At 73.7% G+C, this 114,703-nt stretch carries 96 protein-coding genes (1 of these 96 only partly in view); 44 read left to right on the forward strand and 52 right to left on the reverse strand.

Annotated elements, in window-relative coordinates:
• Positions 1-66: 66 nt before the first annotated feature.
• From ACFWZH_RS03925 to ACFWZH_RS03935, 3 genes are all read left to right on the forward strand, one after another.
• Positions 67-429, forward strand: a complete 363-nt coding sequence (locus tag ACFWZH_RS03925) for a hypothetical protein (RefSeq protein WP_384425021.1) — start codon at positions 67-69, stop codon at positions 427-429.
• Positions 430-480: 51 nt separating this feature from the next.
• Complete coding sequence (locus tag ACFWZH_RS03930; RefSeq protein ID WP_384425023.1) at positions 481-756, forward strand: DUF4031 domain-containing protein; 276 nt, start codon at positions 481-483, stop codon at positions 754-756.
• A gap of 202 nt (positions 757-958) precedes the next feature.
• A complete protein-coding gene (locus ACFWZH_RS03935) occupies positions 959-1,504 on the forward strand; it encodes a pyridoxamine 5'-phosphate oxidase family protein (RefSeq protein ID WP_384425025.1) in 546 nt (181 codons plus the stop codon).
• Positions 1,505-1,591: 87 nt separating this feature from the next.
• On the opposite strand, the gene ACFWZH_RS03940 is transcribed toward ACFWZH_RS03935, so the two are convergent.
• Positions 1,592-2,845: a Cmx/CmrA family chloramphenicol efflux MFS transporter gene (locus tag ACFWZH_RS03940; protein ID WP_384425027.1), complete on the reverse strand. Its 1,254-nt coding sequence runs from the start codon at positions 2,843-2,845 to the stop codon at positions 1,592-1,594.
• 67 nt (positions 2,846-2,912) lie between these two features.
• Positions 2,913-3,614 carry a hypothetical protein gene (locus ACFWZH_RS03945; protein WP_384425029.1) on the reverse strand — a complete coding sequence of 234 codons (702 nt, stop codon included), beginning with the start codon at positions 3,612-3,614 and terminating at the stop codon, positions 2,913-2,915.
• 127 nt (positions 3,615-3,741) lie between these two features.
• Between ACFWZH_RS03945 and ACFWZH_RS03950 the strand changes: the two genes are divergently transcribed.
• Positions 3,742-4,470: a copper homeostasis protein CutC gene (locus ACFWZH_RS03950; RefSeq protein WP_384425031.1), complete on the forward strand. Its 729-nt coding sequence runs from the start codon at positions 3,742-3,744 to the stop codon at positions 4,468-4,470.
• Between the two features lie 17 nt (positions 4,471-4,487).
• Here the strand turns inward: ACFWZH_RS03950 and ACFWZH_RS03955 are convergent, their stop codons facing one another.
• Complete coding sequence (locus tag ACFWZH_RS03955; protein ID WP_384425033.1) at positions 4,488-5,759, reverse strand: MFS transporter; 1,272 nt, start codon at positions 5,757-5,759, stop codon at positions 4,488-4,490.
• 206 nt (positions 5,760-5,965) lie between these two features.
• Between ACFWZH_RS03955 and ACFWZH_RS03960 the strand changes: the two genes are divergently transcribed.
• A complete protein-coding gene (locus ACFWZH_RS03960) occupies positions 5,966-6,340 on the forward strand; it encodes an ArsR/SmtB family transcription factor (protein WP_384425035.1) in 375 nt (124 codons plus the stop codon).
• Between the two features lie 126 nt (positions 6,341-6,466).
• Here ACFWZH_RS03960 and ACFWZH_RS03965 read toward each other — a convergent pair whose 3' ends face one another.
• The gene (locus tag ACFWZH_RS03965; RefSeq protein ID WP_384425037.1) at positions 6,467-8,563 is read right to left on the reverse strand and encodes a HelD family protein; all 2,097 of its coding nucleotides are present in this window, start codon (positions 8,561-8,563) and stop codon (positions 6,467-6,469) included.
• Positions 8,564-8,857: 294 nt separating this feature from the next.
• Here ACFWZH_RS03965 and ACFWZH_RS03970 point away from each other — a divergent pair, with 294 nt between their 5' ends.
• The gene (locus ACFWZH_RS03970; RefSeq protein ID WP_384425039.1) at positions 8,858-9,067 is read left to right on the forward strand and encodes a hypothetical protein; all 210 of its coding nucleotides are present in this window, start codon (positions 8,858-8,860) and stop codon (positions 9,065-9,067) included.
• 377 nt (positions 9,068-9,444) lie between these two features.
• Entirely contained in the window at positions 9,445-10,746 is a 1,302-nt protein-coding gene (locus ACFWZH_RS03975) for a glycosyltransferase 87 family protein (protein WP_384425041.1), read from the forward strand.
• A 580-nt stretch (positions 10,747-11,326) separates the two neighbouring features.
• On the opposite strand, the gene ACFWZH_RS03980 is transcribed toward ACFWZH_RS03975, so the two are convergent.
• The 3 genes from ACFWZH_RS03980 to ACFWZH_RS03990 all read right to left on the reverse strand — a co-directional run bounded on the left by ACFWZH_RS03980 (position 11,327) and on the right by ACFWZH_RS03990 (position 16,667).
• A complete protein-coding gene (locus ACFWZH_RS03980) occupies positions 11,327-12,976 on the reverse strand; it encodes a DNA repair helicase XPB (protein WP_384425042.1) in 1,650 nt (549 codons plus the stop codon).
• A 563-nt stretch (positions 12,977-13,539) separates the two neighbouring features.
• Positions 13,540-13,836: a hypothetical protein gene (locus tag ACFWZH_RS03985; protein WP_384425044.1), complete on the reverse strand. Its 297-nt coding sequence runs from the start codon at positions 13,834-13,836 to the stop codon at positions 13,540-13,542.
• A 305-nt stretch (positions 13,837-14,141) separates the two neighbouring features.
• Positions 14,142-16,667: a helicase-associated domain-containing protein gene (locus ACFWZH_RS03990; RefSeq protein WP_384425046.1), complete on the reverse strand. Its 2,526-nt coding sequence runs from the start codon at positions 16,665-16,667 to the stop codon at positions 14,142-14,144.
• 210 nt (positions 16,668-16,877) lie between these two features.
• Between ACFWZH_RS03990 and ACFWZH_RS03995 the strand changes: the two genes are divergently transcribed.
• Complete coding sequence (locus ACFWZH_RS03995) at positions 16,878-18,179, forward strand: hypothetical protein (protein ID WP_384425048.1); 1,302 nt, start codon at positions 16,878-16,880, stop codon at positions 18,177-18,179.
• 55 nt (positions 18,180-18,234) lie between these two features.
• On the opposite strand, the gene ACFWZH_RS04000 is transcribed toward ACFWZH_RS03995, so the two are convergent.
• The 5 genes from ACFWZH_RS04000 to ACFWZH_RS04020 form a co-directional block, all read right to left on the reverse strand.
• Positions 18,235-20,088: a trypsin-like serine peptidase gene (locus tag ACFWZH_RS04000; RefSeq protein WP_384425050.1), complete on the reverse strand. Its 1,854-nt coding sequence runs from the start codon at positions 20,086-20,088 to the stop codon at positions 18,235-18,237.
• Positions 20,089-20,237: 149 nt separating this feature from the next.
• Positions 20,238-21,296, reverse strand: coding sequence for an ABC transporter substrate-binding protein (locus tag ACFWZH_RS04005; protein ID WP_384425052.1), 1,059 nt, complete (start codon positions 21,294-21,296; stop codon positions 20,238-20,240).
• 102 nt (positions 21,297-21,398) lie between these two features.
• Complete coding sequence (locus tag ACFWZH_RS04010) at positions 21,399-22,199, reverse strand: ABC transporter ATP-binding protein (protein WP_384425634.1); 801 nt, start codon at positions 22,197-22,199, stop codon at positions 21,399-21,401.
• 89 nt (positions 22,200-22,288) lie between these two features.
• Positions 22,289-23,416, reverse strand: a complete 1,128-nt coding sequence (locus ACFWZH_RS04015; RefSeq protein WP_384425054.1) for a FecCD family ABC transporter permease — start codon at positions 23,414-23,416, stop codon at positions 22,289-22,291.
• Between the two features lie 62 nt (positions 23,417-23,478).
• A complete protein-coding gene (locus ACFWZH_RS04020) occupies positions 23,479-24,486 on the reverse strand; it encodes a FecCD family ABC transporter permease (protein ID WP_384425056.1) in 1,008 nt (335 codons plus the stop codon).
• 103 nt (positions 24,487-24,589) lie between these two features.
• Between ACFWZH_RS04020 and ACFWZH_RS04025 the strand changes: the two genes are divergently transcribed.
• Positions 24,590-25,246 carry an HAD family hydrolase gene (locus ACFWZH_RS04025; protein ID WP_384425058.1) on the forward strand — a complete coding sequence of 219 codons (657 nt, stop codon included), beginning with the start codon at positions 24,590-24,592 and terminating at the stop codon, positions 25,244-25,246.
• Here ACFWZH_RS04025 and ACFWZH_RS04030 read toward each other — a convergent pair.
• On the reverse strand, positions 25,192-25,461 hold the full coding sequence (locus tag ACFWZH_RS04030; RefSeq protein ID WP_384425059.1) for a hypothetical protein: 270 nt from the start codon (positions 25,459-25,461) through the stop codon (positions 25,192-25,194). The two genes, ACFWZH_RS04025 and ACFWZH_RS04030, sit on opposite strands and share 55 nt — an antisense overlap.
• A gap of 193 nt (positions 25,462-25,654) precedes the next feature.
• On the opposite strand from ACFWZH_RS04030, the gene ACFWZH_RS04035 reads away from it, so the two are divergent.
• Positions 25,655-26,038 (forward strand): cold-shock protein, encoded by a 384-nt coding sequence (locus ACFWZH_RS04035; RefSeq protein ID WP_069572471.1) that lies wholly within the window; start codon positions 25,655-25,657, stop codon positions 26,036-26,038.
• 26 nt (positions 26,039-26,064) lie between these two features.
• Here ACFWZH_RS04035 and ACFWZH_RS04040 read toward each other — a convergent pair whose 3' ends face one another.
• From ACFWZH_RS04040 to ACFWZH_RS04055, 4 genes are all read right to left on the reverse strand, one after another.
• Complete coding sequence (locus ACFWZH_RS04040) at positions 26,065-26,916, reverse strand: 1,4-dihydroxy-6-naphthoate synthase (RefSeq protein WP_384425061.1); 852 nt, start codon at positions 26,914-26,916, stop codon at positions 26,065-26,067.
• Positions 26,917-26,928: 12 nt separating this feature from the next.
• Entirely contained in the window at positions 26,929-27,681 is a 753-nt protein-coding gene (locus ACFWZH_RS04045; RefSeq protein WP_384425636.1) for a futalosine hydrolase, read from the reverse strand.
• Between the two features lie 43 nt (positions 27,682-27,724).
• Positions 27,725-28,228, reverse strand: coding sequence for a hypothetical protein (locus ACFWZH_RS04050; protein ID WP_384425063.1), 504 nt, complete (start codon positions 28,226-28,228; stop codon positions 27,725-27,727).
• A gap of 103 nt (positions 28,229-28,331) precedes the next feature.
• Positions 28,332-29,759: an MFS transporter gene (locus tag ACFWZH_RS04055; RefSeq protein WP_384425065.1), complete on the reverse strand. Its 1,428-nt coding sequence runs from the start codon at positions 29,757-29,759 to the stop codon at positions 28,332-28,334.
• A 409-nt stretch (positions 29,760-30,168) separates the two neighbouring features.
• Here ACFWZH_RS04055 and ACFWZH_RS04060 point away from each other — a divergent pair, with 409 nt between their 5' ends.
• The gene (locus ACFWZH_RS04060) at positions 30,169-31,074 is read left to right on the forward strand and encodes a DUF3027 domain-containing protein (RefSeq protein WP_384425066.1); all 906 of its coding nucleotides are present in this window, start codon (positions 30,169-30,171) and stop codon (positions 31,072-31,074) included.
• A gap of 377 nt (positions 31,075-31,451) precedes the next feature.
• Positions 31,452-34,667 carry a sacsin N-terminal ATP-binding-like domain-containing protein gene (locus tag ACFWZH_RS04065; RefSeq protein ID WP_384425638.1) on the forward strand — a complete coding sequence of 1,072 codons (3,216 nt, stop codon included), beginning with the start codon at positions 31,452-31,454 and terminating at the stop codon, positions 34,665-34,667.
• Positions 34,668-34,761: 94 nt separating this feature from the next.
• Here ACFWZH_RS04065 and ACFWZH_RS04070 read toward each other — a convergent pair whose 3' ends face one another.
• From ACFWZH_RS04070 to ACFWZH_RS04080, 3 genes are all read right to left on the reverse strand, one after another.
• Positions 34,762-34,938 (reverse strand): hypothetical protein, encoded by a 177-nt coding sequence (locus ACFWZH_RS04070; protein WP_384425068.1) that lies wholly within the window; start codon positions 34,936-34,938, stop codon positions 34,762-34,764.
• A gap of 122 nt (positions 34,939-35,060) precedes the next feature.
• Positions 35,061-37,526, reverse strand: coding sequence for an HAD-IC family P-type ATPase (locus ACFWZH_RS04075; RefSeq protein WP_384425070.1), 2,466 nt, complete (start codon positions 37,524-37,526; stop codon positions 35,061-35,063).
• Positions 37,527-37,604: 78 nt separating this feature from the next.
• Positions 37,605-37,865: a DUF2530 domain-containing protein gene (locus ACFWZH_RS04080; RefSeq protein WP_384425072.1), complete on the reverse strand. Its 261-nt coding sequence runs from the start codon at positions 37,863-37,865 to the stop codon at positions 37,605-37,607.
• 284 nt (positions 37,866-38,149) lie between these two features.
• On the opposite strand from ACFWZH_RS04080, the gene ACFWZH_RS04085 reads away from it, so the two are divergent.
• A complete protein-coding gene (locus ACFWZH_RS04085; protein WP_384425074.1) occupies positions 38,150-39,622 on the forward strand; it encodes an NCS2 family permease in 1,473 nt (490 codons plus the stop codon).
• Here the strand turns inward: ACFWZH_RS04085 and ACFWZH_RS04090 are convergent.
• Positions 39,615-39,812, reverse strand: coding sequence for a hypothetical protein (locus ACFWZH_RS04090; protein WP_384425076.1), 198 nt, complete (start codon positions 39,810-39,812; stop codon positions 39,615-39,617). The genes ACFWZH_RS04085 and ACFWZH_RS04090 overlap by 8 nt on opposite strands.
• 130 nt (positions 39,813-39,942) lie before the next feature.
• On the opposite strand from ACFWZH_RS04090, the gene ACFWZH_RS04095 reads away from it, so the two are divergent.
• From ACFWZH_RS04095 to thpR, 4 genes are all read left to right on the forward strand, one after another.
• Complete coding sequence (locus ACFWZH_RS04095) at positions 39,943-40,407, forward strand: MarR family winged helix-turn-helix transcriptional regulator (protein WP_384425078.1); 465 nt, start codon at positions 39,943-39,945, stop codon at positions 40,405-40,407.
• Between the two features lie 27 nt (positions 40,408-40,434).
• Positions 40,435-41,823 carry an MFS transporter gene (locus ACFWZH_RS04100; protein WP_384425080.1) on the forward strand — a complete coding sequence of 463 codons (1,389 nt, stop codon included), beginning with the start codon at positions 40,435-40,437 and terminating at the stop codon, positions 41,821-41,823.
• Between the two features lie 138 nt (positions 41,824-41,961).
• Positions 41,962-42,351: a DUF2267 domain-containing protein gene (locus ACFWZH_RS04105; RefSeq protein WP_384425641.1), complete on the forward strand. Its 390-nt coding sequence runs from the start codon at positions 41,962-41,964 to the stop codon at positions 42,349-42,351.
• Positions 42,352-42,423: 72 nt separating this feature from the next.
• Entirely contained in the window at positions 42,424-42,993 is a 570-nt protein-coding gene (thpR, locus tag ACFWZH_RS04110) for an RNA 2',3'-cyclic phosphodiesterase (RefSeq protein WP_384425082.1), read from the forward strand.
• 237 nt (positions 42,994-43,230) lie between these two features.
• On the opposite strand, the gene ACFWZH_RS04115 is transcribed toward thpR, so the two are convergent.
• A complete protein-coding gene (locus ACFWZH_RS04115; protein ID WP_384425084.1) occupies positions 43,231-44,229 on the reverse strand; it encodes an aldo/keto reductase in 999 nt (332 codons plus the stop codon).
• A 76-nt stretch (positions 44,230-44,305) separates the two neighbouring features.
• On the reverse strand, positions 44,306-45,007 hold the full coding sequence (locus tag ACFWZH_RS04120; RefSeq protein WP_384425644.1) for a GDSL-type esterase/lipase family protein: 702 nt from the start codon (positions 45,005-45,007) through the stop codon (positions 44,306-44,308).
• A gap of 123 nt (positions 45,008-45,130) precedes the next feature.
• Between ACFWZH_RS04120 and ACFWZH_RS04125 the strand changes: the two genes are divergently transcribed.
• A complete protein-coding gene (locus ACFWZH_RS04125) occupies positions 45,131-46,147 on the forward strand; it encodes a hypothetical protein (protein ID WP_384425086.1) in 1,017 nt (338 codons plus the stop codon).
• Here ACFWZH_RS04125 and ACFWZH_RS04130 read toward each other — a convergent pair.
• The 3 genes from ACFWZH_RS04130 to ACFWZH_RS04140 form a co-directional block, all read right to left on the reverse strand.
• Positions 46,144-46,608: a PPOX class F420-dependent oxidoreductase gene (locus ACFWZH_RS04130; RefSeq protein ID WP_384425088.1), complete on the reverse strand. Its 465-nt coding sequence runs from the start codon at positions 46,606-46,608 to the stop codon at positions 46,144-46,146. The genes ACFWZH_RS04125 and ACFWZH_RS04130 overlap by 4 nt on opposite strands.
• Before the next feature lie 194 nt (positions 46,609-46,802).
• Positions 46,803-47,921: a phosphoserine transaminase gene (serC, locus tag ACFWZH_RS04135; protein ID WP_384425090.1), complete on the reverse strand. Its 1,119-nt coding sequence runs from the start codon at positions 47,919-47,921 to the stop codon at positions 46,803-46,805.
• A 94-nt stretch (positions 47,922-48,015) separates the two neighbouring features.
• Entirely contained in the window at positions 48,016-49,002 is a 987-nt protein-coding gene (locus tag ACFWZH_RS04140; RefSeq protein ID WP_384425092.1) for a helix-turn-helix transcriptional regulator, read from the reverse strand.
• A gap of 53 nt (positions 49,003-49,055) precedes the next feature.
• On the opposite strand from ACFWZH_RS04140, the gene ACFWZH_RS04145 reads away from it, so the two are divergent.
• From ACFWZH_RS04145 to ACFWZH_RS04155, 3 genes are all read left to right on the forward strand, one after another.
• The gene (locus tag ACFWZH_RS04145; protein WP_384425093.1) at positions 49,056-50,528 is read left to right on the forward strand and encodes an FAD-binding oxidoreductase; all 1,473 of its coding nucleotides are present in this window, start codon (positions 49,056-49,058) and stop codon (positions 50,526-50,528) included.
• A gap of 69 nt (positions 50,529-50,597) precedes the next feature.
• On the forward strand, positions 50,598-53,525 hold the full coding sequence (locus ACFWZH_RS04150; protein WP_384425095.1) for an FAD-binding and (Fe-S)-binding domain-containing protein: 2,928 nt from the start codon (positions 50,598-50,600) through the stop codon (positions 53,523-53,525).
• Between the two features lie 68 nt (positions 53,526-53,593).
• On the forward strand, positions 53,594-54,205 hold the full coding sequence (locus ACFWZH_RS04155) for a GPP34 family phosphoprotein (RefSeq protein ID WP_384425097.1): 612 nt from the start codon (positions 53,594-53,596) through the stop codon (positions 54,203-54,205).
• A gap of 86 nt (positions 54,206-54,291) precedes the next feature.
• Here the strand turns inward: ACFWZH_RS04155 and ACFWZH_RS04160 are convergent, their stop codons facing one another.
• The 9 genes from ACFWZH_RS04160 to ACFWZH_RS04200 form a co-directional block, all read right to left on the reverse strand.
• Positions 54,292-54,798 carry a hypothetical protein gene (locus ACFWZH_RS04160; RefSeq protein WP_384425099.1) on the reverse strand — a complete coding sequence of 169 codons (507 nt, stop codon included), beginning with the start codon at positions 54,796-54,798 and terminating at the stop codon, positions 54,292-54,294.
• 44 nt (positions 54,799-54,842) lie between these two features.
• Complete coding sequence (locus tag ACFWZH_RS04165) at positions 54,843-58,205, reverse strand: CHAT domain-containing protein (protein ID WP_384425101.1); 3,363 nt, start codon at positions 58,203-58,205, stop codon at positions 54,843-54,845.
• A 3-nt stretch (positions 58,206-58,208) separates the two neighbouring features.
• Positions 58,209-59,333 (reverse strand): hypothetical protein, encoded by a 1,125-nt coding sequence (locus tag ACFWZH_RS04170; RefSeq protein ID WP_384425103.1) that lies wholly within the window; start codon positions 59,331-59,333, stop codon positions 58,209-58,211.
• 635 nt (positions 59,334-59,968) lie between these two features.
• Positions 59,969-60,211 (reverse strand): hypothetical protein, encoded by a 243-nt coding sequence (locus ACFWZH_RS04175; RefSeq protein ID WP_384425105.1) that lies wholly within the window; start codon positions 60,209-60,211, stop codon positions 59,969-59,971.
• Complete coding sequence (locus ACFWZH_RS04180; protein WP_384425107.1) at positions 60,208-60,453, reverse strand: hypothetical protein; 246 nt, start codon at positions 60,451-60,453, stop codon at positions 60,208-60,210. The genes ACFWZH_RS04175 and ACFWZH_RS04180 overlap by 4 nt, the downstream gene beginning before the upstream one ends.
• Positions 60,454-60,646: 193 nt before the next feature.
• Entirely contained in the window at positions 60,647-60,964 is a 318-nt protein-coding gene (locus ACFWZH_RS04185; protein WP_384425108.1) for a hypothetical protein, read from the reverse strand.
• A gap of 172 nt (positions 60,965-61,136) precedes the next feature.
• A complete protein-coding gene (locus tag ACFWZH_RS04190) occupies positions 61,137-62,369 on the reverse strand; it encodes a helix-turn-helix domain-containing protein (protein WP_384425110.1) in 1,233 nt (410 codons plus the stop codon).
• A gap of 306 nt (positions 62,370-62,675) precedes the next feature.
• Positions 62,676-63,536, reverse strand: coding sequence for a helix-turn-helix domain-containing protein (locus ACFWZH_RS04195; protein WP_384425111.1), 861 nt, complete (start codon positions 63,534-63,536; stop codon positions 62,676-62,678).
• 10 nt (positions 63,537-63,546) lie between these two features.
• Entirely contained in the window at positions 63,547-64,302 is a 756-nt protein-coding gene (locus ACFWZH_RS04200; RefSeq protein ID WP_384425113.1) for a DUF6879 family protein, read from the reverse strand.
• A gap of 750 nt (positions 64,303-65,052) precedes the next feature.
• Here ACFWZH_RS04200 and ACFWZH_RS04205 point away from each other — a divergent pair.
• Complete coding sequence (locus ACFWZH_RS04205) at positions 65,053-65,469, forward strand: hypothetical protein (RefSeq protein WP_384425115.1); 417 nt, start codon at positions 65,053-65,055, stop codon at positions 65,467-65,469.
• Positions 65,470-65,530: 61 nt separating this feature from the next.
• Here ACFWZH_RS04205 and ACFWZH_RS04210 read toward each other — a convergent pair whose 3' ends face one another.
• Positions 65,531-66,400, reverse strand: coding sequence for a LysR family transcriptional regulator (locus ACFWZH_RS04210; protein WP_384425116.1), 870 nt, complete (start codon positions 66,398-66,400; stop codon positions 65,531-65,533).
• 159 nt (positions 66,401-66,559) lie between these two features.
• Here ACFWZH_RS04210 and ACFWZH_RS04215 point away from each other — a divergent pair, with 159 nt between their 5' ends.
• From ACFWZH_RS04215 to ACFWZH_RS04255, 9 genes are all read left to right on the forward strand, one after another.
• The gene (locus ACFWZH_RS04215) at positions 66,560-67,462 is read left to right on the forward strand and encodes a DMT family transporter (protein ID WP_384425647.1); all 903 of its coding nucleotides are present in this window, start codon (positions 66,560-66,562) and stop codon (positions 67,460-67,462) included.
• 266 nt (positions 67,463-67,728) lie between these two features.
• On the forward strand, positions 67,729-68,532 hold the full coding sequence (locus ACFWZH_RS04220) for a TIGR03084 family metal-binding protein (protein ID WP_384425118.1): 804 nt from the start codon (positions 67,729-67,731) through the stop codon (positions 68,530-68,532).
• On the forward strand, positions 68,529-70,277 hold the full coding sequence (locus ACFWZH_RS04225; protein ID WP_384425120.1) for an acyclic terpene utilization AtuA family protein: 1,749 nt from the start codon (positions 68,529-68,531) through the stop codon (positions 70,275-70,277). The genes ACFWZH_RS04220 and ACFWZH_RS04225 overlap by 4 nt, the downstream gene beginning before the upstream one ends.
• Positions 70,274-71,872 (forward strand): acyl-CoA carboxylase subunit beta, encoded by a 1,599-nt coding sequence (locus ACFWZH_RS04230; RefSeq protein WP_384425122.1) that lies wholly within the window; start codon positions 70,274-70,276, stop codon positions 71,870-71,872. The genes ACFWZH_RS04225 and ACFWZH_RS04230 overlap by 4 nt, the downstream gene beginning before the upstream one ends.
• A gap of 7 nt (positions 71,873-71,879) precedes the next feature.
• The gene (locus tag ACFWZH_RS04235; protein WP_384425124.1) at positions 71,880-73,778 is read left to right on the forward strand and encodes a biotin carboxylase N-terminal domain-containing protein; all 1,899 of its coding nucleotides are present in this window, start codon (positions 71,880-71,882) and stop codon (positions 73,776-73,778) included.
• A gap of 85 nt (positions 73,779-73,863) precedes the next feature.
• Positions 73,864-75,027 carry an acyl-CoA dehydrogenase family protein gene (locus ACFWZH_RS04240; RefSeq protein ID WP_384425126.1) on the forward strand — a complete coding sequence of 388 codons (1,164 nt, stop codon included), beginning with the start codon at positions 73,864-73,866 and terminating at the stop codon, positions 75,025-75,027.
• Positions 75,028-75,204: 177 nt separating this feature from the next.
• The gene (locus tag ACFWZH_RS04245) at positions 75,205-75,975 is read left to right on the forward strand and encodes an enoyl-CoA hydratase family protein (RefSeq protein WP_384425128.1); all 771 of its coding nucleotides are present in this window, start codon (positions 75,205-75,207) and stop codon (positions 75,973-75,975) included.
• Entirely contained in the window at positions 75,963-76,598 is a 636-nt protein-coding gene (locus ACFWZH_RS04250) for a TetR/AcrR family transcriptional regulator (RefSeq protein WP_384425129.1), read from the forward strand. Before ACFWZH_RS04245 ends, ACFWZH_RS04250 begins: the two co-directional genes overlap by 13 nt.
• A 518-nt stretch (positions 76,599-77,116) precedes the next feature.
• On the forward strand, positions 77,117-77,704 hold the full coding sequence (locus tag ACFWZH_RS04255; RefSeq protein ID WP_384425131.1) for a hypothetical protein: 588 nt from the start codon (positions 77,117-77,119) through the stop codon (positions 77,702-77,704).
• Between the two features lie 28 nt (positions 77,705-77,732).
• On the opposite strand, the gene ACFWZH_RS04260 is transcribed toward ACFWZH_RS04255, so the two are convergent.
• Positions 77,733-78,833: a citrate synthase 2 gene (locus ACFWZH_RS04260; protein ID WP_384425133.1), complete on the reverse strand. Its 1,101-nt coding sequence runs from the start codon at positions 78,831-78,833 to the stop codon at positions 77,733-77,735.
• Between the two features lie 510 nt (positions 78,834-79,343).
• Between ACFWZH_RS04260 and pdxH the strand changes: the two genes are divergently transcribed.
• Both pdxH and ACFWZH_RS04270 read left to right on the forward strand, forming a co-directional pair.
• A complete protein-coding gene (gene pdxH / locus ACFWZH_RS04265; RefSeq protein WP_384425650.1) occupies positions 79,344-80,015 on the forward strand; it encodes a pyridoxamine 5'-phosphate oxidase in 672 nt (223 codons plus the stop codon).
• Positions 80,016-80,512: 497 nt separating this feature from the next.
• A complete protein-coding gene (locus ACFWZH_RS04270) occupies positions 80,513-81,970 on the forward strand; it encodes a PAS domain-containing protein (RefSeq protein WP_384425135.1) in 1,458 nt (485 codons plus the stop codon).
• A 22-nt stretch (positions 81,971-81,992) separates the two neighbouring features.
• On the opposite strand, the gene ACFWZH_RS04275 is transcribed toward ACFWZH_RS04270, so the two are convergent.
• Positions 81,993-82,760 carry an SIS domain-containing protein gene (locus ACFWZH_RS04275; protein ID WP_384425137.1) on the reverse strand — a complete coding sequence of 256 codons (768 nt, stop codon included), beginning with the start codon at positions 82,758-82,760 and terminating at the stop codon, positions 81,993-81,995.
• A gap of 196 nt (positions 82,761-82,956) precedes the next feature.
• Between ACFWZH_RS04275 and ACFWZH_RS04280 the strand changes: the two genes are divergently transcribed.
• Positions 82,957-83,649 (forward strand): metal-dependent transcriptional regulator, encoded by a 693-nt coding sequence (locus tag ACFWZH_RS04280; protein WP_238574840.1) that lies wholly within the window; start codon positions 82,957-82,959, stop codon positions 83,647-83,649.
• 515 nt (positions 83,650-84,164) lie between these two features.
• Positions 84,165-85,040 carry an alpha/beta fold hydrolase gene (locus tag ACFWZH_RS04285; RefSeq protein WP_384425139.1) on the forward strand — a complete coding sequence of 292 codons (876 nt, stop codon included), beginning with the start codon at positions 84,165-84,167 and terminating at the stop codon, positions 85,038-85,040.
• 263 nt (positions 85,041-85,303) lie between these two features.
• Here the strand turns inward: ACFWZH_RS04285 and ACFWZH_RS04290 are convergent, their stop codons facing one another.
• The 5 genes from ACFWZH_RS04290 to ACFWZH_RS04310 all read right to left on the reverse strand — a co-directional run bounded on the left by ACFWZH_RS04290 (position 85,304) and on the right by ACFWZH_RS04310 (position 92,199).
• Complete coding sequence (locus ACFWZH_RS04290) at positions 85,304-86,635, reverse strand: hypothetical protein (protein ID WP_384425140.1); 1,332 nt, start codon at positions 86,633-86,635, stop codon at positions 85,304-85,306.
• The gene (locus ACFWZH_RS04295) at positions 86,625-88,733 is read right to left on the reverse strand and encodes a hypothetical protein (RefSeq protein WP_384425142.1); all 2,109 of its coding nucleotides are present in this window, start codon (positions 88,731-88,733) and stop codon (positions 86,625-86,627) included. The genes ACFWZH_RS04290 and ACFWZH_RS04295 overlap by 11 nt, the downstream gene beginning before the upstream one ends.
• Before the next feature lie 154 nt (positions 88,734-88,887).
• On the reverse strand, positions 88,888-90,525 hold the full coding sequence (locus ACFWZH_RS04300; RefSeq protein ID WP_384425144.1) for a transporter: 1,638 nt from the start codon (positions 90,523-90,525) through the stop codon (positions 88,888-88,890).
• Positions 90,522-91,364: an ABC transporter ATP-binding protein gene (locus tag ACFWZH_RS04305; RefSeq protein WP_384425652.1), complete on the reverse strand. Its 843-nt coding sequence runs from the start codon at positions 91,362-91,364 to the stop codon at positions 90,522-90,524. Before ACFWZH_RS04305 ends, ACFWZH_RS04300 begins: the two co-directional genes overlap by 4 nt.
• A gap of 163 nt (positions 91,365-91,527) precedes the next feature.
• Complete coding sequence (locus ACFWZH_RS04310) at positions 91,528-92,199, reverse strand: bifunctional DNA primase/polymerase (protein ID WP_384425146.1); 672 nt, start codon at positions 92,197-92,199, stop codon at positions 91,528-91,530.
• 492 nt (positions 92,200-92,691) lie between these two features.
• Between ACFWZH_RS04310 and ACFWZH_RS04315 the strand changes: the two genes are divergently transcribed.
• On the forward strand, positions 92,692-94,086 hold the full coding sequence (locus tag ACFWZH_RS04315) for a transcriptional regulator (RefSeq protein WP_384425148.1): 1,395 nt from the start codon (positions 92,692-92,694) through the stop codon (positions 94,084-94,086).
• Between the two features lie 139 nt (positions 94,087-94,225).
• Complete coding sequence (locus ACFWZH_RS04320) at positions 94,226-95,932, forward strand: hypothetical protein (protein WP_384425150.1); 1,707 nt, start codon at positions 94,226-94,228, stop codon at positions 95,930-95,932.
• Between the two features lie 67 nt (positions 95,933-95,999).
• Here ACFWZH_RS04320 and ACFWZH_RS04325 read toward each other — a convergent pair whose 3' ends face one another.
• A complete protein-coding gene (locus ACFWZH_RS04325) occupies positions 96,000-97,349 on the reverse strand; it encodes an ABC transporter substrate-binding protein (protein ID WP_384425152.1) in 1,350 nt (449 codons plus the stop codon).
• Positions 97,350-97,520: 171 nt separating this feature from the next.
• On the opposite strand from ACFWZH_RS04325, the gene ACFWZH_RS04330 reads away from it, so the two are divergent.
• Together ACFWZH_RS04330 and purU are read left to right on the forward strand one after the other, a co-directional pair.
• Positions 97,521-97,979: a hypothetical protein gene (locus ACFWZH_RS04330; RefSeq protein ID WP_384425153.1), complete on the forward strand. Its 459-nt coding sequence runs from the start codon at positions 97,521-97,523 to the stop codon at positions 97,977-97,979.
• Between the two features lie 32 nt (positions 97,980-98,011).
• Entirely contained in the window at positions 98,012-98,911 is a 900-nt protein-coding gene (gene purU / locus ACFWZH_RS04335) for a formyltetrahydrofolate deformylase (protein ID WP_384425155.1), read from the forward strand.
• A gap of 204 nt (positions 98,912-99,115) precedes the next feature.
• Here purU and ACFWZH_RS04340 read toward each other — a convergent pair whose 3' ends face one another.
• Together ACFWZH_RS04340 and ACFWZH_RS04345 are read right to left on the reverse strand one after the other, a co-directional pair.
• Positions 99,116-100,492 carry a zf-HC2 domain-containing protein gene (locus ACFWZH_RS04340; RefSeq protein WP_384425157.1) on the reverse strand — a complete coding sequence of 459 codons (1,377 nt, stop codon included), beginning with the start codon at positions 100,490-100,492 and terminating at the stop codon, positions 99,116-99,118.
• Positions 100,489-101,184, reverse strand: a complete 696-nt coding sequence (locus ACFWZH_RS04345; RefSeq protein ID WP_384425159.1) for an RNA polymerase sigma factor — start codon at positions 101,182-101,184, stop codon at positions 100,489-100,491. Before ACFWZH_RS04345 ends, ACFWZH_RS04340 begins: the two co-directional genes overlap by 4 nt.
• Positions 101,185-101,706: 522 nt before the next feature.
• Between ACFWZH_RS04345 and ACFWZH_RS04350 the strand changes: the two genes are divergently transcribed.
• Positions 101,707-102,081, forward strand: coding sequence for an STAS domain-containing protein (locus tag ACFWZH_RS04350; protein ID WP_384425161.1), 375 nt, complete (start codon positions 101,707-101,709; stop codon positions 102,079-102,081).
• Between the two features lie 82 nt (positions 102,082-102,163).
• Here ACFWZH_RS04350 and ACFWZH_RS04355 read toward each other — a convergent pair whose 3' ends face one another.
• The 4 genes from ACFWZH_RS04355 to ACFWZH_RS04370 form a co-directional block, all read right to left on the reverse strand.
• Entirely contained in the window at positions 102,164-103,432 is a 1,269-nt protein-coding gene (locus ACFWZH_RS04355; protein WP_384425163.1) for a sensor histidine kinase, read from the reverse strand.
• The gene (locus ACFWZH_RS04360) at positions 103,426-104,088 is read right to left on the reverse strand and encodes a response regulator (RefSeq protein WP_384425165.1); all 663 of its coding nucleotides are present in this window, start codon (positions 104,086-104,088) and stop codon (positions 103,426-103,428) included. Before ACFWZH_RS04360 ends, ACFWZH_RS04355 begins: the two co-directional genes overlap by 7 nt.
• Positions 104,089-104,479: 391 nt before the next feature.
• Positions 104,480-105,505, reverse strand: coding sequence for a hypothetical protein (locus ACFWZH_RS04365; protein WP_384425167.1), 1,026 nt, complete (start codon positions 105,503-105,505; stop codon positions 104,480-104,482).
• A gap of 130 nt (positions 105,506-105,635) precedes the next feature.
• Positions 105,636-106,106, reverse strand: coding sequence for a hypothetical protein (locus ACFWZH_RS04370; RefSeq protein WP_384425169.1), 471 nt, complete (start codon positions 106,104-106,106; stop codon positions 105,636-105,638).
• A gap of 109 nt (positions 106,107-106,215) precedes the next feature.
• Here ACFWZH_RS04370 and ACFWZH_RS04375 point away from each other — a divergent pair, with 109 nt between their 5' ends.
• From ACFWZH_RS04375 to ACFWZH_RS04385, 3 genes are all read left to right on the forward strand, one after another.
• A complete protein-coding gene (locus ACFWZH_RS04375; protein WP_384425171.1) occupies positions 106,216-108,069 on the forward strand; it encodes a serine/threonine-protein kinase in 1,854 nt (617 codons plus the stop codon).
• Positions 108,070-108,235: 166 nt separating this feature from the next.
• Positions 108,236-109,915: a succinic semialdehyde dehydrogenase gene (locus tag ACFWZH_RS04380; protein WP_384425173.1), complete on the forward strand. Its 1,680-nt coding sequence runs from the start codon at positions 108,236-108,238 to the stop codon at positions 109,913-109,915.
• A 50-nt stretch (positions 109,916-109,965) separates the two neighbouring features.
• Positions 109,966-111,783, forward strand: a complete 1,818-nt coding sequence (locus ACFWZH_RS04385; protein ID WP_384425174.1) for a GMC oxidoreductase — start codon at positions 109,966-109,968, stop codon at positions 111,781-111,783.
• A gap of 72 nt (positions 111,784-111,855) precedes the next feature.
• Here ACFWZH_RS04385 and ACFWZH_RS04390 read toward each other — a convergent pair whose 3' ends face one another.
• A complete protein-coding gene (locus ACFWZH_RS04390) occupies positions 111,856-112,926 on the reverse strand; it encodes an LAETG motif-containing sortase-dependent surface protein (RefSeq protein WP_384425176.1) in 1,071 nt (356 codons plus the stop codon).
• Positions 112,927-113,913: 987 nt separating this feature from the next.
• Positions 113,914-114,219, reverse strand: a complete 306-nt coding sequence (locus ACFWZH_RS04395; RefSeq protein ID WP_384425179.1) for a chorismate mutase — start codon at positions 114,217-114,219, stop codon at positions 113,914-113,916.
• A gap of 251 nt (positions 114,220-114,470) precedes the next feature.
• Here ACFWZH_RS04395 and guaA point away from each other — a divergent pair, with 251 nt between their 5' ends.
• Positions 114,471-114,703, forward strand: the 5' portion of a protein-coding gene (guaA, locus tag ACFWZH_RS04400) for a glutamine-hydrolyzing GMP synthase (protein WP_384425182.1). The gene runs 1,354 nt beyond the window's last position; 233 of the gene's 1,587 nt are visible here — the first part of the coding sequence; its start codon is at positions 114,471-114,473; its stop codon lies off the right edge, out of view.

Below are 114,703 nucleotides of genomic sequence, written 5' to 3' on the forward strand. Positions count from 1 at the left end.
CCGACCCGCGGCGGGGCCTGTGGACAACGCCGGGCGCCGGCTCGTCGCCGGGAGACAATGGGGGACATGGAGCTGGAACAGGCATTGCACGCCGCGCGGGCGCTGGTGCTCGCCGACCTGATGGCGGACGAGGTGGCCGACGCCGACATCGTCTCGCTCGTGGAGGACGCGGTCGTTCACCGCCGGTGGTGGGTGGAGCAGTGGCCTGAAGGCGCGGAATTCGTCGCGGGACTGATAGCGCAGGACGTCCAGGACGCCCTCCTGGAGCGGTACGGCCGCTGGCCGCTGTGCCCCGTGTGCACGGAGTCGGGCGATCCCCATGCCCTCGATGTCGAACCGGAGTTGGGGCCCGACCCGCACTGGGTCTGCCCCAAGACGGCGGTCGCGGTGGCCCGGGTCGGCCGACTGCGCGCCCAGGCGGAAGGCTGAGGTGGCTGCCCGTGCGCGGGACTGACGGCGCGATTCGGCCGGAGGGCTGACGTGGCGGTCTATATCGACCGGCCCATCTGGCCGGGGCACGGTCGTATGTGGTCGCATCTGGTCAGCGACGAGTCCTTCGACGAGCTGCACGCCTTCGCCGCGCGCCTCGGTGTGCCCCGGCGGGCGTTCGAGCGCGATCACTACGACCTGCCGGCGGAGCGCTATGGCGACGCGGTGCGGGCCGGAGCGGTCCAGGTCGGCAGCAAGGAGCTGCTGCGCCGGCTGACGGCCGCGGGCCTGCGCCGGCCCAAGCACCGGCCGCCGCCGGATCCGTGAGGCGCCGCTTCGTATCCGCAAGGCCCCTCTGCGTACCGGTGCGGTCACACCCGCACGGCCCGCACTCGCACGGCCCGCACCCGTACGGCCCGCTGCGGTGCGTCGTAGCGGCGGGCGGATGTCGCCTCCCCGCACGATGGGCCCTGGCCGTGCGCCGTGCCGAGCGCACCGCACCGACAGCGGCGTACCGAGAGGGGAAGCGATGTCAGTCAGCGCACCGGGCAGAGAACCGGTCACCGAGCTCGATCCGGCCTACAGCAGCCAGGACGCCCATGCGACCGCATGGTCCGCGGCCGTCGGCGGCATGTCCGAGGCGGATATCTTCTGGCTGGCGACCGTCCGGCCCGACGGCCGTCCCCATGTCACCCCGCTGCTCGCCGTCTGGGCGGACGACGCCCTGCACTTCACCACCGGCCCCGGCGAACGCAAGGCCAAGAACCTCGCGGCCAACCCGCACTGTGCGCTGACCACCTCCACCGCCGGCGGCAACGACCTGCATGTGGGCCTCGATGTGGTCGTCGAGGGGGATGCGGAGCGGATCGAGGACGAGTCGACGCTGCGCCGCCTGGCGGAGCTGTACGTCGACAAGTACGGCAGCGACTGGCAGTTCGACGTCCGCGACGGGGCGTTCGACCACCGGGGCGGACGCGCCGTCGTCTTCCGCGTCGAGCCCCGCCGGGCCTTCGGTTTCGGGCGGGGCGAGGCGGAGTTCAGCCAGACGCGGTGGACGTTCGACGGCGGGGGGTGAACGAAACGGCGGGGGGCGAAGGGCGCGGCGGGCCGGGCGGGGACCATGGGGGCGCCCCCGCCCGGCCCGGATCGGCGCCGGCCCGGATCAGCGCTGTTCGACGGCCTCCGGCAGGGGCGCCGCCGCGTTCGGCGATCCGGCGACGAGCCGGGAGCGGCTGGTCGAGCGGTGCAGGCGGAAGGCGAGGGCGGTGGTGACGACGGCGACCGCCGCCAGTGCCGCACCGGTCCAGGCCACGGCCGGGTAGCCCCAGTGCGCGCTGATGGCCAGGCCGCCGAGCCAGGGGCCGAGGGTGTTGCCGATGTTGAACGCGGCGGTGGTGGTCGCGCCGGCCAGCGTCGGTGCGGCGTTCGCCACGTTGAACATCCGGGCGTTGAGGGCCGGGGCCGTGGTGAAGGCGGTCACCCCGAGCATCAGGGAGAGCGCGACGGCGGCGAACGGGTTGTGCGCGGTCAGTGCCAGGACGGCGAGGACGACGGTGGAGGCGGAGATGCCGCCGAAGAGCGTGCCGAACAGATGCGCGTCGGCGATCCGGCCGCCGATGAACGTACCGATCAGCGCGCCGACGCCGAAGAGGGCGAGCACCGTGGGCACCCAGCTCTCGGCGAGGCCGGCGGTGTCGGTCAGCAGCGGCGAGAGGTAGGAGAAGAGCGCGAAGACCGCGGCGCCGTTCATGGCCGTGGCGATCAGCGCCAGCCACACCTGCTTGTCCTTGTAGATGGTCAGCTCGCGGCGCAGCTGCGGGCGGTCGTCGCCGGTGGGCACGGCCGTACGCGGCACCAGCGCCACCACGCCGACCAGGCCGATCGCGGCGAGTACGGCCACCGCCCAGAACGCGGCGCGCCATCCGGCGTGCTGGCCCAGGAGCGCGCCGGCCGGGACGCCGGCGATGTTGGCGATGCTCAGGCCGCCGACCATCACGGCCATCGCGCGGGCCCGTGCGGTCACCGGCACCAGTGACACGGCGACGGCCGCGCCGACCGCCCAGAAGCCGGCGCAGGCCAGTGCGCTGACCACGCGCGAGGCGAACAGGATGCCGTAGGACGGCGCCAGCGCGCCGGCCACCTGGCCGAGGCCGAAGACCGCCAGCAGCGCGATCAGCGTCGTGCGGCGGGGCAGGCGGAGCGTGGCCGCGGCGAGCACCGGGGCGCCGACCACCATGCCGATCGCGAAGGCGGAGACCAGCAGCCCGGCCTGCGGGATGGAGACGTCCAGGTCGCGGGCGAGCGGCTGGAGGATGCCGGAGAGCATGAACTCGGACGTGCCGAGCGCGAAGACGGACAGGCCGAGGACGTACACGGCGACGGGCAGGCGGGCGCGGTCGGATGGTGGTGCTGGCATGTCAGCTACTAACAGGGGTAGGACGGCGGGCATTCCCGGCTGTGGCGCCAGGGGTGTGAGAGGTCGCTCACCCGCCGCCCAGGAGGTCCAGTTCGGTGGCCAGGTTGCGGCGCGCCAGGTGCTCGAAGCGGTCGTAGCCCTGCGGGGTGCGGAACAGGACGGGCAGGGCGAGGAGTTGGCGCAGTACGGCGGAGCGTCCGGCGGCGAATTCGGGGTCGGGTACGAAGGCGTACTCGGCGCGGACCGCCGCGGCGTAGGCGGCGTAGGCGTCGGGTGGGCCGCCGAGCACCGCGAGATCGGCGTCGCACAGCACCTCGCCGTCGGGGTCGTCGGGTGCCGGGTCGTGGGTGGTGGTGAGCCGCACCAGGCGGGCGACCTCCGCGGTGCGGGCCGCGCCGATGCCCAGCTCGGGCAGTGCGCGTTCGGCGAGGGCGGCGCTGCGCTCCTCGTTCTCGGAGCGGTCGGGCCGGTAGACCGCGTCGTGGAACCACGCCGCCAGCTGGACGACGGGCAGGTCGTCGGCGTGCGAGGCCAGTTCGTCGATGCGCGTCAGGACCGCGGCCAGGTGCTCGACGGTGTGGTAGTGGCGCTGTGTCTCGCTCCACCGGGCGAGGAGGTTGTCCGCGTACGGGCCGGGGTCCGGGGCCGGTGCGTCGGCGGGCGCCGCGGACTTCCGGCCGTCGCGGGCCGCGGTGACGGTGGTGGCCCAGCGCCGGTGCAGTTCCTCCAGCAGGGCGGTGGTGTCGGCCGTACGGGGCACGGGGGTCATGGGAATCATTGTGCCGGAGCGCCGGTCAGGCCGTACGCTGGGATATTGGACTAGACCTGTTGTCCGATGTGGGCTTCCCCGGCGCCGGGCCCCGCCCGCCGCGCCGTCGTCGAAGGAATGGGGTCATATGAGCAAGCGCGCGCTCCTGGAGGTGATCGCCCTGGGGCCGCAGGACGCGGTCGCCGCCCAGGCCGGCGGTGCCGACCGGCTGGAACTCGTCGCCGACATGGCGGCCGACGGGCTCACGCCCTCCCTGGCCACCTTCGCGGCGGTCCGGGCGGCCGTCGACATCCCGTTGCGGGTGATGCTGCGGGCCGCCGACGGGTTCGCGGCCGGTGACCTTCAGGCGCTGTGCGAGCGGGCGGCGGCGCTGCGGGCCGAGGGCGCGCGGGAGTTCGTCCTGGGGTTCCTCACGCCGGACGGGCGGGTGGATCTCGACGCGGTGGCGGCGCTGGCCGAGGTCGTCGACGGCTGCCGCTGGACCTTCCACCGGGCCCTGGACCGGGCCGCCGACCGGGACGCGCTGCGCAAGGAGCTGGCGGGCACGGCGGGTGCCGCCGGGCTCGACACGTATCTGACGGCCGGTGACGCCGGCGGTGTCGAGGCGGGGCTGCCGGTGCTGCTGACGGAGCAGGCGCGTACGGCGGCGGGCGAGCCCGGGTACGCGCCGCGGATCCTGGTCGGCGGCGGGCTCGGGCTCGGCCATCTGCCGGCGCTGCGCGCGGCCGGCCTGGACGCGTTCCACATCGGGGGCGCCGCCCGGCCCGCCGGCTGGTCCGCGCCGGTGGACGCGGCGGCGGTACGGCGGTGGCGGGAGGCGCTGGACCGGGTGGTGGTGCCGGGCGGCGGCCTCTAGGGGCGGCGTCTCACGGCTCAGCGGCGGCCGGCGCCCTGGACGGCGGCATCGCTGCCCTGAGGGGCGGCGCCGTTCTGCGGGGCGGTGGTGCCGTCGGCGGAGGTGCCCTTGAGTGTCGCGGCCCGTGGACCCTCGCCCTCGCCCGGCCCCTCCGCCGACCGTCGCGTCGTGACGGCCGACAGGGCCACTACGGCCAGGGTCAGCGCCGTCGAGGCGAGCGGGAGCCAGCGGGCGCCGAGGACGGTGAGGGCGAGGCTGCCGACCCCGCCCGCGGCGGCTATGCCCAGGTAGAGGGCGCTGCTGTTGAGGGAGATCAGCAGCGGCGCGTTGGGCGGGTCGATGGAGGCCAGGCGGTGCGGCAGCGCGACCGCGACGGCCCAGGCGGCGAGCGGGGAGACGGCGGCGTAGAGCAGCGCGCCGGGCATCGTGCCGGAGAGCCAGGGCAGCGCGAGGAAGGCCGCCGCGGCCGCGCCGCCGCCGGACAGCAGCACCGCGCGGGTGCCCAGCCGGTCGACGGCCCGGCCGCCCAGCCAGTTGCCGGCGACCGAGGCGACGCCGGAGACCAGCATGATCAGGCTGAGTCGGCCCGGGTCGCCGCCGGTGGCGGAGCTCACCGCCGCACCGAGGTAGATGTAGACCACGTTGATGGCGAGGAAGAACACCAGGGTGGTGGCCGCGGCCTCCAGGACGCGGCGGTTGCGCAGCGGGGCGAGGCGGGTGCGCAGGTCGGGGGCCGCGGTCGGGGCCGGGAGGCCGCGCAGCAGGAGGGCGAGGCCGAGGAACGCCGCGGCACCCAGGGCGACCACCAGCCACATCGTCAGCCGCCAGTCCGTACGGCCGAGGTAGGTGCCCAGCGGGACGCCGAGCGCGGTGGCCACGGTCATGCCGCCGAGGACGGTGGCCAGCGCGCGGCCGCGGCGCTCCGGTGGCACCAGGCTGGTGGCGACGGCGTTCGCGGTCGGGGTGTAGAGCGCGGCGCCGGCCGCGGCGAGCACCCGGGTGGCGAGCAGCACCGGGTAGTTCGGCGCGAGGGCGCTGAGCGCGTTGGCGAGGGTGAAGACGGTGAGCGCGGTCAGCAGCACCCGGCGGCGCGGCCACCGGGCGGCGGCGGTCGCGAGGACCGGGGCGAGCACGGCGTAGGACAGCGCGAAGACGGTGACCATCTGGCCGGCCGCGGGGACGGAGATGTCCAGGTCGTGGGCGACGAGGCCGAGGATGCCGGCGGTCACCATGGAGTCGGTGCCGACGGCGAAGGTGCCGAGGGCGAGCAGGAGTAGACGCAGACGCACGGGTGTCCTTCCCGGTACGGGTGACGGGGCAGGCGGGCGAGTAAGTTTGATGTGCGTCAAACAATAGAGACTGTTGGATGGATGTCAAACAACTTCGGGAAACGGGTCGGGAAATAGAGTGGGCCGGGTGAGGCCGGGTGAGACGGGGACCGGGCGGAACCGAGGCCGGACGGGACCGGGAAGTGGCGGAAGGAAGGCACGGCGCCGTGGTGAATGACGTCGAGGCGGGTGACGGCGAGGGCACGCTGCTGGAGCAGCCGGCGGCCGCCGACATCCAGCTGGTGAAGGTGCTGCACGCGCTCGGGGACCCGACGCGGCTGCATCTGCTGCGGATCTACGCGAGCGGGCGGCAGTACGACTGCTCGTCGGAGCGGCTGGGGCTCGCGCACCTGCACAAGTCGACCGTCTCGCACCACATGCGGATCATGCGCGAGGCCGGGCTGACCAGTACGCGGGTCGTGGGGCGCAACCGCTATGTGCAGCTGCGCCGAGCCGACCTCGACGCGCGGTTCCCCGGCTTCCTGGAGGGGCTGCTGACGTCCCTCGAAGGGGAAGAGATCCAGGGCGTGACCATTCCGTAGGCCTCGGACGCGCCCGAGGCGCAGGGATATCGCTCCCTGGATCTCGGACGCGCCCCGAGGCCCGGAGGTGTCGCCCCGGTCTCCGCGAGCCCGCGGCGCCCGCCACCTGGAGCGCGGGCCCGGGGCTCAGCCCCGAGGCATGCCCGACGCCGCTTCGTCGTCGGCCAGTTGCTCCGGAAGCGGGGCCGCGTGGACCACCGTCAGGCCGGACACCGGCCGGGTCAGGCACACGTACAGGCGGCGCAGACCGGTCCGCTCGTCCGGTTCGCCGTCGACGATCGCGGCCGGCTCGTCCACCACCACGTAGTCGTACTCCAGGCCCTTGGCGAGCGTGGCGGGCACCAGCGTCAGCCGGGCGGCGGCCGAGGTCTCCTGACCGGGGGACAGGCACACCACCCCCGCCGCCTCCAGGGCCGCGCGCAGCGGCGGGATCCGCGCCTCCGCCGCGATCAGGCCGATCGAACCCTCCTTGGCCAGGGCGTCCTCGCAGGCCGCGAGGGTCGCGGCGACCAGGTCCGCCGGCTCGACCCGGCGGATCTCGAAGTCGCCCGCCGACTCGCGGATCGAGGTGGCCTCCGTCAGATCGGGGGCGATGGCGGGCAGCAGCCGGGACGCGTACCCGATCACCTCGCGCGGTACGCGGAAGCCCTGGGTGAGCTCCTCGACGGCCGCGCCGGGCTTGCCCAGATGGAACAGGGCCTCCTCCCAGGTGCCGGTGGCCCACGGGGTGGTCCCCTGGGCGATGTCGCCGAGGACGGTCGCCGAACCCGTCGTGCAGCGGCGGCCGACCGCGCGGTACTGCATGGGGGAGAGGTCCTGCGCCTCGTCCAGGACGACATGGCCGAGCGAGTGGGTGCGCGTGATCAGATCCATCGCCTCGTCGATCAGCACCGCGTCCGCGGCGGACCACCGGGCGCCCTTCACGCTGCGGGCCGGCTTGGCCCACAGAATCGTCTTCTGCTCCTCGGGCGAGAGGATCCCCTCGGCCTGCTCGGCGAGGAACTCGGCGTCACCCAGCAGCCGCAGCACCAGCTTCGCCGGATCGACCGGCGGCCAGACCGCCTTGACCGTGGCCTTCACGGCGGCGTTGCGGGCCACCGCGTCCTGCACCCGGTCGTCCGGGGCCTCACCGGCCTGCTCCATACGGACCAGGACGGCGTGCGCGATCCGCTGGGGCAGCGCCTCGCGGGCCGCGCCGTAACGGATGTCACGCTCCGTCAACTCCCGTACGATCTCTTCGAGTTCGTACGCCGGTACGCGCCAGCGGCGGGAGCCGCGCACGACCACGCACGGCTCCTCGGGCATCGTGATGTGCGAACGCAGGGCCCGCCGCAGGACCTCCGCCATCCGCGCGTCGCCCTTGACCGTCGCGGCGGCCGCCTCGTCGGCGCCGCGCACCTCCACATGCCCCACCAGGTCGTCGACCGTGGCCTGCGCGACCTCCAGCTCGCCCAGCGCCGGCAGGACCTGCTCGATGTAGTGCAGGAAGGAGCGGTTGGGACCGATGACGAGGGTGCCGGAGCGGGCCAGCCGCTCGCGGTGCGCGTACAGCAGGTAGGCGACACGGTGCAGGCCGACGGCCGTCTTTCCGGTGCCCGGCGCTCCCTGGACGCAGACCGAGCCGCCGATGCCGGCGCGCACGATCTCGTCCTGCTCGGGCTGGATCGTGGCGACGATGTCCCGCATCGGGCCGACGCGCGGGCGCTCGATCTCCGACTGCAGGAGCCGGCTGGTTTGGGCCGCCTCCTCCGGGTCGGTGAGGTGCTCGTCCTCGTACGCGGTCAACTCGCCGCCCGTGTAACCGAATCGGCGGCGCAGTTCCAGGTCCATCGGGTCCTTCTTGGAGGCCCGGTAGAACGGCTGGGAGACGGGGGCGCGCCAGTCGATGACCATCGGGTCGCCGTCGGCGTCGTGGACGTGCCGCCGGCCGATGTAGAAGTTCTCTCCCGCGGCGCCCTCGGCGAGGTCGAGGCCCGGTGCGTGGAGGTAGTCCAGGCGGCCGAAGAACAGCGGGGTGTGGGAGAGGTCGGCGAGCGCCTTGGTACGGGCGTCGATCTCCCCTTGGAGCACCTCGGCGTTGACCCAGTTCGCGGTGACGTCGGCGATGTTCAGCGCCTCGGCGTCCTCGCGCATGGCGCGCAGCGCGTCCCTGGAGGCGGCGAGGTGGTCCTTCTCGCGCTGCAGGGGGTCTTGGGGTGAGGTTCGGGGGGCGTGCGAGGGCACGGCGTTGCCTCCGGGGGCGGGTCAGCGGCGTGAAGCGAAGAGCCGGCCGGTTTCCGACCGGACGGCGGCACTCCTCGGCGGGAGGCAGGCAGACGCGGGAGTGTAGTTCAGCCTCCGCGGACCGCGCCAACGGATTTTCTCCGGCACCGCGGCGGCCCGTACCCGTGGGGGACGACCCTGACGGACGTCGGTCTGCCGTAGGGGGTGGGATAGGCCTGGAGGCTGACGGAGAACCCGTGCGGGATGGGCCTATGGACCGATGTGCTGCAATCGGGTGAATCCCATCATGGAGGCATGAGCAGCGCAGCGATTCCACCAGCCGCCGTCCCCTCCACCGCACTCCACCCCGCCAGAGGCGCGACCGCCCTCGGCACCGCTTCCGCCGCCGGCGCGGCGGTCGTCCACGGGCATCGCCATCTCGTCGGCAACGCCCTCCGCGCGATCAAGGTCTTCGCCGCGGCGGCCTTCAGCGTCGCCGTCCTGGGCGAGTACGCGGACGACTGACCCCGCCACCGGCCGCAGCCCCGTGTGCCGGACGCCCAGTGCGCGGTCGTGCACAGAGCCGACCGTGGATCGACCGGAGTGTCTATCGACCAGAGCGCGTATCGACCGGAGCGCGTATCGACCCGAGTCCGTATCGACCCGAGTCCGTATCGACCCGAGTCCGTATCGACCGAACGCGGTGCCGACGCCGTGCTGCCGCGTGTGCCGAGCAGACTGCGTATGACTCGTCTACGGGGCCGACTCCGGGCCGACTCCGCCCGGCCACCCAGATGACCGGAAACCGTTACAGAAGGTCGGCCTCGATCCACTAGCGTCGCCGCAGGGTGCCCTCAGGGCGACGGAGCGCGCGCCCAGGGCGACGACGAGGGGGTCAAAGGGTGTGTGCCGCCGACGGGACACGGACGTGGAGACGCACCTGGAGACGGACCTGGGCCCTGAGCACCACGAGACCCCGTCGGGTGATACCCGCGGCCGCGCTGCTCGTGGCGTCGTTCGCCGCACTGTGGGTGCTCTACCAGCTCCAGCCGATGCCGATGTCCGACATCGCCGTCTACCGCGCCGAGGGGGAGGCCGCCGCGACCGGCGGTGATCTCTACGGCTTCACGGTCACCCAGTGGCATCTGCCCGCCACCTACCCGCCCTTCGCCGCCCTGCTCTTCATCCCCACCACCTGGCTCTCCCTCGGCACCCTCAAGATCGCAGCCGTGGTCGTCAACGCGGCGCTGCTCGCCCTGCTGATCCACCTCTCCTGCAAGGCCGCCGGTCTGCGCAGGGCCGCGCACAGCGCGCCCACCCTCCTGACCGTCACCGCACTGGGCCTCTGGCTGGAGCCCGTCTTCCAGACCTTCGTCTTCGGCCAGGTCAACCTCGCCCTGGCTTGCCTGGTGCTGTGGGACCTCTCCCGCCCGGACGGCGCGCGCTTCAAGGGTTTCGCCACCGGCCTCGCGGCGGGCATCAAGCTCACCCCCGCGATCTTCGCGGTCTACCTCCTGATCACCGGCCGGGTGAAGGCCGCCGGCACCGCCCTCACCGGCTTCCTGCTCTCGGCGCTGCTGGGCTGGCTGGTGCTGCCCGACGCCAGCATCGAGTTCTGGACGCGGCGGATGTTCGAGACCGGGCGGGTCGGCAAGGTGTGGATCGTCGACAACCAGTCGCTGCAGGGGCTGATCAGCCGCGTTCTGCACGATCCCGAGCCGGGCCTGCTGTGGGCGGTACCGGCGGTGCTGACCGCGGCGGCCGGGCTCGCGGTGGCTCGCCGCGTCCACCGGCGGCGCGGCCTCGACGCCTGGGGCGTGCTGTGCACGTCCGTCACCGCGCTGCTGGTGTCGCCGATCAGCTGGTCCCACCACTGGGTCTGGTGCGTGCCGCTGCTCATCGCGCTCGCCGCCCATACCCGGCGCAGCCGCCCGCGCCGGGCGCTGCTGGCCGCCGTCACGCTCGCCTTCACCGTCCGCACGATGTGGATCGTGCCGCACACCGGCGATTTCGACCTGCGCCTGCCGTGGTGGCACCAGCCGCTGGCGGCCCCGTACCCGCTGCTGGGCCTCGCGCTGCTGGCGACCGTGGTCTGGTGGACACGGCAGCCGGCCGGCGCACCCGGCACCCCGGGTGCCCGCGGCATTCCCGTACCGAGGGCCGCCGGGAGCGGACAGGAACTACCGGCCCGGCCCCGGAGGTGATCCGGCGGGCGGTACCTACGGGGGGTACCTAGGGGCGGCATCTAGGGGTGGCATCTAGGGAGCGGGGGAACAGATCCCGTAGGGGATGCGAGGGCCCCCTGCGGGGCCACAACGCGCGGGGCGGGGCTTTATTTCGATCGGCGCGGGGAGTCGCATCCGCCTCGCGCCCCGGGCCGTCGCATTCGCCGTCGCAGGCACACGCCCGTACGGCCCGCGTACGGCGCACCCCGCCTGCGGCGCACCCCGCCTGCGGCGCACCCCGCCTGCGGCGCACCCCGCCTGCGGCGCACCCCGCCTGCGGCGCACCCCGCCTGCGGCGCGCCCCGCTTGCGGCGCGCCCCGCTTGCGGCGCGCCCCGCTTGCGGCGCGCCCCGCTTGCGGCGCCCCGCGTACGGCGCCCCCCGCGTACGGCGCCCCCCCCGTACGCTGCACGCCGCGTACGGGGGTTGCCCGCGCCTGGGGCGGCCTGCGCCCGGGGCGGCCTGCGCCCGGGGCGGCCTGCACCCGGGCGCGGCCCACGCCCGCGGCCCACGCCCGCGGCCCACGCCCGCGGCCCACGCCCGGATCGCCTACATCACCGTCACGCGTCCTCGTCGGCCGCCAGCAGTTCGTCCGCGTCGACGATCCGGTACGCGTACCCCTGCTCGGCCAGGAAGCGCTGGCGGTGCGCCGCGAAGTCCTGGTCGATGGTGTCGCGTGCGACGACCGAGTAGAACCGCGCCTCGTGCCCGTCCGCCTTGGGGCGCAGCACCCGGCCCAGTCGCTGGGCCTCCTCCTGGCGGGAGCCGAAGGTGCCCGACACCTGGATCGCCACCGTCGCCTCGGGCAGGTCGATCGAGAAGTTCGCGACCTTCGAGACGACGAGCACCGAGATCTTGCCCTCCCGGAACGCGTCGAAGAGCTTCTCGCGCTGCGCGTTGGTGGTCTCGCCCTTGATCACGGGCGCGTCCAGATGCTCGCCCAGCTCGTCCAGCTGGTCGATGTACTGGCCGATGACCAGGGTTTGCTCGCCCTGGTGCCGGCGGACCAGCGACTCGGTCACGAACTGCTTGCTGGCGGTGGTCGCACAGAAGCGGTACTTCTCCTCGGTCTCGGCGGTCGCATACGCCAGCCGCTCCGACTCGGTCAGATTGACCCGCACCTCGACGCAGTCGGCCGGGGCGATATAGCCCTGCGCCTCGATCTCCTTCCACGGCGCGTCGAACCGCTTCGGCCCGATGAGCGAGAAGACGTCCGACTCCCGGCCGTCCTCCCGTACGAGCGTCGCGGTCAGGCCCAGCCGCCGCCGCGCCTGGAGGTCGGCGGTGAACTTGAAGACCGGCGCGGGCAGCAGGTGCACCTCGTCGTAGACGATCAGGCCCCAGTCGCGGGAGTCGAACAGCTCCAGATGCGGGTAGACGCCCTTCCGCTTGGTGGTCAGCACCTGATACGTCGCGATGGTGACCGGCCGGATCTCCTTCCGCGTCCCGCTGTACTCGCCGATCTCGTCCTCGGTCAGCGAGGTCCGCTTGACCAGCTCGTGCTTCCACTGCCGGGCCGAGACCGTGTTCGTCACCAGGATCAGCGTGGTGGCCTTCGCCTGCGCCATCGCACCGGCGCCCACCAGCGTCTTGCCCGCGCCGCACGGCAGGACGACCACGCCCGAGCCGCCGTGCCAGAAGCCCTCGACGGCGTGCTGCTGATACGGCCGCAGCGCCCAGCCGTCCTCGCGCAGCTCGATCGGATGCGCCTCACCGTCGACGTAGCCGGCCAGGTCCTCGGCCGGCCAGCCGAGCTTGAGCAGTGTCTGCTTGATCTGCCCGCGCTCGGAGGGGTGCACCACCACGCTGTCCGGGTCGATCCGCGCCCCCACCAGCGGCTGCACCTTCTTCGACCGCAGGATCTCCTCCAGCACCGGGCGGTCGGTGGTGGTCAGCACCAGCCCGTGAGCCGGGTGCTTGACCAGCGTCAGCCGCCCGTAGCGCGACATCGTCTCCGCGATGTCGACGAGCAGCGCATGTGGCACCGGATACCGCGAGAACTGCACCAGTGCGTCCACGACCTGCTCGGCGTCGTGGCCGGCGGCCCGCGCGTTCCACAGTCCCAGCGGCGTCACCCGGTACGTATGGATGTGCTCCGGCGCCCGCTCCAGCTCCGCGAACGGCGCGATGGCCCGCCGGCAGGCGTCGGCCAGCTCATGGTCCACCTCCAGCAGCAGCGTCTTGTCGCTCTGGACGATCAGGCAGGACACACATACCTCCACGGATAGGTCGCCTGGTGACAAGTGAAACACCCCACGAGTCCATTGCGGCCCGGTCTCTGCCCCCGGACCTGGCGCCGGAAGGGCGTCCCGGCCGGCGCGCCGGGCATGCGCGCAGCCCACCATCCTCGCCCATCGCGGCAGACTGGGGAAGGCGCTCGCCCGCGAAGCGGCAGCCGCCGCCCGTGCGGTGCGGCGCGCGGCGCGGGGGCGGGGGCCGCCGAGCGCGGGCCCACAGGCCGCTGACGCGATCTTGTGCGGCCCGTCGGGCTGAGAGCTACCTCACAGGTTCGCGGGTGCGTCGTGGGATGCGGAACGGACGGCTGTGCGTGCTGGTGGTGATCACGGGTGCGGAATGGGTACCCCGTGAAGTCTTGCTGTGACCTCGTGCTGTGACCTCGTGCTGTGATCTCGTGCTGTGATCTCGCGCTCTGATGTCTTGCCGGGATCTCGTGCAGTGATCTCGTGCCGGGGTCGCGTCCGGTCGGTCCGGCGTGACGTTCGGGCGAGGGGTCCGGTCGGCGTCCGTACGAGGTTGATCGTGCCGCTGCCCGTCAACGTCCGGCCGGGGTGGCTGCCGCCGCGTCGGCCAAGGCGCGGGCCCGGGTGAGGTCGGCGTCCGGCGCGCGCAGGACCGCGTGGAGGAGCTCGACGGTCTTGAGGGGGGCGGTCGAGGGGTGTCGGGGGTTGAGGTAGCGGGAGAGGGTGGTCTGGTCGACGCCCAGTCGCCCGGCGAGGGACTGCTGGGTGGGCTTGGGGCGGCCGTCGCGGGCCGATAACTCCCACCATTTCCTGAGCAGTTCGGCCAGCGCCCGTCCCGCCTCCCGCTCCGAGCTGGTTGGTTGCGTCATGGGTCCCCCCGGGTCTTTTGCTGTCTGGGCCTGCGCGCGAGCCTGGCAGATCGTGGTGGGGTCCCCTGCCGCCGCCGCATGGGGCAGGAGTGCGGCCGGTCGGGCCCCGCGCCTTCCCCTCCGCTTGCCCTCCACGCCGCCAGTCCTGGCCGAGGGCCGCTCCGGCCTGCGCGGATCCGGCGGCACGGGCGTTCAGCAGGCCCGTGCGGCAAGGAGAACGAAGGGAGTGCATATGCCCCTGGCATATTCATCCGTTCGGGTGCGGACGGTCCGCCGGCCTCCGGCCGGTGCCCGCCGGAGGTCCGTCAGACCGCGTCGTCCGCCAGCTCGGCCACGCCCGTGATCCGGTGCAGCGGATACGTACGGACCTCGTCGGAGGTGTGGTCGTAGGCCGTCACGAAGCCGCCCTCCACCCGCACGGGGGCGATCACCCGCTGGCTGGCGGCGCCGTCGGCGTTGACGTAGCCGATCCACAGGGCCGAGTTGGTCAGCACCGCGGCCTGCATGGTGGCGAGGGTCTCGGCGGACGTGGTGCGGGGGAGGGCGCCGGGTGTCGGGGCCGGTGCGCGTACCGGCTTGCGTTCCGCGGTGGCGGCCAGATCGCCGGCGCGGATCGCGCGGACCGCCGCTTCGAGGAGGGTGTGGTCGGGGGACGGCGGGCCGTCGGGGACCGGGGCGGGGGCGCTGCGCGGTGCGGTGCGGTAGGAGTCGGCGCGGGCGATCAGGACGTCGCCGGCCGCGGACTCGGCGGCCGGCGCGTAGCCCATCGCCCGCAGCCCGTCCAGGAGTTGGTCGGGGGCGGTCTGGGCGGCGAGCACGGTCGGGGCCAGGCGGCGCAGGCGCAGCGGGGCGGCGCGGCGGTCGGCGAGGATCTCGGACAGCAGCGCGTCGTCGTCGCAGCGCACGTACGCGGCGGCCGCGCCGATCCGCAACTGGCCGTGCCTGCGGGCCACATCGTCGATGAGGTAGGCGAGCGGCTGGGGGACCGGGGTACGGGAGTGGGTGCGCAGGAACTCCTGGAGCTCGGCGGCGGAGCGGCCGGCGTCCAGGGCGCGGCGTACCGAGCCGGGCGTGAAGCGGTAGACCGTCGCACCGCCCTTGGACTCGATGTCGGCCAGTACGCCGAGCGCCTCGGCGAGCGGGCGGCGCAGCGGCCCGGGGGCGACGGCGGTCAGGTCCGCCTGCAGCAGGACGTGGTCGAGCGGCTCGGGCAGGAGGGGGGCGAGCAGGTCCGCGGCGCGGGACGCGGCGGCGCCGGTCTCGGCGGGGGAGGGCGGGACGGCGGCGTCCTGGGGGCCGCCGCCCGCGGCGCCGATCAGGGCCCGCCCGTGGGTGGCGAGCGCGCCTCGTCCCGTCACGCCGAGCAACTCGGCCTCGGACAGGGCCCATTGGGCCAGGCGGGTGCGGAGGTCGTCTCCGGGGGAGGGCGCGGCGGGGGACCCGTCGCCGGACGCGGCCGCCGTGTCCTGGCCCGCGGCGGCTTGCGCGCCCCGCAGGGGCCGCTCCCATCGCAGCCGGGACAGCACCGCCGTCGCCGGTGCGGAGGTGCCCGCCGGCAGGCCGGCCAGGAGTCCGAGCGCGCGGCGGCGGACCTCGGGCGCCGCGGAGCGGTCCAGGTTCGGGCCGAGGGCGGCGAGCGCCCGGCCCTTGGCATCGGCGGTGCCGACCACGCCCGGGGTGCGGGTCGCCGGCAGCCAGCCGGCCGCCAGCACCGCCCAGCGCTCGTGATCGGGCAGCTCCAGCCACTCCTCGGCCGCCGGGGTCGCCGCGTACCGCTCGTCGGCCTCGCCGTCGGAGGCGATCAGACCGGCCGCGTAGGAGAGTTCGAGCCAGAAGGCGGCGAGCTGCTCGGTGGTGTCCAGGGCGACGGCGGTCCGCTTGAGGTCGCGCACGCTCAGGCCCCCGGCGCGCAGGACGGGAGGTCCGCCCAGATCCCACTCCTTGAGCAGCTCCTCGACGGTCGCCAGCGCCGTGAACGCCTGGCTCGCGGCGGCGCTGTCCACAAGCTGTGGATCGCGCTCCGTCGTCGGCGTCAGCGCGGGCGGCACCGGCTCCGGGGTGCGGTGCGCGCGTCCGCCGCGCAGATGCAGTGCCGCCTCCCTGGGCAGGACGACGTTGCGGCCGCCCGCCGGGATCAGCAGGCCCCGGTCGAGCAGCCACTGCAGATGGGGCGCCGGCCGGTCGGTGACACCGCCGTAGGGAGGGCCCCACAGCAGCTTGTCGAGGACGGCGACGGACTCGGCGGGCGCGGTGTCCAGCAGCGCCGCCATACCGGCGCGGTCGCGGAAGAGCGAGGTGAGCGCGGCCACCGCGGAGACCGGATCGTGGGTGGCGGGCAGGCCGGCCGCGGCGATGATCTCCTGGAGCCGGCCCGGCGACATCCCGGCCATGGCCTCGGCGACGGTGGGGCCCAGGCCGGTCGGTGAGGGGTGCGCGGGGCTCGGCGTGAGCAGTTCACGCGCCGTGCGCACCAGCCGCAGCCGGTCGTCCGGCCCCCACACCAGCGCCTGTGCGCGCAGCTCGGCCACCGCCCGGGGCAGCTCGGCCGCGACCGCCTCGTCCCCGGTGTCCCCGCCCATCAGCGCGCCCAGCGTGCCGTACGGACACGGGTCGGGCGCCACCGCCAGCGCCTCGGCGGTCTGCAGCGCGAACCGGTCGAGCCGCTCCACCGCGCGGACCACCGACGCCCGCGTCCCGGCCCGGGTCGCCAGCTGGGTGACATCGCCCGGCACCGGATTGAGCAGGTCGGGCCGCGCCCGCAGCAGCCCGACGAGCCCGCTGTCGGTGCGGGTCCGGAGCTCCTCGGCCAGGGTGCGCGGCGTGTCGGTCATTCGTCCTACGTTAGCGGGGCCGGGGAGGCGGGGGCAGTCAGCGGCGGTACGGCGTCGGTGCGCGGCGCACCCGGCCTGCGGTGCGGCACCCGTGCGCGGCGCACTCGGCCTCCCCCGCGGCGCGCGTGCGCGGCGCACCCGCCTCCGGTCCGGCAGCCGGCCGACCGGGTACCGTCGAGGCAGCAACCAGCGGACGCCGCAGGGGATTTCGTGGGGATCGAGAGCGATCAGCTCGTCTTTGACTACCTGAGCCGGGTGGGCGACCTGGCCCAGCAGCGGGGCCTGCCCAGCGCCACACGGATGCGCCTGGTGAGCGGGCTCAGAGCCGAGATAGACAGCCAACAGAGCGGTTCGGCGTCCGGCGTCCGGCGCCTGCTGGCGCGCCTGGGGACGCCGGAGGCGGTGGTCGCGGCGGCGCAGGGCGCGGACGACCGGCCGCCGGGGGCGCTCGGGGGCGGCACGGGCCCGGGGCGGGCCCCGGGAGGCGGCCCCGCCCCGGACGGGCCCGCCGTGCCGATCGGCACCCGGCCCGCCGAGCCGCCGCGGCCGCCGAGGGCCGCCGGTGCGTCCCGGCTGTGGTCCGGCGCGCGCGACAGGCTCAGCGAGCTGGCCGCGCGCGGCGGGCTGACGGGCAGGGCCCCCACGGCCGGCCATGACACGAGCGGTGGCCCGCTGCCGTCCCCGCGCGACGGTACGGCGGGCCCCTCCGCGACCGGTACGTCCTCCTCGTCGGCCCTGTCCTCCGCGCCGACGGTCGGTCTGCCCCCGCACCTCGCCGGTGCGGACGAGCTGGGCGACGCGCAGGACGCGCCCGACTGGTGGCGCGTGGAGCCGGCGCCGTTCGGCCCGGGTGAGACCGTGCCCGGCTTCGTCGGTGGGATCGAGATCCCCGAGATATGGGACCGGCCGAAGAGCGGCGCCGACGGCGACAAGGACGGTGACGGCGAGGGTGACGGTGGCCAGCTGTCGCTGAAGAAGGGCGGCGGAGCCGGGGCCGGCGGCGAGGGGCCGCGGAGCGCCGACGAGGAGGCCGCGCCGGACGACCGGCGCCCGCTGCCCGGGCTGCTGCGCCGCGCGCTCGCCCGGCGGCGCGGCGCGGCGGCCGGTGAGGAGACCGCGGCCGACGAGACCGGGGGCGATCAGGCGGCGGCCGGCGGGCCGGTCCCGTTGCGGGCCTGGCTCAGCCCGGTGCCGACGCTGGCCGTCCTCCTGCTGGTGGCGGGCGCGGTCCTGGGGTCGTGGCTCGCGCTGGCGGGCGGCTGGGCGCTGGCCTACCTGTCCCGGCGGCTGACGCCCGCCGAGGCCAAGTTCGCGGCGCTCGGCCTGCCCGGTCTGGTCGCCGCCGGTCTGGTGGTGTGGCTGTGGGGCCGCTTCGACGGCCGCTGGGGCGACCCGATCGCCCGCGGCCACCTGGGGCCGGAACTCCTCGCCGGGCTGCCGGCCATGGCCCGGACGGCGGCCGTCGCCTCGGCACTGTTCCTGGTGTGGCGGATGCGACGGGCGGCGCGCTGAGGACGCCGTGCCGACGGCGGGCGGGCACCGGCTGGGCGCCCGCCCGCCGCCCCGCTCAGCTGCCGGGCTTCGGGATCAGCGTGCGCTCCCGGCCCAGGGCCCGGGTGCTGGAGTCGGGGTTGAGGGTGAGCTTTCCGTCCCGCCAGCGGGCCACGACGTCGTCGGCCCGGCCGTCGCCGCCGAAGGCCCCGACGGCCGCCATGGCGACGTCGCGCCACGGGGACTTCGGCGCCCGCAGCCGCCGCTCCTTCTTGAGCTGCGCTCCGGCGGCGTCCTCGAAGGCCGACACCTCCCCGTCGGCCCAGCGGACCAAGAGGTCCTGGCCGGCCGACGAGGCGGCGAGGTCGCCGGCGGCGATGTCCCGGGCGTAGGTCCAGGTCCGGTTGGGGCCGATGAGTTGCTTCTCGGCGTGCAGACCCTTGTCGTCGACGTTGGTGTAGACGCTCACATGGCCGTCGGACCAGCGCACGAGGAGATCGTCGGCGCGCTGGTTGCCGCCGCCGAAGCGGCCCGCGGCGATGCCGTGCGCACGGGTCCAGAAGCTGCCGCGGGGGCGCAGCCGGATCTCGTTGCCGAGCTTGGTGGTCTCGTCGACGTCCTTGTAGAGCGTCACTTCCCCGTCCGACCAGCGCACGACGAGGTCGTAGGTGGCGGAGCCGGTGAAGTCGCCCGCCGTGAGGGACGCGGCGTGCCGGAAGGTGGAGCCGGCGGCCGCCAGCCGGACGCCCTTGCCGAACCCGTACGCGCCGTTGCCGGGGTACAGCGTCACCTCGCCGTCGGACCGGCCCACGATCAGGTCGCCGTTGCCGTTGCGTACCGAGGAGCTGTGGAAGCGGCCGCCGGCCATCACCTTGGTGTGCTGCCAGGCCGTGGCGTCCCCCAGGGGGCTGGGGGTGTCCGGCCGTGCCCCGTCGACCGCCTGGCGGTAGAGCCGGAAGACGTCCTCGTCGAACTGCGAGCTGTAGGAGATGTGGTCGTAGCGCCCGCCGGTCTGGTAGCCGCCGATCGCGCCGATGAGCTTGCCGCGCCGGCCGTCGAAGTCCGTCAGGAACGGGCCCCCGCTGACGCCCGACCGGAACCCGGCGCACTCGATCTCCAGGAACCTGCCCTGGAAGGCCTTGGTGCTGTTGGTGCACCGCAGTGGCGTCTTCTGGCCACCGGGGTAGCCGACGACGGTCACGTTGTCGCGTGCCAGCTGCGAGGCGGGGACGGCGGTGAGCTCGTTGCCGCGGCCGGTCGCGTCCTCCAGCAGCTGCCCCTGCGCGTTCGGGCCGACGCGCAGCAGCGCGAAGTCCACGTCGTCGTCGGGCTTGGACTGCAGGTAGCGTCCGTCGATCCAGACCTGTCCCGGCAGCATCGGGAAGATCCCGTACGGCATCTCACCGGGCTGGCCCGGCTTCGTGGCGCCGGCGCGGTAACCGGGGACGAAGGCGACGCTGCGGTACGGCTTGTCGCCCTTGAGGCAGTGCGCGGCCGTGATGACCAGGCTCTTCGTCGGGGAGGTCACGGAGTTGGCGGTGCAGAACTGGTCGGCGGTCGCCGATCCGTCGCCGGCGCGGAGGAGGAAGACGCCGACGGTGGCGACGCCCTGTCCCGCCGGGGCGCTCGGCACCCGCAGCGAGCGCTTTCGCCGCTCGTCGGGGGCGGCCGGCGCGCTTGCGGCGTCCTCCACCGGGACGGCCGCACGGATCCGTTCCGGGGTCCAGTAGCGCTCCGCCTCCCGGGCCGGCCGGATGTCGCCGTCGCTCACGCCCTTGGACCGCTCTTGCGGGCGGGCGGAGGAGCCGGCGGAAGGGGAGGGCGAGGGCCCGGGGGAATCGGCCGTGGTCGCCGTCGCCGTGGCGCCGCCGGCGAGCGCGGCACAGACGGCCACCGCGAGGGCGCGGGTCCACAGTGCGGGTCTGGTCAAACGTATGTGTCTCATCAGGTCTTCCATTGACGGCTCATCAGCCGGGCCACCGGACAGTGCAGTTCCGGCTCAGCCGGCCTGCTCGATCTTGCCGTGTGCCCCGGCGGCGCCCGCACCCGGGTGGGGCGGGGCGCCGCCTTGGTTCCCGGCTACTTCTTGACCAGCCGCTGCTGCACCTCGTCCAGGATCTTGCCGGCGGCCGTGTAGCCGATGCCCTGGATCCAGAGCTGGTCGTCGACGCGGAAGGACCGGCCGCCGGTGACGGCCCGCATGTGCTTCCACAGGCCGCCGGTGGTGATCTGGGCCTCCTTGGACTTCTCCGGGGTGCCGTAGGAGGCGTAGAAGACGGCGTCGGCGTCGGCCTTGTTGACCTGCTCGGGGCCGACCTCGACCATCAGGCCGTCCTTGGAGCCGTCGACGACGTCGGTCGGGCCGGTGCCGATGTCGGCGAGGACGGTGCCGATGTAGCTCCGGCAGCCGTAGATGCGGGTGTCGGCGCCCTCGACGAAGCGGACGATGTTGGTGCGGAGCCCGCGGGCCGCCGCCGGGCCGCCGAGGGCCTTGGTGACGCGCCCGGCGTGCGCCTCGTACGCGGCGACCGCGCGCCGCGCCTGGGGGATCCTGCCCAGCGCGTCGGCGTGCGTGGCGAAGTTCTGCTTCCAGGGGTAGCCGGTGGTCTCGGTCATCACGGTCGGCGCGATCTTCGTCAGCTGGTCGTAGCGCTGACCGTCGCGGACCTTGCTGGTCAGGATCAGATCGGGCTTGAGGGCGGCGACCGCCTCCAGGTTCGGGGCGCCGATCTTGCCGACGTCCTTGATGCCGGCGACCTGGTCCTTGGCGAGGTAGTCCAGGAAGCCCGAGGCCACGTCGGAGCGGGTGGCGCCGACCGGCTTGACGCCCAGGGTGATCGCGGAGTCCAGCTCGGCGGTGTCCAGGACGACCACCCGCTTCGGGGAGTTCGGCACCCGCACCTCGCCCATGGCCGTGCGCACCGGGTGGGTGCCGCCGCCGGCGGCCGGCTTCGCCCAGGTCGTGGCCGGCTGCTCGGGGCAGTCGGCGGCCTTGAAGGAACCCGAGGAGCCGTCGGAGGCGTCGTGGCCGGACCCGCAGCCGGTCAGGGCGAGGGAGGCCACGAGCACGCCGGCGGCGGCGAGGACGCCGGTGGGGGAGACGGCGGCGGCGCGGCGCGCGGCGGTGGAACGGAACATGACATGTCCTTTCGGCTCGGAGGGAGGACAGAGCGGGGAGGGGGGTGGCGAGGGTCGGCGGCGGGGGAGGGACGGGCGCCGCCGGATGCTCCCGGCGGGCCGCTACTCCCGGCGGGGCGGCTGCCAGGGGCGAGCGGGGACGACCAGCGGCGAGGCGGTCACCGGATCCGGTACGACCACCGACTCCAGTCCGAAGACCTCGTGGACCAGTTCGGCGGTGACGACCTGGCCGGGGTGGCCCTGGGCGACGATCCGGCCGCCCTTCATCGCCACCAGGTGGTCGGCGTAGCGGGCGGCCTGGTTGAGGTCGTGGAGCACGGCGACGACGGTGCGGCCGCGGTCGTGGTTCAGCTGCCGTACCAGGTCGAGCACCTCGACCTGGTGGGCGATGTCCAGGTACGTCGTCGGCTCGTCGAGGAGCAGCAGATCGGTCTCCTGGGCCAGGGCCATGGCGATCCACACCCGCTGGCGCTGGCCGCCGGAGAGTTCGTCCACCGCGCGGTCGGCCAGCTGCGCCACGTCCGTCCGCGCCATGGCCTCGCCGACCGCGCGTTCGTCGTCCGCCGACCACTGCTGCCACCAGCGCTGATGCGGCTGGCGGCCGCGGGCGACCAGATCGGCGACGGTGATCGCCTCGGGGGCGACGGGGGTCTGCGGCAGCAGCCCGAGGGACTGGGCGATCTTCTTGGTGGGGAGGCGCGCGAGGTCCGTGCCGTCCAGCAGGACCGCACCGTGACGGGGCCTCAGCAGCCGCCCGAGGGCGCGCAGCAGCGTCGACTTGCCGCAGGCGTTGGGGCCGACGACGACGGTGACCGCGCCGGGCGGCACGTCCAGGTCCAGGCCGTCGACGACGATGCGGTCCTCGTAGGCGAGGGTGAGCGCACGGGCCGTCAGCCGGCTCACGGCGCCCGGCTCTATCCCGTCGCCGCCGTCCCCGTCCCGCTCGCCGGTCACGGCGCCCTCGCCCCGCCCGCCCGTCTGCCCGGTCCCGGTCACGCTGTTCCTCCTGCCGCGGCCCGGCCACGGGCCCGGTGGCCCCTGACGATGAGCCAGATCAGATACGGGGCGCCGACGGCGGCGGTCAGCACGCCCACCGGCAGCTCCGTCGGCGCGAAGAGCTTGCGGGCGAGCAGATCGCCCGCGACGACGACGAAGGCACCCAGGAGAGCCGAGCACAGCAGCGGTATCTGGGCGCCGCGCGTCAGCCGGCGGGCGATCTGCGGGGCCAGCAGCGCCACGAAGTCCACGGGGCCGGCCGCCCCGGTCGCCAGCGAGGCCAGGACCACACCGACCGCGACCAGGCCGAGGCGGGTGCGGCCCAGCCGGACGCCCAGCGCCGTCGCGGTGCCGTCGTCCAGCGAGACGGTCCGCTGGGCGCGGGCCGCCCACAGCACGCCCGGCAGCAGCACCAGCAGCGCCCAGCCCAGCGGCGCCGCCTCGGCCCAGCCGCGCCCGTTGAGCGACCCGGTCATCCACACCTGGGCCTGCTGGGCGACGAGGTAGTCGCCCTTGGTCAGGAACAGATGGGTGACGGAGCGGAGCGCGACCGCGCAGCCGATGCCGATCAGGACGAAGCGGGTGGCGTGCAGGCCGCCGCGCCAGGCGAAGAGATAGACCAGTGCGGCGGCCAGGACGCCGCCGGCGACGGACAGATACGGCAGGACGGCGTACGAGGTGACGCCGAAGGTCATCGCACCGACCGTCAGCGCGCTCGCGCCCTGGCTGATGCCGATGATGTCGGGGCTGGCGAGCGGGTTGCGGGCCACCGTCTGGATCAGCGCGCCGGCGACCCCGAAGGCCGCGCCGACCATCAGGCCGACGGTCATCCGCGGCAGCCGCAGGGTGGAGACGACCACCTCCTGGGCGGACGGCCGGCCCAGGAGGACGTCGACGACCTCGGACGGGGCCACGAAGCGCTCGCCGACGCAGAGGTAGCCCACACACGCCAGCGCCAGCAGGACGGTCAGTACGGCCGCGACCACGGCCGCGCGGCGGTGCAGCAGGAACGAGCCGCGCCCGGCCCGTACCAGCGCGTACCCGGCCGGCCGCAGTGCGACACGGCGGCCGGGCGCGGCGGCCGCCGCGAGATCGGCCGTGCCGCCCGGGAGCGGCGTCCCCATCGACCTCTCAGGGTCCGTCATGCCGCTCTGGAGCGGCCTCCCCGGCGACCTCTCAGAGTCCGTCATGCCGCCACCGCTGCCCTTCGCCTCACCAGAGCAACCAGGCACGGCACCCCGATCAGCGCGGTCATCACACCCGCCGGGACCTCCGACGGCGGGAACAGGACCCGGCCGACGGTGTCGGAGACCAGTACGACGACCGGGCCGAGCAGCGCGGCCATCGGCAGTACCCAGCGGTGGCCGCCGCCCACCATCGCGCGGGCGAGGTGCGGGACGGCCAGGCCCACGAAGGCGATCGGGCCGGCCGCGGCGACACCCGCGCCGGTCAGCACCGTCGCGCCCAGCCCGCCCACGATCCGTACGGCGGCGACGTTCTGCCCCAGACCCCGCGCGACGTCCTCGCCGAGCGCCAGCGCGTCCAGGCCGCGCGCGACGGACAGCACGAGCACCGCACCCGCCAGCAAAAACGGCCAGATCTGTGCGGCCACCTCGGTGTCCCGGCCGGTGAGCGAGCCGACCTGCCAGAAGCGGAACTCGTCCAGGGCGGCGGCCCTGGTCGTCAGGATCGCCATCGTCACCGACACCAGCAGGGCGTTGACGGCGGCCCCGGACAGCGCGAGCTTGACCGGGGTGGCGCCGCCGCGGCCGCGGGTGGCGACGGCGTAGACGACGACGGCGGCGATCCCGGCGCCGGCGAAGGCGAACCAGACATAGCCGGTCAGGCTGTGGACCCCGGCGAAGGCGATGGCGATCACCACGGCTGCCGAGGCGCCCTGGCCGATGCCGAGGATGCCGGGGTCGGCGATCGGATTGCGGGTGATGCCCTGCATGACCGTGCCGGCCATCGCCAGCGCGGCGCCGACCAGCACGCCGATGAGCGTGCGCGGCAGCCGCAGGTACCGGACCACCTGCGCGGCATCGCCGTCCCCGCCGTGGACGAGGGCGTCCAGCACCTCGGACGGGGCGAACGCGCGGCTGCCGACGGCCAGCGAGAGGACCACCGCCAGCAGCAGGGCGAGCAGCGCCGCCGCCACGAGGCCGAGGCGGCGGCCGGGCGTCCGGGGCGTCATAGGCAGGTCACTTTGCGGAGAGATGGCCGGAAGTTAGGTAAGGCAGGGCTAAGAGTACGGCCTGGCCGCCGGGCCGCCCGCGGTCGCCTGCACAATGGCTGGCATGGCTGCGTACCCCCTGACGGTCGGCTTCGACCTCGATATGACGCTGATCGACTCCCGCCCCGGAATCAAGGCCGCCTACGAGGAGCTGTCCGCCAGGACCGGCACCTTCGTCGACGCCGAGGCCGCGGTGACCCGGCTGGGGCCGCCGCTGGAGCAGGAGATCCGCCGCTGGTTCCCCCAGGAGCGGGTCGCGGAGATCAGCGACCTGTACCGCTCGCTGTACCCGCAGTACGCGATCGCGTCGACGCCGGCCATGCCCGGTGCCCGGGAGGCCCTCGCCGCGGTCGCGGCGGCGGGCGGCCGGACGATCGTGGTGACCGCCAAGTTCGAGCCGAACGCCAAACTGCACCTGGCGCACCTGGGCATCGAACCGGACGCCGTCATCGGCTCGCTGTGGGCGGAGGCCAAGGCCGAGGCGCTGCGCGAGCACGGTGCGCGGATCTACGTCGGCGACCACACCGGTGACGTCCGGGGTGCGCGCGCCGCGGGCGCGCTGTCGGTCGCCGTGGCCACCGGTCCGTGCGAGGGCGGCGAGTTGCTGGCGGCCGGCGCCGATGTGCTGCTCGACGACCTCACCCAGTTCCCGGCGTGGCTGGATCGCTACGTCGCGGAAGGGGCAGAAGGGGCGGATCCCTCGGAGGCCGCCTCGGCCTGACGGCGCTGCGCGGCGGCGGAGCGGACCACTCCGGTCGCGGCGATCAGGAAGCCGAGGCCCATCAGCATGCACACCCAGTAGAAGGCGGACGGCAGCGGGTGGGTCCCGAGGAACAGCGGCGTCACCGTGGCGAGAGTGGCCGCTGCGCCAACTAGGAACATGATCGCGCCGATTCGGACCAGCAGATCCCCGGCCTGGGGAGTTTCGTCAGACACCTGACCAGGGTAAGTCCGGGCCAGAAGCGCTGAGGATCCACCCGGCGGCGTCTTGTCACCGGCCCGGGGACCATTAGCCTTGGTGGTGGCGGGTCCTGCGGCCCGCTGCATTGCTATCCAGACCCGATTCCGCCGCTGCTTCGCGGTGGATGCGGCCCAGTTTTTTCCAACGAGTACGAGGACGAGGACAGACGTGCCTACCGGCAAGGTCAAGTGGTTCAACAGCGAGAAGGGCTTCGGCTTTCTCTCCCGCGATGACGGCGGTGACGTCTTCGTGCACTCGTCGGTGCTGCCCGACGGCGTGGCCGCGCTCAAGCCTGGCCAGCGCGTCGAATTCGGCGTCGTCGCGGGCCAGCGCGGCGACCAGGCGCTGACCGTGACACTCCTCGACCCCGCCCCCTCGGTAGCCGCGGCCCAGCGCCGCAAGCCCGACGAACTCGCCTCGATCGTGCAGGACCTCACCACGCTGCTGGAGAACGTCACCCAGCAGCTGGAGCGCGGCCGCTACCCCGACAAGGCGCACGGCTCGAAGATCGCCGGCATGCTGCGCGCGGTCGCCGACCAGCTGGACGTCTGAAGCGGGCCCGCCCAGGGCCACCCACCTCACACGAAGCGCAGCGCATCGCGGCCGAGGGGCGGCACGAGCCCCTCGGCCGCGGCGCGGGTGAGCAGCCCGCGCACCGCGGCATAGCCGTCCTCGCCGAGGTCGGCGGTGAACTCGTTGACGTACAGCCCGATGTGCTGGTCGACGACCTTCGGGTCCATCTCCTGGGCGTGCTCCAGGACGTAGGGACGGGAGGCCTCCGGGTCGTCCCAGGCCATCCGCACGGAGGTGCGGACGGCGGCCGCGAGGTCGCGCAGCGTCCGCTCGCCCAGCGACCGCTTGGCGATGATCGCGCCGAGCGGGATCGGCAGGCCGGTGGTGTGCTCCCAGTGCTCGCCCATGTCCGCCAGGCAGACCAGGTCGTAGTTCTGGTACGTGAAGCGGGCCTCGTGGATGACCAGGCCCGCGTCGACCTTGCCGTCCCGGACCGCCGGCATGATCTCGTGGAACGGCAGCACCACGATCTCGCCGACGCCGCCCGGCACCTCGGCCGCCGCCCACAGCCGGAACAGCAGATACGCGGTGGACCGCTCGCTGGGCACCGCAATCGTCCGGCCCGTCAGATCCGCGGCCGTGCCCTGCTGCCTGGACAGCACCAGCGGCCCGCAGCCGCGGCCCAGCGCCCCGCCGCAGGGCAGCAGCGCGTACTCCTCGAGCACCCACGGCAGCACCGCGTACGACACCTTCAGCACGTCGAACTCGCCGCGCTCGGCCATGCCGTTGGTGAGGTCGATGTCGGCGAAGGTGACTGCGAGGTCCGGCGCGTGCGGGACGCGGCCGTGCGCCAGGGCGTCGAAGACGAAGGTGTCGTTCGGGCATGGCGAGTACGCGATGTGCAGCGGCCGGGTCACGGTGTCCTCCTACTAGGGACGGTGCGGTTCCCCGGCCGGCCCGTGGGCGGCGGCCAGGGCTTCGGGGAACGTACGAAAGGCGCCGGTCAGGGCGGCGAGCGCGTCGCCGATGCGCCAGGCGGCGCGGTCGCGGGGGCCGACGGCGTTGGAGACGGTGCGCAGCTCCAGCACCGCCACGCCCTGCGCGGCGGCCGCCTCGGCGACGCCGAAGCCCTCCATCGCCTCGGCCAGCACGCCGGGGTGACGTCGTGCCAGCTCCGCGGCGCGTGCCGCGCTGCCGGTGACCGTGGAGACGGTGACGACGGTGCCGACGGCCCCGCCGGACGCCTTCGCCACGGCGTCGGCCAGTGCCTTGTCGGGGCGGTGCGCCACCGTGCCGAAGCCGAGTTCGGTGACCGGTACGAAGCCGTCGGGGGTCTGGGCACCCAGGTCGGCGGCGACGATCGCGTCGGCGACGACCACCGACCCCACAGGGACGCCGGCGGAGGTGAATCCGCCGCCGATCCCCGCCGAGACCACCAGGTCGTACGGTGCGCCGGCGAGCGCGGCGGCGGTCAGCGCGGTGGCCGTGCCGGCGGCCGCGGCGGCCGGGCCGACACCGGCGGCCAGCACGTCGAGCGCCACCGTCGGCCCGGCCACCGGCCGCACCTCGTAACCGCCGGGCAGCGACCAGGGCTCCGCCTCGCCCGAACCGTCGGCCCCGGCGCCGCCGGCCCGGACCGCGTCGCGCTCGGCCGCCACCGCCGTGACGACCAGGACCCGCATCACGAAGCCCGCACCCTGCGCGGCCGCCGCGCGCTCAGCGCGCTCAGTCCTTCTGCTTCAGCGTGAAGTGCCACATCGTCTTGGGGCCCTGGCCGGTGCCGATCTCCGCGACCTGGAGGGTGACGTCCTTGGTGTAGGACGTCTGGCCGGTCTGCGGGTTCTGCTGCATGAAGAGGGTGTCCGCGTCGAAGCTGCGGTACGTCTGCTTGCTGGGCTCGCGCATGACGGGGCCCCCGCCGAAGACGACCCACCCGGACTTGGCGACCTCCGGGTCGACGCCGACGCGCACCTGCTCACCCGGGTGCACGGTGATCGTCTTGCCGCCCTTCTTGGTGAGGCAGGCCGCGACCTGCTTCCGGGACAGGTCCTTGCCGTTGCCGTCGCAGCCGGGCGTGGCCTCGGCCGTCACCGTCGTCGAACCGACGGTCACGGTCGCGAGCGCGGTCGGCTTCTCGCAGGCGGAGAGGGTGACAAGACCCAGGGACACGGCACCGATGGCGGCAGCGGCGCGGCGGCCCTTGCCCCAGGAGATCAACGCAGCGGTCATACGGGCAGGCTATCGGGCGCCCCAGCTCACGCCACGCGCGGGTGCGGCGTGCCGCGCGGCCGGTGCGAAGCCGTGCCCCCGGCGGGCCGGTCCACCGGTCTTTTCAGGCCACCCGGGGCGTCGGCCCGCCGCCCCGCCGCGCCGCGCTCAGCAGCCCCCGTACGGCCAGCGCCACGCCCAGCGCGACCAGCGCCGCGGCCACCGACATCCCCAGCACCCCGACCAGCGGCAGCGAGATCCCGATCGCGCCGCCGACCACCCACGACATCTGCAGCGCCGTCTCGGAGCGGGCGAACGCCGAGGTGCGCACCGCCTCCGGCACATCGCGCTGGATCATCGCGTCCAGCGACAGCTTCGCCAGCGCCTGGCACAGCCCCGCGCAGGCCGCCGCCGCGGTGACCACGACCATCGCGGCGGCGGTGTAGAACACCGCCGCGAGCACCGTCGTACCCAGCGCCAGCCCCAGCACCGCCGCGACGATCTGCTCCGGTCCGCGGGCCTTGAGCCACGCCCCGACGGCCGTCCCCAGCGCGTTGCCCGCCCCGGCCGCCACCGCCACCAGCCCCAGCGAGGCGGCCGGCCCCAGTCCGCCCAGCGGATGCTCGCGCAGCAGGAAGGCCAGGAAGAACGTCAGAAAGCCGGAGAGCGCCCGCAGGCAGACGTTGGCCTGGAGCCCGTGCAGCACCGACGGCCCGACGGTGCGCAGCCCCGGCTTCGCCGGCCGGCCGCCCGCCGAGTCCTCTCCCGCCGCCTCACGGGAGGCCAGGCGGGCCCGCGCCTCGCCCTTGTCCGAGTCGACCTTGTGCGGCAGCGAGAACGACAGGACCGTACCGGCCGCGAACACCGCGAACGCCCCGTACAGCGGCCAGCCCGGCCCGATCAGATGCAGCCCGGCACCGGCCGGCGCCGCCACCCCCGTGGCCAGCAGCCCCGCGAGCGTCACCCGGGAGTTGGCCCGCACCAGCGAGATCCGCGGGGGCAGCAGCCGCGGTACCACCGCACTGCGCACCACGCCGTACGCCTTCGACGCCACCAGCACTCCCAGCGCCGCCGGATACAGCTCCAGCCCGCCGGTCGCCACCGCGCCCGACATCGACACCGCCAGCAGCGCCCGGGCCAGCATCGCGCCCGCCATCGCCGCCCGGCGGCCGTGCGGCACCCGGTCCAGCAGCGGTCCGATCACCGGCGCGAGCAACGCGAACGGCGCCATCGTGACCGCCAGATACAGCGCCACCCGGCCCCGCGCCTCCTGCGTCGGCACCGAGAAGAACACCGTCGAGGCCAGCGCGACCGTGATCAGCATGTCGCCGGCCGAGTTCACCGCGTGCAGCTCGATCAGCTTGCCCAGTCCCGACTCGCCCGCGCCGTGCGCGTGCGTCGCCCGCCGCACCCGGCGCGCCGCGCCGGTGAACGGCCGGTGCAGCGCACGGCCGACCGCCCGGCCCGCCCGCCGGGCAGGGCCGTCCCCGAAGCCGCCCCGGGACGGCTCGTGCGACGACGCTCTCGACGACTTCCGCGATGCCTTCGCCACCTTCGACACCCTCGACGCCCTTGCGGCAGCAGCCACTCGGCCATAGTGCCCCAACTCGCCCAGGAGAGGGCACTTTCTCCGCACTGCCGCGCGAGGCGCCCCGGCGCGCCGTCGCCGCCGCGGACATTTGCGCTCCCACCGAGGAGTCGTACACCGCTGAAGGGGTAGCGTGTGTAGCGCGCCACCGGCGGTCGGTTTTGGCCGCGTGTCTCATTGCGTTCCGCGATCCCGCAGAATGGGTCTATGAGGTGCGCTCGACCGAACCGATCGGGCGCGGACGTCGACGCGGTCCCCAGGTCCGCTCCGCCCGCCCCCGGCCCGCCGGTCGTCCGGACAGGACAAGGACAGCTCCGGCTGGCGCACTCGTGAGACGGCGTGGAAGAGAGAATCGATTCTTGTGAGTGCTGCGATGCGAAGCCGTACCCCTGACCGCCTGTGCGCCGAGGCGGTCGACCTTGCCCGGACGGCGGCGGAGGAAGTCGCCCTGCCCGGGATGGTCGGCGAGTACATCGAGGCCGTCGCCGACGCGGACCGCGTCGTCACCCACCTCTTCGCCTCCAACGAGCCCGGCTACCGCGGCTGGCGCTGGGCGGTGACGGTCGCGCGGGCCTCGCGGGCCAAGGTCGTCACGCTCGACGAGGCGGTGCTGCTGCCCGGCCCCGACGCGCTGCTCGCGCCGGAGTGGGTGCCCTGGAGCGAGCGGCTGCGCCCCGGCGACATGGGCCCCGGGGATCTGCTGCCCACGGAGGCCGAGGACCTGCGGCTGGAGCCGGGCTTCTCCGGGGAGGACGGCCCGCCGCCGAACTCCGCCGTCGCCGAGGGCATGGCCGCCGAGGTCGCCGACACCGAGGAGGCGGACGTCGTTGCGGGCTCGCCGGCGATCCAGCCCGCGCCCGCGCGCGGCGGCATCGCGGACCTCGCCGAGGAGCTCGGCATGCGCCGCGCCCGGGTGCTGTCCCGCTACGGCCTGCACGCCGCCGCCGACCGCTGGGAAGAGGCGTACGGCGCGAAGACCCCGATGGCCCAGGCGGCCCCCGCCACCTGCCTGACCTGCGGCTTCCTCACCCCGCTCACCGGCTCCCTGCGCCAGGCCTTCGGCGTGTGCGCCAACGAGTTCGCCCCGGCGGACGGCCGGGTGGTCTCCCTGTCGTACGGCTGCGGGGCGCACTCCGAGGCCGCCGTGATGCCCAAGACGCCGCGGCCGGCCCCGCCGGTGGTCGACGAGACGGTGGTGGAGCCGCTGTCCCTGCGGCCGGAGCGGGACGGGGGCTCGGTCGAGGAGGCCGGGCCCGCGGAGGAGCTGGGCCACAGCTGAGGTGTGTCCGGGCGGGGCCCGGTGGGTGGTGGGTGCCGGGGACGGTCCTGCGGCCCCCCTACCGCCCGGTGAGGCGCCCCCGCCCTGCGGGGGCGAAGGAAAAGGAGCCAGAAGCTCGGCCGCGTCGTGGCGCAGCCGGGCTTCTGCCGGTCCTTGACTTGTCTCCCCGGCACCACCACACACCAGGGGCCACGGCCCCATGTGCCTCACCCCCGCCGAAGGCGGGAAACAGAAGCCCCCAGGACGGGCCGGCCGGCAACGGGGGGCGATACCGTCTGGACACAGACTCAGCGAGGGAGACGAGAGACGTGACCGCAACGTCGTGGGTGCGAGGCGCAGCCGGAGACCCGTTCGGGACGGCTCGACTGCGGCGCGGCGTGCTGGACGCCTGGGCCGCGTCACCGGCCCGGTTCCGGGAGGACGCCAACGCGGAGGAGGACCTCGCGCTCGGCGGCTACCGCGACCGGCTCGCCGTGGAGCTGGCGCAGAACGCGGCGGACGCGGCGGCCCGCGCCGGGGTCCCCGGGCGGCTGCGGCTGACCCTGCACCCGGCCGACGGCGACACCCCCGCCGTCCTCGTCGCCTCCAACACCGGCGCCCCCCTCGACGCCACCGGCGTGGAGTCGCTGTCGACGCTGCGCGCCTCCGCCAAACGGGAGCCCAGCGTGGCGGCCGGCGCGGTCGGCCGGTTCGGCGTCGGTTTCGCCGCGGTGCTGTCCGTGAGCGACGAGCCGGCCCTGGTGGGACGCACCGGCGGGGTGCGGTGGTCGCTGGCCGAGGCCCGCACGCTGGCGCAGGAGGTGGCCGCGCACAGCCCCGGGCTCGGCGGCGAACTGCGCCGCCGTGAGGGGCACGTACCGCTGCTGCGGCTGCCGATGCCCGCGGAGGGCACCGCGCCCGACGGGTACGACACCGCCGTCGTGCTGCCGCTGCGGGACGTCGCGGCGCAGGACCTCGCCGAGCGGCTGCTGGACGGCATCGACGCGGCGCTGCTGCTGACGCTGCCGGGGCTGGCCGAGGTCGTGGTCGAGACCCCGCAGGGCGTACGCGAGTTGAGGCGGCGTCAGGACGGCCCGTACGTCCTGATCGAGGACAGTGAGCGGGGCGCCACCCGATGGCGGGTGGCGACCGACGGCGGGCCGCTGGACCCGGCGCTGCTCGCGGACCGGCCCGTCGAGGAGCGGCTGCGGCCGTCGTGGTCGGTGACCTGGGCGGTTCCGGTGGACTCCGAGGGCGCGCCGACGCGCCCGGGAACCGCGCCGGTGGTGCACGCGCCGACGCCGACGGACGAGCCGCTGGGGCTGCCCGGGCTGCTGATCGCCTCGTTCCCGCTGGAGCCGACCCGGCGTCATGTCGCCCCGGGCCCGCTGACGGACTTCCTGGTGGAGCGGGTGGCCGCCGCCTACGCGGCGCTGCTCGGCGACTGGCAGCCGGTGTCCGTCGCCACCCTCGACCTGGTACCGGGCCCGCTGGGCAAGGGCGGACTGGACGGCGAGCTGCGCCGGCAGGTGCTCGCGCTGCTGCCGCGGGTGCGGTTCCTGCCGAGCGCGGGCGCGCCGGGCGCGGGGGAGCGGGCCGAGCCCGAGGCCCCGGCAAAGGACGCCTGGGACTCCGGCGAGGACGCGGTGCGGTATGTCCTGCGGCCCGTGGAGGCCGAGGTGGTCGAGGGCGCCGGCAGCGCGACGGTCGCGGTGCTGGCCGAGCTGTTCCCCAGCCTGCTGCCGGCCGGCCTCGAACGGCGCACGGAGCTGCGGGCGCTGGGCGTGGCCCGGGTGCCGCTCGGGGAGATGGTCGACCGCCTGGCGGGCGTCGAGCGGGCCCCCGAGTGGTGGTGGCGGCTCTACGACGCGCTGGCCGGCACCGACCCGGACCGGCTCAGCGGACTGCCGGTGCCGCTCGCGGACGCCGGCGGCCAGGGCCCCGACGGAGCGAGCGGCACCGTACGCACCACCATCGGGCCGCGTCAGGTGCTGCTGCCGCTGCCCGGTGGCGGCCCCGCGGGGGGCGGCGAGGACGCCGCCCGGCACCGTACGCTCGCCCGGCTCGGGCTGAAGGTCGCCCACCCCGACGCGGTGCACCCGCTGCTGGAGAAGCTCGGCGCCACTCCGGCCGCGCCCCGCGCCGTACTGACCACGCCCCAGGTGCGGGCGGCCGTGGAGAACTCGCTGGACGCGGACGAGGACGCCTACGACGTCTTCGCGGACGACTTCGGGCCGGGGGCCCCGCTGGGCGCGGAGGAGCTGGCGGAGACGGTGCTCGGGCTGGTCCGCGACGCCAACCTCGCGCCCGGCGACGAGCCCTGGCTCGGCGCCCTCGCGCTGCCCGACGAGGACGGCGAGCCGGCACCGGCGGGCGAGCTGGTGTACCCGGGCAGCGCCTTCGAGCGGGTCATCCGGGAGGGTGAACTCGCCGCGTGCGACGCGGAGTTGGCCGCCCGATGGGGTGAGCAGCCGCTGACCGCCGTGGGCGTCATGGCCGACTTCGCGCTGGTACGGGCCGCCGATGTCGTCCTCGACCCGGACGAGCTGGAGCCCCGCGACGGGGACTTCGCCGAGCCGGACGACGCCGGGCTGCTGGACGCCGTCGACGTGTGGTGCGAGGACCTCCTCGACGCCCTGCCCGACACGCCCGTCCCGCCGGTGCTCACCGAACTGGTGGCCGTCCGCGACCTGGACCTGGTCGACGACGACGCCTGGCCGCAGGTACTGGAGATGCTCTCCCGGCCGCCGCTGCGCGACGCGCTCACCGCGCCCGCCCGGGTGCTGCTGCCCGACGGCACCACCGAGTCCGTACGCCCCTACACCGCCTGGTGGCTGCGCGGCCACCCGGTGCTGGACGGGCGGCGGCCGGCCGGTCTGCGCGCGGCGGGCGGCGACCGGCTGCTGGCCGGTCTCTACGAGTCCGCGGACGCCGGCGGGGTCGACGCCCAGGTGCTGCGCGCACTCGGCGTGCGCACCTCCGTCGCCGCCCTCCTGGACGAGCCGGGCGGCGCGGCCGAACTGCTGGCCCGCCTCGCCGACCCGGACCTGACCGTGGACGCGGCCCAACTCCACGGCCTCTACGGCCTGCTGGCGGACCTGGACCCCGATCAGGTGACGCTCCCCGACGAGCTGCGGGCCGTGCTCGACCGGGAGGTGCGGGTGGTGGACGCGGCGGACGCCGTGGTCGCCGACGCCCCGGACCTGATGCCGCTGGCGGCGGGGCTGCCCCTGCTGCCGGTGCGCCCGGCGCGCGCCGCGGACCTGGCCGAGCTGCTGCAGGTGCGCAGGCTGAGCGAGGTGGTGAGCGCCGAGGTGCGCTCCGAGGGCGTCCGCCACGAGGTCCCGGAGGCCGTACGGGTCCTGCTCGGCCCCGCCACCCCCGAGTCGTATCTGGAACACGAGGAGCTGGTCGTCGGCGACGGCCCGGACGCCACCGCCGAACTGGACTGGCGCCGGAGCCCCGACGGCACCCTGCACGCCGCGACCCTGGAGGGCGTCGCGGCCGGCCTGGCCTGGGCGGCGGGCCAGTGGCCGCGCCGCTTCGAGGTCGCGGCGCTGCTGGAGGACCCGGACCGGGGCGAGGAGCTGGCGCGGGCGCGCTGGTTCGACTGACCGCCGGCGCTGCGGCGCACCGCGGGCCGGGGCGCGTGTCGTCCCGGCCCGGACGGCGGCGCTTCGGTTCGGTCGGGCCGGTCGGTCGGCCCGGTCAGTTCGAGGTGAACTTCTTCACCAGGGCCCAGACCACGACGATCGCGCCGACGGCGAGGATCAGCCACTCCCACCAGTCCAGGACGCCGTCGCCCCCGTAGTGGGAGTGGTGGGAGTGGTGGCGGTGCGAGCCGGCCAGCACCCGGTACGTGAGGTCCCCCGGAATCAGTGTCATGGGGCGGAGGGTAGGGCAGGGGGCGGACCGTGGCCAGGCCGCGGCGGAAGGCTTGACCGCGACCTCGCGCCGGGGCTGCCCGGCCGCCGGGCGAGGGGGCGGCCGCCCGCGCGTGCGGTGGCTCAGGCGGGGAAGCGGCGGTCCACCAGGCGCCAGGCCAGCTCCAGGAGCACCGCCGCCGCCGCGGCGACGCCCACCGCCGCCCACGGCATCGTCCCGCCGACCAGGCGCAGATCGAAGAAGTCCTGCAGCCAGGGGGTGACCAGGACGATCAGGAAGCCCAGGCCCATGGTCAGCACCAGGGCGATCCGCCACCAGGTGTAGGGGCGGGCGATGATCGCCAGGACCCACATCGCGGTGAGGAAGAGGGTCAGGGTGGCGGCGCTGGTCTCGGCGGAGAGGGCGCCCGGACCGGTGTAGTGGGCACGGGCGAGGAGGTAGGTGGCGAAGGCGGCCAGGCCCGTGATGATGCCGGAGGGGATCGCGTAGCGCATGACCCGGCGGACGAAGTGCGGGCGGGCGCGCTCCTTGTTGGGGGCGAGCGCCAGGAAGAACGCCGGGACGCCGATGGTCAGGGTGGACAGCAGCGTCAGATGGCGCGGGAGGTAGGGGTAGGGGATCTGCCAGCAGGCCACGAGGATGGCCAGCAGGACGGAGTAGACCGTCTTGGTGAGGAAGAGGGTCGCCACGCGCGTGATGTTGCCGATGACGCGGCGGCCCTCGGCGACCACGGACGGCAGGGTGGCGAAGCTGTTGTTCAGCAGGACGATCTGGGCCACCGCGCGGGTGGCCTCGGAGCCGGAGCCCATCGCCACGCCGATGTCGGCGTCCTTCAGGGCGAGGACGTCGTTGACGCCGTCGCCGGTCATGGCGACGGTGTGGCCGCGGGACTGCAGGGCCGCGACCATGTCCCGCTTCTGCTGCGGGGAGACGCGGCCGAACACCGCGCCCCGGTCGAGGGCGGTGGCCATCGCCTCCGTACGGGCGGGCAGGCTCCGCGCGTCCACGGGGGCGTCTGCGCCCGGCAGGCCCAGCTTGTCGGCCACCGCGCCGACGGACACCGCGTTGTCGCCGGAGAGGACCTTGGCGTGGACGCCCTGCTCGGCGAAGTAGCGCAGGGTGTCGGGGGCCTCGGTGCGCAGCCGCTGCTCCAGGACCACCAGCGCGGTGGGGTGCACGCCCCGGGCGACGTCGGGGTCGTCCAGCTCCCGTTCGGCGCGGGCCAGCAGGAGGACCCGCAGGCCCCGGGCGTTGAGGTCGTCGATGTCGGTCAGGCGCTGGTCGCCGGCCGGCAGCAGGACGTCGGGGGCGCCCAGGAGCCAGGTCGTGCTCTCGCCGTGGGCGTCGTTGAAGGACGCCCCGCTGTATTTGCGGGCGGAGGAGAACGGCAGCGACTGGGTGCAGCGCCAGCCGCCGTCGGCGGGGTAGGCGTCGATGACGGCCTGGAGGGAGGCGTTGGGGCGGGGGTCGGAGGCGCCCAGCGCGCCCAGGACCTGCTCCAGGTAGGCGTGGTCGCGCTCGCTGCGCTCCGCCGCGTCTTCGCTGTCGTCGAGGCCTTCGGCGGCGGGGCCGATGACCCGCAGCGCGCTGACGTCCATACCGCCCTCGGTGAGCGTGCCGGTCTTGTCCAGGCAGACGACGTCGACCCGGGCCAGGCCCTCGATGGCGGGCAGTTCCTGGACGAGGCACTGCTTGCGGCCGAGCCGGACGACGCCGATGGCGAAGGCCACGGAGGTGAGCAGGACCAGGCCCTCGGGGATCATCGGGACGATGCCGGCGACCATCCGGCGGATCGCCTCGTCGCCCGGCAGGCCGAGGGTGAGCAGATGGCTGAGGATCAGGCCGAGCGCGGTGGGGATCATCATCCAGGTCACGTACTTGAGGATCTGGCTGATGCCGGAGCGCAGCTCGGAGTGGACCAGCGTGAAGCGGCTGGCCTCCTCGGCGAGCTGGGCCGCGTACGCCTGGCGGCCGACCTTGGTCGCGGTGAAGGCGCCGCCGCCCGCGACGACGAAGCTGCCGGACATCACCGGCTCACCGGGCTTCTTGACGACCGGGTCGGCCTCGCCGGTCAGCAGCGATTCGTCGATCTCCAGGCCGTCGGTCTCCAGGACCTCGCCGTCGACGATGACCTTGTCGCCCGGACCGAGTTCGATGACGTCGTCGAGGACGACGCCGGCGGTGGGGATCGGGGCGGGGACGCCGTCGCGCCGGACCGTCGGCCGGGCCTCGCCGATGACCGCCAGGTTGTCCAGGGTCTTCTTGGCCCGCAGCTCCTGGACGATGCCGATGCCGGTGTTGGCGACGATGACGAACCCGAAGAGGCCGTCCTGGAGGGGCCCCACGATCAGGATGATCACGAAAAGTACGCCGATGATCGCGTTGAAACGGGTGAAGACGTTGGCCCGGATGATCTCGGCGGTGGAGCGGGAGGACCGTACGGGGACGTCGTTGACCTCGCCCCTGGCCACCCGCTGTGCGACCTCGGCGGAGGTCAGGCCGGGGTGGGCCGGGGCGTGGACGGTCGCTCCGGCCGGCTCGCCGCCCGCTTCGTGCTGCCCGGCTTCGGTCCTCGCCCGATCCGTCATGCCCTCGACGTTACGGGCGCGGCGCGCACTTCACCCGCCGGCCGGCCGGGCGGGAGGTGTGGGGGAGGGGCGCCGCGGTCAGGCGTCGCCGGCGGCGGCCGCGGCGCGCTTGATCGCGGCGTCGCGCCTGCGGACGTACCAGATGCCCAGCAGGCCCAGGGCGCCGCCGGCCAGGCAGGTCCACACCCACCAGGCGTGGCCGTTGTCGGCGTACCAGCCGTAGAAGGGCAGCTGGCCGAGGAAGAGCACGAACCAGATGATCGTGCCGCCGGTGATCGTGCCGACGACGGGGCCCTCCAGAGGCGCCGGGGCCGGGCGCAGTTCGGACTTCTTCCACATGGTGTTCAGCTTACGGGGGCCGGATGCGGGGCCCGAGGGGGGCCGGACGGGGGGTGGCGGGCGAGTGGTCCCGTGGCGGGAGGGCGTACCTCCGGCCCAGCGCAACAGGGGTCTACGCGCGGAGATAGCGATCAGCGCCTTGTTTATTCATACTGAACCTTTCTGGATCTGACCGGATCGGATCGTCGATTCATCCAACGTGATCCGGTTATTGATGCTCTGTACGTGTTCCGGGCCCATGGGCCCCCGCGCCTTCCCCAGGCCCGTCCGACTGAGGTCCCTGCATGCCCCCCTCGGCCACCACGCCGGTCGACCCCCTTGAGAACCCGGCGCCGACGCCTCCCAAGAACGGTTTCGACCGCTTCTTCAAGATCTCCGAGCGGGGGTCGACGGTCAGCCGCGAACTGCGCGGCGGTCTGGCGACGTTCTTCGCGATGGCCTACATCATCGTGCTGAACCCGATCATCCTCGGCTCCGGAGTCGACAAGTTCGGCCACCATCTCGACAACGGCCAGCTGGTCACCGCGACCGCGCTGATGGCCGGGCTGTGCACCGTCCTGATGGGCGTCATCGGCAACGTCCCGATCGCCATCGCCGCGGGCCTGGGCATCAACGCCGTGGTCTCGCTCCAGCTCGCCCCCAAGATGAGCTGGCCGGACGCGATGGGCATGGTCGTGCTCGCCGGTCTGGTGCTGATGATCCTGGTCGCCTCGGGCCTGCGGCAGCGGGTGATGGACGCGATCCCGGGCGGCCTGCGGCGCGCCATCGCCATCGGTATCGGCATGTTCATCACGCTGATCGGCCTGGTCGACGCCGGCTTCGTGTCCCGCAACCCGGACGCCGCGCACACCACCGTCCCGATGGGCCTGGGCCAGGGCGGTCAGCTCAAGGGCTGGCCGGTGCTGGTGTTCGTCCTCGGCCTGATGCTGATGTTCGTGCTGATCGTGCGGAAGACCAGGGGCGCGATCCTGATCGGCATGGTCACCATGGCCGTCGTCGCGATCGTCGTCAACGCCGTCGCCGACATCCCGGACGCGGCCTGGGGCCTGGCGGTCCCCAACGTCCCGGAGAAGATCGTCGGCGCGCCGGACTTCGGTCTGATCGGCGACATCAGCCTCTTCGGCGGCTTCAAGGAAGTCGGCCTGCTGACCGGCTGCCTGTTCGTCTTCACCGTGCTGCTCTCCGGCTTCTTCGACGCGATGGGCACCATCATCGGCGTCGGCGAGGAGGCCGGGCTGCTGGACAACGAGACCGGCAACCTGCCGAACATGGGCCGGATCCTGATGGTGGACGGCATCGCGGTCGCGGGCGGCGGCTTCGGCTCCGCCTCCGCCAACACCTGCTTCGTGGAGTCCACGGCCGGCGTCGGCGAGGGCGCCCGCACGGGCCTGGCGAACCTGATGACCGGCGGGCTGTTCCTGCTCGCGCTGGTCTTCACGCCGCTGGCGACCGTGGTCCCGTCGCAGGCGGCGACGCCGGCGCTGGTGGTCGTCGGCTTCCTGATCATGGCCTCGAACGTCAAGGGCATCGACTGGGGCGACTTCACCGTCGGCATCCCCGCGTTCCTGACGATCGTCTCGATGCCGTTCACCTACAGCATCACCAACGGCATCGGCATCGGGGTCCTGGCGTTCATCCTGCTGCGCGCGGCCACCGGCCGCTTCCGGCAGGTGCCCTGGCTGCTGAACGCCGTCGGCCTGTGCTTCCTGGTCTACTTCCTGCTCCACCCGATCGAGCAGATCCTCGGGGTCAAGTAGAAGGAGCCGACCACCGCACGCCGAGCTTCTCGGTCTCGTCGACGGACGATTGGAACCGTTCGTCGAAGTCCTCGCGGATGAGCGTCCGGACGACATAGTCCTGGACGCTCATTCCGCGTTTTGCGGCGTGCTGCCGAATGCGCTCCAGCAGCTCCCCGTCCACGCGCAGGCTGAGCACTCGCGATCCCATACGGACACGGTCCCGTCCCCTCCCGGTCAGGCGTGTCACTTTCCGCCGCGTCCTCACTCATATGGGTGATCCATGACGGACACCCGCCCACCGCTTTACTTAGAGAGGGTAATGAGTTATGCTAAAGACCATGCCGGAACTGCCCCACCCCCAGCCTGACGGCCGGGCGGTGCACCCTGATGACGCGGCCGCGGTCAACGCGCTGCGGTCCGCCGTGATGCGCCTGTCGCGCCGGCTCAAGCACCAGCGGGTGGACGAGTCGCTCAGCCCCACCGAGATGTCGGTGCTCGGCACCCTCGCCCGCTGCGGCCGGGCCACGCCCGGCGAGCTGGCCCGCAAGGAGCATGTGCAGCCGCCGTCGATGACCCGCATCGTGGCCATGCTCGAGGCCAAGGGCCTGGTCCGGCTCGAACCGCACCCCGACGACCGCCGCCAGAAGGTCGTCACCCAGACCGAAGAGGCCGAGGCGATGCTCGAGGAGAGCCGCCGCAAGCGCAACGCCTGGCTCGCCGAGCTGGCCTCCGGACTGGACGAGGACGAGTGGGCGAAGGTGCGGGCCGCCGCGCCCGTGCTGGAGAAGCTGGCACAGCTGTAGAAACGACGCCAAGGAGGCGAACCCGATTTGAGTACGGGATCCGGAGCAGACTCCGCCCCCGCACCGAACCCCCAAGACGGCACGGTCCCGCGCGACCCGACCGTGACCGCCCCGCGCAAGGGCACGTTCAGCTCCCTGCGCATACGCAACTACCGCCTCTTCGCCACCGGCCAGATGGTGTCCAACACCGGCACCTGGATGCAGCGCATCGCCCAGGACTGGCTGGTGCTCAGCCTCACCGGCTCGTCCGCCGCGGTCGGCATCACCACCGCGCTGCAGTTCCTGCCGATGCTGCTGTTCGGCCTCTACGGCGGCGTCATCGCCGACCGCTTCGCCAAGCGCAAGCTGCTGCTGCTCACCCAGTCCGCCATGGGCCTGACGGGCCTCGCCCTGGCCGCGCTCACGCTCAGCGGCCAGGTGCAGGTCTGGCACGTCTACCTGGTCGCCTTCGTCCTGGGCCTGGCCACCGTCGTCGACAACCCCGCCCGGCAGGCGTTCGTCTCCGAGATGGTCGGTCAGGACGAGCTCCGCAACGCCGTCAGCCTCAACTCCGCCAACTTCCAGTCCGCGCGCCTGATCGGCCCCGCGGTGGCCGGCGTACTGATCACCGCGTTCGGCAGCGGCTGGGCCTTCCTGCTCAACGGCCTGTCCTTCGTGGCGCCGGTCGTCGGCCTGCTGATGATGCGGACGGCCGAACTCCACAAGGTCGAGCGGGTCCCCCGCAGCAAGGGGCAGCTGCGCGAGGGCCTGCGCTATGTCTCCGGCCGCCCCGACCTGGTCTGGCCGATCGTCCTGGTCGGCTTCATCGGCACGTTCGGCTTCAACTTCCCGATCTGGCTGACCGCGTTCGTCTACCACGTCTTCCACCAGGGCGCCGGCACCTACGCCCTGTTCAACGGCCTGATGGCGGCCGGCTCGCTGATCGGCGCGCTGCTCGCCGCGCGCCGCGCCGGCTCCCGGCTGCGCCTGCTGGTCGGCGCCGCCGCGCTCTTCGGCGTCCTGGAGATCACCGCCGCGCTGGCGCCCTCCTTCTGGATCTTCGCGGCCCTGCTCGCGCCCATCGGCATGGTCGGCCTGACGGTCAACGTCACCGCCAATTCGAGCGTCCAGCTGGCCACCGACCCGCTGATGCGGGGCCGGGTGATGAGCCTGTTCATGATGGTCTTCATGGGCGGCACCCCGCTCGGCGCCCCCCTCGTCGGCTGGGTCACCGACGCCTTCGGCGCCCGTGTCGGCTTCCTCGCGGGCGGTGTGGTCTCCCTGGCCGCCGCGACCCTGATCGGCCTGGTCCTCGCCCGGACCGGCGGCCTCCGCCTCCAGATCGACCTCCGCCGCGGCCACCGGCACGTCGCCTTCGTGCCGCGGGCCGCGCACCCCGCCCCACCGGGCGAGAAGGAGCTGTCACCGGCCGCGTAGCCGCGCCGCACCCGCTGTGCTCGTGGTCGCCGCGCGCGCCGCGCCGCGCGAGGCCACCATGGGCCCAACGGCACAGAGCGGTCCGCGCGGATACCCCGGTACCGCACGGACCGCGGAAAGGGGACAGCCGTGGTGCCCATGCGATGGGAGGCGTTCCTGGCGCAGGTCCAGGAGCGCGGTGAGTACGCCTCGGCGCAGGAGGCGGAGCGGGCGGCACGGGTCGTGCTCGCGCTGCTGGGCGCGCATCTGGTGGGTGCGGAGCGGGCCGAGCTGGCCGGCTGCCTGCCGGAGACCTTCGAGCTGATCCTGCTCAACCCGCTGCCGGCCGTCGAGCCGCTGGATCCCGAGCGGTTCGTCCGCGCCACCGCGGCCTGGATCGAGGGGGCCACCGAGGAGACCGCCAAATGGGACGTCAGCGCCGTGCTCAGCGTCGTCGCCGACGCCGCCGGCGACGACCTGATGCGCAGCGTCCTGCTCCAGCTGCCCCCGGACTACGACCTCCTCTTCGGCCGCCCCCGGCGGGTCTGATCCCCGCCGCACCGGTGCGGCAGGGGCCCGCGTACGCCCGGTCCGCCGGGCGGCGTGGGCCAGACTGACCGCATGAGACTCTTCGCCGCGGTCCTGCCGCCCGCCCCCGTCCTGGAGGAACTGGCCGTCGAGGTGGCGCAGTTGAAGAAACTCCCGGCCGCCGACCGGCTGCGCTGGACCGGCCGGGACGGCTGGCACTTCACCGTCGCCTTCTACGGCGAGGTGCCCGAAGCGCTGCTGCCCGAGCTGCACGAGCGGCTGGCCCGCGCGGCCCACCGCCGCGACCCGTACGAGCTGCGGATCGCCGGCGGCGGCCGCTTCTCGGACCGCGTGGTGTGGGCCGGGGCCGACGGCGACCGCCCCGCCATGGGCCGGCTCGCCGACTCGGCGGCGGCAGCGGCCCGCCGGGCCGGCGTGCCCATGACCGACGAGCACCGTCCCTACACCCCGCACCTCACCCTCGCCAGGAACCGCACCGCCCACCTGAGCCTCGCCCCGTACGCGGCCGCCCTGAAGGACTTCCACGGCTCCTCCTGGACCGTCGGGGCGCTGTCCCTGATGCGCAGCCACCCGCCCGTCCCCGGGCCGGCCGGCGCGCAGCCCCGCTACGAGGAGATCGCCTCCTGGCCGCTGGGCCGCTGAGCGGCCGGGGAGCCCGGCCGCCGAGAGGGGTGCGGGGGTGGGCGCGGACCGTCCGTGCACCCGGGTCGTTGAAATGTTCGGATCCACCCCGGTTACGCTCAGGGGGTGGACCCGAAAACCCGTAACCGGATCATGTCCGGCCTGCTCGCCGTGCTGCTCGTCGTCGTGATCGTGGCGGCGGCGTTGCGCTGACGGCCGCCCGGCCCGGCCCGGCGGCCTTCGGCACGCCGCCCTTCGTCACCAGGCGAACGCCTCCGGTGACGGCCCCGGCCCGGGGAAGATCTCGTCCAGCGACGCCAGCAGCTCGGCCGGCAGCTTCAGCTCGACGGCGCGCAGCGCGGAGGCGAGCTGGTCGGCGGTGCGCGGGCCGACGATGGGGCCGGTGACCCCCGGGCGGGCCAGGAGCCAGGCCAGCGCCACTTCGCCGGGCTCCAGGCCGTGCTTGGCGAGCAGGTCCTCGTAGGACTGGATCCGGGCGCGGAGGGCGGGGTCGGCCAGGGAGTCGGCCGAGCGGCCGGAGACCGAGCGGGCCGCGCCGCCCTCGCGCTCCTTGCGGAGCGCGCCGCCCAGCAGCCCGCCGTGCAGCGGGGACCAGGGGATGACGCCCAGGCCGTAGCTCTCGGCGGCCGGGATGACCTCCATCTCGGCCCGCCGCTCCGCCAGGTTGTACAGGCACTGCTCGCTGACCAGGCCGTACGAGCCGCGTCGGGCGGCCGTCTCGTTGGCGCGGGCGATGTGCCAGCCGGCGTGGTTGGACGAGCCCGCGTAGAGGATCTTGCCCTGCTGGACGAGGACGTCGATGGCCTGCCAGATCTCGTCCCAGGGGGTGTCCCGGTCGACGTGGTGGAACTGGTAGAGGTCGATGTAGTCGGTGCCCAGCCGCTTGAGGCTGGCGTCCACCGCCCGCCGGATGTTGAGGGCGGAGAGCTTGTCGTGGTTGGGCCAGACCGTGTCGCCGTCGGGCGCCATGTTCGCGTAGACCTTGGTGGCCAGCACGGTCTTGTCGCGGCGGCCGCCGCCCTTGGCGAACCACGAGCCGACGATCTCTTCCGTGCGGCCCTTGTTGGCGCCCCAGCCGTAGACGTTGGCGGTGTCGAGGAAGTTGACGCCGGCGCCGAGCGCCGCGTCCATGATGGTGTGGCTGTCGGCCTCGTCCGTCTGGGGTCCGAAGTTCATCGTCCCGAGGACGAGTCGGCTGACCTTGAGTCCGGTGCGTCCGAGCTGCGTGTACTCCATGGTGGCTCAGCCAACGCCTTGACGTGCGCTCGAAGCAAGGACGTTCGCGGGGCGGCCGCGGCGTGGCGGCCCCGGCTCACCGCGCCGCGCCGGCCCCGTGCGGCTCCTTCGGCCGGTACGGGCCGCCGACCCCCCACGCCTGGTGCATCGCGTCCGCGAACGCCCCCGCCAGCAGGTGCTCGCCCCACGCGGAGGGGTGGGTGCCGTCGTAGGTGGCGCGGGCGATGTCCCAGCCGGCGGGCTCGGAGGCCAGCAGCAACGGCGAGGCGGGCGTGGACAGATCGCCGACGGCCTTGGCCAGCAGCTCGTTGAAGCGCACGCACTGGGCCCCGAACGCGGCGTCCGCCGCCGCCCGCACATTGGGGATGACGGGCATCAGCACGGCCCGGACGTGCGGCGCCGCCGCCCGTGCCCGTGCCACGAACTCCCGTACGTTCTCGGCGGTCTGCTCGGCGTTGGTGTAGAAACCGAGGTCTATCAGGCCGAGCGAGACCAGCAGGGTGTCGGCCTCATGGCGGTCGATCGCCTCGCCGATCAGCGGCGCCATGTGCAGCCAGCCCTCGCCCCACCCGGCGAGATGGCGCCGGGCCTCCTGGGGGAAGGCGGGGTCGCCGTACGCGTGGGAGGTGGCGGCGTCGGCGGCGGGGTCGTGGAGGGTGTGGCGCGGTCCGACGATGCGGTACGGGCCGTCGTGGGTCGCGTTCAGGTGCTGCCACATCCGGTGGCGCCACGTGAAATCGCCGGTGCTCCCTATCGTCATCGAGTCACCGACGAACATGATCCTCATCGGGCCATGATGGCCGAGAACCCCTGCGACCTGGTACGTGACGCTGACCACGCCCGCCGGCCGGGGTCCACCGCCCGCTCCGCGCACCACCGCCCGAGATGGCAGTCTGTGCCCATGCGTTCGCTTCTGTGCGCGGCCGGTGCCGCGGGGGTGTTGTGGGTGGCGGCGGCCGGGCCGGCCGCCGCCGACGAGCCCGACGGCTTCACCATCGGCGATCCCCGGATCACCGAGTCCAGCGGGCTGGCCGCCAGCCGCGCGCACCCCGGCGTCTACTGGACCCACAACGACAGCGACGACGGCCCGTACGTCTACGCCGTCGACGGCTCCTCCGGCCGTACGGTCGCCAGGATCACGCTGCGCGGCATCGGCACGCCGCGGGACGTCGAGGCGGTCTCGGTCGGCCCGGACGGCGACGTCTACGTCGGCGACATCGGCGACAACCTCGGCGGTACGTGGAACCACGTGTGGGTCTACCGCTTCCCGGAGCCCGCGAAGCTGCGCGACGCCACCGTCACCGCCACCCAGTTCGACGTGGTGTACGCGGACGGGCCGCGGGACGCCGAGGCGCTGATGGTGCACCCCAGGACCGGCCGGGTCTATATCGCCAGCAAGAAGCAGGGCGGCGGCGGTGCGCTCTACGAGGGCCCGCGGCGGCTGACCACCGCCGGCCCCAACACCTTCCGCAAGGTCGCGCCGATCGATCTGTGGGTGACCGACGGCGCGTTCTCGCCGGACGGTACGCGGCTGGTGATGCGGAGCTACTTCGGCGCCCGGATCTACCGGTGGCAGGACGGGCGGCCGCGGGACATCGGCAGCGTGGGCGTACCGATCCAGCAGCAGGGCGAGTCGGTGTCCTTCACGCCCGACGGCCGCACCCTGATGTACGGCTCCGAGGGCCCGAGCAGCGAGGTCCGGCCGGTCGGGCTGAGCGGCGAGCAGCTGCCGGCGTCGGCGAAGGAGACCGGCGGACCCGACGACCCGGCAAACGGCGCCGGGTCCGCCGACGGCCCTGACGGGAAGGGGAGTTCCGGCACGGAGCTCAAGCCCGGTGTCGTCAAGGGCGCGCTGGTCCTCGCGGCGGCGACGGCGCTGGTGGTGGCCGTACGGCGGCTGCTGCGGCGGCGGTCCTAGGGGGTGTCCGACGCCGCGTCACCGGACGGGCCCTGGGGGGCCTGCGGCGGCCGGGCGTCCGCCTCAGCCGTCAGCCGCAGCTCGTAGTGCAGCGTCCGCTCCTTCTTCAGCCGGTGCGCCATCGGCACCAGCAGCCCGTGGATCAGCGGGTACTTCCGGGTCAGCGACCGCTCGGCCCGCCGGTACTCCCGGGTCTGCGGATCCAGCAGCCGCGCCCGTGCCCTGACGGCGGGTCCGGTGGGCTTGCCCCGCCAGGTGGACGCGCAGATCTCCACCTCGGGGAAGTTCCGCATCCGCTTGGCCTTCCAGGCGCTGCCGTACGTGCGGATGTAGGCGTGGTCGCCGTCGACGGCGATGTTGACCGGTGTGCCGACACCGGTCCCGTCCCGCTTGTACGTGGTCAGCAGAATCGCCCCTTGCCGCTCGAAGGGGGTCAGGCCGGGGCTGGGGGGAGTGGTCATGCCCCCATACAGGCATATCCGGCCCGTTTCGTCACTTCGCGGTGCGTCCGTTCGGGGGGTGCTTCGGGCTGTCGTTCGGGCGTTTCCGGGCGGGACTCGGGCGTGTTCGCGAGAGCGCGGCCGGGCGCGGACGCACCGCGGGGCCCGGGGGTGATAGCCGGGGCCCGCGGTGCGCTGTGGTGTCGGGTCGGCCGTTACAGCTCGCCGATCACGTAGTCGACGCAGGCCGTCAGGGCCTCGACGTCCGACGGGTCGATCGCCGGGAACATCGCGATGCGCAGCTGGTTGCGGCCCAGCTTGCGGTAGGGCTCGGTGTCGACGATGCCGTTGGCGCGCAGGGCCTTGGCGACGGCCGCCGCGTCGATGTCGTCGTTGAAGTCGATCGTGCCGATGACCTGCGAGCGCTTGGCCGGGTCGACGACGAACGGCGTGGCGTGCTTGGACTCCTCGGCCCAGCCGTACAGGGTGCGGGCGGAGGTGGCGGTGCGGCGGACCGCCCAGTCCAGGCCGCCCTGGCCGTTGATCCACTCCAGCTGCTCGTTGAGCAGGAAGAGGGTGGACAGGGCCGGGGTGTTGTACGTCTGGTTCTTCAGGGAGTTGTCGATCGCCGTGGGCAGCGAGAAGAACTCCGGGATGTGGCGGCCGGACGCGTGGACGGCGCGGGCGCGCTCCAGGGCGGCGGGGGAGAAGACCGCCAGCCACAGACCGCCGTCGGCGGCGAAGGACTTCTGCGGGGCGAAGTAGTAGACGTCGGTCTCGGCGATGTCGACGGGCAGGCCGCCGGCGCCGGACGTGGCGTCGACCAGGACCAGGGAGCCGGAGTCGGCGCCCGCGACGCGGCGGATGGGCGCGGCGACGCCGGTCGAGGTCTCGTTGTGGGTGAACGCGTAGACGTCCACGCCCTCTTCGGCCTCCGGGTCCGGGTGGCTGCCCGGGTCGGCGGAGATGACGGTGGGCTCCGCCAGCCACGGCGCCAGCTTGGCGGCCTTGGCGAACTTCGAGGAGAACTCGCCGAAGGACAGGTGCTGGGACTTGCGCTCGATCAGGCCGTGCGTCGCGATGTCCCAGAACGCGGTGGAGCCGCCGTTGCCGAGCACGACCTCGTAGCCCTCGGGGAGCTGGAAGAGGTCGCGTACGCCGTCGCGCACCTTGCCGACCAGGTTCTTGACCGGGGCCTGGCGGTGGGACGTGCCGAGGAGGGAGCTACCGGTGGCGGCCAGGGCGCCGAGCGCCTCCGTACGCACCTTGGAGGGGCCCGCGCCGAAGCGTCCGTCGGCGGGCTTGATGTCAGCGGGAATCTGGATATCAGCCACGGGCGAAGCCTAATCCGTCGCGCTGCGGGCTCCGGCGGCACGTCCAGCGGGTGAGATGGGCGCCGATCGTACGGTGGACAGGACGGGCGGCGCATCACGGCGGCGCCTCGTCCGTGTCGTACACCCCGGCGACGGCGGCCGCGGCCCGGGCGATCACCCGGCGGGCGGCGGGCGGGCCGAGCACTTCGAGGTCGTCGCCGAACTGGAGCAGCTGGCGGACGGCGGGCAGGACCGGGTAGGCCAGTTCGAGCACGGCCCAGTCCTCGCCGCCCGCCTCGGTGTCACCCGTACGGGGCGGCCCGGTCAGCGACCCGCCCAGGATGCGTACGGCCAGATCCAGCCGGGTGCGGCGGATGCGGGCGGTGACCCGTACGTCCGCGGGCCGGTCCTCGACCTGGCGCCGCAGCTGCCGCCAGACCTCGGCGAGCTCCACGCCGGGGCGCCGCCGCACCGGGGCGTCGGTGAGCGTGGCGCGGTCGACCCGGTCGGCCCGGAAGAGCCGCGGGCGGCCGCGCCGGTCGGCGACGAGGTACCAGGTGCCGGCCTTCGCCACCAGCCCGTACGGATCGACGGTGTAGGTGCGCAGCTGTGTCTCGCCGCTGTGGCGGTAGCGGATGCGCAGCCGCACATCGGTGAAGACGGCGGTGTGCAGGACGTCCAGGTCGACCGCGTCGGCGGGGCGGGCCAGCCATCTGTCCGGGTCGACCAGGATGCGGCGGCTGGTCAGCTCCGCGGCCGGGCGGTGCGGGGCGGGCAGCGCGGCCATCACCTTGCGCAGCGCCGAGCCGAGCGCGCCGTCCAGGCCGAGGGCGCTGTGGGCGCCCTGTGCGGCCAGGACGAACAAGGCGCGCGCCTCGTCGGTGGTCAGCCCCGTGACGTCGGTGCGGAAACCCGGCAGCAGCGCGATGCCGCCGTGCCGGCCGCGCTCGGCGTAGACCGGCACACCGGCCGCCGACAGGGACTCGATGTCGCGGTAGACGGTCCGGCGGGAGACCTCCAGCCGCTCGGCGAGCTCGCCGGCCGGCACCCGGCCGCGGGTCTGGAGGAGCAGCAGGATCGACAGCAGGCGGTCGGACTTCACCGACCGATTTATATATGACGGCGCGTGTCAACTTATCGCGTCAAGGTACGGGCATGGAGATCAACGACCTCGCACCGGCGCACCCCGCCCCGCCCCTCGACCCCGCCGCCCTCACCGCCCTGAAGAAGGAGGTGACCGGAGTCGTCCTCGTCCCCGGCGACGACGGCTACGACGCGGAGCGGTCCGGGTTCCAACTGGCCGCCCGGCACCGGCCGGCCGTCGTCGTCGGCGCGGCGCACGCCGACGACGTGCGCGCCGCGGTGCGCTTCGCCCGCGCCCAGGGGCTGCCGGTCGCCGTCCAGGCCACCGGGCACGGACTGTCCGCCGCCACCGACGGCGGACTGCTGATCAGCACCCGGCGGATGAACGAGGTACGGGTCGACGCGGCGGCCCGCACCGCCCACGTCGCGGCGGGCGTCGTCTGGGGCCAGGTCGTCGAGGCGGCCGCCCCGCACGGGCTCGCGCCGCTCAACGGCTCCTCCCCGGGCGTCGGCGTCGTCTCCTACACCCTCGGGGGCGGGATCGGCGTGCTGGCCCGCACCTACGGCTTCGCCGCGGACCACGTACGGTCGATCGACCTGGTCACCGCCGACGCCCGGCAGCTGCACGTGACCGCGGAGCGCGACCCGGAGCTGTTCGCCGCGCTGCTCGGCGGCGGCCACGGCCTGGGGGTGGTGACCGCGATGGAGTTCGGGCTGGTGCCGGTGGCGCGGCTCTACGGCGGGAAGCTGGTGTTCGGCGCGGAGCGGGTCGACGAGGCGCTGGCGGCGTATCTGCGCTGGACCGAGACCGTTCCCGACGAGCTGACCTCCTCGCTCGCGCTGATCGCCTACCCCGATCTGCCGCAGCTGCCGGCGGAGCTGCGCGGCCGCTACCTCGCGCAGATCCGCATCGCCTACACCGGCAGCGCCGAGGAGGGCGAGCGGCTGGTGGCGCCGCTGCGCGCGGTCGGCCCGCGGGTCGGCGACGATCTGCGCGAGATGGCGTACGAGGAGTCGCACACCATCCACCGCGACCCGAGCGATCCGCACGCCTACGACGGCGACAACGCGCTGCTCGGCGGGCTGGACGCGGCGGCGCTGCGCCGGGTGGCCGCGCTGACCGGGCCGGCCGCCCCGGCGATGTGCGTGGTGCAGCTCAATCATCTGGGGGGCGCGCTGGCGGCGCCGGGCGCGGCCGGCACCGTCGGCCACCGCACCGCCCGTTACGCGCTGCGCCTGCTGTCGCCGCTGCCCGCGGACGACACCGGCGCCGCCCTGGCCGCCGTACGGGCGCTGCACGCCGGGGCGCTCGCGGCCGTCGAGCCCTGGCGGCTGGGCCGGAGCGTGAACTTCCTCTTCGGCGGCCACGGGCGGCGGCCGGACGCGGCGGAGGTGGCGCGCAGCGCGCACGAGGCCGACGAGCACCGCCGGCTGGCCGGGCTCAAGGCCGCCCACGACCCGCACAACGTCTTCCGCTTCCACCCGAACGCGGCCGCGGTGCCGCAGGGCGAACCGGCGGCCGCGGCGTCCTCCCGCGCCGTCTGACGGCCCCGTCGTCGAGGAACGGCCCCGCCGAAGGCCTCATGGACCGGTTTCAGTGGGCAGGCTGGGGACATGGCTGATCGCAACGTGACGGAGCAGCGGAACCTGGTGAAGGAGTTGGCGGCCGCGGTACGAGGGGAGGTCTCGTCCACCGCGGCCGACCGGGCGCTGGTGACGATGGACGCGTCCAACTACCGGCGGGTGCCCCGGGCGGTGGTCGCGCCCCGGGACGCCGCCGATGTCGCGGCGGCGCTGCGGGTGTGCCGGGAGCACGGCGTGCCGGTGGTGGCGCGCGGCGGCGGGACCAGCATCGCCGGTCAGGCGACCGGCGTCGGCGTCGTGCTGGACTTCACCCGCCACATGCGGCGGATCGTGTCGCTGGACGCCGAGAGCCGCACGGCCGTGGTGCAGCCCGGCGTGGTGCTGGACGATCTGCGGGCGGCCGCGGCCCCGCACCGGCTGACCTTCGGACCCGACCCCTCCACCCACAGCCGCTGCACCCTCGGCGGCATGATCGGCAACAACTCCTGCGGGTCGCACTCGGTGGCCTGGGGCACCACCGCCGACAGTGTCCGCGAACTGCAGCTGGTGACCTACGGCGGCGAGCGGGTGCGCGCCGGCCGCGGCACGGACCCCACCGGCGCCCCCACCGGACTGCCGCCGCGCCTGCGGGACGGCGTCAAGGCCCTGGTCGACGGGGAGTTGGCGCTGCTGCGCACCGGCTACCCCGACCTCCCGCGCCGTATCTCCGGCTACGCCCTGGACGCGCTGCTGCCGGAGGCGGGCACCGACCTGGCACGCGCCCTGACCGGCAGCGAGGGCACCCTCGGCGTGCTGACCGAGGCGACCGTGGGGCTCGTGCGGACCCCCGCGGCCCGCGCCCTGGCCGTCCTCGGCTACCCCGACGAGGGCGCGGCCGCCGAGGCCGCCCACACCCTCCTGCCGCACAAGCCGATGACCGTCGAGGGGATGGCCGCCGACCTCGTGGGCAGCGCGTCCGGGCTGCCCAAGGGCGGCGCCTGGCTGTTCGTCGAGATGGGCGGCGAGAGCCCCGCCGAGGCGGCCGCCCGCGCCGAGGCGCTCTGCCGGGCGGCGGCCGCGGACGGCGCCACCGACCACACCCTGGTCACCGACCCGGCCGGCCAGCGGGCGCTGTGGCGGATCCGCGAGGACGCCTCCGGCACCGCGACCCGGCTGCCCGACGGCACGGAGGCCTGGCCCGGCTGGGAGGACTGCGCCGTACCGCCCGCCCGGCTCGGCCCCTACCTGCGGGACTTCCGCGCCCTGCTCGCCCAGCACGGCCTGCGCGGCACCCCCTACGGCCACTTCGGCGACGGCTGCATCCACGTCCGCATCGACTTCGACCTGCAAAGCGCCCCCGGCATCCGCCGCTTCAGGGAGTTCTCCTACGACCTGGGCGAGTTGGTCGTCTCCTACGGCGGATCGCTGTCGGGGGAGCACGGCGACGGTCAGGCCCGCGCCGAGCTGCTGCCGAAGATGTACGGCCCGGAGCTGGTCGGCCTCTTCGAGCGCTTCAAGGACCTGTGGGACCCGGCCGCCGGCCTCAACCCCGGCATGCTCGTGCGCCCCGCCCGCCTCGACGACAACCTGCGCTTCGCGTCCCTGCCCAAGGGCCCGGTCCCGGTCGCCTTCGGCTACCCGCACGACGGCGGGGACTTCTCGGCCGCCGTACGCCGCTGCGTGGGCGTCGCCAAATGCCGGGGCGCCCACGCGGCGCCCGGCTCGACGGACGTCATGTGCCCGTCCTTCCGCGCCACCGGCGCCGAGCAGCACTCCACCCGCGGCCGGGCCCGGCTGCTGCACGAGATGCTCGCCGGCGAAGTGATCACCGACGGCTGGCGGTCACCGGAGGTGCGCGACGCCCTCGATCTGTGCCTGTCCTGCAAGGGCTGCCGCAGCGACTGCCCGGTCGGCGTCGACATGGCCACCTACAAGGCGGAGTTCCTCCACCACCACTACGAGGGCCGGCTCCGCCCCGCCGCCCACTACTCCATGGGCCGGCTGCCCCAGTGGCTGCACGCCGCGGCGCCGGCGGCCCCCGCCCTCAACGTCCTCGCCCGTACGCCCCTGGCTGCGCTCGGCAAGCGCCTCGCCGGCATCGCCCCCGAGCGGCCCGTCCCGGAACTGGCCGCCGAGACCTTCACCCGCTGGTGGTGGCGCCGGCACCGCTCCACCGGCGAGCCGGGCGCAGGCGCCGCCCGTACGGTCGTGCTGTGGCCCGACACCTTCACCGACCACCTCTCCCCGCAGGTCGGCCGCTCCGCGGTACGGGTCCTGGAAGCGGCCGGTCTGCGCCCCCTCCTCCCGCCGACCGCGCCGCTGCGCTCCGCGTCCGGCGGGCTGGGGCCCGTCCGCCTCCCGCGCCGCCACCGCCCCCTGTGCTGTGGCCTGACCTATGTCTCCACCGGGCAGCTCGACCGGGCCCGCGCGGTGATGCGCCGCACCGTCGACGTCCTCGCCCCCCTGGTGCGGCCCGGCCGGCCGCTGGTCGTCCTCGAACCGAGCTGCGCCGCCGCCCTGCGCACCGACCTCCCCGAACTGCTCGCCGACGACCCCCGCGCCGCCCACCTCGCCTCCCAGGTGCGCACCTTCGCCGAGGCCCTGGAGGAGTTGGCCCCCGACTGGCGGCCCCCGCGCCTGGACCGCCCCGTCGCCGGCCAGACCCACTGCCACCAGCACGCCGTCCTCGGCGACGCGGCCGACCGCCGGCTGCGCGAACGGGCCGGACTCACCGGTGAGTTGAGCGGTGGATGCTGTGGCCTGGCCGGCAACTTCGGCTTCGAGCAGGGCCACTACGAGGTGTCCGTGGCCTGCGCCGAGGAGCAACTCCTGCCCGCGGTGCGGCAGTCGCCGCCCGAGGCGGAGATCCTCGCGGACGGCTTCTCCTGCCGCACCCAGCTCGACCAGCTGGCGGGCCGGCGGGGCCGCCACCTGGCGGAGGTGCTGGCCGAGGCGCTGGGGGAGGAGGGCCGCGACTGACCGGGATGCAGCGGCCCTCGGCGCTCCGTAAGCTCGATATACGGGAGTGCCCGATACGGGAGCCGCTCATGACCACACCGCGGGACCTGCTGATCGTGGCGATGGACGTGGAGTCCAGCCGCCCCCTGGAACGCGGCGATCTGTCGCTCGCGCTCGCGGGAGCCGAGGTGATCGACCTCCTCGGCGCCGGAGCCGTCACGCTGGACGGCGAGCGCATCGTGCCGGGCTACCGGCCGGCACTCGCCGACGACCTGCTGGAGCAGGCCGCGTCGTCGCTCGTCGGGCAGGCGCCGTACGAGACGGTCGACGACTGGCTGTGGCGCAGGGGCCGCGGTCTGCACGGGGTCTATCTGGCCGCACTGGAGACCGAGGGGCAGCTCACCCGGGAGCGCCGCCGCTGGAAGCCCTTCGACGCGGGCCGGGTGGGCCTGGCCGACTCCGCCGACCGCCGCCGGGCGGTGAGCCGCTGGACGGGGCAGGAGCCCGTCCTCGCCGCCCTCGCGGCGGCCGTCGGCATCCGCGAGGAGGGCACCGAGGACTCCCCGGGCGTGGCCGACGACGCGGTGGCGACCGTGCTCGCCGCCGTCGACGACGCGGTGCGGCACCTGCGGTTCGAACGGCAGCGGCGCGCCATCGACGAGGCGGCCTTCGACAACGTCTGGCGGGGCGACGGCGGCTGACGACGTCCGCTGACGACGCCGGGCGCGGGCCCCACCGCACCCCGCGGGCGGCCCGCCCCTCTCGGCCCACCAGGCCCGCACCAGGCCTACAACTGGGGCCCCGTGCCGTCGTTGAGCACCTGCTCGGCGGTCTGCGCGAGGGCGGCCAGATCGCGTGGCCGCATGCCCTCCTTGGTGAGTTCGAAGTCGACGGTGTTGTTGCGGCTCTGCCGGTGCACCTTGATGTGGACCTTCGTCTGCAGCCAGGTGACCAGGGCGAAGACGACCACGGTGACGGCGGAGACCTCGACCACCGCCAACTGCTCGTCCACCGGCGGGTCTTCGAGCACCGGTGCGGCGGCGGCCGCGGTGTCCTCGTCGGCCGCCAGCAGGTCGAGCAGCCGCCGCCCGGCGGCGAGCGCCGACCCCTCGTCGGCGGGGAGCCGGACCGGACCGGCGTCGCCGCCGGCGCCTTCGCCGAGGAGGCGGACCAGGATCTGCTCGGCCTCCTCCAGTGTGCGGGCCACGGATTCGCCGTCGGGGAGCAGATCCTCGGTGATCTCCTGGAGGGCCAGTACCACGGAGCGGTTGGAGAGGGTGGCGGGGAGGGACATCGGTCTCCTTCTCGGTCGTTGAGGCGGCACCGGGGATGCCGGGGTCAGCGCCAGTCACCGGTGAGAGTGAAGGCACTCCAGTGATAGGGGTGGCTCAGCCAGGGACGGTCGGTGTCCTCGGCCATGGCGCGCTGCGCCAGCCACAGGGCCCGCCAGGTCGGCTCGCCCGCACCCAGGCGGCGGTAGAAGCCGGCGAGCAGCTCGCGCGAGAGGGCGATATCGACGTTCCACCGGGGAGCGAGCACCGCCCGCGCCCCGGCACGCAGAAACGCCCAGGTCATCCCCGTCAGATCGGCGCCGGGGTGGTCGGGGTCGCTCCAGCCGGCCGAACAGGCGCGCAGGACCAGCCGGCCGGGCGCGGCACCGGCGGCCGCCACGTCCCGGGCCCGCAGCAGGTACGGGGCGTGCGCGGGCAGGTCGTGCGCGGCCCACACCCTGCTCGGGCGGCCCCTTCCGTCGGAGAGCAGCAGCGCCGCGTCCAGGGGGTCGTCGCTGCCGGCGTAGCCGTGCGCGGCCAGGTGGGCCAGGTCCGTGCCGTGCAGGGCCTGGAGCGCCGCGGCGGGTGTGGCCTCGGTGCCGGACAGCGGGGGCGCGGTGTGCCAGGGGCCGGGCCGCAGCAGCGCGTCGTCGTCCTCGACGATCGCGGGGTCCTCGTCCTCCCGGGCCGCGCAGCCGGCCGTCATCGCGGTGGCCGGCGGTGCGGCCGGGGGCGCCGTGAGATGGCCGATCGCGCTGATGCCGGGGACGTCCACGACGGCGACGGACTCGCCCAGCCGCCGGCCGTTCCCGCGGGGCAGCGCGGCGAGCGGAAGCTGCGTCAGCGGGCCGTGCCCGGCCACCGCCAGCAGCGGACAGCGCTCCAGCAGGTCGTCGAACGGCGCCAGCAGCGGCGTCAGTTCGGCCAGGTAGGCCAGCTTGCGCTTGTGGGGGCGACGGGCCTGGATCGGGGGCGTCGGCCGCTCGGCATGGGGATCGCCGTTGAAGTCGGCGCGCAGCCGCCGGGCGAGCTGGGCGACGCGTTCCCGGGAGAGCGGGACGCGGTGGACGCGCAGGGGCACCCCGCCGGAGGCCAGTACGAAGCAGTAGGTGGCGCGGTGGCCGCAGAAGTAGGAGACCAGGGCCATCCCGCCGGGCGGGGCGTGCCGCTCCAGCAGCGCGCGGGCCCCGGCGACGCCGACCGTACGGCCCTCGCGCAGCAGGGCGTACCCGGGGGCGTGCGGGCGGATGTGCTCCCGGAGTGCGGCCAGCCGGGCCAGCAGGGCGGCGAGCGTCTGGTCGGTGAAGTCGTCGGCGGGGTCGAGCACCGACCGGGTGAGCTGGGCGCGCAGCCCCGCCAGCAGCTCGCGCTCCTCCCGCGCGTCCGCCTCGGGGACCTCGGGCGGCACGGGCAGCGGGCCGTGCGCGAGGTCGGCCAGCAGGTCGCGGGCCCGGACCTCCTCGTGCAGCGCGAAGCACAGGTCCAAGGGCGCGGCCCCGTCCGGTACGTCGAGCGTGTCGCCATGGTCGAGCAGCAGCTCCAACAGCTGCTCGTACAGGCCGAGGGCGCGGCCGGCGACCTCGGCGCGGACATGCGGGACGGCGGCGTCCGCGAGCTGCCGCAAGGTCGCCTCCCGGCACCACCACAGCAGGTCGAGCCGCTCCTGGCGCAGCTCCTCGCGGGAGGCGAAGGCGCCGGCGAACCAGGTCCGTTCCTGCCGGCCGGCGGCCGCATCGCCGGTCTCGTCGGCGAGCGCGATCAGGCGGCGCCCCAGATCGAGCGCCTCGCCGTGCCGGCCGAGCCGCTGAAGGCAGCTGACGAGCGTACGGGCGACCGCCGAGCGGGGGGCCGGGGAGCCGTCGTCGTGGGTGTCGCGCAGCAGCGACCGCAGCAGGGGGAGCAGCCGTTCGGCCGCCGCGACGGACGTGTCGCGGTCCAGCATCCGTCGCAGGGCCAGCGCGAAGTGCCCGGCGGCCTCCTGCTCGCGGCGGTGGCGGCGCCCGGCCTCCATGCCGCGCCGGCACCACTCCAGGGCCCACTCGTGGTTGCCGAGGTCGTCGGCGAGCTGCCCCAGGCCGAACAGGCATGCGATCTCGTTGCGGCTGCCGGCCGGTTGTGCGTGCATCTCCCGTAGCGCGAGGAGGTACTGCTCCTCGGCCGCGGCGAGTTCTCCCACCGTGCGCAACTGGGCGGCCAGCGCGCAGCGGTGCCCGTGCAGCAGCTGGTCCCCGCCGCGGCGGGCCGCCGCGAGGTTCTCCTCCAGCAGCCGCAGCGCCTCGCGTTCGCGCCCCCGCATGGTCAGCGCGCTCGCGGCCAGCCCCCGGGCGCGGCAGGCCGGGATCATCATGCCCAGGCGGTCGGCGGCCGCCGCGGCCCGTTCGAGGTCGGCGGTGGCCGCCGCCGGGCGGTCGGCGTGCAGCAGCGTCTTGCCGCGCTGGGTGAGCAGCTCGACCAGGCTGCTCACCGGCGCGCCGCCGGACAGGACCTGGCAGACCTGGAGGGCGGAGTCGAAGCGGCGCACCGCCTCGGTGTGGTAGCCGAGACCGGACAGTTCGTCGGCCACCGTCCACGCGTGGTGCATCCACCGGCGGCGGCCCTCGTCGTCGTCCGGTACGCCGCGGGGGAACAGCTCCCGCTCGCCCTCCAGAAGTACGGCGAGCCCGGCGCGGTAGTCGTTCAGGCCGCGATGCGCCCGGGCCAGCGCGTGGTAGGCCTGAAAGGCCGGATCGGGCTCGTCGGTGGGCGCCTTCGGCGGCAGCGCGGCGACGGCGCGGGTGGCGTGCAGCAGCGCGTGGCGGCGGTCCCGGCTGCTGGCGCGGGTCCCGCCGAAGCCCAGCCGCTCGGCCCGCGCCGCCCGCTCCATCAGGGAAAACGCCCACCACGTCCGCGCACGGACGGTGTGCAGTGCTCCGCCGGCGGCCATGGCGAGGGCGGCGAGCACCGAGGCGTACTCCGCCATCTCGATCCCGGGCCGGTCCTCCAGGATCCGCCGGGCCTCGGCTACCGGCTCCGCCGGGAGGGCGTCGCGATGCCGGCGGAAGACCAGGAACTGGTCGAGCAGACCGGGCAGTTGCGCGGTGCGCACCAGCAGCGACGCGAACGCCGGCGGGGCCTTCGGCGCCGCACCGCCGTGCGGGGTGCGCGGCCCGTGCCCGCCGTCTTCGTGCCCGCCCTCCCCGCCCGTGCCGTCCGCGTGCGGCGGATCGTCGCACTGCGCGCGCCGGGCCACCGCCAGCAGATGGCCGAGCCACGCGGCGTGCGCGGTGCGGCCGTGCGCGGCGGCGGTCCGGGCCCGTTCCTCAAGGGCAGTGCGCACCTGCGGCCGGATGAACTCGGGCATGGTGTGCAGGGCGTCCAGCAGGTCCTCGATACCGCCGTACGTCAGGCTCAGGGTCGTCACGAGGAGGTCGGTGCTCGCGGGGTCGTCCATCGCTCACTCCGTGCCGGTGGGGTCGGATCGGTCGTCCGGTGCGCGATGCGCGCGGGCCAGGTCGGGCCGCCCGGCCTTGGTGAAGGCGTCGGCGAGGGCCCGGTGGTCCTCGACGGTCAGCGGGGCCTGCGCCAGGGCGAGCGCGTCGGTCGCCGCGGCGGGCTCGCCGTGGGCGAGCAGCGCGAGCGCGGCGGCCACCGCGTACCGGGGCTGGTCGGGATGGGCGCGGGCCAGCAGCGCCAGCCGCCGGCGGGCCCGCAGCCCCGGTTCGGTGTCCCCCGTCTCGCGGGCGAGCACCAGCAGGGTGGTGGTCGCGTGGTAGGCCTCCAGCCCGGCCATCCAGCGCCGGCCCTCGTCGTTGCGGGCGCCCTCCCGGAGCAACCGCGAGTGCGGGTTGGCCTTGTGCAGCAGGCCGCGGGCCCGCTCCCGGTCCTCCCTGTGCTCGGGTCCGGCCCGCAGGTGCAGGCCGACGAGGAGCTCCAGCGCGGTCTCGGCCGCCTCGGGGTCGTCGGCCAGCGCGAACAGCAGCCGGCCGGCGCGGTCGTACTCCTGCCCGTCCGCGTCCAGTTCGCCGAGTGCGAGGTGCGCCCGGGCCCAGGCCAGCCGGTGCTCGACGGTGGCCTCCCCGGCGTCGGCCAGCTCCTGGAACCACGCGATGCGCAGCCGCTGGAAGGTCCGCTCCTCGTCCCGCAGGGCCAGGGAGCGGTGCAGCTGCCGGCAGCGGTCCGCCAGATCGCCCCAGCGCCGCCCGTGATCGAGTCCCTTGCGGAGCAACTCCTCGGCGACTTCCAGGAGTTGGGCCATGGCGAGGTCCCAGAAGCCGCTGCGGACACCGGCCGTCGCGAGGTCCACACGCAGCCCGTACGACGACGGGGCCGGCCGGTCGCCGTCCGGCCGCGGGGCCAGGTCCGTCAGTGCGTCCCCGGCGGCGAACGGCATCCCGCAGCCGAGCAGTGCCACGCCGTACGCGTGGGCGTGCGCGGGGCTCTCGTCGGCCTGCTGCTGGGCGAGCACCAGCGCCTGCCAGGCGTAGTGCGCCCGACTGTGGGCGAGCCGCGCGGTGAGGCCCTGGTCGGGGAGTTCCTCCGCGTCGAACGGCACGTCCCAGTTGGCTGACGGATCCCTCATCGCACCCCCGTGCACTCTCGTCCCGGCCGCCACGCTGCGCACCGAGCGGGTGACGCCCCGTGCTCACGCTAGCCCCGACCCGGCACCGGTGTCCGGGAGTTGGGACAGCAGGAGACGGGACCGCGCGGCCCCGGCGCTACCCGCCGCCCGGTGCCTTCCGTCCTCTCTGTACGCCATCGACGGGAGCGCTTGTCGTACGGCCCTAGGGGTGCCATCGCCCCTGTAGGGCATGGCACCCCCGCCACCCACCCCCGCCACCCACCCCCAATGGGCACCCCGGCCGCCCGACTTGGGTAAGCGGACGGCCGACGGCACCGGCTCTCGGGGGGGGGAGAGAGGGGGCCGGTGCCGCAGGCTGATGCGATGTCAAGTGTCGAACGCGTTGTGGCACGTGTCGCACGTGGCGGACTTGCCGTTGTGGACCAGCTTGCCTCCACAACCTTCAACAGGGCACATGGATGTTCACCTCCCCTCATCACGTCGTTTCGGTGGTGTGGCACCGGGAGACCGGGCCAGGCGTGAGTCCGTCGACTCAGGCGGGACACGTGCTGTCCCTGCTCCGGGCTTGTACGGTCGGGGGAAGTTGTGCGGACGGGGCGGCCGGAGGACGTGCTACTGCGGCCCCCGCCCCCGGCCTACGTCGCAGGAGGAGCGCTGTCCGCCGCCGCGTTGGTCATGTAGGCGGTGAAGAGCTGGAAGCCCTTCATCTCAAAGTGCCTGTCCCCGGTGAGCCCGGCGTGCTGGAGGCACCACCCCTGCGCATCATCGGCGGACGCGGTATCGACGCAGCGTTCCCCGCAGTCCAGGCACTCGCCGACGAACCGCACTTCCGAATCAGCCGCCAGCGTCCACTCGGCAAACCGATAGCGCGCCCTCATACCAGCCGCTCCGGACGCTCCCGGGCATCGCCGCCTGCCGTCTCCATAGCGTCGATGCACTCGGCGAGACCGCACAACATCGCCGCCATCTCCTCCTCGGTAAGGTCATCCATCCACGCCGTACGGGCCTTGAGGTCCGCCCGCATCCGGTCAAGCTGCCGGTACAGCTCCCGGTACCTGATGTGCCGGTGCCACGCTTCCTCAACCCACCAGCACAGCCGCGACCATGTGCCTGCGCTCATGACCGCGCCGCCTTGGGGTGGGGGTGGCGGCGCATCTCGATGTTGCAGTCGATCACCTTCGGCAGGTCCCCGACGGCCCGCGCTCCCTCGCGCTGTCCGGCCAAGGCCGTGCACACATCGCACCCGGCAACCGGCTCAGGCTCCTGCACCGGAACCGGATCCATTAGGTGAACAGGGCGGCAGTTGCGGGGCATCAGCCCAGCACCTCCACACCGTGAATCCAACGCGGACCCGCGTCGTAGCCATGCACCGCCAGCCATAGTGAGCGCCGCCGCCGGCGCTGCAACCGCCGTTTCTGCCGTTCCTCAGGGGTGAGGACGTACGGGCGGATCAGGTGCACGTCCTCACCACGCAGCAGCCCCTGCTGCCGGACGGGCACGCGGGTAAGCACAAGTGCCGGAGCGTCCGAACCCCTCGCAGCGGGCAGTGCGCCGGCGGACCGGTGACGCCCTCGCGCGGGCAGTAACCAGCACAGCAGCGTCCCGAAGATCGTGGCGATAGTCTTCGCCATGTCGTCAACCTCCTAGCGGTTGGTGGCCACGCCCCCGGACCGGTCGCACGGTCGCGGGGGTCTTCTGTGGCTTGGCAGGGACCGACGGTATGGGCACCAGCTGTGCGTATACAGACATGAAAAGTGGCCCTTCCCGGATTCCTCACCAGGAAGGGCCACGCTTCGTGTCCCTTTACGTGATCGCGAAGAACTGCGCCAAGTCTCGCTGCTGCCGCGTCAATCGCCGCTTATTCGAGCGCAATACAGTCCGGAAGGTCTCCGTTGCCAGGCGTTGGTGCCGCAGCCACTCCGGTGCCTGTTCACGAAGCCCGGCAATCAGGCCCGTCGCCTCGTCGCTGTGCCTTAGCATCGCGTGTGCCTGCGCCACATCCAACATGTGTCGGTTCCAGGTGTTCGACGTAGCCGTGGCCGACTTCGGGATTCGCGCTGCAAGCCCGAGGACCCGATCGGGCTTCTCCGCCACCAGCTGGTTCTCAACCGCTTGGAAGGCCACGGCAGACCAGTTAAAGCGGCCCCAACTGCACAGCTCTGTCGCGGTGCTGCCGCCCAATGCGGCGCCAGCTGTACGTGCCAGCCGTAGCACCTCCCGGGCTTCACTAGCTCGGTTGTTCCGCGCCGCAGCGCTACTTGCCCGAATCAGCAGCCGCCCCCACACTCCCAGTTCCTTTTGCGACGCACGGGAGATGCGCGGCTCGATCTCGTCTGCGGTGACTACCGCGAGCTGTTCGGCTTCGTCCAGGCGCCCCTGACGCACCAGCGTCCACCCCTGCAAGTAGATCGCCGACGCGGCCCCCGTGCGGTCGGCTGCCGCAGCTGCATCCTGCACAGCATCCCGTAGTGCGAGTTGGGCCAAGTCGTAGGCTCGCACTTGAGTCAGGTATCGCCCGGCCATCTGGAGCACGTCCGCTCGCAGCTTCAGCGCCTTGGCGTGTTCCGGGCCGCCGTCGAAATAGTCGAGCGCTACACCCGTCGAGCGCACCAAGGCGGGGAGCAGTTCCGCGACCTGTCCGTAGTCATCGCTGTAGTAGGACTTCGCCAGCGCATCGGACGTTCGGCGCAGATGACTGAGGTCTGGGTCCACCGCGATGGTGTCGCCCAGTCCGGGCCGTCCAGAGACGGTTATGGGTGGAGCAACGGCCTGACGCATCAGCATCAAGGTCATCTTGTCCCCGTCATCCCGGAGTGTGGAGTGCGGGCTCCCCGGCTCGAAGAGTGCGGAGGTACGAACCTTCAAGGCGCGGGCAAGGGCATGATAGGTCTCGATGCGAGCAGTGCCGCCGCGCTCGATCTTCTTGATCACGCCTAGGCTCAGCCCAGCGCGCTGAGCAAGCCCTTCCTGAGTCAGGCCCCGGCTGCGGCGGAAGTCCCGGAGGCGGTCTGCCGGGGCGTCATTACCTCGTGGCATGCTGAACTCCGTTCTGAACAGACACTCAGAACGGTACTCCTGGCCACTCACAAGGGAACAGTGATCGGCCCCGTGCCCGGAGGGGGATGCCGTGTCGGCACCACTCCGCCCGCGACCGGCCGCCGCCGGCCATGACCCGGCACCACTCGGTCGTATGGTGCGCCTAACTGCTGTGCCACCAACTGGTTGGGTCGGCGTTCGGGGACTGCGTGACAACGTCGGCGGTCTGCTCCTCGGCCTGAGAGGTGACGCCAGAATGCGACGACGGGCTTTCGGGCTGTGGCATGCGTGCACCTTGTTTACTCACTAGCGGGCTTCATTGGAGCAGAGCGAACGTCGGGCCCTGTTGATCACGTTCTGTGCCTCGGTGCCGTAGACGGCGGACTCCCTGAGCAAGTTCCAAACTTTGAGGTACGTGGTGATGCTGTCTTTGTCTTCCAGCCACAATTCTGCGTGCCAGTCCTCGGTAACTGCCAGGCGGTCGTCCAGCACGTAGAAGCCGTTGGCAGCAGGAATCTTGAGTGGCGCACCAAAGGGCACTATTCCTAGTTCCAATGTGTCCAGGCCGATGGCGCCTGTGAGGCGGTCGAGTTGGGCTGAGAGTACCGAGGGAGGGCAGACCCGAGCGTGGAGCGCCGCCTCCCACATGATGATGCGGAACTTGCGGCCGGGTTGGTACAGCAGTTCTTGACGCCGCATCCTGGCGCGTACGGCTTCGTCTATATCTCGTGGGGAGTTCTGAAGTTCCGCGTAGCGGGTGAAGATGTGCTGGGCGTATTCAGCCGTCTGGAGCATTCCTTCGACGACGGACTCCTGCCAGGTGTGTATGACGCGGGTCCGAGAAATTTCGGTGTTCCAGTTTTCTTGCACAGGGCGGTGGCCCGAGGAAAGTTGACGTCGCCACGACCGGATCTGGGATTCGAATCCTTGAAGGCGTGCGTAGAGTTCGTCGAATGCCCTGGGCTGTTGAGTTGCGTCCGCCCACGCTCGAAGATCCTCCGGGGTGGCGGTCTGCTTCCCGTTTTCCAGCTTGTAGATCTTTGAATGTGGCCAGCCGAGAAGCTGTGCCAGCTGGGTTCCGGTGAGCCGGCCTCCAGGGCGCGAGAAGCGGAGTTCACGCAGACGCACTCCGAGCGCGACTCGTGCTTTCTGGTAGTCCGTGCTCACCGGGTATGGCTCACTTCTCGGTTGCGGCCACCTGTGCCGCAAACTCTTCGAAGGGGGAGGAGTGATGCAGTGCGGCATCGCGTACCTGGGCGTACCGGAGAACTTCCGCGGGTTCCGTGATCAATTCGACGTTGAGGAGCGTGTCGTCCTCGTCGAAGTGCAACAGCGCGATGAAGCGTGAGTCGAAGATCCAGAAGTCTTCGGCAGGCAGTTGCAGCCGCTCGGCGTCGGCACGCCACAGGTTGCGCATGTCCTCTCCTGTGGCTGAGTTGCGCTTCGCGTTGTCGAGTAGGTACAGCTGGCCGGTAGTTGGAGGATTGTCCACGATGCGTACTCGGCCGACGCGCTTACCGGCCGAGGTCTGAGCACGCATGTTCCTGCACCATGCGTCGTCGAGATCCCACGTCACTGTGCCCTTCTCGACGAACTCGCGGTAGGTCTCTTCCTTGCGGTCGGAGGCGTAGCCGCGGCGGGTCTCCAGGCGCCATGCCGAGTGCTCGAACGTCTTGAAGAGCCGGGAGAAATCGTCCAGGTCGATGATCTTGGGCACGCGGGTGACCTCCTTGGGGCCGAAGTCGACAAGCAACTCTGGCGGGACGACCACTGCGATCTCGCCGTCATGGAAGTGCTGGAGTTGGCAGAGGTCTTCGGGTTCGGTGAGCGGTTTGCCTTGCACGATCCATTCGCCGGTGCCTAAGTCCTCATGTAGGGCGGGGCACCCGCCGTTTCCGCTGTTGGTGCCGTTGAAACGCAGTCGCCGAGCCATGGCTGCCCCTTCGTGGCGGAGGTGCGAGCCTCCAGCATCACGGGGCTCCGGGGTCCCACACCACAGCTTGCCCCCACTCGAATGAGAACAGGCGAGAACATTCGGCCATTCTTCGAGAACATCGGAGAACATCGCGTAGTGACTCCCTCTGCGGCTCCCTAGCGTCCTGGCTGTGACCACACCGAAGACGCACCGCTGGACGGAACGCCGTTGTTCCGAGTGCGCAGACCTGGAGCGCGGCCGGAAGCAGGCCCAAGTGAGGCGAGATCTCAGTCGGTGACCGACTTCAACGTGCTGATCGTCCGGCATCGGATGACGCACGCGGAGAGGCCGTAAAGCCGGCCAAGGGCGAGCACAGGTGGCCGCAAAAGACTCCCGCCCCGGCCGGCATTCCCTGGCAGGGCACGGCCGGAGCGGGTGGGGCCCGCCAAGGGGCCCTCGCTAGTGCACGACGACGCGCGGACCGACCGTGCGTCGACAGAGCACCGAGGAGATCACCATGCGATACCGCCTCGACCCGGTCAAGTACGGCGACGAGGACGACGGCCAGGACGGCAACCCCAGCGGAGGGTGCGGCGACGGGCAGGGCTGCGGTCGTCAGTAGCCCATGAAGGAGGCGGGTGGCCCGTGTGCCTTCGCTGGGCGTGGGCTGCCTGCTCTCCCGCGATGAGTGACAAGTGACAAGCACCGGGCCCGGAGAAGAAGGCGACGGCGCGAACGAGTGCTCGCAGTCGTTGAGCAGGGAGAGCGATGATCACGCCCCACCACCACGCCTACGTCTGGCTCGGGCACGGTGACGTCCTCGTGAAGCCGGGGGACGCTCACCGGCGGCCGGGGCACGCGGAGTTCCGGTCCGCCCAGGTGATGCCGCTGGAGTGTGCGGACTGGCTGCTGAAGCCGGCCTCCCGGGTCGAGGGGACGTTCCACGAGCCGCGGGAGGGGGCCGACTGGTTTGCCGGGCAACTGGACGTGTACGCCGAGCTCTTCGCCGGCTCGTGTGCGGGGGAGTTTTCACGTGAGCGGTATGAGGAGACCGTACGGATCCTGGCTGCGGGGGAGGATCGTGTCGGCGGTTGGTGGGTGGTCGGCGACCGGTTTCTCTCTCTCAATCTGATCGCCTGTAGCCCGCACCGGGTGCGTCCGGAGTACCGGTGTCCGCTGCGCTAGACCACCCGCTATGGCTACCCGTGAAGGGCAGCTGTAGCGGCGGTGTGTGGCGGCCCGACGATCAGGGCTCGTTGCGGTGGCGGCCCATGACCTCGTGCGCCAGGGCGACCAGGTCCGGGATGCGCGGATGTCCCGGCCCGTCGCGCCAGGCGATGACCACCGGGACCGGCGGGGCGTCGGTGAGGGGGACGTAGGCCATCGACGGGTGCGGGTGCATCTCGGCGGTGGCGCGGGTGGTGACGCCCACCGCGCGGCCGCCGGTGACGGCGGCGAGCCAGTCGTCGGTGTTGCCGATGGTGATCGTCGAGGAGGGGCGGGCCGAGGCCGGCCACAGGTCGAGGGTGGTGGTGCCGGACACCGTGTTCAGGGCGATGGTGCGGTCGGCCAGCTCGGCCAGGCACAGGGCGGCGCGGTGGGCCAGCGGGTCGTCGGCGGGGAGACCGGCGACCCGGGGTTCGGTGGTGAGCTGTTCGGTGACCAGGCCCGGGGTGTGGACGTCGCCGCGCAGCAGGGCGGCGTCCACCGCGCCGCGGGCCAGGCCGGCCGTGCGGTCGTCGACGCGCAGGAGTTCCAGCGGTGTGCCGGGGTGCTCCTGGTGCCAGCGGCGCAGCAGCGCGGTGGTGTCCGTACCGGCGGCCGACCAGGCGTGCCCCAGGCGCAGCGGCCAGCCGGGGTGGTGGGCGAAGCCCAGGGCGCGGTCGAAAGCGGCCACGGCGACCGCGGCCCGGTCGCGGAAGGCCGCGCCGTCGGGCGTGAGCGCGAGGTGGTGGGTGGAGCGGTCGACGAGGCGGACGCCCAGCTCCTGCTCCAGCTGGCGCAGGGTGCGGGAGACGGCGGGCTGGGTCAGGTGCAGCCGCTCGGCGGCACGGGTCACGCTGCGGGTGTCGGCGATGGCGAGAAAGCAGCGGAGGTGACGCAGCTCGATGCTCATGCGCGCGGAGCATAACAACAGGGGAAAAGGCATTTCACGGACGAGAACGGCGGGCCTTAGCGTGGTGGGGTGAACGCTTCGCCTGCCGGTCCCGAGGGACGCATCCCCGCCACAGATCTCACCCCCACGGCCCCCGGTGACGGGGCCGTCGCGCACCCCGTGCCGCCTTCGCCCGAGGTGCGCGCGGCACAGGCCGGGGCCGCCCGGGCCGGGGCGCCGGGAGCGCGCGGACGGCTGGGGTCGGTGGCGCTGGTGATCGGCGGGATCGTCGGGCTGCAGTTCGGCTCCTCGGTGGCGGTGCTGCTCTTCCCGCGGGCCGGCGCGCTGGGCGTGGTCACCCTGCGCCTGGTCGTCGCCTCCCTGGTCCTGCTGCTCTTCTGCCGCCCCAGGGTGCGCGGCCACACGCGCGGCGACTGGGCCACGGTGCTGGCCTTCGGCGTCGCCCTGGTCGGGATGAACTCGCTCTTCTACCAGGCGATCGACCGGATCCCGCTGGGCGCCGCGGTCACCCTGGAGTTCCTCGGGCCGCTGATCCTGTCGGTGGCCACCTCCCGCCGGCTGCTCAGCCTGGTGTGGGCGGCACTGGCATTGGGCGGAGTGGTGCTGCTGGGGCGTGAGGGGTTCGACGGGCTCAACCTCGTCGGCGCGGGGTGCGCCCTGGCCGCGGGCGGCCTGTGGGCCGCGTACATCCTGCTCTCCGCCCGTACGGGAGCGCGCTTCCCGCAGGCCGACGGGCTGGCGCTGGCGATGACCGTCGCCGCGCTGCTCAGCCTGCCGCTCGGCGCCTTCAGCGCGGGGACCGCACTGCTCGACCCGGTCACCCTGGGCCTGGGCGCCGCGGTCGCCATGATGTCGTCCGTCCTGCCCTACACCCTGGAGCTGCTCGCCCTGCGCAAGCTCCCGGCCTCCGGCTTCGCGGTCATGATGAGCCTGGAGCCGGCCGCGGCGGCCACCGCCGGCTTCCTGGTGCTGGGCCAGGCCCTGGGCTGGGCGGAGATCGTCGCGATCGGGCTGGTCGTCGTCGCGAGTGTGGGCGCGGTGCGGTCCGCGGCGGGCCGCTGACGCGCACGGCGTGATGACGCGCACGGCGTGATGACGGGCGGGCCTGATGGCACTCATGGCCCGTGAGTGCGCGCCCGCGGGCGGCGCCGGCGATCCCGCACGGCCCGGCGCCGCGGCCCCGGGCCTGCGCGGCCCCAAAAATCATGCATGCATGCTTGATTGTTTCTCCGCGCGCTGCCACCCTCGGTGCGGAACCCGTAACGCACCACGACGCCTGTCAACCCGCCCTGGCCGCCCGGCACATGGGCCGATGAGGGGAGTGCCGCGTGTTGGATGCCGGTCCCGTACTGGCGGATCTCAGGGCGGAGAGCGAGGAACTGGACGCGCTGGTCGCCGGGCTGCCGGCCGCGCGGTGGCGGCTGCCCACGCCCGCGAAGGGGTGGACCCTCGCCCACCAGATCGCGCATCTGGCGTGGACCGACCGTCAGGCGCTGCTCTCGGCCACCGACCCCGAGGCCTTCGCCCGCGCCGCCCAGGAGGCGCTCGCCTCGCCGCTCACCTTCGTCGACGAGGCCGCCGAGGCCGGTGCCAGGACGCCGCCGGCGGAGCTGCTCGCCGACTGGCGCGCCGGCCGCCACGAGCTGTCCCGGGCGCTCGCCGCACACCCGGCGGGGGAGAAGCTGCCGTGGTACGGCCCGCCGATGAGCGTGGCGTCGATGGCCACCGCGCGGCTGATGGAGACCTGGGCGCACGGCCAGGACGTCGCCGACACGCTGGGCGTCACCCGCCTGCCCACCGCCCGGCTGCGGCATATCGCCCGGATCGGGGTGCGGACCCGCGACTTCGCCTTCGCGACGCATCACCTCACCCCGCCCGAGGAGGAGTTCAGGGTGGAGCTGCGGGCGCCGGACGCCAGCGTGTGGGCCTACGGCCCGCCCGACGCCCGGCAGCGGGTGACCGGAGGCGCGCTGGAATTCTGCCTGCTGGTCACCCAGCGGGCGCACCACGACGACCTGCCCTCCCTACGGGCCGAGGGGGCCGAGGCGCAGCGGTGGCTGGGCATCGCGCAGGCCTTCGCGGGACCGCCGGGGACGGGCCGCGCGCCCTCCGGGAAGGGCGACCCCGCATGAGCGGCGACGGCGCCGCGGCCGATGCCGCCCCCGCGCACCCCCTGGGGGCCGACCCCGACATCCTGCGCGTCGGCAACGCCTCCGGCTTCTACGGCGACCGCTTCGACGCGCTGCGCGAGATGCTCACCGGCGGCCCCCTGGACGTAGTGACCGGCGACTACCTCGCCGAGCTGACCATGCTGATCCTCGGCCGCGACCGCCTGAAGGACCCCGCCCGCGGCTACGCCCGGACCTTTCTGCGCCAGCTGGAGGAGTGCCTCGGGCTGGCCGTCGAGCGCGGGGTGCGGATCGTCGCCAACGCGGGCGGGCTCAATCCGGCCGGACTGGCCGACGCCGTACGGGAGTTGGCGCACAAGGCCGGGGTGCCGGTACGGGTGGCGCACGTCGAGGGCGACGACCTGCTGGCCCGCGGGGGCTGGGGCGAGGGCGTGCTGAGCGCCAACGCCTATCTGGGCGGCGGCGGGATCGCCGCGTGCCTGCGGGCCGGGGCCGAGGTGGTGGTGACCGGGCGGGTCACCGATGCCGCGCTGGTCAGCGGCGCCGCCCAGGCGCACTTCGGCTGGCGGCCGGAGGACCTCGACCAGCTGGCCGGCGCGGTGGTCGCCGGGCATGTGCTGGAGTGCGGAACCCAGGCGACCGGAGGGAACTACGCGTTCTTCGGCGACCACGACGTGCTGCGGCCCGGCTTCCCGCTCGCCGAGATCGCCCGGGACGGCTCGTCGGTGATCACCAAGCACCCCGGGACGGGCGGGGTGGTCGACGTCGGCACGGTCACCGCCCAGCTGCTCTACGAGACCTCCGGTGCGCGCTACGCCGGCCCGGAGGTCACCGCGCGGCTGGACACCGCGCGCGTGGTGGCGCAGGCCCCGGACCGGGTCCGGATCGAGGGGGTGCGCGGCGAGGCGCCGCCGCCGGACCTCAAGGCCGGGCTGACCCGCCTCGGCGGCTGGCGCAACGAGGTCACCTTCGTCCTGACCGGGCTGGCCGTCCAGGACAAGGCGGAGCTGGTCAAGGCGCAGATGGACGCGGCGTTCGAGGCCGCCGGCCGCCGCCCGGCCGAGGTGCGCTGGACGCTGGCGCGCACCGACCGCGCCGACGCCGACGTCCAGGAGGAGGCCGCCGCGCTGCTGCGGCTGGTGGTGCGCGACGGCGACCAGGACGCGGTGGGGCGGACGGTCAGCGGCGCCGCGATCGAGCTGGCGCTCGCCAGCTACCCCGGCTTCCACGTCACCGCCCCGCCCGGCAGGGGTTCCCCCTACGGGGTCTTCGAAGCGGTGGCGGTGCCCGCGGCGGAGGTGGAGCACACCGCCGTACTGCCGGACGGCACCCGCACCCGCATCCCCCCTCCGCGGCGGACGTGGCCGCTGGTGCGGCTGCCGGACCCGCCGCTGCCCGAGCCGCTGCCGGCCGGGGCCACCCGGCGGGCGCCGCTCGGCCTGGTCGCCGGCGCCCGCAGCGGGGACAAGGGCGGCTCCGCGAACATCGGGGTCTGGGCCCGCAGCGACCAGGCGTGGCGCTGGCTGGCCCACACCCTGACCGTCGAGCGGCTGCGGCAACTCCTCCCGGAGACCGCCGAGTTGCCGGTCGACCGACACGTACTGCCGAATCTGCGCGCACTCAACTTCGTCGTCGAGGGGTTGCTCGGCGAGGGCGTCGCGGCGCAGGCCCGCTTCGACCCGCAGGCCAAGGCCGTGGGGGAGTGGCTGCGCGCGCGGCACATGGACATACCGGAGGTGTTGTGTTGACCGTCCCGGCAACCGGGCTCGACCCGACGAGCGCCGAGTACACCGAGCGGCGCACGGCGATGCTCGCCAGGCTCGCGGAGGTCGAGGCCGAGCACGCCAAGGCGATCGCGGGCGGCGGCGAGAAGTACGTCGCCCGGCACCGGGCGCGCGGCAAGCTGCTCGCCCGGGAGCGGATCGAGCTGCTGCTCGACCCCGACACCCCGTTTTTGGAGTTGTCGCCGCTCGCCGCCTGGGGGAGCGACTACCAGGTGGGCGCCTCGCTGGTGACCGGCATCGGCGTCGTCGAGGGCGTGGAGTGCCTGATCACCGCCAACGACCCGACCGTGCGCGGCGGGGCCTCCAACCCCTGGACGCTGAAGAAGGCCCTGCGCGCGAACGAGATCGCCTTCGCCAACCGCCTGCCGGTGGTCTCCCTCGTCGAGTCCGGCGGCGCCGACCTGCCCAGCCAGAAGGAGATCTTCATCCCGGGCGGGGCGCTGTTCAAGGACCTCACCCGGCTGTCGGCGGCCGGCATCCCGACCGTGGCGGTGGTCTTCGGCAACTCCACCGCCGGGGGCGCCTACGTCCCCGGCATGTCCGACCACGTCATCATGGTCAAGGAGCGCGCCAAGGTCTTCCTGGGCGGGCCGCCGCTGGTGAAGATGGCCACCGGCGAGGAGAGCGACGACGAGTCGCTGGGCGGCGCCGAGATGCACGCCCGCACATCGGGCCTGGCCGACCACTTCGCGCTGGACGAACCGGATGCGCTGCGCCGGGCCCGGCGGGTCGTCGCCCGCCTGAACTGGCGCAAGGCGCACGCCGATCCGGGCCCCGCGGCGCCACCGAAGTACGACCAGGAGGAGCTGCTCGGCATCGTCCCCGGCGACCTCAAGGCGCCGTTCGACCCGCGCGAGGTCATCGCCCGGATCGTGGACGGCTCCGACTTCGACGAGTTCAAACCGCTGTACGGGCCGAGCCTGGTCACCGGCTGGGCCGAGCTGCACGGCTACCCCGTCGGCATCCTCGCCAACGCCCAGGGCGTCCTGTTCAGCGCGGAGTCCCAGAAGGCCGCGCAGTTCATCCAGCTGGCCAACCAGCGCGACATCCCCCTGCTCTTCCTCCACAACACCACCGGCTACATGGTCGGCAAGGAGTACGAGCAGGGCGGCATCATCAAGCACGGCGCGATGATGATCAACGCGGTGTCCAACTCGAAGGTCCCGCACCTGTCCGTCCTGATGGGCGCCTCCTACGGCGCGGGGCACTACGGCATGTGCGGCCGCGCCTTCGACCCCCGTTTCCTGTTCGCCTGGCCGAGCGCCAAGTCCGCCGTCATGGGCCCGCAGCAACTGGCCGGCGTGCTGTCGATCGTCGCCCGCGCTTCGGCCGCCGCCAAGGGGCAGCCGTACGACGAGGAGGCGGACGCCGGGCTGCGCGCCATGGTGGAGCAGCAGATCGAGTCCGAGTCGCTGCCGATGTTCCTGTCCGGGCGGCTCTACGACGACGGCGTCATCGACCCGCGTGACACCCGCACCGTCCTCGGCCTGTGCCTGTCCGCCCTGCACACCGCCCCCGTCGAGGGCGCGCGGGGCGGCTTCGGCGTCTTCCGGATGTGAGGCAGAAGTGATCCGTTCCGTCCTTGTCGCCAACCGCGGCGAAATCGCCCGCCGGGTCCTGCGCACCTGCCGCGAGCTGGGCATCGCCACCGTCGCCGTGTACTCCGACGCCGACGCCGGCGCTCCCCACGTCCGGGAGGCCGACACCGCCGTCCGGCTCCCCGGCGACGCCCCGTCCGACACCTACCTGCGCGGCGAGCTGATCGTGCGGGCGGCGCTGGCCGCCGGCGCCGACGCGATCCACCCCGGCTACGGCTTCCTCTCCGAGAACGCCGCCTTCGCGGCGGCGGTGGCCGACGCGGGCCTGACCTGGATCGGCCCGCCGCCCGCCGCCATCGAGGCGATGGCCTCCAAGACCCGCTCCAAGGAGCTGATGGCGGCGGCCGGGGTGCCGCTGCTGTCCCCCGTGGACCCGGCCGCCGCCACCGCGGCCGAGCTGCCGCTGCTGGTGAAGGCGGCCGCGGGCGGCGGCGGACGCGGGATGCGTGTGGTGCGCGAACTGGCGGACCTTCCGGGCGCGTTGAAGGCCGCCGAGGCCGAGGCGGCCGCAGCCTTCGGGGACGGCGAGGTCTTCGTCGAGCCGTATGTCGTCGGCGGCCGGCACGTCGAGGTGCAGATCCTCGCCGACGCGCACGGCACCGTCTGGACGCTCGGCACCCGCGACTGCTCCTTGCAGCGCCGCCATCAGAAGGTCATCGAGGAGGCGCCCGCCCCCGGGCTGCCAAAGGAGCTGCGCGAGACCCTGCACCGGGCCGCGGAGCGGGCCGCCCGCGCCATCGGCTACCGCGGCGCGGGCACCGTGGAGTTCCTGGTGTCGGCCGACGGACGGGCGTACTTCCTGGAGACGAACACCCGCCTCCAGGTCGAGCACCCGGTCACCGAGGAGATCTACCGCCTCGACCTGGTCGCCCTGCAGATCCGGGTGGCCGAGGGCCGGCCGCTCGACGCCCGCCCGCCCGAGCCCTGCGGGCACGCCGTGGAGGCCCGCCTCTACGCCGAGGACCCGGCGGCCGGCTGGCAGCCGCAGACCGGCACCCTGCACCGGCTGACCCTGCCCGACGGCGTCCGCCTGGACTCCGGCGTCACCGGCGGCGACACCGTCACCGTCCACTACGACGCCCTGCTCGCCAAGGCCATCGCCTGGGCCCCGACCCGCGAGGAGGCGGTGCGCAAGCTGGCGGGCGCCCTGGAACGCGCCCGCATCCACGGCCCCGCCACCAACCGCGCACTGCTCGTCCGCTCCCTGCGCCACCCGGAGTTCACCGACCCCGCGGGCCTGGACACCGGCTTCTACGACCGCAACCTGGCGGAGCTGACCGGGCCCGGCGACCCCGCGGCGGCGCGGGTGGCGGCGCTGGCCGCGGCCCTGGCCGACGCCCACGGCCGGTCCCGCTTCGGCGGCTTTCGCAACGTCCCCTCCGCTCCGCAGGCCAAGGCCTACGACTGCGACGGCACGACACACGAGATCCGCTACCGCCTCACCCGCGGCCACCTGCACGCCGAGGACCTCCCCGGCGTCCGGCTGCTGGCCTCCTCCGCCACCGCGGTGGTGCTCGAAGTGGACGGTCTGCGCCGGGAGTTCACCGTCACCCGCTACGGCGAGCGGGTCCACGTCGACACCCCGCAGGGCTCCTGGGCCCTCACCGCGCTGCCCCGCTTCCCCGACCCCGCCGCCCGTACGGAGCCGGGCTCGCTGCTGGCCCCCATGCCCGGCACGGTCGTCCGCATCGCCGACGGGCTGGCCGAGGGAGCCCGGGTCGAGCCGGGGCAGACCCTGATGTGGCTGGAGGCGATGAAGATGGAACACAAGATCACCGCGCCGGCCGCCGGCACCCTCACCGCGCTGCCCGCCCGCACCGGCCAGCAGGTCGAGGTGGGCGCGCTGCTCGCCGTGGTCGCGGACTGAAGACGTACGGACCGAACCGCACGGACCGAACCGCGGGGCCACGCCCGGACCGCACGCACCTCACCCACGCACACAAGGAGCCGTCATGAGCAACCCTGTGATCGAGACCGAGGAACACCGCGCCCTGCGCGAAGCCGTGGCCGCGCTGGGCCGCCGCTACGGCCGGGAGTACTTCGCCGCCGCCGTCGCCGAGGGCCGGCACACCGACGACCTGTGGCGGGAGGCCGCCAAGCTCGGCTACCTGGGCGTCAACCTCCCCGAGGAGTACGGCGGCGGAGGCGGCGGCATCACCGAACTCTCCCTCGTACTGGAGGAGCTGGGGGCGGCCGGCTGCCCGCTGCTGATGATGGTCGTCTCCCCCGCCATCTGCGGCGCGGTCATCGCCCGCTTCGGCACCGAGCGGCAGAAGCGGGCCTGGCTGCCCGGCCTGGCCGACGGCTCCCGCACGATGGCCTTCGGCATCACCGAACCCGACGCCGGCTCCAACTCGCACCGCATCACCACCACCGCCCGCAGGGAGGGCGCCGACTGGGTCCTCAGCGGCCGCAAGGTGTTCGTCTCGGGCGTGGACATCGCCGACGCGACACTGATCGTCGGCCGCACGGAGGACGCCCGGACCGGCCGCCTCAAGCCGTGCCTGTTCGTCGTCCCGCGCGAGGCCCCCGGCTTCGGCCGCAGCGCCATACCGATGGAACTGGCCGCCCCGGAGAAGCAGTTCGAGCTGACCCTGGACGATGTGCGGCTGCCCGCCGACGCCCTCGTCGGCGACGAGGACGCCGGACTCCTCCAGCTCTTCGCCGGGCTCAACCCCGAGCGCATCATGACCGCCGCGTTCGCCCTGGGCATGGGCCGCTACGCCCTGGACCGGGCCGTGGACTACGCCCGCACCCGCCAGGTGTGGAAGGAGCCCATCGGCGCCCACCAGGCCATCGCCCACCCGCTCGCCCAGGCCCATATCGAACTGGAACTGGCCGGGCTGATGACGCGGAAGGCGGCGCACCTCTACGACGCGGGCGACGACATGGCCGCGGGGGAGGCCGCCAACATGGCCAAGTACGCGGCGGCCGAGGCCGCGGTGCACGCCGTCGACCAGGCCGTCCACACCCTCGGCGGCAACGGCCTCACCCAGGAGTACGGCCTCGCCTCGATGATCACCGCCGCCCGGGTCGCCCGGATCGCACCGGTCAGCCGCGAGATGATCCTCAACTTCGTCTCGCACCAGACCCTGGGACTGCCCAAGTCGTACTGAGACCCACTGAGGCCGACTGAGGCCCACTGCGGCCTGCTGAGGCCGACAAGCCACCTGCCCGGCGCCCGCCCGCCCCCGAGCAGCGCCCCCCTCACGGACGGCGAGTTGCCGGGCAGGCCGCCCGTGCACGATCCTGCGGCGTGCACCGCGCGCCAGGGAAAGGAGCCCGACCCACCGATGACCGACGCACCCGCGACACCCCTGGTGGCGCGCTCCCACGAGCGCGGCATCACCACCCTCACCCTGGACTCCCCGCACAACCGCAACGCGCTCTCCGCCCGGCTGATGGCCGAGCTGCACACGGCGCTGGCGGAGGCCGCGGCCGACGACGCCACCCGCGCCGTCGTACTGACCCACACCGGCGGCACGTTCTGCGCCGGCGCCGATCTGACCGAGGCCACCTCGGGGGCGGCCACGGCGGGCCCGCTGGGCCTGGCCGGGCTGCTGCGCGCCATCGTGGAACTGCCCCGGCCCGTCGTCGCCCGGGTCACCGGGCACGTACGCGCCGGCGGCCTCGGGCTGCTCGGCGCCTGCGACATCGCCGCGGCGGGCGAGGCCGCCACCTTCGCCTTCACCGAGGCCCGCCTCGGTCTCGCCCCCGCCGTGATCTCCCTGCCGCTGCTGCCGCGGCTCGACGCGCGCGCCGCGAGCCGCTACTACCTGACCGGTGAGAAGTTCGGCCCGGCGGAGGCGGCCAGGATCGGGCTGGTCACCCTCGCCGCCCAGGACGTCGACGCCGGGCTCGCCCCCGTACTGGAGGGCCTGCGCAAGGGCTCGCCCCAGGGCCTGGCCGAGTCCAAGAAGCTGGTCACCGCCGAGGTGCTGGGCGCCTTCGACCGCGACACCGACGCGCTCGCCGAGCAGTCCGCGCGACTCTTCGGCTCCGCCGAGGCCCGCGAGGGCATGACCGCCTTCCTGGAGCGACGGGCCCCGGCATGGACGCGCTGACCCCCGCTCGCGGCGCCCGCCCGCCCCAGCAGGAACGCAGCCGGGCGACCCGCCAGAAGCTGCTGGAGGCGGCCGTCTCGTGCCTGGCCGAGCGAGGCTGGAGCGGCAGTACCGTCTCGGTGGTCGCCGAGCGGGCGGGCGTCTCCCGGGGCGCCGCCCAGCACCACTTCCGTACCCGCGAGGACCTGTTCACGGCCGCCGTCGAGCATGTCGCGGACAAGCGGCAGGGCGCCCTGAAGGCGGTCGCCCACAACCTGCCGCCCGCCGGGTCCGTCGCCCGCACCTGGATCATCGTCGAGGAGCTGGTCGGCCTGTACACGGGGCCGCTGTTCAAGGCCGCGCTGCATCTGTGGGTCGCCGCCTCCGACGAGGAGCAGCTGCGCGAACGGGTCACCGCCCTGGAGGCGCGGGTCGGCCGCGAGGCGCACCGTACGGCGGTGGCCCTGCTGGACGCCGACGAGGCCGTGCCCGGCGTACGCGAGACCGTCCAGGGCCTGCTCGACATGGCCCGTGGCCTGGGCCTGGCCAACCTCCTGACGGACGACTCGGCCCGCCGCGACCGGGTGGTGGAGCAGTGGGCGAAAATCATCGACACCGAGCTGAATCCGCTGCGCTCGGCCTGATCCAACGTTTTCGGCTGCGGCACCGTGTGCCTTCTCGCCGTTGCTCCCCCACTGCCTTAAGGGCGTGGGAGGTACCCCCAGCGGCGGGCTGGTTGCCGCTGCGCGGGGCGTTTCGGCAGCGGGTGCGGCCCTCCGGACTCCGTCCTGCGGTCCGCCCCCTCCCGTGGGAGGGGGGAGGGAAGACCGGTGGGCCCGAACGTCAGCCTTCGTGTGCCGGTAGTCGACGGACGGGGCTCGCCCCCACCGGCCGCTCTTTCCACCCACCCACGGGAGGGGACAGACCGTAGGACGAAGTCCGTAGGGCTGTCACCGCACCCGACAACACCACGCCCGCCGCAGGCGCAACGGCGAAACGGCACCACGGGGCCGCACCCGACACACAACCGCCCGCCGCAGGCGCAACGGCGAGACGAGGCACGGCGGGAAAGCCGACAACGTGGGAAGCAAGCCCAAGCGCAGCGTGTCAGTGGGTGGCCCTATCGTTCCCCCCACGCCAACGACCATGAAAGCAGGGGGACATGGGCGACTATTTCCAGACCATCGTGGATGTCGACGCCACGGCCGAGGACGCCGCGCGGCTCGGCGCGGAGGTCGTGGCCTGGCTGGTGGCCGAGGGCATCGTGGAGGCGGAGCTCAGCACCTGCGTGCTCGACGGCGACGGCCGGGGGCACGGTGCGGGACCGCGCTACGGCGCCGCCGTCCATGACGACACGTACGAGAACGGCGGGCTGTACGTCCATGTCGGCCGCACGATGTTCGACTCCGGTCAGGGCCATCCGGAGGCGGCGACCTGCCCGCACTGCTCGGCGCGGACCGAGCTGACCCTCGCCGACCGGCCCTGGGAGCCGGACGAGGCGGCCTGGGAGCCGTTCCGGGGCGCCATACAGGGCTGGGACGAGGGCGACACCGAGGCCACGAAGGTGCGCTGCCGGTCCTGCGGCCGGGCCGCGCCGGTGGACCAGTGGCGGTGGAAGGACGACTTCTTCGCCTTCGGCCACCTGGGCTTCACGTTCTGGAACTGGACGAACCTCCGCGACGAGTTCATCGCGGAGTTCTCCCCGCGCCTGGGCGGGCACCGCACCGTGGAGCTCGGCGGCAAGCTCTGACCGCCGCCGCGCCCCACGGCCGGGCGGCTCAGCGCGCGATGTCGTCGTAGCCGGAGATCTCCTGCGGCCCGCGTGCCCCGGGGCCGACGTAGCGGGCCGAGGGGCGCACGAGGCGGCCGGTCCGCTTCTGCTCCAGGACGTGCGCGCTCCAGCCGGCCGTCCGCGCACAGGTGAACATGGAGGTGAACATGTGCGCCGGGACCTCGGCGAAGTCCAGGACGATGGCCGCCCAGAACTCGACGTTGGTGGCCAGCACCCGGTCCGGGCGGCGGTTGTGCAGCTCCTCCAGCGCGGCCTTCTCCAGCGCCTCGGCGACCTCGAAGCGGGGCGCGGCCAGCTCCCTGGCGGTGCGCCGCAGCACCCGCGCACGCGGGTCCTCCGCGCGGTAGACGCGGTGGCCGAAGCCCATCAGCCGCTCGCCCTTGTCCAGCGCCTTGCGGACGTAGGCACCGGCGTCGCCGGTCCGCTCGATCTCCTCGATCATGCCCAGGACCCGGGAGGGCGCGCCGCCGTGCAGCGGACCGGACATCGCGCCGACCGCGCCGGAGAGCGCCGCCGCCACATCCGCCCCGGTGGAGGCGATGACCCGGGCGGTGAAGGTGGAGGCGTTCATGCCGTGTTCGGCGGCCGAGGTCCAGTAGGCGTCGACGGCCTTGACGTGCTTGGGGTCGGGCTCGCCGCGCCAGCGCTTCATGAAGCGCTCCACGACGGTCTCCGCCTTGTCGATCTCCTTCTGCGGCACCATCGGCAGGCCCTGCCCGCGCGCCGACTGGGCGACGTAGGACAGCGCCATGACCGCCGCGCGGGCGAGGTTGTCGCGGGCGGTCGCCTCGTCGATGTCCAGCAGCGGTTTCAGGCCCCATACGGGCGCGAGCATGGCGAGCGCCGACTGCACGTCGACCCGGATGTCTCCGGAGTGCACCGGGATCGGGAACGGCTCGGCGGGCGGCAGACCGGGGTTGAACGCCCCGTCGACCAGCAGCCCCCAGACGTTGCCGAACGACACGTGCCCGACGAGGTCTTCGATGTCGACCCCGCGGTAGCGGAGCGCGCCGCCCTCCTTATCCGGTTCGGCGATCTCCGTCTCGAACGCGACGATTCCCTCGAGTCCGGGTACGAAGTCGGACATCAGGCGGCTCCTCAAGCTGGGGACGGCATACGGCCTGTGACCGGCTGCCGTGCGGTCGAGTCTGGTGTGCGGTGCCGGCGCGGTTACGCGGCTGCGCGGGCAGCTCGCGGTCCGTACCGGTCACCCCGGTGATGCCCCGCCAGGGCGTGGGCCACGCGAGGGTCCTGCCCGCGGTGGGTCGGGGCCGCGGGCGGGCGGGGTCGGTGCGGTGCTCTTGCGGTCAGGCCGTGTGGTCAGGGCGTGTGGTGCGTCCCCTCGGGCCGGACGGAACACGATAGCTCCCCCTGTCCGGGGGCCACAGTGCGCCGAGCCATGATTTTGTCGGGTCCCTCACCTGCGGGGAAGCGTGAGATCCGGCACATCGGTCGATTGGCCGACGGGAGGGTTACGGCTGGTCGACGAGGGGCAGACTTCCGCCCCTCCCACCTGACCGCGCCCGCGGCGATGCTGCAAGATGAGGCCGTGCACCCAGCCGACGCGCCTCACGCCGAGACCCCCGATCCCTCCACCATGCGTGCGCACTACCGCGCCGAGGGACTCGCCGAGTCCGACCTCGCCGCCAGCCCGTACGACCAGTTCGCGCGCTGGTTCAAGGACGCGACGGTGGCCGGTCTGCACGAGCCGAACGCCATGGTCGTCTCGACGGCGGACGCCGCCGGCCGGCCGAGCTCGCGGACCGTGCTGCTCAAGGCGTTCGACGACCGCGGCTTTGTGTTCTTCACCAACTACCACAGCCGAAAAGGCCGTGAGCTGGCCGAGAACCCCCATATCTCCCTGGTGTTTCCCTGGCACCCGCTCTCCCGCCAGGTCGTGGTGACCGGCACCGCGGAGCGCATCGGCCGGGACGAGACCGCCGCCTACTTCCGCACCCGCCCGCACGGCTCCCAGCTGGGCGCCTGGGCCAGCGACCAGTCGGCCCCGGTCTCCTCGCGCGAGGAACTGGAGCGCGCCTACGAGGAATTGGCGGCCCGCTACCCCGAGGGCGAGCAGGTGCCCGCGCCGCCGCACTGGGGCGGCTACCGGATCGCCGCCGAAACGATCGAATTCTGGCAGGGCCGGTTGAACCGGCTCCACGACCGGCTCCGATACGTCCGCGAGGCCGAGACCGAGGCCGCGGCCGGGACCGAGGCCGGAACCGAGGCCGGGGGAGTGACCTGGAGGGTGGAGCGCCTGGCGCCGTAAGGCGGGGGCCTGCGCCTTGCGGACGGGGCCTGGACCCTTGCGGCCGGGCCCTGCCCCTGAGCCGAACCCGGATGCCCGAGCCGGAGCACCCGAACCGGCCGTACGACCGCGGGCGGCCCGCGTGAAAACGCAGGCGACCCGCGGGCTGCTCCTCCGCGCTCGGTGGCGCGAAGGGCCGGTCGGACGAACCGACAGCCCGCGGGTCGGGTGACTGCTGGGAATTGGCCGGCTGCGCATCTGCAGTATGCGCTGGTCCGGCGCTGCACTTCGGTGAAGCGACGGGCCGCTAGCCCGCAGCCACCTCACGCGTCCGGTGCGAAATCATTGGCCGAACCACCTCCCTTCTCGTGTGCCCCACACATTAGGAAGCGCTCCGGCACCGCACAACCAAATTTTTCCGGGAGCAACGATTTCCGCGAATCGGCTGTGGGGTGTGTCACGTTCCAGTTGAATGTTCCCAGGTGGAGCACGTGCGGCCGCGTTCGTGAGGGGTGCCAGTGTCTGCATCGTCGGCTTCTTCCGGTCTGTCCGGCTCCTCGGCCTCGGCGCGCTGCGCCGCCGAGGAGACCGAGGACTCCGGCTTGCTCGCCGCGCTCCTGGACGGCATGGACGCCGCCCTGGTCGCCTTCTCGGCGGACGGCACGGTCACCCACTGGAACCACGAGGCCGAGCGCATCCTGGGCTGGACCGTCGCGGAGGCCGTCGGCCGTACGGGCCTGACCGGCTGGGCCGTCCGCAAGGAGGACGCCGACGGCGTCGACGCCGCCCTTACGGCCGCGATGCGCTCCCCGGGCCGCCAGGTCCATGAGTTCGCCCTGCTGGCCAAGGACGGCCACCGCGTTCTCGTCCGCACCCAGTCCTCCGCCGTCCGCGGCCCCGGCGGCCGGGTCTCGGGCGCGTACTGCGCCTTCAGCGAGGTGCACACGCAGATCGACCTGGAGCGCTCCATCGCGCTCAGCGAGGCCCTCTTCGAGGACGCGTCGTGGGGTGTGGTGCTGGTCGACGCCGATCTGCGGCCCGCCGTCGTCAACGCGCACGCCGCCCGCATCCTGGGCGTGGGGCGGACGGCCCTGCTGGGGCGCCCGCTGGCCGAGCTGCTGGCGCAGGGCGTCGAGGAGCTGGAGTGCGCCCTGCAGCACGTCCTCGCCGAGGGCGCGCCGCCGGCCGCCGCCGAGCTGTGGGTGACGCTGCGCTCCGAGGAGGCCGAGCTGCCGCGCCGGTGCTGGCGCAGCGGCTTCGTCCGGCTGGCCTCGCCACTGGCGGAGGAGCCGGTGCCGCTGGGCGTCGCCTGGCTCTTCCAGGACGTCACGGAGGCCAAGCGCACCGAACAGGAGAACTCCCTGCTGCGCTTCCGGGCCCATCAGCTCCACCGCGCCGGCCGGGCGGCCGCGGAGTGCCCGGACCCGGCCGAGGCCGCCGCGGTCCACCTCGACTTCGCGCTGGCGGGCTTCGCCGACCACGGCCTGGTCGACCTCGCCACGAAGCCCGCTCCGGCGCCGTACGGGGTGGTCGCCGGGGACGACACGTACGAGGCCCGGGAGGCGGACGACGGGGACGGCGGCTACGAGGGGGCGGGCGCGGCCTGCGCTCTCGTGAGGACGCTGTCCTCCCCGGCCGGTTCGCCCGGCCCCTCGGAGGCGTCCTCGGCGACCGGCATCCCCGTGCCGTATGTGCGGGGCCATCCGGCGTTCCAGGCGTACGAGCGCCGCGGGTCGGTGCGCAGCAGCGCCGGCTCCGCCCCGGCAGAGGGCTGGGCGGCCGCCCGTAACTGGCCGGACGGCACCGTGCACGGCCTGTGCGCGGTGCTGCGCAGCCGCGGTCGCACGCTCGGCGTCGTGACGTTCCTGCGCTCGCCCGCCCGCCGCCCCTTCGACCGCGCGGACGCGGACTACGCGGAGGAGGTCGCGTCCCGCATCGCCGCCTCCTTGGACCTGTCGGGCGCGGCGTCAACCTGACGTCACCCCGCCCCCCGGCCCCTCACTCCCGGTAGAAGATCCGGTCCGCGTACTCGTTCATCACCCGGGCGTTCCAGTCGTGCCCGCCGTCGACGTTGCCGGAGCGCAGCAGCGGTGGGTCGATGCCCCGCTCGGTGAGGGTGCCGGCGGCCGTCGCCACCACGGCCTGCATGATCGCGCTGGTGACCACCGTGGAGGCGGGGGCGAACGGCGCGTCGATGCCGGGCAGCGTCAGCTCCGCGTCACCGACCGGGATCCGGCTGTCCAGGACGAGGTCGCAGTGGTCCTTGAGGAAGCTGCCGGAGGCGTGCCGCGACGTGGTCGCCTCCGCGTACGCCACCGACGTCACGCCGACGACCTTGATGCCCAGGGCCCGCGCGTTCATCGCCATCTCGACGGGCAGCGCGTTGCGCCCGGACAGCGAGATGATCACCAGCACGTCGCCCGGCCGCAGCGGGCTGGTGTCCAGGACGGCCGCGGCCAGCCCGTCGACCCGCTCCAGCGCGCTGCCGAGCGTCGCGGGCCGTACGTCGACACCGACGACGCCCGGCACGGACAGCAGATTCATGACCGCCAGACCGCCCGCGCGGTAGACCGTGTCCTGCGCGGGGAGCGAGGAGTGGCCGGCACCGAAGGAGAAGACGCGGCCGCCCGCCTCGACGGTGTCCGCGATCAGCCGCCCGGCGGCGGCGATCCGCTCGCCCTCCTCGTCGCGGACCCGTTGCAGCAGGTCGATCGCGGCGTCGAAGTACTGTCCGGCCAGCCGGTCGCTCCGGTCGCTGTCAGCCATTGCCGCGGGCCCCTCTCGTCGGATCACGTCGGATCTCGTGGTATCTGATCAGTGGCGCGGATCACGTTGCGGTCTGGACCAGTGCCCTGTCAATACGGACCGACGGGGTCCGCTCCGCGGACGACGGGGCACCGTTGTCGGCGGGATGCGTCAGAATTGAGTCCGGGGCCACCGCACCACACATCAAGGGGCACGCATGTCCGGACTGATCGACACCACGGAGATGTATCTCCGCACCATCCTCGAACTCGAAGAGGAGGGTGTGGTCCCCATGCGCGCCCGCATCGCGGAGCGGCTCGAACAGAGCGGCCCGACGGTGAGCCAGACGGTCGCGCGCATGGAGCGAGACGGGCTGCTGACGGTCGCGGGCGACCGGCATCTGGAGCTGACGGAGGAGGGCCGGCGGCTGGCGACCCGGGTGATGCGCAAGCACCGCCTCGCCGAGTGCCTGCTCGTCGACGTCATCGGGCTCGAATGGGAGCAGGTCCACGCCGAGGCGTGCCGCTGGGAGCATGTGATGAGCGAGGCGGTCGAGCGCCGTGTCGTGGAGCTGCTGCGGCATCCGACGGAGTCGCCCTACGGCAACCCCATCCCGGGCCTCGAGGAGCTGGGCGAGAAGGCCGAGGCCGATCCGTTCCTGGACGCGGGCATGGTGAGCCTGATGGACCTGGACGCCGGTGCCGACGGCAAGACGGCGGTGGTGCGCCGTATCGGTGAGCCGATCCAGGCGGACGCCCAGCTGATGTACACCCTCCGGCGGGCCGGCGTGCAGCCGGGCGCGGTGGTGAGCGTGACGGAGTCGCCGGCCGGTGTGCTGGTCGGCAGCAGCGGCGAGGCGGCCGAGTTGGACTCCGAGATCGCCTCGCACGTCTTCGTCGCCAAGCGCTGAAGCGGTGTGCTGACCGCGGCTTGCCGCGAGCGTTTTCTTTCTTTTCGCACTCTCTCCGAGTGCCCCTCACGAGCCCGCTGAGCTGCGCCGACGCGCCGCTGAGCGGGCTCGGTAAGTCCTTGCGCGTTGAACGGACTTGTGCGAATCCGTGCGATACGGCCGGTCTCGTGTCACGCTGACGCATGGCCATGCGTCAGCCTGTCCTTGCCAGGGAGGGGGCTCGGATGCATCCACTGCATCGGGAGACGGTCAGGGCCCCGGCGCTGCGAGCAGCCGGGGCCCTGCCTCCCCATGTCCCCCACCCAAGACCCGGAGCCCCGAGCTCTCAGGGTCTTCCCCCACGGGCCCCCTTCCCGGTAGGGCCCGCCTCCCGGCAGATGTCTCCCCGTGGTGAGCGCGGCCAATCCTTGAGCGAGGTCACTCGAACGAGGGGTGTTCTGCGCGGGAGCGGTGCGTTCGAATAGGGGTTCGATAGTGTGGAGCTGGCCAAGGGACGATTGGGGGTGCCAGGGCACATGGTGCGGCGCATCGATGTGACGGGGACCGGCGGCGTACGACTCGCCGCCTGGGAATTCACCGACCCGCCCAAGACCGGTGGCGGGCTGGAAGGCGGCGAGCACCGTTCGGGCGTGCTGCTGCTCCACGGCCTGATGGGGCGCGCCGCGCACTGGGCGGACACCGCCCGGCGGCTGAGCGCCCGTCACCGCCCGGTCGCCCTGGACCAGCGAGGGCACGGCCGCAGCGAGAAGCCCGCCGACGGGCCGTACGACCGTGAGGCGTATGTCGAGGATGCCATCGCGGCCGTCGAGCAGCTGGGCCTCGCTCCGGTCGCCCTGGTCGGGCATGCCATGGGGGCCCTGACGGCGTGGCAGTTAGCGGCCCGGCGCCCGGATCTGGTCAGTGCGCTGGTCATCTGCGATATGCGGGCGTCCGCGCTGGGGGCGGCCTCGCAGCGCGAGTGGACCGAGTGGTTCCGTTCCTGGCCGGTGCCGTTCGCCACGCTCGCGGACGTCCGCAAGTGGTTCGGCGAGGACGACCCGACCCTGGAGCGGCCGCGGCCGGCCCGTGGTGAGTTCTTCGCCGAGGTGATGGCCGAGCGCGCCGACGGGTGGCGACCGGTCTTCTCCCGCCGGCAGATGCTCACCGCTCGTGAGACCTGGGTCCATGACGCCCATTGGGACGAGCTCGCCCAGGTGCCGTGCCCGGCCCTGGTCATCCGCGGCCTCGACGCCGAACTGGGCCGCGCCGAAGCCCAGGAGATGGTCCGCGTCCTTCCCAGGGGCGCCTACGCCGAAATCTCCGACGCCGGCCATCTGCTTCCCTGGGAACAGCCCGACGCCTGGTGCGACGCCATCGAACCGTTCCTCCATACGGCGACGACGCCGGGCTGAGAGGCGGGCGGGGCGGGGCGGCGCGCGGCGGAATGCCGGGCGTGCCGCGGGCCCCTTCGGCGGCCGCGGCACGGCGATATGACGACCAGTCGGGCGGGCTGAGGTTGCTTCAGCCGCCTGAAGGTTTTGGCCGACTGAACGCTTGAGCCCGCCCGGGGCGACGCCCGAGTGGTTCGGCCGCCCGAGCGCCCGAGCCGCTTCGGTCGCCACGGCCGCCGGCCTTGGCCGTCAGTCCGTCAGTCCAGCGTGCGGGTGAAGTGTCCTCAGTCCAGCGTGCGGGTGAAGTCGCCGCGCTGGACGCGGCCGGCGAGCGAGTCGTCCGCGCCGCTGAGCAGGGAGCCGTAGCCGGTGGCGGCCCAGAGGCTGTCCTCGGCGGGGACCTCGAAGTACGGGACGGGGCGGTCGTCCCGCCGGTCGGTGAGCACCTCCGGGGCGCGTCGGGTGCGTACGGCGCGCAGGCAGGTTTCGCAGGCGGCCACCCGCAGCTGCTCACGGCGGCCCAGGGGCCGCCAGGGTATGCGGCGGACGGCGGGCCCGTGCAGCGGGTGGAAGAAGCACAGCGGGAGCGTGACGGGGGCCTTGGAGAGCGCCGCGCGGCCCTCGGCGACCAGCGCGAACACCCCCGCCAGATCGGCGGTTCCGCGCGCCCGGTCCAGGACCGTGCCGGCCGCGGCATAGGCGTCCAGGGCCCGTTCGAGGGCCGCCGGTTCGCCCTGCGCGGCCCGCGCCTCCTCGCCCAGCCGGACGACCTCCTCCGTCGCGCGGTCGCGCAGCCCGGCCTCGTCGGCCTTCCGCGCGGCGGCGAAGACCGAACGGGGCACCGCGAACGGCGTCGAGAGGTCGCGCAGCCGGGCCCGCCGGCGCAGCAGCAGCCCCGCCGCGGTCAGCAGCAGCACCGGCCCGACGACGAGGGACAGGATCCGTAGGAGCGGGGAGCCCTGCGCGGCCGAGGGGGCCGCCTTGTCCGCGCCGGCCGACTTGTGCGGTGTGGGCGCCGAGGTGCCCAGGCTCTCGGCGGTGGCCTTCTCGTACACCGCGTCGCCGTTGCCGGCCTTGATGATGCTGATCGCGCGGGCGACGCGCTGAGCCGGCCCCGCGCCCTTCATGTCGTCCTGGAAGAAGACCGCGGCGGCGGCGTGCGACGCCTGATGGGCGCCCTCGGGCCATTCGCGGGCGGAGATGTCCCCGGGGAGGTCCCCGAGCGTGATCAGGATCGACGGGCCGCCGCCCATCCGGTCGTGGACGACCTCGGCGAGCTGGTCCGGCTTGCCGCCCCAGCTGTCGCCCTCGACCAGCGGCACCAGCGCGACCCGGATCGGCAGGCCGGTCCGCTCGATCTGGGCGACCAGCTTGCGCTGCTGGTCGGCGTCGACGGCCGTGGAGAGGGACGGGTCGACATGGACCGGCGAGCGGCGCAGCGCATCGGCGATCTTCTGCCCCGGACTCTTTCCGCCCGGACTCTCGTCGGCGGCCGCACCGGGCGCCGCCGCGGCGAACAGCAGCGCCACGGACGAGGCGCCGAGGCCGAGGGCGGTCCGCAGCCGGCGGGCCGCGGCGCGCCGGGGGCCGAGGCGGTGGGTGGGGTCAGTGCACACCGAAGTACTCCCGTACATCGCGGGTGAGTTGATCGATTCCGGCGCCGTCGCCGAGCGCGGCCAGCGGTCCGGGGAGGGTGGGGTACGGGGCGGACGATCCACGCCCGGCGCCGCCCGCGGAGCGCAGCCGCAGCACCGGGCCGGGCGTCGCCCGGCACGCCTCGCACACCGGCAGCGACCGGGCCTGGCCGCCTTTGTCCGGCCGTATCTGTGCGCGCTTGCGGGCCGCGCCGTGCAGCGGATTGCGATGGCAGGCGTGCTGTGCGGCGGCCGGTTCCTCGATGGCGGTGCGGCCGGCGCGGGCCAGTACGACGGCGCAGGCGAGCGCGGTGGGGGTGGCGTCGGCGTCGATCCGGCTGTCGCTGTCGCCGTCGATCAGCAGGGCGGCGGCATCCAGGCACTCCCATGCCCGGCGCCGGTCGTCCTCGGGCAGGGCGGCGGCCGGTTCCAGGGCGGCGGTGAGGGCGTCGAGTTCCTGCCGGGCGGTGCGTCGCAGCCACGACAGCGAGGGCTGGTGCGGTGCCTGGGCCGGGTCCTGGTCGCCGTCCGCCGTCCGCACCCGGCGGGTGGTCACGCGGACGATGCCGCACCCCGCAGCCACCAGTCCGAAGAGCAGGCCGGCGGCGAAGGCGCCGACGAGCAGACCGGGCGCGAAGTCCCCGGCGAACAGGCCGGGCAGCACCTGCTCCTCGGCGGGGTCGGCGGCCGGCGGCGGGACATAGGGGGCGTTGCCCGTGCTGTCCTTGGGGGACTTGGCGAGGTACGTCAGCAGCCGGTCCAGGCGGCGGCCGAGCTCGGGGGCGGTGGATTCGGGGTACGACAGGTCGCGCGGACGGTCGATGAGGTACATGTCGTTCACGCGGGTGCCGTAGTTGACGACCTCGATGTCGCCGGACACCGGCTCGGCGAGCACGATGAGCAGGTCGCGGCGCAGCCGGTCGTGCAGCGACTTGGCCAGCAGCTCCTTGTCGCCACCGGACTCGTCGTCGGTGCTGCTGGGCACGGAGGCGATCACCACCGGAAGGTCCAGCGCGCGCAGCCGCTTGCGGAGGCGGTCGCGTTCGGCGGTGTTCAGCGCGGGGGTGCTCTCCGGGTCGAGGTAGAGCGGGTCGTGGCGCAGCCCGTCGGCGACACGGTCGAGACGCGCGCGCAGGTCGGCGGCCGTGGGGCGGGAGCCGTCGCCGCTGGTGGTGTCGTCGAAGACCTGCGACGCGGTGAAGGCGATCAGGCCGGCCAGCACCACGGCCCCCGCCAGCAGAGGCAGCAACTGCGCGCGCGGAACCGGCCCGGGGCCGCCGGCCGGCCGCTTGCCGGCGCTCCCTTGCTTCCCGGCGCCGCCCTTCTTCCCCGGGCGCGGCTTCGTACCGCCGCCGGGCTTCGTGCCGCCGCCCGCCTTCGTCCCGCCGCGCCCCGCCGCTGCGCCCCCGGCCGCCGCGCGGCGCACCCGCCGCCGGCGCAGTGCGTACAACGTGATCAGCAGCGCCGTCAGCGGGATGCAGGTGACCGCGGCACCGGTCACAAAGCTCTGGTTCTCGCGGTCGGTGCCGCTGATGTGCAGGGCGGGCGGTTCGTCCGACCCGTCCCCGTACTTGGCACGCGCCTGCTCGGCGCGCTGATGCGCCTGCCCGGAGGTGGCCACCTCGACGAAGTGCCGGAAGACCTCGCGAGGGGTGGCGTCGTACGGCAGCTCGTACAGCGTCGCGGTGTCCGCGTCCTGGGCACCCGGCAGGCTCACACCGTAGGTCTGCACCGCGTCCAGACCGGAGTCGGTCAGGGCGACATACAGGCCCTTGCGCCCCAGCCGGTCATGGACACCGGCGAGCAGGGCGTCGGCCTTGGCGCCGTAGGCGGTGCTCGGCAGCACGATCACATACGTCGGCACGCCCAGGCGCCGGGCCTGGCGGGCGAACTCGGGTGCGGACGAGCGGGGGACGGCGAGCGGGATCTGGTCGCTGATGTAGACCGGGTTCTTGCGCAGCTGCTCGGCGAGGTACGCGGTCTGCGTGGGCTGGTCGGGTCCGGCCGGCGCCGCCTGCACGGCGCCGGCGCACAGCAGCACCGCCAGCCAGCCCGTCACCAGCACGATTCCGGCGCGCATCACCGCCCCCACCCCCGTTTGCTCCCCGTCGTGGCCACGACCCTCGTCGCTGCCGTCGCCACGACGCTACCTCCCGCGTCCACCGGCCGGTGCGGCCTGTGGACAACCTCACGGCGCGGCCGCACCGGCCCGTTGGACCGAGGAGCTCACCGGCTCACCCCTTGCTGACCGCCCCCAGGATCTCCGGCAGCCGACGCGCCACGCGGGGTGCCGCCAGCCGCAGGCCCAGCTCGGCGATCACCGCGCCGTAGACCGCACCGACCGGCAGCAGGATCCACAGCAGCGCGTGCAGGTCCGCGACGTGCAGCCAGATCGTCAGCGCCAGCAGCGGCGAGCACAGCACCGCGCCCACCAGCACGCCGCCGAAGAGGCTGAACCACGCGATGGCGCCCTGCCCGGGAGCGACGTTCTTGTTGCCCTCCGAGGGGATCGAGTACGGGAAGAGCGCCGACGACAGCGCGCCGGTGGCCATCAGGGCGCCCAGCACGGCCAGCGAGAGCCCGTAGACCTCCACGAAGTCCGACCACGGCCCGATGAGCGCCGCGGAGCCGACGACGACCAGCGTGACGTACGGGACGGCCACCAGTGCCAGCGCCAGCGCCCGGGCCCGCAACTCCTGATAGGCGTCCCGCCGTGTGGCGATCGTCGAGGCGACCATCCAGAACGCCGAGGTGTCCTGCCCGAACTGGTTGTACATCTGCATCCCGAGCAGCGCGGACGCCGAGAACGCGGTGTAGATGCTGCCGTTGCCCTGTACGGACGAGACGATCGGCACCAGCAGGCCGACGCCGATCGACGTCGCCCAGGACATCTTCGACTTGGGGTCGCGCCAGGCGTAGCGCAGCGTGCGGAGCATGACCGTGCCCGTACGGCTGTCCGGCAGCAGCCGCGCGAGCCCCCGCTCGCCCGTGCCGGAACGGCGCGCGCTGTCCTTCTCGACTGCCTGGAGGGTGGAGGAGTCCGGCGACGTCATCAGGGCGGTCAGGGTGCGCTGCCACCACCACAGCAGCAGCGCCAGCGCCAGCGCCGCCAGCGCCAGCCCGGCCAGCGCCCGCCCGTACGCGCCGTTCCCGGCGTCCTCGACGGCGCTGACGGCCGAGGCCGGCGGCACCCAGCGCAGCACCTCCCCCAGCGGCTCCAGTACGGACAGGCCGTCGGGGCGGCCCAGCCTCTGGGCGGCGATGTTGACGCCCTGTGCGCCGATCGCGATGAACAGGCCGCTCAGGACGGCGAGATCGCGGCCGCGGCGGCTGGTCAGCAGCCGCACCGACGCCGTGGCGACCGCGCGCGCCAGCGAGACGCACACCAGCACCACCAGGGCGACGGCCACGACGCCGACGACCGCGCCGACCGCTCCCTTGGCCACCGCTATGACCGCGCCGGTCACCAGCGCGAGGGTGACGACCGGGCCGATCCCGACGAGCGAGGCCACCAGCAGCGAGACGATCAGCGGGCGCGGCCGCAGCGGCAGCATGACCAGCCGGGTCGGGTCCAAGGTCTCGTCGGAGGCGGGGAAGAACAGCGGCATCACCGCCCAGCCCAGCGTGAGCAGGCCGGTCAGCAGCACGACCAGTGCTCCGACGTGGGCGTTGCCGCGCAGCGCGGTCAGCCCCAGCACGACGCCGGCGGCGAACAGCAGGCCGACGAGGACGGACCCGACGTACGCCAGCGTGCGCCCGGTCGACTGGCGCAGCCCGTTGCGCAGCAGCGACAGCTTCAGCCGTACGAAGACGGCGGTCGGGGACGGCGCGGCGGCCGGTCGCGCGGCCACCGCGGTGGATTCGGTGCTCATCGGGCGCCGCCACCGCCCAGCCAGTCCAGGCTCTGCCCGGCGGCGCGGTCGTTCGCGCCGACCAGTTCGAGGAAGGCGTCCTGAAGCGAGGGGGCCGCGCCGCGCACCTCGTCGAGCGGCCCGTCCGCGCGGATCCGCCCGCCGGCCATCACCGCTACCCAGTCGCACAGCGACTCGACCAGCTCCATCACATGGCTGGAGAAGATCACCGTCGCCCCGGAGGCGGTGTAGCGCTCCAGTACGCCGCGGATGGTCTGTGCCGACACCGGGTCGACGCCCTCGAAGGGCTCGTCGAGGAAGAGGATCTCGGGGTTGTGCAGCAGCGCCGCGGCCAGCCCGATCTTCTTGCGCATACCGGTGGAGTAGTCCACCACCAGCTTGTGCTGGGAGCCGGACAGGTCCAGCACGTCCAGCAGCTGGGCGGCCCGCTTGTCGACCTCCTCGCCCGGCAGACCGCGCAGCCGCCCTGTGTAGCCGAGCAGTTCGCGCCCCGAGAGGCGCTCGAAGAGCCGCAGGCCCTCCGGCAGCACACCGATCCGGGACTTGACGGCGACCGGGTCCTGCCAGACGTCGTGCCCGCCGATCTCGACCTGTCCGGAGTCCGGCCGCAGCAGGCCCGTCACCATGGACAGGGTGGTGGTCTTGCCCGCGCCGTTGGGGCCGACCAGTCCGATGAAGCGGCCGGCGGGCAGCGTCAGATCGATGCCGTTGACGGCGATCTGCTCGCCGAACCTCTTCCACAGCCCCTGGATACGCACTGCGGGCGGGCCGCCCGCGGCCCCCGCCGCGGCCGGCCCGCCCGAAGCGGTGGCCGATGTGTGCTGCGGCGGTGCCGACACGGCCCGCCCCTCGTGGTGTTCCGGCTCGTTGGCCACCGGTCCTGCCCTTCGACGTCCCCGCAGGGGCCGTCGTGACCCCCGTCCGACATCCCACGATACGAGCAGGTACCGACAGGCGGGCGCCGTGGGGTCGTGGGCGGCGGCGGAGCCGCCGGGCCGCGGGTCAGCGCGCCCGGACCGCCGCCGCGTCCTGGGCGCAGGCGTACGCGAGCGGGCTGATCAGCTCGTCCGCGTCCGGCAGCCAGCGGTTGGTGGCGGTGGGGCGGCGGGCCCACTGCACCGAGCCGTGCGCGCCCACCCGGGTCGGCGGGGCGGCGATGTACTCGCCCTCGCCGCGGCAGATCAGGTCGAGGCCGGCCGGTGCCCAGCCGATCTCCCGTACCCGGGCGGGGACCTTGACCGCGGCGCCGGGCAGGACGAGGAAGAGCATCCGGCGGTCCGGGGTGCGGGTGACCGGGCCGAGGGTCAGTCCCATCCGCTCCATACGGGCCAGCGCCAGGCAGCCCGCGGTCTCGGGCACGTCGAGCGCCTCGAACGCCCGGCCCGTCGGCAGCAGGATCGACGCCCGCGGCTGCTTGCTCCACATGCGGCGGACCGCCGTCGCGCTGCCGCTGGCCAGCCCGGCCCAGCCGGGGGCGGTGGGGTGTGCGCCGGGCGCGGCGCAGTCGCCGGCCTCGCACGAGCAGCGCAGCCTCTCGCCGTCGTGCTCCAGCCATGCGCCGGGGAACACGTCCCAATGCCGCTCTTCCGCGTAACGCACCGCAGTTTCGAGCAGCTGCTCGCCGCGCTGCTTGGGGATCTGCGAGGCTCCTGTGACTCCGATGGTCTCTTCCACGCATATGACAACTCTCCGTGTCACCAAGGGTTACGGCTGAATGGATGAGCTGCCCGGCGCATCGTTCTCGCACGTGGGGCGCATGGATGCACCGGTGGGGGCGCGTGTGCGGGTGGGACCCGGCGAGCGGGTAGCCACCTGCGTGACGGGCGGAGAGGCCGCCCGGCGGCAGGCCGCGGTGCATGAGGGGGAGGCCCTGCACGGCGGTGCCGCTCTTCGCGCACGAGCGCCGCCGCGCCATTCCCCGATCGTCAAGAGCAGTCGCGTGACCCCCGCGTGTGGCCGGATTCGGTGGACAGCGTTTCGCACGGGATGCCCGGAACCTTGCACAAACCGCTCACGAACCGGCATCCGCTGCAAAGCGTGTATCCATCAGATCCCGCCCATCACGCGTATCCGGGAACTCTCGGATATCCGGGATATTCGCGGGGCATCGATCACGGGGAACGGCGTTCGACGGCGAACGCGCAGCAGTAACCAGGGGGTACAAGCATGGCCGCCAGGCCACTCGTCGCGCGGCAGCCCAATGAGCGGCTGCAGGCGCTCATTCAGGAAGCCGCCTGCTCCAACGCGGGGCTCGCCCGTCGCGTCAACATGTGCGGCGCGGAACACGGTCTCGACCTGCGCTACGACAAGACCTCCGTGGCCCGTTGGCTGCGCGGGCAGCAGCCGCGCGGCCGCGCCCCGGCCGTCATCGCGGAGGCGCTGGGCCGCAAGCTGGGCCGCACGGTCACCATCGACGAGATCGGGATGGCCGACGGCAAGAACCTCGCGTCAGGGGTGGGGCTGCAGTTCTCGCCGACCGTCCTCGGGGCGATCGAGCAGGTCTGCGAGCTGTGGCGCAGCGACGTCGGCCGACGGGACTTCCTCAGCGGCTCCACGGTCGCGGCCTCGGCGCTGGTCGAGCCCAGCCGTGACTGGCTGATCACCGGTGCGGACACCCAGGTCGCCCGGAACGCCGGGGCCCGGGTCGGGGTCTCGGACGTCGAGGCGGTGCGCGCCATGACCACGGCGCTCAGCGAACTCGACCACCGCTTCGGCGCCGGGCACGTCCGGCCGGTCGTCGTGCACTACCTCAACAGCGTCGTCTCCGGTCTGCTGGCCGGCTCCTACCGGGAGTCCGTCGGGCGGGAACTGTTCGCCGCGGTGGCCCGGTTGACGGAGCTGGGCGGCTATATGGCCGTCGACACCGGCCAGCCCGGTCTGGCGCAGCGCTACTACATCCAGGCGCTGCGGCTGGCCCAGGCGGCCGGCGACCGCGGCTACGGCGGCTATGTGCTCGCCGCGAGCATGAGCCATCTCGCCGCCTCGCTCGGCAACCCGCGGGAGATCGCCCAACTGGCGCGCGCCGCGCAGGAAGGCGCCCGCGGGCACGTCACGCCGCGCACCGAGGCGATGTTCTGCGCGGCGGAGGCGCGCGGGCACGCCCTGATGGGCGACGGCCGGGCCTTCCAGGTGGTGGCGGGCCGGGCGGTCGCCGCGATGGAGCGCGCCCAGCAGGCCACCGACGCGGGCGACGACCCGGTGTGGATCACGCACTTCGACCAGGCGTATCTGGCCGACGAACTCGCCCACTGCCACCGGGACCTGGGGCAGCCCGGCCCCGCCGGCCAGCGCGCCCAGGAGGCGCTGCACGGGCATCCCGAGGGCCGGGCGCGGCGCCGCGCCATCGGCATGCTGCTGCTGGCCGGCGCCCAGGTGCAGCAGCGCGAGGTCGAGCAGGCCTGCCATACGGGTACCCAGGCGGTGGAGCTGCTGAGCGGGCTGCGCTCGGATCGCGGTACGGAGTACCTGGAGGACTTCCAGCTGCGTTTGGAGCCCTATCGGGACGAGCCGGTCGTGCGGGAGTTCAGTGCGCGACTGGAGCTGCGGGCCGCGGCGGCGTGACGCGCCCGCGGCGGCGGGCGGACGATCTCGGGAGAGGGGGTGGATCCGCGCGGTGACCAGGGGGCGTGGTCGAACGTCGCTGCGAACCGGTAGCGTGCAGCCGACGATTCCGTAGGTCTGCACGTTGGTAGGAGTCACGGTGACGCAGAGCGGACAGGGCCACGACCCGCAGGATCCTGCGGCCGGTCCCGCGCGAGAGGGCATTGTGCTGCCCGCCAACGGTGAGCCGTGGGTGCCCGACCAGCAGGCCGCGCCGCCGGCCGGTCAGCCCTGGGGTCAGCCCTGGGGCCCCGGTCAGCAGGCCGCCCCCGCCCCCGAGCCGTACGGGCAGCAGCAGCCCGTCCAGGGGCAGGGGTACGGCCAGCAGCAGGGCTACGCCCAGCCCCCGGCGCAGGCCCCCCAGGCCCCCATGCCGCCGCAGGCGCAGCCCCAGGGGGGCCAGGGCTTCCCGGCGCCGCCCCAGGGGCAGCCGTCGATGCCGCCCGGGCCGCCGCCGGCCCCGCAGGCGCCGGGGCAGCAGGCCCCGCCGCTGCCGTACGGCCAGCAGGGCGGCCAGGTGCCCCAGGCTCCCTCCCAGCCCCAGCCCCAGCCCCAGCCCCAGCCTCAGGCCCCGTCCCAGCCCCAGCCGGGCCCCACGGGGGAGCTGGTGCGGGCGACCCCGCAGCAGGCCGCGCCGCTGCCGCCCGCCGCGGGCGACGCGGAGGCGACCACGCTGATACCCCCCTTCGACGCACGGTCCGGCGGACCGGGTGCCGCGCCGCTGCCGCCCGAGGCGACCACGCGCCCCGAGACGCCCGACGAGTCCACCACGATGCTGCGCGCCATCAAGCCGCCGCAGGCGGGCCCCCAGGGCCGGCCGATGCCGCAGCCCCAGCCGATGCCCGGCGCCGCGGGCGACTCCGAGGCCACCCAGCTGATCGCCCCGGTGGGCGCCGGCACGCCGGCCCCGCCTCCGGGCGCGCCGTACGGCGTCCGCCCGGGCACGCCCGGCGACCGTGCCACGCCCGCCGAGTTCGACGGCCTCTTCCGCGACGGGCCGGGCGTCCAGCAGACGGGCGCGCCGGACTCCACCGCCCAGCTGCCCCGCTTCGAGGACCCGGGCCGGCCGCAGTACGGCGGGCAGGGCCAGGGCTACGGCCAGCAGTTCCCGCCCGGTGGCGGCTACGACCAGCAGGCCGCCCCGTATGACGACGACTCCGACGGCGGGCGGCGGCGCCTCGCCCCGGCCGTGATCATCGGCCTGGTCGTGGTGGCGCTCGCCGGCGCAGGCCTCGGCGTCGGCTGGGCGCTGAGCGGCGGCGGCGACGACACCGCGAAGAAGCCCGGCCCCGGGAGCAGCGCGGCCAAGGACGCCGACGCCAAGGACGAGCAGCCGAAGCCGACCACCGACCCCGCCGAGGCCCAGGCCAAGGGCCTGGACGCGTTGCTGGGCGACAGCAACGACAGCCGCGCGTCGGTGATCGGTGCCGTCAACAGCATCAAGTCCTGCGACAACCTCGCCGGCGCGGCGAAGGATCTGCGGGCCGCGGCCGGGCAGCGCAACGCCCTGGTCAAACGGCTGCAGCAGCTTCCCGTCGACAAGATCCCCAACCATGCGCAGCTGACCGCGGCGCTCACCAAGGCCTGGCAGTCCTCGGCCTCCGCGGACAACCACTACGCGGCCTGGGCGGGCCAGGTCGGCGGGAAGAAGGGCTGCCACAAGGGCAAGGCCCGGGTCACCAGGCAGACCGCCCAGGGCAACGCCGCCAGCGGCCAGGCGACCGCGGCCAAGAAGCAGGCCGCGCAGATCTGGAACCCGCTCGCCCAGAAGTACGGCCTGACGGAGCGCCGCCCCGAGCAGCTCTGAGCGGCCGCCGGGGAGGGCCTGTCCGATGGGGCGGGCCCCAGGGCGTGCTCGCTCCCCGGGCGGCCGGTCAGTCGTCCGTCTGCCGCCGCTCCAGCGTCTTGGTGACGTTCACAAAGCCGCTCCGCTGGGCGACCAGTTCGCCGTTGCGGACGACCTGGTAGGTCACCATGGCGTTCACGATGCGCGGGAAGTCCTGGACGGCGAGCATGTCGTCCTCGCGCCAGCGCAGCTTGGGGGTCAGGCCGCCGGTGTCGACGGCGCGGTCGCCGCGGTCCAGTGCCGTCTGCAGACCGCGCGGGGTGATGTCCTCCACGCCCTGGTCGTCGAGCTCCTCGATCAGGGCGCGCAGGACGGTGTAGGCGATCCAGGTCGTCTGGACGCCCTGGTCGGCGGGGTCGACGCGGTTGTCCTCGAAGGCGAAGTCGTTGATCACCTTGCGCATCGGGTTCCAGCGGGGGTCGTCGGCGACCGGGTACCAGCCGGTGATGTCGGCGCCCTCCAGCGGCCCGGACATACCGCCCGTACGGTTCAGCAGGGACTGGCCGACACTGCCGAGCACGGAGGCGACCCGGACCTTGGGGTTGTCCTCCTGGAGCCGGCGGAACGAGTCGAAGAACGCGTCCGTGTGGTCGCCGAGCGCGGCCGCCACACAGGCGCCCGGTGCCTTGCCGCCCGCCTCCGCCTTGCCGTAGACGGCCGGGTCCGCGCCCACCTGCTCAAGGGCCCGGGTCACCTCCGCGGAGTAGTCGGTGCCGTCCTCGGGTGCCTTGATGTCCTTGGCCGGTTTCCGGCTGCCGCTTCGCAGGCCGGAGTTGAGCAGCGAGGGCATCTGGTCGCCCTGGATGGTGTCGGGGCGGACCAGCGCCACGTGCCGGCAGTCGCCCGCCAGCTGGCGGCCGTTGCCGGCGAGCAGGGAGGCCTGGCCGCCGTTGACGGGGTAGGACAGCGGGCTCTCGAACTCCGCGTCGGAGGCGCCGTAGCCGCCGATGAGCGGGATTCCCTTGATCTCCAGCGGCGACATGATCTGGCGGCCGAACTGGCTGTAGGAACCGACGACGGCGATCGCGCCCTGGCTCACCGCCCGTTGGGCGCACTGCGCGGCGGCCACCGAGTCGTTGCGCTCGTTGCAGGTCAGCACCCGCAGACGGTGTCCCCTGATGCCGCCGCGGGAGTTGACCCAGCGGGCGTACGCCTGCGCCATGGCCGGCATGCCCGGCATATTGGTCGCCTTGGTGTCCTGGGGCGCCCAGGTCATCACCGTGATCGGCTCCTTCTCCCCGGAACCCCCCGATCCGGGGAGGGAGCCGCAGCCGGAGAGCAGCGACGCGATGGCCGCCGTACATGCCACCACCGAGGCGATCACGACCGCGGGAGTGTGGGGCAGGGGGCGGGGGGAGGAGCGTCGCCGTCCGGTCATGGCACCGCAGCCTTCCGTCCCGGTAGGAACGTCCGAGTGACGAAAGAGCAACGGAAAGTGACGTGGAGGTGAACTCCGGGGGGCCGCTGGAGATCGACAGTGAAGAACGTACGATCGAATACTGTGCAAGGTTCGGAGAAGTCTTCCCGTCGCGGCCGCCGCTCGACCACCATGGGCGGCATGCCACTCAACGACATGCCGTGGTGGCGCTGGCGCAGCAATGTGCGCTCCGCGCTGCACATGCTCTCCGACCCCGTGTTCCACCAGGAGACCTGGCTGGCCGGCCGGCCCGGATACGGGGATGTCACCGACGCCGTCTACCGGCTCGTCGAGGACACCTGGCTGGACAACTGGTCCGCCGACAAGTACATCGGCACGATCTTCCGCGACGCCCAGGAGGCCCAGCTGGTCGACGTCGCCGTACTGCGGGTGCTGCGGATCATGCACCAGGTCGGCGCGGACGCCCCGGTGACCGCGTACATGGCGCACCAGGGCTGGCCGGAGGCCGTACGGGCGGCCCGTGAGGCCCATGTGCGGCTGGCGGCGGCGGACGGCGAGGACCCCGACGCGGCGCCCCGCTCGCTGGAGGTGCTGGCCATCATGACCGGTCAGGCGGACGCCCCGGCCTGACCTGCTCCGCGGGTGTGCGACCCTATGAGGTCATGAGCGAGTCGCAGCCCACCCCGTCCGGCCAGCACGACCGGAACGGCCAGAACGATCAGTACGTCCTCACGCTGTCCTGCCCGGACAAGCAGGGCATCGTGCACGCCGTGTCCAGCTATCTCTTCATCACCGGCTGCAACATCGAGGACAGCCAGCAGTTCGGCGACCACGACACCGGACTGTTCTTCATGCGCGTGCACTTCAGCGCGGACGCGTCGGTGAGCGTGGACAAGCTGCGGGCCAGCTTCGCGGCGGTGGGCGACTCCTTCGGCATGGACTGGCAGATCCACCGGGCCGACGAGAAGATGCGCGTCGTGCTGATGGTGTCGAAGTTCGGGCACTGCCTCAACGACCTGCTCTTCCGCTCCCGGATCGGCGCGCTGCCGATCGAGATCGCGGCCGTGGTCTCCAACCACACGGACTTCGCCGAGCTGGTCGGCTCGTACGACATCCCCTTCCACCACATTCCGGTCACCCGGGACACCAAGGCGCAGGCCGAGGCGCAGCTGCTGGAGCTGGTGCAGGCGGAGAACGTCGAGCTGGTGGTCCTCGCCCGCTACATGCAGGTGCTCTCCGACGATCTGTGCAAGGCGCTGTCCGGCCGGATCATCAACATCCACCACTCCTTCCTGCCGAGCTTCAAGGGCGCCAAGCCCTACCACCAGGCCCACGCCCGTGGTGTGAAGCTCATCGGTGCCACCGCGCACTACGTCACCGCGGACCTCGACGAGGGCCCGATCATCGAGCAGGAGGTCGAGCGCGTCGGCCACGAGGTCACGCCGGACCAGCTCGTGGCGATCGGCCGGGACGTGGAGTGCCAGGCGCTGGCGCGGGCCGTGAAGTGGCACAGCGAGCGCCGGGTCCTGCTGAACGGCAGCCGCACGGTCGTCTTCGCGTAACAGGCGGAATACCTCCGCGCCGGAATACCTCCGCGCCGGAATACGCTCCGAGCCGGAATACCCTTCGCGCCGGAATACCTTCCGCACCGCTCACGTTGTGGCCCCGAGGGGGCGCTCGGACCCCCTACGGGACCTGTTCGACCGCCCCCTACGGGCAACCCGCCCCCACCGGCGAGCCCGAGGGCCCGTCCGGTGGGTCACGCCCTAGAGGCGGGACAGCGACGCGGTGGCGAAGAGGACGTCGCGGATCGCGTCGCGTTCGCCGTACTGGCCCGCGGCGGCCTCCTCGGGGGAGATGTGGCCGGCGGCCAGCTGGCAGAACTCGTCGCTGTCCAGGGCGATGTGCGCGACGGTGTGGTCCGGTGTGCCGAGGGCGGCCGGCGAGTCCAGCGCTATGTACCAGTGCCCGCCGCCGTTGCCCTCGACCTCCAGATGGAGCGTCCGGCCCGGGGCGCCAGCCTCGACCAGTCGCTGCGGTGGCGCCGCGAGCCCGGCCCGGCGGCGGTCGGCCAGCGCGCTGGGCAGCAGCCGGGCGGCGAGGTCGACCATACGGTGCAGATGCCCGGCGGCCGGGGGCTCGTACGGATAGTCCACCGCCTCGGCGATGTCGCCGGCGTGCACCCAGCACTCGAAGGCGCGGTCCAGGAACGCGTCGCGCAGAGCGAGCTGGAAGTCGCCGTAGGGCACGGCGAGTTCGGAGACCTTGCCGCCGGCGAACGACACCTGCCTTATCAGCGAGTAGCTCTGCTCGCGCCACGGTCCGTGGGTGGCCAGCGGGCTCTGGGCCGTGTCGGCGGCCCGCCAGAACGTCTCCGTGCGGATGAGGGGGTTCGGGGCGCCCGGCGGGGCGGCGGTGCCGAGCGGGTCGGGCAGGCCGAGCGCCGTCGCGACCAGGCCGTCCACCGCCATCAGATGCCCCATGACACCGTCCACGGTGGTCTGCCGCTCGACGGGCCGCTCGCCCTCGAACCAGCGCAGCCGCACCGGGGCGCGCCACTCCGCCTCGCCCATGTCGCGCAGCAGCGCGTCCAGTTTGGCGGTCTCCGCGTCATACGGCACCGCCCACTCGGGCACCGGGATACGGGCCGGCCGGCGGCCCAGGCAGCCTTCCAGCACCCGCGAGCGCAGCAGCGGATCCAGGTCGAGGCTGTCGGCCGGGTGCAGCAGTCCGACGGCGTCGCGCAGCCGCAGCGCCTCGTCCGCGCAGGAGGCACAGTCGGTCAGATGCGCCTCCACGGCGGCGGTCTCCTCGGGGGAGCAGGCCGCCAGTGCCCAGGCGCCGAGCAGGGACTTCAGTACGCGGTGCGGCGGGGCGGGCGTCGGCGTGGGGAGCGGGGCGGGTGCGGTGGCGGGGTCGGTCACGGGCTCGGCTTCCGGTTCGCGCGGGGAGTTCACGCGCGGGGAGTCTTGGCGGGGGATGGCGGCCGCGCCGGCATCGCCCGTCGGATCGCCGGCGGGGGCGGCGGGCGGGTCCGGGAGTGGGCCGCGGTCCTCGGCGGCGGCGCGCGGTCCTGGTATCCGCGGCCGTTCACCGGGGCCGCCGGGCAGTTCGCGGCCGTCCCACTCGCCGGGGCCGTTCACAGTGCCCGTCCGCGGCCCGGGCCGGGCGGTGAGGCGGAGCCGGGGCCGGTGTGCCGGGCGTGCGGCGACTGCGGCAGGCGGGGTGCGGCGGACGTGGCGCGAACCGTGCTCGACGCGTAGGTGGTGCGGTGGGCGGGCGGCAGGACCTGGTGGTTGTGGGCGGTGGACAGCAACTGCAGGCCCAGGCGCAGCCGGCGGCGCGCCTCGTCCTCGGTGACGCCGAGGTCGGCGGCGGTCTGGCGGTAGTCGCGGCGCTGGAAGTACGCCAGTTCCAGCGCGGCCCGCAGCGGTGCGGGCATGGAGGTGACGATGTAGTCGGCGCGGGCCGCCGTGGAGGCCTCGCGGATCTTCTGCTCTATCTCGGCGGGCGCGGGGGCGTCCTCGCCGCCGTCGCGCGCGGAGGCGGCCTCGGTCTGGCGCAGCCGCGCCACGGCCTGATGGCGGGTGATGCCGGCGACCCAGGAGCGCAGCGGGCCCTGCTTGGGGTCGTAGGTGTCCGGGTGCTCCCAGATGTAGCCGAAGACTTCGCGGGTGATGCGGTCGGCGGCGTCCTCGTCGTCCAGGACGCGGTAGGCGAGGCTGTGCACGAGCGAGGCGAAGCGGTCGTAGAGCTCACCGAGCGCGGCCGCCTCGCCGCGGGCGAGCCGCTGCTGCATCCGCCTGTCCCACCGCGGTGGCGCGTCGTGTCCCATCGGACCCCCATCCCTGCCCGTCGCCTGCAGGCTCACACCTCAGTCGTCACTCCTGCACACCTCTTGCCCAGATCTGTGTGCACGGTCACAGATTTCGCCGTGTCATCGAATGTAATGCGCGGGTCCGACAATGCACGCTCCTTTGCGGCAAACCGAACCCTGAGGGGGACGCGGGTGGTAAGAGCTGACGGCCGGAACCCTTGCCGGGCGGCGGCCGGCGCGTCCGTCGGCGGCCGCCGCCCGGCGTGGCGCGACGCTGGTCGTCGGTGCGGGAACCCGCTCGATCGGGGAGCGTTCACGCTCGTATGAGGTGATCTGTTATCCGGGTGTGATCAGGTGTCGGCGAATCGCCCCCGTCTCCTGGGCATAGCCTTGGGTGGCAACGGCTTGTTGCGCCCCGGACGCGCCAAGGATTCGTCAGTGTTTCAGGGCATCGAGGCCGGGCAGTCGAGCCGGGGAAGGATGAGTTTCGGACGCAACCGGACACATCCAGTCCGAAAGCGAGCGAAAGGCTTCGAGCGCGTGTCGTTGAAGGTGGCAGAGGACGCACAGGGCCCCTGGGCCGTACTCCAGGTCTCCGGTGAGATGGACCTGGTCACGTCGCCTGCGGTGCGCCAGCATGTGCACGATGCGGTGGCGGAGGGCCGGAGATCGCTCGTACTCGATCTCTCCGAGGTCCGGTTCTGCGATTCCAGCGGCGTCGGCGTGCTGATCGCCGCCCGCCGGCTCATGCGCTCCTGTCAGGGGCGGCTGCGGCTGATCCTGCCCGCGCAGGGCGCCGTCGACGGCTCGCACGTCAACCGTGTGCTCGCCGCGCTCGGTGTCCGCCGGCTCTTCGAGGTCTACCCGGACCTGCACACCGCCGTCGACGAGGCCGCCGCACCGCTCTCCGCCTGACACGACCGGGCCGCCCGCTCCACCCGGCCCCGCTCCACCCGGCCCCGCACCGCCCCGTGCACCACGCTTCTCCCCGCCCGGCTCACCCCGCCGCGTAGGGGAACTCCGCCCGTACGACGAAGCCGCCGTCCGAGGTGTGGCGCGCCTCCAGCGTCCCGCCCAGGCTCTGCGCCCGCTCGCGCAGCCCCACCAGGCCGTGGCCGCCCCCGGGCAGCGCGGGGACCGTCGCCGTCGCGTCCGGCGGCCCGTTGCGGATCTCCACCCGCAGCCCCGGCGCCGTACGGACCGCGTCCGCGCCGGCCTCCCCGTCCGCCGCGCCCGAGGTGCCACGCCCCCCGCCGATGGCCTCCACGGGATCGACCCGGACCCGCACCCGCGCCCCCGGCGCATGCTTGCGCACGTTGGTCAGCGCCTCCTGGACCGTACGGAAGGCGGCCCGCTCCACGGTCTTCGCGCCGCTCGCCCCGGCCACCACACCGCCCTCGTACGTCACGTCCAGCGCGCTCATCTCGATCAGCCGCGGCAGCTCCTCCAGGTCGGGCTGCGGCGCCAGACCGTGCGCCTCGGCCGCCACGCCGCCGTCCGCGCGCAGCACGCCGACCATGTGCCGCAGCTCCTCCAGCGTCCGCACGGACAGCTCCCGGATCGTCCGGGCCCCCGCGCGCGCCGCCTCGTCCTCCGTACTGACCTGCACCGCCCCCGCCTGCAGGCTGATCAGGCTGACCTGGTGGGCCACCACGTCGTGCATCTCCCGGGCGAGCCGGGCCCGTTCGGTGGTCTTGACCCGATCCGCCAGCAGCCGGTCCTCGCGGCGCAGGCTGCGGGTCAGGTCCTCGACGCGGGAGGCGAGTTCCCGGCGGGTGCGCACCAGCAGGCCCAGGGCGATCGGGGTGGCCGAGGTGACGCAGGCGTCGATCAGCACCAGGGTGTTCTCGCGGTACTCGGTGAGCTCGAAGTCGGAGATCGGATACGGGAAGAAGTGCGCGGCGATCAGCAGCACCGCGCAGATCCCGAGCCGCGCCCGGCCGGGCCGCCGCGCGGACAGCGTGTAGAGCGCGATCATCGGCGCGAACCAGATGTAGCCGATGTACAGGCCGGGAAGGGTGACCAGGAAGACCGGCAGCGGGAAGCGGTGGCGCAGCAGCAGGGCCGCCGCGGCCACCACCGACACGCCCAGCTCCAGGGCCAGTTCCAGGCCGTTGACCAGCACCGCGTCGGCGATCGCCAGCAGGACCGGCACCACCACCAGAGCGATCGGGCGGGCCCGCCGCCCCCACGTCCCCCGCGACAGCGCCCGCCAGGCCGCCGTACCCCGGGCGAGCAGCCGCCCGCCGCCCGCCGCGCTCACCACGCCCCCCGGGGTGCGCCGCTGACCAGGCCCGCGCGGTCGGCGACGATCGCCGCCTGGATGCGGTTGATCCCGCCCAATTTGCCCAGCAGGGCCCGCACATGGTCCTTGACCGTACTGGGGGCCAGCCCCATCCGGTCGGCTATCTGGGCGTTGCCCAGCCCCTCGCCGAGCAGGGCGAGCACCTGCGACTCCCGCGGCGTCAGCCCGCTGACCGCCCGTGCCGCGGCGGCCTGGTCCTCGGCGGTCAGATAGCCGCCGATCACCGCCCGCGTCACCCCCGGATCCAGCACGCTCCCACCCTCCGCCAGGGTGCGTACGGCCCGCACCAGTTGCTCCGGGTCGGAGTCCTTGAGCAGGAAGCCGGCCGCGCCCTCGCGCAGCGCCGCGGTCAGGTACTCCTGGGCGTCGAAGGTGGTCAGCATCGCCACGGCCGGCGGGTTCGGGGCGGCGCGCAGCCGGCGCAGCACGGTCAGCCCGTCGACGTCCGGCATCCGGATGTCGAGCAGTACGACCTCGGCCGCGCAGCGCAGCACGGTCTCCACGGCCTCCACGCCTCCGCAGTCCGCGACCATCTCGATGTCCGGGGCGGTGCCCAGGATCATCCGCAGTCCGGATCTGACCAGCCGCTCGTCGTCCACCACAGCGACACGGATCACCGGCCGCCCCTTTCTGATTCCTGCTGATGCACACCCATCCGAGTCCGCGGAACCGCCCGGCGCTGCGCGATTCCGTACCCCACTCGCCCGGGCCCGCCCTTCGACGGACCCCCACCCCCGCCGAGCGGCGGGGGTGAGCCCGCGACCTCGGGAGGATGCCATGGGGAGCCCCCCACGGGCAGAGTGGTCCACATGCTGCACCACTGAAGAGGCCACAAGCCCAGGACGCGTTGCAGTTCACATCGGCGGCCGCCGCGACCCCCACACGCGGCGGCCGTCTTTGGCGTGCGGGGGCGGTTCGGAGGGGGATCTCCCCCGCACCGCCCAAACCCCTGCCCGAGGCCGGCGTACGGCCCCTCGGGCCCCGCCGGCCCCCTCTGCCCGACGGGCCCTAGAAACGCCCCGTCCGCGCCGTGCGTAAGCCCTCCGCGAGCATCCCGCCGTACGGCCCGAAGCCGCGGCCGGTCGCCAGCACCACCACCGACGTCATCGCCGCCAGTCCGTAGGCCGTGGTCGCCATGGACATCGCGCCCTCGGTCGTCTCGAAGGACCGGTTGAAGAAGTCGGTCACGGTCAGCCAGACCACCGTCCGCACGGTCAGATACAGCTCGACCGCCGCGAACAGCAGCAGCGCACCGCGCACGTCGCGCCGCCCGCGCAGGGCCAGCGCCCCGAGGACCAGCAGGGTGACCACCGAGGCGATGGTGGTGAACTCGGTGGACGCCGCCAGATCCAGCGTGCCCAGGACGGAGCCGTCGACCGCGCCGCGCAGATAGTGCGCCACGTCCGTTCCACTGCTCGTCAGGGCCCGCACGGTCCAGCCGAGCCGGGCCAGGCCCATGAGCAGCAGCAGGACGCCGCAGATGCGCGAGGAGCGGCGCCAGGACGCCCCAAGGCCGGTGCGTCGGCGCTCGCCGGTTCGTCCCTCCGCGGCCGGGAGCAGCACCGCCAGCACGACCAGCGCCACCACCAGCCCCAGACCGCGGGTGGCCAGCGCCCAGCCGCCCAGCTCGTCGTGGGCGTACTGGGTGCGGTAGCCGGCGTCGAACAGGCCCACGGCCTCCCGCAGGGAGACGGCGAGCAGCAGCGCGCCGGACAGCAGCGCGGCGGAGCGGGCCACCCGCCGCTGTGCCAGGGCCAGCCCCGCGGTCACCGCGAACACGACCGTGAAGGACCACTCGTAGGGGCCGAGCACCTGGGACATGGGCGAGGCGCCCGGGTTGAACAGTCCCTCCAGGAAGTCGAAGACGCTGCCCTCGCCCTGGGCGATGCCGTAGACGATCCAGGCGAGCAGCGTGCTGGCGTACAGCGCCAGGCACAGTCCGCTCGCGAGGTAGGCGCCGCGGTGCTCGGGGGCGGCCCGTCCGGGGTCGGTGCCCGGCCGGACGTCCACCGTTCCGCCGTCCTGCATCACCATGGCCGACCCCCGCTCCGCCTCTCGCAGCCGCCGCACCGGCCCGTCCCGTACGGATGCCTCACTGTGTCAAGGACGGCGACAGGGCCGGTGGAGGTTCCACCCCGTGTGTCGGACGGGGCGATTCGTGTGCTCAGCGCACCTGGTGTGCCGTTGCCGCGATGAAGTCCCGTATGCCCTGGCGGGTGGTGGCCCGCAGGTCCGTGAGGGCCTCCCGGTCGCCGACCCGGTGCAGCTCGGTCACCGCCGCCATCACCTGCTCGGCGCGGTCGAGTATCCGCGGGTCGTCGGTCACCATCTGCGCCCGGAACATGGCCTCTTGGGCCGTGGAGCGGGACTTGTACACCTCCTCGCGCAGCTGTGGGGAGTCCTCGTCGCAGGGGTCGTCCTCGTGGAGCACGAACCAGCGGTGGACCAGGACCCGGCGGTAGTCCAGCAGCGCCCCCGCGTAGGCGCAGTACGCGTCGATGCGCTCCTGGCGCAGCCGCTCCGCGCGGGCGAACCGCTCGCTGCGGTCGGCCGCCCGGCCCTGGAAGAGGTGGGTGATGCCGGAACCCAGCAGGGTGCCGACGACGGCCACGACGCTTGCGACAACTGCCTCCATACGAGCAGTGGACCACAGCGTTCCAGGTCAGCGGCAGGGCGCGGTCCGTAGGGCCGGCTGCGTGGGTGCCGCCCCCCTCGGGCGGGCGGCGGTGCGGCAAGATGGAGCCATGGGGATCTTCGGGGGCGAGGGCCGACTGATCGGTGGCCGGTACCGCCTGGGAATACGGCTGGGCCGCGGCGGCATGGGTACGGTCTGGCGGGCCACCGACGAATTGCTCGGGCGTCAAGTCGCGGTCAAAGAACTGCACTTGGACGAGGAGACGGACGGGCCCGAGGCCCGGGTGCAGCGCGAGCGGGCGATGCGCGAGGCCCGCACCGTCGCCCAGATCAAGCACCCCAATGTGATCGTCGTCCATGACGTCGTCGAGCAGGACGGCCGGCCGTGGATCGTGATGGAGCTGGTGGAGGGCGCGTCGCTGGCGGACCGGCTGCACAGCGGCGGTCCGGTCGCCCCGCGTGAGGCGGCGCGGATCGCCGTGGCGCTGCTGGGTGCGCTGCGCGCCGCGCACACCCGCGGGGTGCTGCACCGCGACATCAAGCCCGCCAACGTCCTGATGGAGTCGGGCAGCGGCCGGGTCGTGCTCACCGACTTCGGCATCGCCCAGGTCCCCGGCGTCACCACGCTGACCGACGCGGGCGGCTTCGTCGGCTCGCCCGAGTACACCGCGCCGGAACGGATGGCCGGGCGCGGCGCCGGCCCCGAGGCCGACCTCTGGTCGCTCGGGGTGCTGTTGTGCGCCGCCCTCAGCGGCCAGTCGCCCTTCCAGCGCGACTCGCTGGGCGGGGTGCTGCACGCCGTCGTGTACGACGAGATCGAACTCCCGGAGTCCGCCCGCCCGTTGCAGACCGTCGTCGGCGGCCTGCTGGAGCGCGATCCGGAGCGCCGGCTGGGCGTGGTCGAGACGGAGCAGCTGCTGCGCGGCTATCTGCAGTCGGGCCGCGTCCCCGGGCGTGGGGCGGGCGGACTCGGCGGCTTCGGACCCGGCCGCGGTCCCGGGGCCCTGGCCGCCGGCCCGGTCGCGGCCCCGCCGCCCGGACCGGGAGCGCACGCCCCCTCCTACGACGGCCCCGACGGCGGGCTCGCCGGCCAGCACCCGCCCAGCGAGGACCCCCTGGGCCTGGGGGCGACGCCCCGCACCTCGCCCGGTCCCGGCCCGGCCCGTACGCCCGCCGGTGCCGGACCGCCCGCCGGCCGTACGGGCGGCCGCACACCGGGCCTGCCGATCCGCGACGCGCTCGACGAGCGGGCGCTGGCCGCCGCCGCCCGCCCGCACACCGGACGTACCCGCACCGCGCTGCTCCTCGCGCTCGCGGTGGTGGTGATCGGCGGCGCCGGGGCGGGCATCACGGCCCTGCTGATGAACCAGGCCGGCACCGGCGACGACGACGGTGGCCGGGCCGGCCGCCCCGGTCACTCCCAGCAGGCCTCGCACGACAGGCCCACGAAGAAGCCCGGCACGCCGACGCCCACCGCCCCGGTCACCGCCGCGCCCTCGTCGGGCACCGCCGAGCGGATCCCCGCCGGATACGGCCTGGTCCGCGACCCGGTCGGCTTCGCGCTCGCCGTCCCGGACGGCTTCACCCGCAGTTACGAGAACGACCGGGTCTACTACTACTCCCAGGGCAAGCGGTTCCGGATCGGCGTCCAGCTCCAGCAGCGGGTGCCGCAGGGGCCGATCGGCGCGATGCGCACCGCGGACGCGCGGGGCCCGGCCACCTACCGCGGCTACCGCCAGGGCCAGGTCACCGAGACCACCCACAACGGCCTGCAGGCCGGGCTGTGGGAGTTCGTCTGGGACGGCAGCGCGGCGGACGGCGGCTCGCGCTACACCTACGACCTCAGCTGGGACGAGGGCGGGAAGATGATCGATGTGTGGATCTCCTCGCCGGTCGCCTCGCGCACGGAGGCCAAACGCCACTTCGACACCGCGATCGACGCGTTCCGGTTGACCGGGGCCTAACCGCGGGCAAAACGGCCGGCACGGCGGCGGACGCGGCGCCAAGGCTCCCGGTCGTCCCAGACCAGCGCCCTTGTGGCCAGCAAACACTGGCGCGATTGTGGGTACCGCGTGAAAACCTATTACTGCCGGGTACACAAAGCGTCCGGGGAGGAATACGCTCGCCCGCATGACGGACTCGCAGGACACCGGAACATCCCCTTCCCTCGGCTCCGCTCGGGCGGGAGGGACCCCCCTCTCCACCGCCGAAGCGCCCACCGCCGGGGAGGGCAACCCCGTCGCGCCGGCTCCGGCCGGCGTCCGCACCGCCGCGGACGTGGTCACCCCCGAGGTCGCCGCCCGGCTCACCCGCGCCGTGGTCGGCAGCGGGCGCACGGCCAACCACACCCCGTTCACCGGCGAGAAGCTGGCCGACCTGCCGGAGTCCACCCCCGAGGACGTCGCCACCGCCTTCGAGCGCGCCCGCGCCGCCCAGGAGCGCTGGGCCAAGGTCCCCCTCAAGCAGCGCGCCGCGGTCCTGCTGCGCTTCCACGACCTGGTGCTGCGCCGCCAGGCCGAGGTGCTCGACCTGATCCAGCTGGAGACCGGCAAGGCGCGGCTGCACGCCCACGAGGAGGTGCAGGCGGTCGCGGTCGCCGCCCGCCACTACGGCCGAAAGGGCCCCGCCTACCTCAGGCCCAAGGGCCACACCGGTGTCGTACCGACCCTCACCAAGGTCACCGAACTCCGCCAGCCCCGCGGCGTCGTCGGGCAGATAGCCCCCTGGAACTACCCCTTCGAACTCTCCGTCGGCGACGCCCTGCCGGCCTTCGTCGCGGGCAACGCCGTGGTGATGAAGCCCGACACGGAGACCGCGCTGACCGCGCTGTGGGCCCGTGAGCAGCTCATCGAGGCAGGGCTGCCGGAGGACGTCTGGCAGGTCGTGATCGGCGAGGGCCCGGTGGTCGGCCCCGCCGTCGTCGAGCACGCCGACTACGTCTCGTTCACCGGCTCGACCCGGACCGGCCGCGAGGTCGCCCAGGGCGCCGCCGCCCGCCTGGTCGGCGTCTCCCTCGAACTCGGCGGCAAGAACGCCATGCTGGTGCTGAAGGACGCCGATGTGGACAAGGCCGCCGCCGGCGCCGTCCGCGGCTGCTTCTCCTCCGCCGGCCAGCTGTGCATCTCCATCGAGCGTCTGTACGTCCACGAGTCCATCGCCGACGACTTCCTGCAGCGCTTCGCCGCCCGCACCAAGGCGATGCGGCTGGGCAACTCCCTGGCGTACGGCGCCGACATGGGCTCGCTGGTCGGCGAGCGCCAGCTGGAGACCGTCACCCGCCATGTCGAGGAGGCCGTCGCCAAGGGCGCCGTGCTGGTCGCCGGAGGCCGCCCCCGCCCCGACATCGGCCCGCTCTTCTACGAGCCGACCATCCTCGACGGCGTCCAGGCCCCGATGGCCGTCTGCGGCGAGGAGACCTTCGGCCCGGTCGTCTCCGTCTACCGCTTCAGCGACGAGGACGAGGCGGTGGCGCTGGCCAACGCCACGCCGTACGGCCTCAACTCCAGCGTCTGGTCCAAGGACGGCGGGCGCGGCCGCGCGGTCGCCGCCCGGCTGCGCACCGGGACGGTCAACGTCAACGAGTCCTACGCCGCCGGCTACGGCAGCGTCCAGTCCCCGATGGGCGGCATGGGCGACTCCGGTCTGGGCCGGCGCCACGGGTCCGAGGGCATCCTCAAGTACACCGAGGCCCAGACCGTCGCCCACCAGAGGCTGATGCCGCTGGCGCCGTCCTTCGGGATGACCGACGAGAAGTACGCCCGGTTCATGACCCGCAGCCTGCGCGCGATGAAGGCGCTGCGCCTGAGGTGAACGGCCCGCGGTAGCCCAGCCACTCGCCAACAGATCAGCAGGGAGAGCCAGTGCCCCAGGAGAACTCTGCCCAAGACCGCAACGAGGCGTCCGACGGCTACGACTACGACGTGCTCGTCGTCGGCTCCGGCTTCGGCGGTTCGGTCTCGGCCCTGCGGCTGACCGAGAAGGGCTACCGGGTCGGCGTCCTGGAGGCCGGCCGCCGCTTCACCCGCGAGACGCTCCCGAAGAACTCCTGGGACCTGAAGAAGTACCTGTGGGCCCCGGCGCTCGGCCTGTACGGCATCCAGCGCATCCACCTCCTGGGCAAGGTGATGGTCCTGGCGGGCGCCGGGGTCGGCGGCGGTTCGCTCAACTACGCCAACACCCTCTACGTCCCGCCGAAGGCGTTCTTCGACGACCCCCAGTGGCAGGGCATCACCGACTGGCAGGCGGAGCTGAAGCCGTACTACGACCAGGCCCAGCGGATGCTGGGCGTGCGGCTCAACCCGACGATGACGCCGTCCGACGTCCACCTGAAGGCGACCGCGCAGGCGATGGGCGTCGGCGACTCCTTCCACATGGCGCCCGTCGGGGTGTTCTTCGGGGACGGCCGGGACGCGACGGGGGAGGCGAGGGCCGAGCCCGGCGCGGAGGTCGCCGACCCCTACTTCGGCGGCGCCGGGCCCTCCCGCAGGGCGTGCACCGAGTGCGGCGAGTGCATGACGGGCTGCCGGCACGGCGCGAAGAACACCCTCAACGAGAACTACCTCTACCTCGCCGAGCGAGCCGGGGCCGTCATCCACCCGATGACCTCGGTCGTCGCCGTCACCGAGGACTCCCGCGGCGGCTTCGCGGTCAAGACGCTGCCGACGGACAACAAGAAGAAGGGCACGGCGAGGACGTTCACGGCGCGCCGGGTCGTCCTGGCGGCCGGCACCTACGGCACGCAGACCCTGCTGCACCGCATGAAGGACAGCGGGCTGCTGCCGTACCTCTCCGGCCGGCTCGGCGCGCTCACCCGCACCAACTCCGAGGCGCTGGTGGGCGCGCAGACCGACGACCGCCGCTACCGGCGGCGGCACGGCGCGGCGAAGGCCGACTTCACCAGGGGCGTGGCGATCACCTCGTCGATCCACCCCGACGACAACACCCACATCGAGCCGGTCCGCTACGGCAAGGGCTCCAACTCGATGGGGGGACTGACGATCCTCCAGGTCCCCTACCGGCCCGCCGGGCGGGTCGCGGGCTGGCTGGGCAACATGGCCCGCCACCCCGTCCTCGCGCTGCGCTCGCTGTCCAACCGCCGCTGGTCGGAGCGGACCATCATCGGCCTGGTGATGCAGTCCCTGGACAACTCCCTGACGACGTACCGGAAGCCGAAGGGCCTCGGCAAGGGCCTGCTCACCGCGCGCCAGGGGCACGGCGCCCCGAACCCGAACCAGATACCCGAGGCCACCCGGGCCGCGACGCTGCTGGCCGAGGAGATCAACGGCTTCGCGGGCTCCAACGTCGGGGAGCTGATGGGCACCCCGCTCACCGCGCACTTCCTCGGCGGCTGCCCGATCGGCGACTCGGCGGACTCCGGCGTCATCGACCCCTACCACCGCCTCTACGGCCATCCGGGCATCTCGGTCGTCGACGGCGCGGCGGTCTCCGCCAACCTGGGCGTCAATCCGTCCCTGACCATCACCGCGCAGGCCGAACGCGCGATGTCCCTGTGGCCCAACAAGGGCGAGGCGGACCCGCGCCCCGCGCAGGGCCGCGCCTACCAGCGGCTGGCCCCCGTCGAGCCGGTGCGCCCCGCCGTCCCCGCCAAGGCCTTCGGCGCGCTGGACCTGCCGTTCCTGGCCGCGCCCGCGGTGCCGCCGAAGAAGTCCCCGGCGTAGGTGGCGCCGCCGACGACGAGGGGCCGCACCCGATCGCCGGGTGCGGCCCCTCGCGTCCGCTACCGCCGCTGCTTACGCGGCCGCGGCGCCGGAGGTCTTACGACGGCGGACGGCGAAGACCGCGCCCGCGCCGACGGCCATGGCGACCCCGCCGACCAGGGCGATGGTCGGCAGGGCGGAGGAGGAGCCGGTCTCGGCGAGCTTGCCGGTGACCGGGAGGTCCTTCAGGTCGCCCTGCGGGGCGGGCTTGTTGCCCTCGTGCTTGCCCGGCTTGCTCTTGGCCGGCGGCACGCTGCCCGGCTTGCTGCCCGCGACCAGGACGTCGAAGTCGTACTGCGAGACGTCCGAGAAGCCGCAGACGTCGTCCTCGTTGTGGTACGCGCCGATGGTGAACGCGAAGCCGTAGCTGCCCGGGGTCTTGGCGTCGACCTTCAGACGCAGCTTGGCGTCGGCGTACTCACCGGGCTTGAGGCCCTCGACGGAGGCGAAGTAGCCGTCCTCGTCGGTGATGGACTCCCAGGTGCGGGAGTCCTCGTCGTACCACTGCACGGTCAGCAGCTTGGAGACGTCGTCGATGGTGTCGGTGCTGATGGCACCCAGCGCGACATACGCGTCGACCGACTTCATCGCCTTGTCGGAGGTGTTGGTGGCCCGGAAGGTGAAGTTCTTCCAGCCCGAGCCGGCCACGACCTTGCTGGGCAGGCCGCGCAGCTCGGTGCTGATCGCGGTCTCCTCCGACTGCTTGGCGCAGGTCGGGTCCTCGTCGGGGTCCTCGGTCGGCTTGGCGGTGGGCTTGGCCGAGGTGGACGGCTCGGGGGAGCCGGTGGGCTTGGTGTCGCCGCTCGGGCTGGCCGGGGCGGTCGGCTCGACGTCGTCGCCGGTGCCGGTCTCCGTACCGGACTCGGTGCCGTCGCCGGTCGTGGTGTCCTCGCTCGGCGCGGTCTCCTCGCCGGCGGCCGGGGTCTCCGGCTGCGCGGTGGGGGCGTCGGGCTGGTCCGAGCCGGGGGTGCCCGGGGTCGGCTCGGCGCTCACGCTGGTCTCGGTGTCGGCACCGGTCGCGAACGCGGCGGGGGCCGCCATCAGGGCGGCGGGGGCTATGACAGCCGTCGTGGCGGCGGCCGTCAGGGCACGGCGAAGCTTCATCGAGAAGACCTCTCGGGGTCCAAAGTGCCCTCGATGGGCACAAGTTGGTGGCGGGCCGTCGCGGTGGGGCGCGGGATGGCCGTGCGATTGCACGTACATGACCGGTCATGGCCAAAAAAGGTTGTTCGCTTGAACGAGATTGCCGCCGTGACGCCGATCACATGCCTCACAGGGGCCTCACAGGAAACACACAGCCGCCGCATGGGCCGGCCCGGCGGCACTCGCGCGCCCTGCCCGTGCCCCGCATAGCGAAGGGCCCCGGATACCGTCCGCGAGGGGGGTGCGGACGGCCACGGGGCCCTTGGCTTTCGGTGCCGGCGTCAGGGCAGCGCCGGCACCGACGGGCGGCGCTGGGGGGGGGTAGCGCCGCTGGCTCATAAGTGGTGCTTGATGGTGCGCGTCCCCGGTGGTCGGACCATTGGCGGTGCACAGGTCCGTCCTTACCGGGAGCGGTAGGTCGTTCGTCAAGCATCGTCCTGGATACGCCTCACCTGGCGCAACCGTTTCGACCGGATGCGGTCGGTCCCGGGCGTCCCCAGGACCGACCACCCCATCGGATGTGACCGGGCTGCTGTCCCCTGCTGACCGGCCACGGCTCCGGAACGAGGTCCCACGACGCGGACCGCGGCAAGCGGCCGGTGTCTCATCGTTCCGGTCTTCCGCCCGTGGGGCGGCGTCTACGCGTAGTCCTGCAGGCCGCGCCTGGCTGACGTGGCACCGGGAACAACGAAGCCCCGCGGCGGCCGGTCACGCGCCGTACGGGTGAGTCGGCAACCGAACTCAGATCCGGCAGCTGCGCCGGGCGCGCGCTCCCTTGCCCTGCGCCCCGCCCATACTCCACTCGCCCGCCTAAACCCACCGAACACCGATTAAAACCGGCCACCTGGACCGACGGCGTGAACCGGCCACGGGGTCGACGGCGTGAACCGGCCACCGGGCTGACGGCGAAGGCCGCCCGGAGCGGGCGCGCCCCCGGCCCGGCACACCTCAGATCTGGCCCCGGGACAGCTCCAGCAGGGTCATCGCCAGTGCCGTGCCCGGCTTGCCGAGCTGGTCGCGGTAGTGGGCGAGGATCTCCATCTCGCGCGCGAGGTTCACCCGCCGCCCGCCGGAGGTGATCCGCTCGCGCTGGATGACGGCCGAGACAGCCATGCGCTCCTGCACGAGTCCGATGATCCGGCCGTCGAGGTCGTCGATCCGGCGCCGGGCGTCGGTGATGATCCCGTCCGCCTCGGGGGTGCGCGCACCGGTGTCGGGGGCGGCGGGGGCGGTGGCGGCGGTCTGGGGGCTCATGTCCGTGTCTCCTGGGGTGAGAGGCCCCGGGGCCGACAACCGGTCCGGACAGACGCAGGCGCCCCGGACCTTGTCGGCCCGGGGCGCCTGGGAAGTTTGCTCGTCAGTGGATCAAGCAGCACGACCATGGCAGCCGGACGGGCCGGTGCCATAGGTAAAGACGAAGGTCAGCTGCTTGGACATGGCGCTCAGTATGAGCCCGTTAGAATCGAAAGTCCAACCCCGCTCCACACCGCCGGAAGGCCGCCGAAGTGCCCACAGCGCCCCCTGCCGCTGCCCCGGACGTCGTCCTCGTAGTCGACTTCGGCGCACAGTACGCCCAGCTCATCGCCCGCCGTGTCCGTGAGGCCCGGGTCTACAGCGAGATCGTGCCGTCCACCATGCCGGTGGCCGAGATGCTCGCCAAGAACCCGAAGGCGATCATCCTCTCCGGCGGCCCGTCCTCGGTCTACGCCGAAGACGCTCCCTCCCTCGACCGTGCGCT

Source organism: Streptomyces sp. NPDC059008 (genome assembly GCF_042749045.1).
Classification (GTDB): Bacteria; Actinomycetota; Actinomycetes; order Streptomycetales; family Streptomycetaceae; genus Streptomyces.

Bases quoted from the DNA above. Each gene is read 5' to 3' on its own strand.
- ACFWZH_RS04005 (WP_384425052.1), bottom strand. From the start codon at position 21,296: ATGTTCCGTTCCACCGCCGCGCGCCGCGCCGCCGCCGTCTCCCCCACC.
- ACFWZH_RS04015 (WP_384425054.1), bottom strand. From the start codon at position 23,416: ATGGGGACGCCGCTCCCGGGCGGCACGGCCGATCTCGCGGCGGCCGCC.
- ACFWZH_RS04345 (WP_384425159.1), bottom strand. From the start codon at position 101,184: ATGGGACACGACGCGCCACCGCGGTGGGACAGGCGGATGCAGCAGCGG.
- ACFWZH_RS04165 (WP_384425101.1), bottom strand. From the start codon at position 58,205: ATGGACGACCCCGCGAGCACCGACCTCCTCGTGACGACCCTGAGCCTG.
- ACFWZH_RS04155 (WP_384425097.1), top strand. From the start codon at position 53,594: ATGACCACACCGCGGGACCTGCTGATCGTGGCGATGGACGTGGAGTCC.
- ACFWZH_RS04240 (WP_384425126.1), top strand. From the start codon at position 73,864: ATGAGCAACCCTGTGATCGAGACCGAGGAACACCGCGCCCTGCGCGAA.
- ACFWZH_RS04085 (WP_384425074.1), top strand. From the start codon at position 38,150: ATGCCCCCCTCGGCCACCACGCCGGTCGACCCCCTTGAGAACCCGGCG.
- ACFWZH_RS03940 (WP_384425027.1), bottom strand. From the start codon at position 2,845: ATGCCAGCACCACCATCCGACCGCGCCCGCCTGCCCGTCGCCGTGTAC.
- ACFWZH_RS04255 (WP_384425131.1), top strand. From the start codon at position 77,117: ATGGGCGACTATTTCCAGACCATCGTGGATGTCGACGCCACGGCCGAG.
- ACFWZH_RS04075 (WP_384425070.1), bottom strand. From the start codon at position 37,526: ATGACGGATCGGGCGAGGACCGAAGCCGGGCAGCACGAAGCGGGCGGC.
- ACFWZH_RS04300 (WP_384425144.1), bottom strand. From the start codon at position 90,525: ATGAGCACCGAATCCACCGCGGTGGCCGCGCGACCGGCCGCCGCGCCG.
- ACFWZH_RS04045 (WP_384425636.1), bottom strand. From the start codon at position 27,681: ATGCGGGTCCTGGTCGTCACGGCGGTGGCGGCCGAGCGCGACGCGGTC.
- purU (WP_384425155.1), top strand. From the start codon at position 98,012: ATGAGCGAGTCGCAGCCCACCCCGTCCGGCCAGCACGACCGGAACGGC.
- ACFWZH_RS04365 (WP_384425167.1), bottom strand. From the start codon at position 105,505: ATGGTGATGCAGGACGGCGGAACGGTGGACGTCCGGCCGGGCACCGAC.
- ACFWZH_RS04245 (WP_384425128.1), top strand. From the start codon at position 75,205: ATGACCGACGCACCCGCGACACCCCTGGTGGCGCGCTCCCACGAGCGC.
- ACFWZH_RS04260 (WP_384425133.1), bottom strand. From the start codon at position 78,833: ATGTCCGACTTCGTACCCGGACTCGAGGGAATCGTCGCGTTCGAGACG.
- ACFWZH_RS04180 (WP_384425107.1), bottom strand. From the start codon at position 60,453: ATGAGCGCAGGCACATGGTCGCGGCTGTGCTGGTGGGTTGAGGAAGCG.
- ACFWZH_RS03925 (WP_384425021.1), top strand. From the start codon at position 67: ATGGAGCTGGAACAGGCATTGCACGCCGCGCGGGCGCTGGTGCTCGCC.
- ACFWZH_RS03990 (WP_384425046.1), bottom strand. From the start codon at position 16,667: ATGACCGACACGCCGCGCACCCTGGCCGAGGAGCTCCGGACCCGCACC.
- thpR (WP_384425082.1), top strand. From the start codon at position 42,424: ATGAGACTCTTCGCCGCGGTCCTGCCGCCCGCCCCCGTCCTGGAGGAA.
- ACFWZH_RS04105 (WP_384425641.1), top strand. From the start codon at position 41,962: ATGCGATGGGAGGCGTTCCTGGCGCAGGTCCAGGAGCGCGGTGAGTAC.
- ACFWZH_RS04175 (WP_384425105.1), bottom strand. From the start codon at position 60,211: ATGAGGGCGCGCTATCGGTTTGCCGAGTGGACGCTGGCGGCTGATTCG.
- ACFWZH_RS04050 (WP_384425063.1), bottom strand. From the start codon at position 28,228: ATGACCGCTGCGTTGATCTCCTGGGGCAAGGGCCGCCGCGCCGCTGCC.
- ACFWZH_RS04145 (WP_384425093.1), top strand. From the start codon at position 49,056: ATGGAGATCAACGACCTCGCACCGGCGCACCCCGCCCCGCCCCTCGAC.
- ACFWZH_RS04250 (WP_384425129.1), top strand. From the start codon at position 75,963: ATGGACGCGCTGACCCCCGCTCGCGGCGCCCGCCCGCCCCAGCAGGAA.
- ACFWZH_RS03935 (WP_384425025.1), top strand. From the start codon at position 959: ATGTCAGTCAGCGCACCGGGCAGAGAACCGGTCACCGAGCTCGATCCG.
- ACFWZH_RS04185 (WP_384425108.1), bottom strand. From the start codon at position 60,964: ATGGCGAAGACTATCGCCACGATCTTCGGGACGCTGCTGTGCTGGTTA.
- ACFWZH_RS04285 (WP_384425139.1), top strand. From the start codon at position 84,165: ATGGTGCGGCGCATCGATGTGACGGGGACCGGCGGCGTACGACTCGCC.
- ACFWZH_RS04390 (WP_384425176.1), bottom strand. From the start codon at position 112,926: ATGAAGCTTCGCCGTGCCCTGACGGCCGCCGCCACGACGGCTGTCATA.
- ACFWZH_RS04025 (WP_384425058.1), top strand. From the start codon at position 24,590: ATGGCTGCGTACCCCCTGACGGTCGGCTTCGACCTCGATATGACGCTG.
- ACFWZH_RS04225 (WP_384425120.1), top strand. From the start codon at position 68,529: ATGAGCGGCGACGGCGCCGCGGCCGATGCCGCCCCCGCGCACCCCCTG.
- ACFWZH_RS04375 (WP_384425171.1), top strand. From the start codon at position 106,216: ATGGGGATCTTCGGGGGCGAGGGCCGACTGATCGGTGGCCGGTACCGC.
- ACFWZH_RS04295 (WP_384425142.1), bottom strand. From the start codon at position 88,733: ATGCGCGCCGGAATCGTGCTGGTGACGGGCTGGCTGGCGGTGCTGCTG.
- pdxH (WP_384425650.1), top strand. From the start codon at position 79,344: ATGCGTGCGCACTACCGCGCCGAGGGACTCGCCGAGTCCGACCTCGCC.
- ACFWZH_RS04170 (WP_384425103.1), bottom strand. From the start codon at position 59,333: ATGAGGGATCCGTCAGCCAACTGGGACGTGCCGTTCGACGCGGAGGAA.
- ACFWZH_RS04115 (WP_384425084.1), bottom strand. From the start codon at position 44,229: ATGGAGTACACGCAGCTCGGACGCACCGGACTCAAGGTCAGCCGACTC.
- ACFWZH_RS04330 (WP_384425153.1), top strand. From the start codon at position 97,521: ATGGGCGGCATGCCACTCAACGACATGCCGTGGTGGCGCTGGCGCAGC.
- ACFWZH_RS04200 (WP_384425113.1), bottom strand. From the start codon at position 64,302: ATGGCTCGGCGACTGCGTTTCAACGGCACCAACAGCGGAAACGGCGGG.
- ACFWZH_RS03950 (WP_384425031.1), top strand. From the start codon at position 3,742: ATGAGCAAGCGCGCGCTCCTGGAGGTGATCGCCCTGGGGCCGCAGGAC.
- ACFWZH_RS03945 (WP_384425029.1), bottom strand. From the start codon at position 3,614: ATGACCCCCGTGCCCCGTACGGCCGACACCACCGCCCTGCTGGAGGAA.
- ACFWZH_RS04090 (WP_384425076.1), bottom strand. From the start codon at position 39,812: ATGGGATCGCGAGTGCTCAGCCTGCGCGTGGACGGGGAGCTGCTGGAG.
- ACFWZH_RS04130 (WP_384425088.1), bottom strand. From the start codon at position 46,608: ATGACCACTCCCCCCAGCCCCGGCCTGACCCCCTTCGAGCGGCAAGGG.
- ACFWZH_RS03970 (WP_384425039.1), top strand. From the start codon at position 8,858: ATGAGCAGCGCAGCGATTCCACCAGCCGCCGTCCCCTCCACCGCACTC.
- ACFWZH_RS04120 (WP_384425644.1), bottom strand. From the start codon at position 45,007: ATGTTCGTCGGTGACTCGATGACGATAGGGAGCACCGGCGATTTCACG.
- ACFWZH_RS04370 (WP_384425169.1), bottom strand. From the start codon at position 106,106: ATGGAGGCAGTTGTCGCAAGCGTCGTGGCCGTCGTCGGCACCCTGCTG.
- ACFWZH_RS04125 (WP_384425086.1), top strand. From the start codon at position 45,131: ATGCGTTCGCTTCTGTGCGCGGCCGGTGCCGCGGGGGTGTTGTGGGTG.
- ACFWZH_RS04210 (WP_384425116.1), bottom strand. From the start codon at position 66,400: ATGAGCATCGAGCTGCGTCACCTCCGCTGCTTTCTCGCCATCGCCGAC.
- ACFWZH_RS04395 (WP_384425179.1), bottom strand. From the start codon at position 114,219: ATGAGCCCCCAGACCGCCGCCACCGCCCCCGCCGCCCCCGACACCGGT.
- ACFWZH_RS04205 (WP_384425115.1), top strand. From the start codon at position 65,053: ATGATCACGCCCCACCACCACGCCTACGTCTGGCTCGGGCACGGTGAC.
- ACFWZH_RS04160 (WP_384425099.1), bottom strand. From the start codon at position 54,798: ATGTCCCTCCCCGCCACCCTCTCCAACCGCTCCGTGGTACTGGCCCTC.
- ACFWZH_RS04020 (WP_384425056.1), bottom strand. From the start codon at position 24,486: ATGACGCCCCGGACGCCCGGCCGCCGCCTCGGCCTCGTGGCGGCGGCG.
- ACFWZH_RS04315 (WP_384425148.1), top strand. From the start codon at position 92,692: ATGGCCGCCAGGCCACTCGTCGCGCGGCAGCCCAATGAGCGGCTGCAG.
- ACFWZH_RS04095 (WP_384425078.1), top strand. From the start codon at position 39,943: ATGCCGGAACTGCCCCACCCCCAGCCTGACGGCCGGGCGGTGCACCCT.
- ACFWZH_RS04060 (WP_384425066.1), top strand. From the start codon at position 30,169: ATGCGAAGCCGTACCCCTGACCGCCTGTGCGCCGAGGCGGTCGACCTT.
- ACFWZH_RS04275 (WP_384425137.1), bottom strand. From the start codon at position 82,760: ATGGCTGACAGCGACCGGAGCGACCGGCTGGCCGGACAGTACTTCGAC.
- ACFWZH_RS03985 (WP_384425044.1), bottom strand. From the start codon at position 13,836: ATGACGCAACCAACCAGCTCGGAGCGGGAGGCGGGACGGGCGCTGGCC.
- ACFWZH_RS04380 (WP_384425173.1), top strand. From the start codon at position 108,236: ATGACGGACTCGCAGGACACCGGAACATCCCCTTCCCTCGGCTCCGCT.
- ACFWZH_RS04190 (WP_384425110.1), bottom strand. From the start codon at position 62,369: ATGCCACGAGGTAATGACGCCCCGGCAGACCGCCTCCGGGACTTCCGC.
- ACFWZH_RS04080 (WP_384425072.1), bottom strand. From the start codon at position 37,865: ATGTGGAAGAAGTCCGAACTGCGCCCGGCCCCGGCGCCTCTGGAGGGC.
- ACFWZH_RS04150 (WP_384425095.1), top strand. From the start codon at position 50,598: ATGGCTGATCGCAACGTGACGGAGCAGCGGAACCTGGTGAAGGAGTTG.
- ACFWZH_RS04070 (WP_384425068.1), bottom strand. From the start codon at position 34,938: ATGACACTGATTCCGGGGGACCTCACGTACCGGGTGCTGGCCGGCTCG.
- ACFWZH_RS04325 (WP_384425152.1), bottom strand. From the start codon at position 97,349: ATGACCGGACGGCGACGCTCCTCCCCCCGCCCCCTGCCCCACACTCCC.
- ACFWZH_RS04280 (WP_238574840.1), top strand. From the start codon at position 82,957: ATGTCCGGACTGATCGACACCACGGAGATGTATCTCCGCACCATCCTC.